Annotated in this window: 77 protein-coding genes, 2 tRNA genes and 2 pseudogenes; 45 read left to right on the top strand and 36 right to left on the bottom strand. The window is 40.2% G+C overall.

What is annotated here, in order from left to right:
* Positions 1-39: 39 nt before the first annotated feature.
* Positions 40-1,533, bottom strand: a complete 1,494-nt coding sequence (gppA, locus tag KG708_RS16785; protein WP_213611689.1) for a guanosine-5'-triphosphate,3'-diphosphate diphosphatase — start codon at positions 1,531-1,533, stop codon at positions 40-42.
* 45 nt (positions 1,534-1,578) lie between these two features.
* Positions 1,579-2,856, bottom strand: coding sequence for an ATP-dependent RNA helicase RhlB (gene rhlB, locus KG708_RS16780; RefSeq protein WP_010392673.1), 1,278 nt, complete (start codon positions 2,854-2,856; stop codon positions 1,579-1,581).
* Positions 2,857-2,947: 91 nt separating this feature from the next.
* Here rhlB and trxA point away from each other — a divergent pair, with 91 nt between their 5' ends.
* Together trxA and rho are read left to right on the top strand one after the other, a co-directional pair.
* Positions 2,948-3,274, top strand: coding sequence for a thioredoxin TrxA (gene trxA, locus KG708_RS16775; RefSeq protein WP_008109071.1), 327 nt, complete (start codon positions 2,948-2,950; stop codon positions 3,272-3,274).
* A gap of 186 nt (positions 3,275-3,460) precedes the next feature.
* Entirely contained in the window at positions 3,461-4,720 is a 1,260-nt protein-coding gene (rho, locus tag KG708_RS16770; protein WP_013463749.1) for a transcription termination factor Rho, read from the top strand.
* 237 nt (positions 4,721-4,957) lie between these two features.
* Here rho and KG708_RS16765 read toward each other — a convergent pair whose 3' ends face one another.
* A complete protein-coding gene (locus tag KG708_RS16765) occupies positions 4,958-7,780 on the bottom strand; it encodes a tetratricopeptide repeat protein (RefSeq protein ID WP_213611688.1) in 2,823 nt (940 codons plus the stop codon).
* A 170-nt stretch (positions 7,781-7,950) separates the two neighbouring features.
* On the opposite strand from KG708_RS16765, the gene KG708_RS16760 reads away from it, so the two are divergent.
* Positions 7,951-8,532 (top strand): DNA-J related domain-containing protein, encoded by a 582-nt coding sequence (locus KG708_RS16760; protein ID WP_213611687.1) that lies wholly within the window; start codon positions 7,951-7,953, stop codon positions 8,530-8,532.
* Between the two features lie 9 nt (positions 8,533-8,541).
* Here the strand turns inward: KG708_RS16760 and dbpA are convergent, their stop codons facing one another.
* On the bottom strand, positions 8,542-9,930 hold the full coding sequence (dbpA, locus tag KG708_RS16755; protein WP_024601994.1) for an ATP-dependent RNA helicase DbpA: 1,389 nt from the start codon (positions 9,928-9,930) through the stop codon (positions 8,542-8,544).
* A gap of 98 nt (positions 9,931-10,028) precedes the next feature.
* Between dbpA and KG708_RS17745 the strand changes: the two are divergent.
* Positions 10,029-10,608: pseudogene (locus KG708_RS17745) on the top strand (peptidase M28 family protein); the annotation flags it as partial.
* Between the two features lie 173 nt (positions 10,609-10,781).
* A complete protein-coding gene (locus KG708_RS16750; RefSeq protein ID WP_213611686.1) occupies positions 10,782-11,723 on the top strand; it encodes a tetratricopeptide repeat protein in 942 nt (313 codons plus the stop codon).
* 15 nt (positions 11,724-11,738) lie between these two features.
* On the opposite strand, the pseudogene KG708_RS16745 reads toward KG708_RS16750, so the two are convergent.
* Positions 11,739-12,645 (bottom strand): annotated as a pseudogene (locus KG708_RS16745) (DUF808 domain-containing protein).
* Positions 12,646-12,767: 122 nt separating this feature from the next.
* On the opposite strand from KG708_RS16745, the gene KG708_RS16740 reads away from it, so the two are divergent.
* The 5 genes from KG708_RS16740 (at position 12,768) to KG708_RS16720 (ending at position 18,067) form a co-directional block, all read left to right on the top strand.
* Positions 12,768-13,046, top strand: a complete 279-nt coding sequence (locus KG708_RS16740; RefSeq protein WP_213611685.1) for an MliC family protein — start codon at positions 12,768-12,770, stop codon at positions 13,044-13,046.
* A 67-nt stretch (positions 13,047-13,113) separates the two neighbouring features.
* The gene (locus tag KG708_RS16735; protein ID WP_213611684.1) at positions 13,114-15,144 is read left to right on the top strand and encodes a methyl-accepting chemotaxis protein; all 2,031 of its coding nucleotides are present in this window, start codon (positions 13,114-13,116) and stop codon (positions 15,142-15,144) included.
* A gap of 71 nt (positions 15,145-15,215) precedes the next feature.
* On the top strand, positions 15,216-16,682 hold the full coding sequence (gene ubiD / locus KG708_RS16730) for a 4-hydroxy-3-polyprenylbenzoate decarboxylase (protein WP_213611683.1): 1,467 nt from the start codon (positions 15,216-15,218) through the stop codon (positions 16,680-16,682).
* 86 nt (positions 16,683-16,768) lie between these two features.
* Positions 16,769-17,482 carry an NAD(P)H-flavin reductase gene (gene fre / locus KG708_RS16725; protein WP_213611681.1) on the top strand — a complete coding sequence of 238 codons (714 nt, stop codon included), beginning with the start codon at positions 16,769-16,771 and terminating at the stop codon, positions 17,480-17,482.
* A 171-nt stretch (positions 17,483-17,653) separates the two neighbouring features.
* The gene (locus tag KG708_RS16720; RefSeq protein ID WP_213611679.1) at positions 17,654-18,067 is read left to right on the top strand and encodes a CBS domain-containing protein; all 414 of its coding nucleotides are present in this window, start codon (positions 17,654-17,656) and stop codon (positions 18,065-18,067) included.
* 47 nt (positions 18,068-18,114) lie between these two features.
* Here KG708_RS16720 and add read toward each other — a convergent pair whose 3' ends face one another.
* The 7 genes from add to cyaY all read right to left on the bottom strand — a co-directional run bounded on the left by add (position 18,115) and on the right by cyaY (position 25,444).
* The gene (gene add, locus KG708_RS16715) at positions 18,115-19,116 is read right to left on the bottom strand and encodes an adenosine deaminase (RefSeq protein WP_213611676.1); all 1,002 of its coding nucleotides are present in this window, start codon (positions 19,114-19,116) and stop codon (positions 18,115-18,117) included.
* Between the two features lie 465 nt (positions 19,117-19,581).
* Positions 19,582-20,691, bottom strand: coding sequence for a heme biosynthesis HemY N-terminal domain-containing protein (locus tag KG708_RS16710; RefSeq protein ID WP_213611675.1), 1,110 nt, complete (start codon positions 20,689-20,691; stop codon positions 19,582-19,584).
* Positions 20,688-22,529, bottom strand: coding sequence for a uroporphyrinogen-III C-methyltransferase (locus KG708_RS16705; RefSeq protein WP_213611673.1), 1,842 nt, complete (start codon positions 22,527-22,529; stop codon positions 20,688-20,690). The genes KG708_RS16710 and KG708_RS16705 overlap by 4 nt, the downstream gene beginning before the upstream one ends.
* Entirely contained in the window at positions 22,529-23,467 is a 939-nt protein-coding gene (hemC, locus tag KG708_RS16700) for a hydroxymethylbilane synthase (RefSeq protein WP_028834863.1), read from the bottom strand. Before hemC ends, KG708_RS16705 begins: the two co-directional genes overlap by 1 nt.
* Positions 23,468-23,538: 71 nt before the next feature.
* Complete coding sequence (locus KG708_RS16695; protein ID WP_213611671.1) at positions 23,539-24,444, bottom strand: DUF2914 domain-containing protein; 906 nt, start codon at positions 24,442-24,444, stop codon at positions 23,539-23,541.
* A 23-nt stretch (positions 24,445-24,467) separates the two neighbouring features.
* Entirely contained in the window at positions 24,468-25,124 is a 657-nt protein-coding gene (locus tag KG708_RS16690; protein WP_213611693.1) for a dienelactone hydrolase family protein, read from the bottom strand.
* Positions 25,121-25,444, bottom strand: coding sequence for an iron donor protein CyaY (gene cyaY, locus KG708_RS16685; RefSeq protein ID WP_013463729.1), 324 nt, complete (start codon positions 25,442-25,444; stop codon positions 25,121-25,123). The genes KG708_RS16690 and cyaY overlap by 4 nt, the downstream gene beginning before the upstream one ends.
* Positions 25,445-25,592: 148 nt before the next feature.
* Here cyaY and KG708_RS16680 point away from each other — a divergent pair, with 148 nt between their 5' ends.
* The 7 genes from KG708_RS16680 (at position 25,593) to KG708_RS16650 (ending at position 30,648) form a co-directional block, all read left to right on the top strand.
* The gene (locus KG708_RS16680; protein WP_213611669.1) at positions 25,593-25,772 is read left to right on the top strand and encodes a lipoprotein; all 180 of its coding nucleotides are present in this window, start codon (positions 25,593-25,595) and stop codon (positions 25,770-25,772) included.
* Positions 25,773-27,026: a diaminopimelate decarboxylase gene (gene lysA / locus KG708_RS16675; RefSeq protein WP_024601982.1), complete on the top strand. Its 1,254-nt coding sequence runs from the start codon at positions 25,773-25,775 to the stop codon at positions 27,024-27,026.
* A 64-nt stretch (positions 27,027-27,090) separates the two neighbouring features.
* Positions 27,091-27,921 (top strand): diaminopimelate epimerase, encoded by an 831-nt coding sequence (gene dapF / locus KG708_RS16670; protein ID WP_013463726.1) that lies wholly within the window; start codon positions 27,091-27,093, stop codon positions 27,919-27,921.
* The gene (locus KG708_RS16665) at positions 27,918-28,529 is read left to right on the top strand and encodes a DUF484 family protein (protein WP_213611667.1); all 612 of its coding nucleotides are present in this window, start codon (positions 27,918-27,920) and stop codon (positions 28,527-28,529) included. The genes dapF and KG708_RS16665 overlap by 4 nt, the downstream gene beginning before the upstream one ends.
* Complete coding sequence (locus KG708_RS16660) at positions 28,526-29,470, top strand: tyrosine recombinase XerC (RefSeq protein ID WP_013463724.1); 945 nt, start codon at positions 28,526-28,528, stop codon at positions 29,468-29,470. Before KG708_RS16665 ends, KG708_RS16660 begins: the two co-directional genes overlap by 4 nt.
* Positions 29,471-29,480: 10 nt before the next feature.
* The gene (locus tag KG708_RS16655; protein WP_213611665.1) at positions 29,481-30,191 is read left to right on the top strand and encodes an HAD-IA family hydrolase; all 711 of its coding nucleotides are present in this window, start codon (positions 29,481-29,483) and stop codon (positions 30,189-30,191) included.
* A gap of 97 nt (positions 30,192-30,288) precedes the next feature.
* Entirely contained in the window at positions 30,289-30,648 is a 360-nt protein-coding gene (locus tag KG708_RS16650) for a HopJ type III effector protein (RefSeq protein WP_213611662.1), read from the top strand.
* A 14-nt stretch (positions 30,649-30,662) separates the two neighbouring features.
* Here the strand turns inward: KG708_RS16650 and KG708_RS16645 are convergent, their stop codons facing one another.
* Both KG708_RS16645 and KG708_RS16640 read right to left on the bottom strand, forming a co-directional pair.
* The gene (locus KG708_RS16645) at positions 30,663-31,082 is read right to left on the bottom strand and encodes a GNAT family N-acetyltransferase (RefSeq protein WP_213611660.1); all 420 of its coding nucleotides are present in this window, start codon (positions 31,080-31,082) and stop codon (positions 30,663-30,665) included.
* 41 nt (positions 31,083-31,123) lie between these two features.
* The gene (locus KG708_RS16640; protein ID WP_013463720.1) at positions 31,124-31,429 is read right to left on the bottom strand and encodes a DUF6482 family protein; all 306 of its coding nucleotides are present in this window, start codon (positions 31,427-31,429) and stop codon (positions 31,124-31,126) included.
* Positions 31,430-31,521: 92 nt separating this feature from the next.
* Between KG708_RS16640 and KG708_RS16635 the strand changes: the two genes are divergently transcribed.
* From KG708_RS16635 to KG708_RS16625, 3 genes are all read left to right on the top strand, one after another.
* The gene (locus KG708_RS16635) at positions 31,522-32,214 is read left to right on the top strand and encodes a pseudouridine synthase (protein WP_213611658.1); all 693 of its coding nucleotides are present in this window, start codon (positions 31,522-31,524) and stop codon (positions 32,212-32,214) included.
* Between the two features lie 109 nt (positions 32,215-32,323).
* Complete coding sequence (locus KG708_RS16630) at positions 32,324-32,698, top strand: BlaI/MecI/CopY family transcriptional regulator (protein ID WP_213611656.1); 375 nt, start codon at positions 32,324-32,326, stop codon at positions 32,696-32,698.
* A 9-nt stretch (positions 32,699-32,707) separates the two neighbouring features.
* Entirely contained in the window at positions 32,708-33,916 is a 1,209-nt protein-coding gene (locus KG708_RS16625) for a M56 family metallopeptidase (protein ID WP_213611654.1), read from the top strand.
* Positions 33,917-33,990: 74 nt separating this feature from the next.
* Here KG708_RS16625 and KG708_RS16620 read toward each other — a convergent pair whose 3' ends face one another.
* Complete coding sequence (locus KG708_RS16620; RefSeq protein WP_213611652.1) at positions 33,991-34,374, bottom strand: MAPEG family protein; 384 nt, start codon at positions 34,372-34,374, stop codon at positions 33,991-33,993.
* Positions 34,375-34,635: 261 nt separating this feature from the next.
* On the opposite strand from KG708_RS16620, the gene KG708_RS16615 reads away from it, so the two are divergent.
* A complete protein-coding gene (locus KG708_RS16615; RefSeq protein ID WP_213611650.1) occupies positions 34,636-35,517 on the top strand; it encodes a DMT family transporter in 882 nt (293 codons plus the stop codon).
* Between the two features lie 41 nt (positions 35,518-35,558).
* On the opposite strand, the gene KG708_RS16610 is transcribed toward KG708_RS16615, so the two are convergent.
* The 4 genes from KG708_RS16610 to KG708_RS16595 all read right to left on the bottom strand — a co-directional run bounded on the left by KG708_RS16610 (position 35,559) and on the right by KG708_RS16595 (position 40,976).
* Positions 35,559-35,876, bottom strand: coding sequence for a multidrug efflux SMR transporter (locus tag KG708_RS16610; protein ID WP_213611648.1), 318 nt, complete (start codon positions 35,874-35,876; stop codon positions 35,559-35,561).
* Positions 35,876-37,408 carry a bifunctional GNAT family N-acetyltransferase/carbon-nitrogen hydrolase family protein gene (locus tag KG708_RS16605; RefSeq protein WP_213611646.1) on the bottom strand — a complete coding sequence of 511 codons (1,533 nt, stop codon included), beginning with the start codon at positions 37,406-37,408 and terminating at the stop codon, positions 35,876-35,878. The genes KG708_RS16610 and KG708_RS16605 overlap by 1 nt, the downstream gene beginning before the upstream one ends.
* An 88-nt stretch (positions 37,409-37,496) precedes the next feature.
* Positions 37,497-38,345, bottom strand: a complete 849-nt coding sequence (locus tag KG708_RS16600) for an MBL fold metallo-hydrolase (RefSeq protein ID WP_033103662.1) — start codon at positions 38,343-38,345, stop codon at positions 37,497-37,499.
* Between the two features lie 342 nt (positions 38,346-38,687).
* On the bottom strand, positions 38,688-40,976 hold the full coding sequence (locus KG708_RS16595; protein WP_213611643.1) for a penicillin acylase family protein: 2,289 nt from the start codon (positions 40,974-40,976) through the stop codon (positions 38,688-38,690).
* 157 nt (positions 40,977-41,133) lie between these two features.
* On the opposite strand from KG708_RS16595, the gene ycaO reads away from it, so the two are divergent.
* From ycaO to folX, 7 genes are all read left to right on the top strand, one after another.
* Positions 41,134-42,894, top strand: a complete 1,761-nt coding sequence (gene ycaO / locus KG708_RS16590; protein WP_213611641.1) for a 30S ribosomal protein S12 methylthiotransferase accessory factor YcaO — start codon at positions 41,134-41,136, stop codon at positions 42,892-42,894.
* 118 nt (positions 42,895-43,012) lie between these two features.
* The gene (locus KG708_RS16585; protein ID WP_213611639.1) at positions 43,013-46,366 is read left to right on the top strand and encodes an ATP-binding protein; all 3,354 of its coding nucleotides are present in this window, start codon (positions 43,013-43,015) and stop codon (positions 46,364-46,366) included.
* Positions 46,367-46,407: 41 nt separating this feature from the next.
* Positions 46,408-47,037 carry a YceH family protein gene (locus KG708_RS16580; protein ID WP_213611637.1) on the top strand — a complete coding sequence of 210 codons (630 nt, stop codon included), beginning with the start codon at positions 46,408-46,410 and terminating at the stop codon, positions 47,035-47,037.
* 73 nt (positions 47,038-47,110) lie between these two features.
* Positions 47,111-47,947: an ammonia-dependent NAD(+) synthetase gene (gene nadE / locus KG708_RS16575; protein WP_213611635.1), complete on the top strand. Its 837-nt coding sequence runs from the start codon at positions 47,111-47,113 to the stop codon at positions 47,945-47,947.
* 127 nt (positions 47,948-48,074) lie between these two features.
* The gene (gene folM, locus KG708_RS16570; RefSeq protein ID WP_213611624.1) at positions 48,075-48,794 is read left to right on the top strand and encodes a dihydromonapterin reductase; all 720 of its coding nucleotides are present in this window, start codon (positions 48,075-48,077) and stop codon (positions 48,792-48,794) included.
* A gap of 25 nt (positions 48,795-48,819) precedes the next feature.
* Positions 48,820-49,374, top strand: coding sequence for a GTP cyclohydrolase I FolE (gene folE, locus KG708_RS16565; protein WP_213611623.1), 555 nt, complete (start codon positions 48,820-48,822; stop codon positions 49,372-49,374).
* A gap of 3 nt (positions 49,375-49,377) precedes the next feature.
* A complete protein-coding gene (gene folX, locus KG708_RS16560; protein WP_213611622.1) occupies positions 49,378-49,734 on the top strand; it encodes a dihydroneopterin triphosphate 2'-epimerase in 357 nt (118 codons plus the stop codon).
* On the opposite strand, the gene KG708_RS16555 is transcribed toward folX, so the two are convergent.
* The 4 genes from KG708_RS16555 to KG708_RS16540 all read right to left on the bottom strand — a co-directional run bounded on the left by KG708_RS16555 (position 49,711) and on the right by KG708_RS16540 (position 56,489).
* On the bottom strand, positions 49,711-50,151 hold the full coding sequence (locus KG708_RS16555; RefSeq protein ID WP_213611691.1) for a YqaA family protein: 441 nt from the start codon (positions 50,149-50,151) through the stop codon (positions 49,711-49,713). The two genes, folX and KG708_RS16555, sit on opposite strands and share 24 nt — an antisense overlap.
* Positions 50,152-50,228: 77 nt before the next feature.
* On the bottom strand, positions 50,229-50,594 hold the full coding sequence (locus KG708_RS16550) for a DUF4870 domain-containing protein (protein ID WP_213611620.1): 366 nt from the start codon (positions 50,592-50,594) through the stop codon (positions 50,229-50,231).
* 128 nt (positions 50,595-50,722) lie between these two features.
* Positions 50,723-52,894, bottom strand: a complete 2,172-nt coding sequence (locus KG708_RS16545) for a S9 family peptidase (RefSeq protein WP_213611618.1) — start codon at positions 52,892-52,894, stop codon at positions 50,723-50,725.
* A gap of 124 nt (positions 52,895-53,018) precedes the next feature.
* Positions 53,019-56,489 (bottom strand): S8 family serine peptidase, encoded by a 3,471-nt coding sequence (locus tag KG708_RS16540; RefSeq protein WP_213611616.1) that lies wholly within the window; start codon positions 56,487-56,489, stop codon positions 53,019-53,021.
* A gap of 234 nt (positions 56,490-56,723) precedes the next feature.
* Here KG708_RS16540 and KG708_RS16535 point away from each other — a divergent pair, with 234 nt between their 5' ends.
* Together KG708_RS16535 and KG708_RS16530 are read left to right on the top strand one after the other, a co-directional pair.
* Complete coding sequence (locus KG708_RS16535; protein WP_213611614.1) at positions 56,724-57,194, top strand: DUF2721 domain-containing protein; 471 nt, start codon at positions 56,724-56,726, stop codon at positions 57,192-57,194.
* A 76-nt stretch (positions 57,195-57,270) separates the two neighbouring features.
* Positions 57,271-57,723, top strand: coding sequence for a cytochrome c (locus KG708_RS16530; protein WP_213611612.1), 453 nt, complete (start codon positions 57,271-57,273; stop codon positions 57,721-57,723).
* Between the two features lie 50 nt (positions 57,724-57,773).
* On the opposite strand, the gene KG708_RS16525 is transcribed toward KG708_RS16530, so the two are convergent.
* Positions 57,774-58,430, bottom strand: coding sequence for a cytochrome b/b6 domain-containing protein (locus KG708_RS16525; protein ID WP_213611610.1), 657 nt, complete (start codon positions 58,428-58,430; stop codon positions 57,774-57,776).
* Between the two features lie 107 nt (positions 58,431-58,537).
* On the opposite strand from KG708_RS16525, the gene KG708_RS16520 reads away from it, so the two are divergent.
* The 3 genes from KG708_RS16520 (at position 58,538) to KG708_RS16510 (ending at position 60,123) form a co-directional block, all read left to right on the top strand.
* A complete protein-coding gene (locus tag KG708_RS16520; RefSeq protein ID WP_213611608.1) occupies positions 58,538-59,242 on the top strand; it encodes an AzlC family ABC transporter permease in 705 nt (234 codons plus the stop codon).
* Positions 59,239-59,538 carry an AzlD domain-containing protein gene (locus KG708_RS16515; RefSeq protein WP_213611606.1) on the top strand — a complete coding sequence of 100 codons (300 nt, stop codon included), beginning with the start codon at positions 59,239-59,241 and terminating at the stop codon, positions 59,536-59,538. The genes KG708_RS16520 and KG708_RS16515 overlap by 4 nt, the downstream gene beginning before the upstream one ends.
* A gap of 93 nt (positions 59,539-59,631) precedes the next feature.
* Positions 59,632-60,123: a glutathione peroxidase gene (locus KG708_RS16510; protein WP_213611604.1), complete on the top strand. Its 492-nt coding sequence runs from the start codon at positions 59,632-59,634 to the stop codon at positions 60,121-60,123.
* A gap of 118 nt (positions 60,124-60,241) precedes the next feature.
* Here KG708_RS16510 and KG708_RS16505 read toward each other — a convergent pair whose 3' ends face one another.
* The gene (locus KG708_RS16505; RefSeq protein ID WP_008108975.1) at positions 60,242-60,427 is read right to left on the bottom strand and encodes a PA3496 family putative envelope integrity protein; all 186 of its coding nucleotides are present in this window, start codon (positions 60,425-60,427) and stop codon (positions 60,242-60,244) included.
* Between the two features lie 387 nt (positions 60,428-60,814).
* Here KG708_RS16505 and KG708_RS16500 point away from each other — a divergent pair, with 387 nt between their 5' ends.
* From KG708_RS16500 to KG708_RS16480, 5 genes are all read left to right on the top strand, one after another.
* Positions 60,815-61,609 (top strand): YggN family protein, encoded by a 795-nt coding sequence (locus KG708_RS16500; RefSeq protein WP_213611602.1) that lies wholly within the window; start codon positions 60,815-60,817, stop codon positions 61,607-61,609.
* A gap of 758 nt (positions 61,610-62,367) precedes the next feature.
* On the top strand, positions 62,368-62,508 hold the full coding sequence (locus KG708_RS16495) for a hypothetical protein (RefSeq protein ID WP_010392563.1): 141 nt from the start codon (positions 62,368-62,370) through the stop codon (positions 62,506-62,508).
* Between the two features lie 224 nt (positions 62,509-62,732).
* A tRNA-Ser gene (locus tag KG708_RS16490) sits at positions 62,733-62,823 on the top strand.
* 52 nt (positions 62,824-62,875) lie between these two features.
* Positions 62,876-62,968: transfer RNA gene (locus KG708_RS16485), tRNA-Ser, on the top strand.
* Positions 62,969-63,512: 544 nt separating this feature from the next.
* Positions 63,513-64,001: an RNA-binding protein gene (locus KG708_RS16480; protein WP_213611600.1), complete on the top strand. Its 489-nt coding sequence runs from the start codon at positions 63,513-63,515 to the stop codon at positions 63,999-64,001.
* On the opposite strand, the gene KG708_RS16475 is transcribed toward KG708_RS16480, so the two are convergent.
* Positions 63,985-65,109 carry an aminotransferase class V-fold PLP-dependent enzyme gene (locus KG708_RS16475; RefSeq protein ID WP_213611598.1) on the bottom strand — a complete coding sequence of 375 codons (1,125 nt, stop codon included), beginning with the start codon at positions 65,107-65,109 and terminating at the stop codon, positions 63,985-63,987. The two genes, KG708_RS16480 and KG708_RS16475, sit on opposite strands and share 17 nt — an antisense overlap.
* A 1-nt stretch (position 65,110) precedes the next feature.
* Entirely contained in the window at positions 65,111-66,280 is a 1,170-nt protein-coding gene (locus KG708_RS16470; RefSeq protein ID WP_213611596.1) for a monodechloroaminopyrrolnitrin synthase PrnB family protein, read from the bottom strand.
* Positions 66,281-66,416: 136 nt separating this feature from the next.
* Between KG708_RS16470 and KG708_RS16465 the strand changes: the two genes are divergently transcribed.
* The 3 genes from KG708_RS16465 to KG708_RS16455 all read left to right on the top strand — a co-directional run bounded on the left by KG708_RS16465 (position 66,417) and on the right by KG708_RS16455 (position 70,903).
* Positions 66,417-66,872: an Lrp/AsnC family transcriptional regulator gene (locus tag KG708_RS16465; RefSeq protein ID WP_213611594.1), complete on the top strand. Its 456-nt coding sequence runs from the start codon at positions 66,417-66,419 to the stop codon at positions 66,870-66,872.
* A gap of 73 nt (positions 66,873-66,945) precedes the next feature.
* Positions 66,946-69,672: a CHASE domain-containing protein gene (locus KG708_RS16460; protein WP_213611592.1), complete on the top strand. Its 2,727-nt coding sequence runs from the start codon at positions 66,946-66,948 to the stop codon at positions 69,670-69,672.
* A 91-nt stretch (positions 69,673-69,763) separates the two neighbouring features.
* The gene (locus KG708_RS16455) at positions 69,764-70,903 is read left to right on the top strand and encodes a GNAT family N-acetyltransferase (RefSeq protein WP_213611587.1); all 1,140 of its coding nucleotides are present in this window, start codon (positions 69,764-69,766) and stop codon (positions 70,901-70,903) included.
* Here KG708_RS16455 and KG708_RS16450 read toward each other — a convergent pair.
* The gene (locus KG708_RS16450; RefSeq protein ID WP_213611586.1) at positions 70,880-71,470 is read right to left on the bottom strand and encodes a DUF938 domain-containing protein; all 591 of its coding nucleotides are present in this window, start codon (positions 71,468-71,470) and stop codon (positions 70,880-70,882) included. The genes KG708_RS16455 and KG708_RS16450 overlap by 24 nt on opposite strands.
* Before the next feature lie 193 nt (positions 71,471-71,663).
* Between KG708_RS16450 and KG708_RS16445 the strand changes: the two genes are divergently transcribed.
* The 4 genes from KG708_RS16445 to KG708_RS16430 all read left to right on the top strand — a co-directional run bounded on the left by KG708_RS16445 (position 71,664) and on the right by KG708_RS16430 (position 74,483).
* Positions 71,664-71,849, top strand: coding sequence for a hypothetical protein (locus KG708_RS16445; protein ID WP_013463685.1), 186 nt, complete (start codon positions 71,664-71,666; stop codon positions 71,847-71,849).
* 216 nt (positions 71,850-72,065) lie between these two features.
* Entirely contained in the window at positions 72,066-73,445 is a 1,380-nt protein-coding gene (locus tag KG708_RS16440) for a class II fumarate hydratase (protein WP_213611585.1), read from the top strand.
* 107 nt (positions 73,446-73,552) lie between these two features.
* The gene (locus KG708_RS16435) at positions 73,553-74,071 is read left to right on the top strand and encodes a hypothetical protein (RefSeq protein ID WP_213611584.1); all 519 of its coding nucleotides are present in this window, start codon (positions 73,553-73,555) and stop codon (positions 74,069-74,071) included.
* Between the two features lie 10 nt (positions 74,072-74,081).
* Complete coding sequence (locus KG708_RS16430; protein WP_213611583.1) at positions 74,082-74,483, top strand: hypothetical protein; 402 nt, start codon at positions 74,082-74,084, stop codon at positions 74,481-74,483.
* A gap of 15 nt (positions 74,484-74,498) precedes the next feature.
* Here the strand turns inward: KG708_RS16430 and KG708_RS16425 are convergent, their stop codons facing one another.
* The 8 genes from KG708_RS16425 to KG708_RS16390 all read right to left on the bottom strand — a co-directional run bounded on the left by KG708_RS16425 (position 74,499) and on the right by KG708_RS16390 (position 80,574).
* A complete protein-coding gene (locus tag KG708_RS16425; protein ID WP_213611582.1) occupies positions 74,499-74,684 on the bottom strand; it encodes a hypothetical protein in 186 nt (61 codons plus the stop codon).
* Positions 74,685-74,752: 68 nt separating this feature from the next.
* Positions 74,753-75,073, bottom strand: a complete 321-nt coding sequence (locus KG708_RS16420) for a hypothetical protein (protein WP_213611579.1) — start codon at positions 75,071-75,073, stop codon at positions 74,753-74,755.
* Positions 75,070-75,708, bottom strand: a complete 639-nt coding sequence (locus KG708_RS16415) for a hypothetical protein (RefSeq protein WP_213611577.1) — start codon at positions 75,706-75,708, stop codon at positions 75,070-75,072. Before KG708_RS16415 ends, KG708_RS16420 begins: the two co-directional genes overlap by 4 nt.
* A 71-nt stretch (positions 75,709-75,779) precedes the next feature.
* The gene (locus tag KG708_RS16410; RefSeq protein ID WP_213611576.1) at positions 75,780-76,472 is read right to left on the bottom strand and encodes a PspA/IM30 family protein; all 693 of its coding nucleotides are present in this window, start codon (positions 76,470-76,472) and stop codon (positions 75,780-75,782) included.
* A gap of 24 nt (positions 76,473-76,496) precedes the next feature.
* Positions 76,497-76,910, bottom strand: a complete 414-nt coding sequence (locus KG708_RS16405) for a DUF2170 family protein (protein ID WP_006793818.1) — start codon at positions 76,908-76,910, stop codon at positions 76,497-76,499.
* A gap of 80 nt (positions 76,911-76,990) precedes the next feature.
* Positions 76,991-78,712 (bottom strand): polyamine aminopropyltransferase, encoded by a 1,722-nt coding sequence (locus tag KG708_RS16400; RefSeq protein ID WP_213611574.1) that lies wholly within the window; start codon positions 78,710-78,712, stop codon positions 76,991-76,993.
* 4 nt (positions 78,713-78,716) lie between these two features.
* A complete protein-coding gene (locus tag KG708_RS16395; RefSeq protein ID WP_213611572.1) occupies positions 78,717-79,616 on the bottom strand; it encodes a DUF350 domain-containing protein in 900 nt (299 codons plus the stop codon).
* 25 nt (positions 79,617-79,641) lie between these two features.
* Positions 79,642-80,574, bottom strand: coding sequence for a CHAD domain-containing protein (locus KG708_RS16390; RefSeq protein ID WP_213611570.1), 933 nt, complete (start codon positions 80,572-80,574; stop codon positions 79,642-79,644).
* Positions 80,575-81,289: the final 715 nt, after the last annotated feature.

The raw sequence follows: 81,289 nt of genomic DNA, 5'->3' as shown, positions 1-81,289 counted from the left end.
CATTTTAACCACTAAAAACTGTGGTTAAGAGCGCTTTAACTAGTTTACTTTAAGTTTCCAACCACATTTTTTCTGATACTTAATCTCTTGATTTAGCTCACTTGCCATTAATGGGTGGTTTTTTAACCAATCGTTTTCAAATTGAATAGCTAACTCTTCATTTTCAGCTGTTATCTTAAAATTAGGTAAAACATCATCTTGTCGGCGCATAGATAAAATAACAGCAATACGTAATAGTCGAACGATATACGTTGCAACGTTACTGTGCGCACCTAAATGATCTAAACATCCTTTTTGAAGGTCTGAACGATGGCTGTTGGCAATCGCAACAATCACTTTGTGTTCTGATTGCGAAAAACCTGGCATATCGGTATTTTCTAAAATGTAAGCGGTATGTTTGTGGTATTGCTTGTACTCTATTAATAAACCAATCTCATGAAGTTGCGCCACCGCATTTAAAAGCGGTAATCCACTTAATGCTTCTATCGGCCAATAGTGATTAATCTCGCTAGCTAATTGTAAAGCTAAGCCGGATACTCGCGATGCTTGCTTTTGATCCACATGATAACGATTCATAAAACCATCAATAGTACGTTTACGAATGTCGTTATTATGCAGTTCCGGTAGCATGCTATATAAAACACCTTCACGAAGCGCGCCACCAGCCAATCCCATTTGTTCTATTTCTAGTGACTCAAACAGTGCAATTAAGATAGCCAGCCCAGATACAAACACTAAACGTCGCTCTTCACTTAACCCTGGCAAGTCGAGTTCAGCAATCGTTTTATAAGCAATAGATTGTTGTTTAATAGTATATAACTTTTCAAGAGTGAGCATTTCATTTAAATTTTGTGCCACCATGATCTCTTGAATAGCTTGAACTGTACCTGACGCACCGGAAGCGAGTTGCCAACCAGCCGTTTTATACTCAGGCGCTATTTTATCAATAACACTGCGCGCGGCATTAATAGCAGTATTAAAGTTTGCTTCATTTAACTGGCAATCTTTAAAGTAGCGTTCGAGGTAAGTAACACAGCCTATGTTAAGACTTTTATAATGCTGTGCTTCAAAGCCCTTGCCAATCACTACTTCAGTACTCGCGCCACCAATATCAATAACTAGCTGTTTACCAGTACATGAAGAGGTATGCGCAACCCCTTTATAAATAGTTCGCGCTTCTAGCTCACCACTAATAACATTAACTTTATGCCCTAATATTTTTTCAGCACGCAGCTTAAAATCATCGGCATTAGTTGCCAAACGAAGTGTTGCAGTGGCAACAATAGTGATGTTTTGCGAAGGAATATCTTGCAAACGTTCTGCAAACAAGGCCAAACACTCCCAACCCCGTTGCATAGCCTCTAAACTCAATAAATTATTATCATCAAGCCCAGCGGCGAGTCTTACTTTGCGTTTGACGCGACCTATTGTTTGCAAGCCACCCGCCACTGATTTGGCAATAAGCATATGAAAGCTATTTGAGCCCAAATCAATGACTGCATATACATTTTTTTGCGGTTTAAGTTGCCCCACCGTTCAAAAACCTCTATTGACCAATACTATCAAACTAACGGTCGGTTACGACCGTCCTTTTTGGTAACCATTATTTGGGCGACGTCCGTTATTATTACTACGATTACGTGGACCAGTGGAAAAATTACGCTTTCTATGGATAGTCGGCTTAGTTAAATCATCTAACAATGCACTTTTATCGTAATGCGATAAAGGAATACTGTGTTCGATGTACTCTTCAATTTCATGAAGGTTATAAGCATACTGCTCACACGCAAAGCTAATTGCATGACCCGAAGCGCCTGCACGAGCTGTACGACCAATACGGTGAACGTAATCTTCGCAGTCATCTGGTAAATCAAAGTTAAAGACATGACTTACTTCTGGAATATGTAAACCACGCGCTGCAACATCAGTAGCCACTAAAAAGTCTAGCTCGCCTTTACTAAATTGCGCGAGAATTGATTGACGTTTCTTTTGATTTACATCACCGGTGAGCATACCCACTCGATGTCCATCTGCTTTTAACCATGCATATACGGTTTCACAGCTGTGTTTAGTATTTGCGAACACAATTGCTTTTTCAGGCCACTCTTCTTCAATCAAGGTTAATAACAGCTTAATTTTATCTTCTTGTGAGGGATGAAATAGCTCTTCTTGAATACGTTTACCGGTTTTTACATCTGGCTCTATTTGCACATGCTCTGGGTTTGTCATGTGTTCAAATGCAAGCTCTTGTACACGATACGACAATGTAGCGGAGAACAATAAGTTTAAACGCTCTGATGTATCCGGCATACGACGAAACATATAACGAATATCTTTAATAAAGCCTAAATCGAACATACGATCGGCTTCATCAAGCACGACTACCTCTATTTCATTGAGGGTGTAACAGCCTTGCTTATACAAGTCGATAAGCCGACCTGTGGTACCAATTAAAATATCAACGCCTTTTTCTAGTTGTGCACGTTGTTTTTCGTAATCTTCGCCACCATATACTAAACCTAAGTTAAGATTACAGTGCGGCGCTAAAATTTTAGCATCTTTGTGGATCTGAATCGCAAGCTCCCGAGTTGGGGCCATGATCAGGGCTCTTGGATGTTTACTAGGTGCTTTGCTAGATTGTAATAACCGATGGCATGTGGCAGTTAAAAACGCCAACGTTTTACCCGTACCTGTTTGTGCTTGGCCCGCAATATCGCGCCCTTCACAAATAAAAGGTAGGCATTTAGCTTGAATGGGTGTGCAATATTCAAACCCACTTTCGGTTAATCCGGCAACCACTTCCGGGGCAATAGCAAAGTCTGAAAACTTTTTATCGGTCAAATGTGTCTTAGTCATAGCGTTTAAGCATAACGTTTAAACTTGCAATAAGAAACAAGAGTGTTTAAATACGCACTAAATATTTCGCCTAACTAAACCGGAGAGCGCAATGAGCGAGAAAATAATCCAAATTACCGACGATAGCTTTGAAGCTGACGTATTACAATCAGACAAACCTGTACTAGTAGACTTTTGGGCTGAATGGTGCGGACCTTGTAAAATGATCGCCCCAATTCTAAGCGAAGTTGCTGATGAATTTGATGGCCGTGTAACGATCACTAAGTTAAATATTGACCAAAATGCAGGTACGCCACCTAAATTTGGTATTCGTGGTATCCCTACACTACTACTTTTCAAAGATGGCCAAGTAGCTGCAACTAAAGTAGGTGCACTATCAAAAACGCAATTAGTTGAGTTTTTAGAAAACAATATCTAAGTGTAAATGTAAAAAAAGGGCGCTCAGCCCTTTTTTTTATATTTATTTTGCAGAAGTACTGGACGCTGCAGTAATGACCTGCTAGTTTATAAAGCCAACTAATCCTTAGTTATATTCAACAAACCTCACTCAACGCTCTAATAAAGCGATTTTGAGTATGACAACTGTAATAAAGAACCCACCAATATGCATTTACGCGAATTAAAAGACAAGTCCATTAAAGAGCTTGTAAACTTAGCTGAGTCCATGGGGCTCGAAAACGTAGCCCGCTTAAGAAAGCAAGATATTATTTTTGCTATTCTTAAATCCCACGCCAAAGGCGGAGAAAATATCTTCGGTGGCGGTGTATTAGAAATTTTACAAGATGGTTTTGGCTTTTTAAGATCATCAGAAGCTTCTTACTTAGCTGGCCCAGATGATATTTATGTGTCTCCAAGCCAAATTCGCCGTTTTAGTATGCGTACCGGCGACTCTATTTCGGGTCTTATTCGCCCGCCAAAAGATGGGGAACGCTACTTTGCTTTACTTAAAGTAAACGAAGTGAATTTTGACAAACCTGAAAACTCTCGCACTAAAATTCTTTTTGAAAACCTGACACCACTGCATGCAAACGAACGTTTTCGTATGGAACGTGGCAACGGCAGTAAAGAAGATATTACTGCTCGAGTTCTTGATTTGGCCTCACCAATTGGCCGCGGCCAACGTGGTTTATTAGTAGCCCCGCCAAAAGCGGGTAAAACCATGTTGCTACAAAATATTGCACAATCAATCACCCATAACCACCCTGATGTTACATTGATGGTTTTACTTATTGATGAACGCCCAGAAGAAGTAACTGAGATGCAACGCCTAGTAAAAGGCGAAGTTATTGCATCAACATTCGATGAGCCAGCATCTCGTCACGTACAAGTTGCGGAAATGGTTATCGAAAAAGCAAAACGTTTAGTTGAACACAAAAAAGACGTGGTGATTCTACTTGATTCAATCACACGTTTAGCACGTGCATACAACACCGTTATTCCATCATCTGGTAAAGTATTAACCGGTGGTGTAGATGCAAATGCACTTCACAAACCTAAGCGTTTCTTTGGTGCTGCTCGTAACGTGGAAGAAGGTGGTAGCTTAACAATTATTGCAACAGCGCTTATTGATACCGGCTCTAAAATGGATGAAGTTATCTACGAAGAGTTTAAAGGTACAGGTAATATGGAGCTACACCTTAACCGTAAAATTGCGGAAAAACGTGTATTCCCTGCTATCGACTTTAACCGCTCAGGTACGCGTCGTGAAGAATTACTTACTAAGCCTGATGAGCTACAAAAGCTGTGGATTTTACGTAAGATAGTCCATGACATGTCAGAAATTGATGCCATGGAATTTTTAATCGATAAACTATCAATGAGTAAAACCAACGATGAGTTTTTTGATTCGATGAAACGTCAGTAACCTGAACGCTGGTTAAATAAACGTTTTTAAAAAAAAGACACCAAATGGTGTCTTTTTTGTTTAATACCAATTCGCTTAATTAAGTAGTCTATTTTGAGGTAAAAAACCTTGTCGATAACAAGGCAAAAATTTCGTTATTTAATTGTTCTACATGAGTAATTTTTAACGTATCTAGCGTCAGGTTTAGCCTCTCAAAATGATTAAGTATAAATGCGGATTAGTATAACTGCACATACCTTAACCGTACTGTTTAAACAGTACCTGTAAGTTATTTACTAGTGTTGTTAGCCTCTGCGTATTGATTTGTGGCTGAAGTAATTCATCGTCCAGTGCTTTTGCAGCTAATGCAATCTCTTTAAACTCAAACATCTGTGCCGCTCCTAAAACTCGGTGGCTATCTTTTTGCAACGCCTTATAATCCTCATTTTTGAAGTGCTGCTCAATAAGCTCACTTTCTGCGACTAGGCTTTGTTTAAAACTCGTTACTAAGTCACTCATATCAACATGGGTATTTTCTGTCGATGAATTCCCACTTGCTGGGCTTAAATATTTAGATAAGATAGCGTAAAAAGATTCTTTATCTATCGGTTTGGCTAAGTAATCGCTAAAGCCAAGTGATAAGTAGTGATCTATTTCATGGCTCATGGCATTGGCCGTTAATGCTAAAATAGGCTGCTCATAACCGCATTGTTTTAGTAGTTCAAACGCAGAAATACCATCCATAACCGGCATTTGAATATCCAAAAGTACTAAATCAGGATATAACTTTAAACTCTGCTCGACTGCTTGCTCGCCATTTTCAACGGCAATCACTTCTAGGCCAAGGGAGTGTAGATATCGACTGATCAGCTTGCGGTTATCATTATGATCCTCTGCAAGCAACACCTTGCCAGATAATAATCGAGGGCCCTCACTCAACTTGCTATTTAGGTCATCTAGGCAAACTTGTTCTTCAACTTGTATGCAAGGTAAATAAAACGAAAACTCACTGCCCTTTTTATGCTCACTCTGAACGCTGATATAACCCCCCATCATCGCGGCCAACTGCTGTGATAAGCTCAACCCTAACCCTGTTCCACCAAAGCGTCGACTAATACTGTTATCTGCTTGACTAAAACATTCAAAAATAAGCTTAAGCTGTGAGGAGCTCATACCAATTCCGGTATCTTTTATTAAGAACAGCAAACCTTGCTCTGTTTGGCTAACGGTAATTGTTACTTGCCCTTTATGAGTAAACTTAATCGCATTGGCGCATAAGTTAATAAGAATTTGCTTTACTCGAGTTAAATCTAGGCGGGTAAAATAAGTATTGCCCAATTGATTTTCTAAAACAAACGACAAACCTTTTGCTTTAGTTTGTGGAGAAAACATTGCATGAACATCATTGATTAATTGCACTATATCAAAACAGGTAATATTCAGCTCTAGTCGATTTGCTTCTATTTTACTTAAATCAAGTACATCATTAATTAAGCTTTTTAAATGCGCACTTTGGCGTTCTATTACCCTAAGTTCATCTTTTAATTGTTCAGGTTTATAAAGGCCATTAATAAGATCGTCGGTTTGCCCCAAAATAGCAGTTAATGGTGTTCTAATTTCATGGCTTATATTAGCTAAAAATTGACTTTTTACCTCGTTGGCTTCACGCAGCTCTTGTGCCACACTTTGTAGCTCTTTAGTGCGCTGCTCCACTTGCTCGCTTAGCTTTAACGTCGCTTGCTTTTCTGTTCGACGTTTATAAACAGCAATCACGGTAATTAAAATTAATATAGCAACAACCATCAATAAAAATGTGAGTTGTGAACGTTTGGCTATTTGCAGCTCTTGAAGGTATTGCTGCTGTTTTAATTGTTTAATTTCTTGATTGAGCTGATTTGACTCAAACTGAATTTGAAAGATACTCACCGCTTCTGAGGCAGCTTCAGTATTAATATTACGCTGATAATCTACATATTGCTGGTGCAAACTTAACGCTTTTTCATAATCCCCTAAACTCGCATTAATTAGTGCCTCTACCCCTAAGCCATCTTTTATACGCATACCATTATTATATTCTTTGGCGAGCGCAATTGAGCGTTCTGAGGTTTGCTTAGCGTTTTGTGTATCACCTTGCACAAATTGAACAGTCGATAACACATGTAAGGCAGCCGCTAATAATGACTTGTTATCAGCCTCTACTGCAAATTTTTGCCCTGCAATAGCATGATAAAGAGCAACATCAAATTTGTTTAATTTAAGGTTGATGGTGGCTAAATTAGTGTGCTTAGTCGAAAGCTGAAATGCATTATTGATACTTTGATAGTAACGCAAAGCTAATTGGTTGTAATGTAATGCTAACTGGTACTGCCTAGATTCAGTGTAAGCCACGGCCATGTTACCATATACCTGTGCAACGCCATCGTCATCACCAAGCTCTTGAAAAACTTTTAAAACCTCACGATACATCTCAAGCGCTGACTCATATCGAGAGAGGCGTATATAAATACCAGCAATATTATGTAATATATCGGCTTTATCTTGCGCAGTGCCCTCTTTTTCATAAATAGCTTTGGCTTGCTGGTAATAATCGAGTGCTAACTCCATGTTATACATGTCAAAGTAAGCAAGACCAATATTGCTGAGTAAATTTGCCTGCTTTATCGGACTTTTAAGGGTAATGGCTATATTTAACGCGCGATTATAATCAACCACCGCTTGTTGTACTAACCCTTGATAATAAAGCACAACACCTTGCATTTTGATTGCACGAAAATAAAGTTTTGGCTGTTCTTTTTGCGTACTATTCGTCTCAAGTAATTTAAAATACTTTAGTGCGTTAGCTAAATCGCTTTGCGCAAATGCCAGCTCAGCTAAATCACTGTAAATAGTCATGCGTTGTATACTTGCCAGCTCTGGGTTCGATAGCATATCCACTGCAAGTCTATGCTTTTCAGACCATGTTTGTGCAAGATTAAACTGCTCAAACAAACTTGTCTGCTCATTGGATAAAGCGTCGTTTGATGCACCACTTAGTACAACCAAAAGACCAATAAAGCAGATGCGCTTTAACCGAGTCAGCATAAAAATATCCTTTAATCCTTGCTAGCCATAATAAAATGACACCCAAACAATATGTAAACATCTAATTTAGACCAATATAAAACAGGCATTCACGCCCACTCCTTGGGGTTTAATGTTACATAGGTGTATGATAATTTGTTCAAGATACACCAATTAATAGATTGTAAACAATGCTTAACCCACTGATAGATGAGATTTTTGAACTATTAATCAATAAAAAAGTGTGGATGGTTCATACTTTAGCATCGGAATTAAAAGAACGTGGGTTACTTGATACCTTAGCCGCTGATCCCGAGCGTGATTTATTTAAACGTAATTTTTTAATTATGAATGCACTTTATCAGCTTCAACAGCAGGTTATGCCAAAACAGCAGCTACTGATTAAAAGTTTACATATTGAGCTGGTAAGCGACCCTCGCCAAAACCAACTTGATACAAACGATCCGCTGCGTGACTACTACTTAAACTGGCAAAACTTTGAAACATCAACAGCAGAAATTAACGCATTATTAGATAGCTTTTGGCAACGTTTCAGTAAGCCTAAACAACATGAAGTACCTTTAAGTGCTCTGCAACAGCAGCAATTAATCGCTCGCTGGCAATTAGTACAACCAATCACCTTAAAAGCAATACAAAAGCGTTGGCGACAGCTGGCCGTTCAGCATCATCCAGACAAACAAGGGGGTGATAATGAAGTGTTTAAACAATTAAAAATGGAATATGAGCAACTCAAGGCGAGCTGCTCATCTTAAAACGTAAAACTAGCGCGTCAGGCGACGAGCACGGATTTTACGCCCTTTAATATTTCCTTCGGTTAATTTACGTAACGCGGGTTTAGATGAGTTACGCTCTACCGCGACAAAAGCCACGTTATCAAGTACATTAATTTTACCCACTTGGCGCCCTGCTATACCATCTTTACCTGTTAATGCCCCTAAGATATCACCCGCGCGCACTTTTTGCTTTTTACCCGCATCTATCATCAATGTCACCATTTCAGGTTTGTATGGAGGCTTATCTAATAGGTTATAAGATGGCATTGGCTCAGGGGTAAAATCACGCTCATAGTGGTCACCTATTTGCGCTACTTTAAACTGCTCTGCGTCACCGTAAATAGAACACGCAATGCCTTTTTTGCCCGCTCGCCCGGTACGCCCTACACGGTGAACATGCGTTTGTGGATCATGCGCTAAGTGATAGTTAATTACCATGTCCATATCATCAATATCTAAGCCGCGTGCTGCTACATCGGTTGCCACTAAAATAGACGCACTCTTATTGGCAAAATGAATCAGTGTACGCTCACGGTCACGCTGCTCTAAATCACCATGTAGTGCAACGGCACTAAAGCCTTCATCGGCTAAATCATCACATACTTGCTGTGTTTCTACCTTGGTATTACAAAACACCACACAACTTTGCGGGGTAAATTTAAGGAGCAGCAATTTAAGGGTTGGATAACGCTGTTTATTATTATCCATTTTGTAGAAGTATTGCTTAATGGTGCTTTTTTCTTGCTGCTCTTCTACTTTAATCATTTCAGGGTTGCTCAAAACACGCTTTGCAATGGCTTCGATTGATTTTGGAAAAGTCGCGCTAAATAACAATGTTTGACGATTTGTTGGAATACACTCAATTATGGCATCGAGAGTGTCTTGAAAACCCATATCAAGCATTTGATCGGCTTCATCAAGCACTAGCGTTTCGACATCATCTAAACGCAGTGTACCTTTACGAATATGGTCGTCAACTCGCCCTGGTGTACCTACAATAATATGCGCACCATGTTCAAGTGAGCCAATTTGAGGACCAATTGATACCCCGCCACACAAAGTTAAAATTTTAATATTATGAATACCGCGTGCGAGTTTGCGCATTTCAACCGCCACCTGCTCTGCAAGCTCACGGGTTGGGCAAAGCACTAACGACTGAATACGAAAGCGTTTAACATTTAGCTTAGCTAAAACGCCTAAACTAAATGCCGCTGTTTTGCCTGAGCCTGTTTTAGCTTGGGCAATAATATCTTTACCACTTAAAACAGGAGGCAGGCTTTGTGCCTGTACAGGAGTCATTTGGGTGTAGCCGAGTGTTGATAAATTATCAACTAACCCAGAAGGTAAGGCCAACGATGAAAAAGCAGTTGCAGTCACAGTAAATTCCATAGCAAAAAAATAACTTGAGAAAAGTCTCAATAAATATGCGGCTAATAATAGCAGAATTAACAATTAGCAACCATTAACAACGCACAATCAGTCACTGTTATTACAATGACGTAAGCACCAACAACAGTGCATTCACTGCAAAACAGCTACAACAAGTAGATAAGGTGAACGCCACGGCCCTTAAAAGTGATTTAAGTTATTAATTAATAGAATCACTGACCACTGAAATAAGACCGCGCCTATCTGGTACCAAAAACGATAAAAAACCGTTACTTAGGAAAAAGTAAAGTTTCATAAATAGGGTTTTGAACAAGTCTGATTAGAAGAAGCAACCTTCCCTGAATCGCGTCGCTATAGCGAAAGCGGAAAAATACTCACGTCAAGCGAGCAACCTCTACATTTAACAGTACTTGGTAACAGCATTAGTACACCAAAAGAGGGGAACGGTGCATCCGTCGTCTTATTTGAAACCCTTGACGAATTAAAAGCCGCACCGGCTAATAGCTTAAAAGGTAAAATTACCTATATTAATTACCGTATGAGCCGTAATATTGACGGCAGTGGTTATGGCTCCGCGGAAAAAGCGCATGCTAAGGGAGCAATTGCAGCGGCTAAAAAATCGCCGCTATCTGCATGATGCGCTCAGTTAGCATGGGCCACCTTCGTTAAAACACCGCTGCTTATGCTGTATTTGCGTTAATGGCCGCCGACGCTAAAACGACCATTAAACCAAAAGCACGCACTAAAGAGTAACTGACATAATTACTTACAGTTTGCTGCTTTAACTAATACGCTCATTGTTTTAACTTAAAAAGAATTAAAACAGGGAGCGTATTTTCATGCTGCTTTTCAATACCAGTCAATCTTTTCCTCATTTTACACAAGTACAGTGCTGCCCTAATTGCAAAAGTAACAGCTATCACTTAGTTAACCAAAGCCGCTTTTTACGCTTTACTATTCTTCCTGTATTTCCACTAAAATTAAGCTATAAACGCGAATGCTTTCAATGTGGACATTATGAGCCTATAAGTATTAAAAACTTACCCCTGTTCGAAATGCTAAGCCTACCCAAATACTGTATTGGATTAGTTTTATTACTGTGGGTATGGTTATTTTTTTACCAAAAACATCTTGATACTGAGGCGCTAAAACAAAGCTATTTAACCAACCCCAAAGCCTACGATACTTATTTAGTAAAGGCCGATAAATTCACTCATGAACCGTGGACACTGACTAATTTAAAAGTAGCGCAAGTGCTGAGCTTTGATCAGCAATTTATAACGTTTCAAGTGAGTAATTATAGCTACAAGCGCAGCAGAGCTATAACCACTGCGATGCGTGCCAGTTTATTAGTGCAAAGAGATTACTTTTCATCTAAAACCATCACCCTACCTCGTAATGAAATAAAACGCTTATACAAGGATGGCATTATATTCGACGTGCTGCGCCCCTATGCAAATAGTTTATATGGAGGTTTTGTGATGTTTCCGCCACAGCCAAAACCTTTATATAAAGGAGTAAAGCTCGATAAAAACAATCAACAAGGAATTATGTACCACAAGGATGGGCAATACGATGAGGCGCTAGAAAGCTTTACTCTTGCAGCGCAAACAGGTTCTCAATGGGGGCAACTAAATCTGGCGCAAATGTATCGTGATGGGCAAGGTACAGAGAAAAACGTCCCGCAAGCTATTTATTGGTACAAAAAAGCCATTGCTCAAGGAAATAGCAAAGCTAAACACGAGCTTGAGCAATTATGTAAAAGTGCACAATGTGAATAATGTAAAGTAGCGCGATTACGCCGCGCTATTATGGGTTTTAAAGAGCTTAGTATAGGTTACATGCATAATAACAATAACCAAACCCGCAACCACACCAAGTAAGCCATCAAATACTAAAGGGGCTAGCATCTCACCTACCCCACCTAAAGTTGACTGGGCGTAATGTGTGATATCAATCTGCGTATGATGCAGTAACTCAACACCATGCACTAAAATTCCACCGCCAACTAAAAACATCGCAACAGTTCCTGCAAACGCTAAAAACTACATAAGTCTGGGGGCTGAAGCCAGCAGGCCTCTACCCAGTAATTCTTTAAATTTATTCGCAGAGAGTTTTGATTGGTTAAGTAAATACAATCCTGCATCATCAAGTTTTACAATTCCAGCTACCAGTCCATAAACACCAATTGTCATGATGATGGCAATAACACTTAGCACCAGTGCTTGATTCATTAACGTAGCCCCAGCCACAGTCCCTAAGATAATTACAATAATTTCAGCAGAAAGAATAAAGTCAGTACGAATAGCGCCTTTTACTTTTTGCCTTTCATATTCAACTAAATCTAACTTTTCATCATCATCTATCGTTTCCTCATGGTGAGGTAAAAAGCGAGCAAATACTTTTTCAGCGCCTTCAAAACATAAAAATAAACCACCCATCATTAAAAGTGGCGTAATTAGCCAAGGCAGCCACACACTAATTAATAACGCAACAGGGACTGATATCGCTTTATTTAAAAACGAGCCTTTTGACACCGCCCATACTACCGGCAGCCCCCCCCGTAACTTGCTGCGCATTGAGCGCCAAGTCATCACCCAGTACCCCTGCCGTTTTTTTAGTCGCAACTTTACTCATAGTCGCAATATCATCAAGTAAGGTCGTTATATCATCAAGTAATGTTAAGAGGTTAGTGCCAGCCATGATATTCGCTAGCTAAAAATAAGAGCTTAAACATAACGTAAAGCCTTATTTTCACCAACGGTTAATTTAGCTTTGCTAAGCTCTTAATTAACCAAGCGACTAAATAAGTAAAACACAGCCTAATGAAACACTACGCCATTACTATTGCTTTAATAGCCCTGGTTGCATGCAATGAGCAACCCATTACAACAAACTACATGTGCGATAACATCGCTGCACAACTGGATATTATTAGCAACAAACAGGCAACGCTCCGCTTTAATAAGCATGATTATTTATTAACTCATGAGGTGAGTGCTTCTGGTAGCAAATATATTAATACCAAGGTACTGTTTTGGAGTAAGGGCGAGCAAGCTATGCTAATAATTGACGGTAAAAAATATCAATGCATAAGCAATTAACCATTAACTAACAACATATTAAAAAACTTGCTACACTAACAAAAGTCTTAATATTGTTGATAAAGTTATGCATTCTATCGCTATAAAACATAAAATAATTTTAGCCTTTTCAGCTATTGGCCTATTAATGCTCACCAGCTGCATATTTTTTTACTGGTCACTCCATCAAATCAGTACCACTAACTCGCGCATAGAAACGTTAGCGGTTCCGGTACAGCAAGCAAGTAAAGACCTGCGTTTATCGCTACTTTCAATTACTAAATTTAATGCCATTGCTTACAGCCAAACTAAACTTGATTTACTACTGCAAAATAAAAAGCAGGCACACGCAGAGCAAACACAGTTTTTTAATAAATTAGAGACGCTAAAAGCGCAAGTTGCCCAGCAACAAAGTATGCAAAGATTACTTGTTACTATTCATAATGACTTCACTAAACTAAATACAATAAGCAACGACATGCTTGCAGCAAAAGAGCAACGCTTTAAGGCGCAAAGTACCGCCGCAGCACTGACAGTTACCTTTAATGAACAGCTTCGCGATCTGAGTAACCAATTACTTGATATAGAGCTTATAAACGTAGCAAGCAACCAGCAATCGCTTTTAAATGCAGTCTTTGGCACAGCGACTCGAATTGATGATTTATTGTTTACTCTAAACAATAATGTCAAAGGCATCGGGCAAGTAACCACCCCAGAAGATATCAATGCCCACCAACAAGACACTTCTTTTTTACTCGATAATATTCAATCTAATCTTAGTTATTTAGAGCAACAAGCCTCTCCTATTGCAAATAAGCTCAACGCCAATGAGTTAATAGCGGCGTTTAACGATTTAAGCAGCCTATTAAATAATCCTGATGGGCTGTATGCATTGCAGAACACTGTACTCAATAGCAAAGACAAGGTTGATCAGCGGTTTGAAAGTTTTCAACATGCCTTTATCATTATAGAAAATCAGCTAATTGAGCTTAATAAACTTGCAGATACGCGCTTTGACTCCCTGCAAGAGAGCGCTAAGTCAGCAATCAATACCGGCTCTAGCTCAGTTATTATTATTGCTTTTGTTTTAATTGTTTTGCTGGTTATTATTTCAGTGTTTACTACGAACGCCATGCTAAAACCACTTAAAAAGGTGAATAAAGAACTCGCACGCATAGCCTCAGGTGACTTTTCACAGCGTAGTAATCCTCTAAGTAAAGACGAATTTGGTACCCTACTGCATAATACCAATAAGCTTTGTGATGATTTAACTCACCTAATAAAAGGGATCAGTAACGACGCCTACGAACTCGATAATTCAGCCATTCAAACCAGTGAAAAAGGGCAACAAATGACCATCGTTGCTAAGCAACAGCTGGAACGCAGCGCACAAGCAACCTCATTAGCGCAACGTATGCTACAAAGCTCACAAGCCGTTTACGAACAAGCGCAGAGTACCTCAAATGAAATAACGAATGCCTCGCAATTTGCAAATGATGTCAATGACATTGCAAACAACAATAGCCAAAGTATTGAATCTCTTTTAAGCCGCTTAGATAAAGCCGTCAGCAGCACCGAGGAGCTTGCACAATACACCCAACTGATTGGCGCTATTGTTGATACGATTAGCAGTATTGCAGAGCAAACCAATTTGCTAGCGCTTAATGCGGCCATTGAAGCAGCAAGAGCCGGTGAACATGGTCGAGGATTTGCCGTAGTGGCCGATGAAGTGCGTTCGCTTGCAGCACGTACACAAAGCTCCACTAGCGAAATAACCACCATGATCAACACACTGCAACAACATACTCAGACTACCCAAGCTGAAATAAATGATGGTCAACAACAAGCCAAACATTGTGTTGAAAACAGTACTGAACTAAATGCAGCCGTTGAGCGTATCAAAAGCACGTTAGTATCGGTCAATGCAATGAGCAAAGACATTGCCCATGCATCGCATGAACAACTTGCAAACAGCACTGATATCCAACAAATAATGGCTAAGGTAACCGATCATGCCACCTTAAATGCCGACAATGCGACGACCCTAGCAAGCGAAAGTGAAGATGTTAATCAACTTGCACACTCTTTAAAAGGCGCGGTAGAGCGCTTTAAGTTTTAAGTGCAAGTAATGACTTGGCTTGCATGAACTGGGTATAATACTTTTAACTTTTTGCTAAGTAACGGCCCACAATGAAATACAAAGATCTACGCGATTTTATCGATTTACTTGAAAAACGAGGCGAATTAAAACGCATCAGCCAAGAAATCGACCCGTATCTTGAGATGACCGAAATTGCCGATCGCACACTGCGTGCTAAAGGCCCCGCTTTATTATTTGAAAACCCGAAAGGGTATGACATGCCTGTTCTAGCTAACTTATTTGGTACACCTAAGCGTGTAGCAATGGGTATGGGCCAAGAAGATGTCAGTGAATTACGAGAAGTTGGTAAGTTATTGGCATTTTTAAAAGAGCCAGAGCCACCGAAAGGCATTAAAGAAGCCCTTGGACAAATTCCGGTATTTAAGCAAGTCCTTAATATGCCAGCCAAAGAAGTAAAAAAAGCGCCCTGCCAACAAGTTATTTTACAAGGTGACGATGTTGATTTAACCAAGCTTCCTATTCAGCATTGCTGGCCTGGTGATGCTGCGCCTTTAATTACTTGGGGTTTAACCGTTACCAAAGGGCCTTATAAAAAGCGTCAAAATTTAGGGATTTATCGCCAGCAGTTACTTGGCAAAAATAAAATTATTATGCGTTGGTTATCTCATCGTGGTGGCGCGCTTGATTTTCAAGAGTGGTGCAAAGAACATCCTGGTGAGCCGTATCCGGTATCAGTGGCATTAGGGGCTGATCCTGCCACAATTTTAGGGGCGGTTACTCCGGTCCCCGATACATTAAGCGAATATGCTTTTGCCGGTTTATTGCGTGGCAGTAAAACGGAAGTGGTTAAGTCTATTTCGAATGATTTACAAGTACCGGCCAGCGCAGAAATCGTGCTTGAAGGGCATATTATGCCAGGTGAAATGGCACCTGAAGGCCCTTATGGCGACCATACGGGTTACTATAATGAAGTCGATGACTTTCCCGTTATGACAGTCACTCATATTACTCATCGTAAAGACCCTATTTATCACAGTACCTTTACGGGTCGTCCGCCTGATGAGCCAGCTATTTTAGGGGTGGCTTTAAACGAAGTATTTGTGCCAATTTTACAAAAACAGTTTCCAGAAATCGTTGATTTTTATTTACCGCCAGAAGGCTGCTCGTACCGTATGGCCGTGGTTACGATGAAAAAACAATACCCCGGGCACGCCAAGCGCGTAATGATGGGGGTTTGGTCATTCCTACGACAGTTTATGTACACTAAATTTGTTATTGTCTGCGACGATGACATTAACGCCCGAGATTGGAACGATGTAATATGGGCTATTACCACCCGTATGGATCCTGCGCGCGACACCACGTTAATTGAAAACACGCCAATAGACTATTTAGACTTTGCATCGCCTGTCTCTGGCCTTGGATCAAAAATGGGCATGGATGCAACCAACAAATGGCCTGGCGAAACAACCCGTGAGTGGGGCGAACCTATTGTTATGGATCAAGCCACTAAAGATCGCGTTGATGAACTTTGGGATAGCCTAGGTATTATTTAACGACTTTGGTCTAGGCTATAAACTCACCCTGCGGATATGCTACTATTGCTCAAATAAAGTGCGTATCCGCTAATTTAAGGTAAAACATGCAAACATTACACGCTGACGTTGTCTCTATCAGTCCACTAACAGAATTTGTTCATAAAGTTATTTTAAAGCCGCAGCAACCCGTCACATTTGAAGCTGGCCAATATTTACAATTGGTTTTAGGTGAAAAAGATAAACGTGCGTTTTCAATTGCAAGCCGCCCTTCACAAACGGATGCTTTAGAATTACACATTGGTGCTTCAGTTGCTGACTCATATGCTATGCAATCGCTAGAGCACCTTCGTAGTGCCCACAATGATAACCAAACCGTGACTATTGAAGCGGGCTTAGGTGTTTCTCAACTACGTTTGCAGTGCGAGCGCCCCATTATTTTACTTGCTGGCGGCACAGGCTTCTCTTACGCAAAATCAATGGCCGATCACCTTGCTGAAATAAATTGTCAGCGCCCAGTGCTATTTTATTGGGGTGTTAAAGAAGAGTCTGCGCTGTATGCACACACCGAAATGCAAGCTTGGGCAGATAGCCATAAGCACTTCGAATTTATTCCTGTGGTAGAAAATCCGTCAGCTAATTGGCAAGGTCACACTGGCTTTGTACATAAAGCGGTTATGCAAGATATCATCTCGCTTGAACCTTATGATATTTACATGGCAGGTCGTTTTGACATGATAGGCATAGTGCGCGATGACTTTATTAGCCACGGAGCCATTCGCGAAAACATGTACGCAGATGCATTTGCTTTTATAAAGTAAAAGATAGCAGATTATTTTTAAGGCACCTTAAGGTGCCTTCGTTGTTTTTATTACCCGCCATTACCGCTGCGATGATTGTTATTACCTATTAAACTCATCAACATAAACAATTTCCTAAAATCCAATCTATAAACCATACTTTGTATAGAACATTCAGCGGGAGAAACCTAAATGCTAAATACAAAAGTAAAAGATTTTATGCAACACAAGTTGCCTCATATTACCCCTAATACAGAAATGACGACCGCCATTGCAGAACTACAAAAATTTAAATTGCTTGGTGCCCCAGTATTTGACGATAACAAGCTTTTAGTCGGTTTTATCTCTGAGCAAGAGCTACTTAAACCCCTAATGCAAAGCAGTTATTTTTGTGACGGTATGGTAAAAGTATCGCAGTTGATGCAAACAGAAGTTGTAACGATCAGCGGTGATACCAATATCATGGAATTAGCAGAACAAATGCAACCTGGTAAGCCAAAGAATTATCCCGTGGTTGATGGTGACGTTGTAGTTGGCATGATCAGCCGTGCCGATATTTTAAAAGCACTTTATGATAATTACGTTAGCTGTAAAACTCACATATAAACAAAAATGCCACTGTAAACAGTGGCATTTTTTAATAGTACAGGTGATTAACGCTGTGCGACTTTGGTTTTGAGTGCCTGTTTATCTGCATCACTTAAATACGCAATTTCAAGTGCATTGGCTTGCGCTTTTTCCATATCAGCTTGCGATAAACCAGCTTGTGGCGCTGCAGTTACGTATTCGTACTCAATTTCAATCCCTTCAACAGCCGGATCATCGGTATTAATGCTGGCCAAAATGCCATGATCTAAAAACTGTTTAAGCGGATGCTTAGTTAAGTCATTCACTGTGCTGGTTTGAATATTGCTGGTTAAGCACGATTCAATACCAATACGATTATCTCGTAAATAATCCATTAGCGTTGAGTCTTCAATCGCTTTAACGCCATGCCCTATTCTGCTTGCGCCAAGCTCGTTTAATGCCTGCCAAATACTTGCAGCACCCAATGCCTCGCCAGCATGCACAGTAACCGCTAAATATGCATCGCGTACTTGTTTAAAGTGATCAACAAACAGCTCGCCAGGGTAACCAATTTCGTCACCCGCTAAATCAACCGCGACCAAATCATTTTTAAAAGCAAGTAAAGCATCCAGCTCGTGTTGACAGGTTTTAACACCGTAAGTACGAGACAAAATACCAATTAAGTTTGCTTTAATATCAGCCTCTTTTGTTGCACTTTTAATACCATCGACCACGGCTTCAACAACGCCCTGAGGATGTAAACCTTGGCTTTGTGCCATGTAGTAAGGGCTAAAACGCAGTTCTACGTAATCAAGGCCTTGCGCTTGTGCATCTTCAATGTTTTCTATCGCAATTCGTCTACAGGCATCGTAATCACCTAGTACCGTAACTCCCCAATCAAGCTTTTGTAAAAATGCCATTAGGTTTGGCTCAGGATCAATAACCTGAACATGAGGAATAAGTGCCTCAACAGTATCTGCTGGTAAAGCTATATTAAACTGGCGACCTAGATCTAATATGGTTTGCGCGCGTACATTCCCATCTAAATGACGATGAATATCTAGCAAGGGTAATTTTTTATTGATCATAGGGGCTACTCAGTTTAATTAAAATTTCGCGCATGATACGCAGCTACAATTATTTTTCAAGTCTATACTAATTCACTTAATCTAGTGAGCTATTTTGAAAGAGGAGAAGCCGTGTCGATAGCAAGGCAAATATGTCGTGATTTAGTTGCTCTCGGTAATGACTGTTGCACTGCTCTTTCCCTAAATATATACGGTCGTAAATGAGGAGTTTTTAACGCAGACCACGTCTGATTTACCATCAGAATGACTGTATAGGATTGCGGTTTAATATTTAGTAATGTAAGCGGCCATATGCCTACATTTAATACGTATTTTTTATATTGATTGCTCACTTTGTACCAAAACGCCATTAACATTTTAACGATAAAAAATGTTCAAATATTTATACTGTTAAATAGCACTGGCAATACGCTTTAGATTAAACGAATATCGACCTGCGCTATATAAACTTAAACATACTGATGTTTACTGATGTAAAACAAGCGCTTTATCTAATTGTGCGCTGTGTTTATAGCTTAGTATAGCTTGTTGTCGATACTGTGATTTGTTATCGCTATTAAGCGCTTTGTCGAATACTCGTGCAGCTAAATCATAATCACCTTGGGCATTCGCTAAACACGCCAATGCTAATAATAACGCGTTATTGTGCTCGTCTTTTTTCAACCGTTCTTGAATGCTTGATTGCAACTTATATGCATTACTTGGCGCAGCTTCACGTAAAATGTCGGCAAGTTCAGTGTGGTGCTTAGCATGTTTGAGCATTTTAATTAACTCGTTTTCAATACTCGCCAACTGCCCTGTTTTTGCCATTTGAGTTAAGTACGCAGTGTGCGCATGTGCTTGCAATTTCTTACCTAATTGCTGGTACTTACTTGTTAGCTCATCACTTGCTTGAGCAGCAAAATAAGCTAAAAACACCTGCTGCCACTGCTTATCGCTCAATGCATCTTTACGTAATAAGCGCGGTAAAAAGTCTTCTAATATTTTAAAGTGCTGCTGTTGCACCAACACTTCAGTGTACAGTTTAAGCTCAAGTACCGTGGCTTTTTTAGATTCAGCCGCCATCCGTATTTGCGGTTCAATAACACTGCTGTCGCCACTGGCTAACCACAGTTTAGCCACTTTTAGTTGCTGCTCAGGGCTTATCTCAAACAAGTATTCCAGCGCCTTATCGGGTTGATTATTTGCCAGTGCAGCTTTTGCTAGTAACGCCAAACGTATGTCTAAGAATTTAGTTGGCACACTGTTACTTGATAACGCACTTTCCACTTGCGCGTAATCGTCATTAATCAAACTCCAAAGTGCTTGCTCTATAGCTGCATGCTTGCGCTCTTGGCTGCGAGCAAAAAATCCATGTTTGGTATTTCTGTAAATAGATAAACAGTAGCGTACGAGTTTGTAAGTTAAATACAAAGCTGCTGCGCTCAGTGCCGCCATAATACAAAACGAAACAATCGTACCTTCTATGGTGGTGTTATTAAATGAAATCAGCGCATAGCCTTTTTCATCTAACACGAAAGGAGTGATCGCTAATACCAATACAATAGCGACAATAAAAATGATCAACCCTATCATTGTGCCCACTCCTTAACTTGCTCAGTACTTTGCAATGTCACCTCAGGGTTAAAGTTAAGCGGCTCTTTTTCAAGGTTTACTAAAGTTTGTAGTACCACTTTTGTGGCATTATCATCTTGCTTAAAGTATTCAGTAACTAAACGTTTTGTGTCGTTTAAGGCGTTAAAATAGATGCTGGCTTGCTTGCTCATTAGCGCATCTTGCGCCTGAGTAATATTGAGCCTTATGCGCTGATTAATCAGGTGGCGCTCTCTATCAGTTAATAGCGGCTCTATTAATACCCCTTCGTGATGACGAATTGTAATAAAGCTATCAACTATTTTATTCCAGCTATTTCGGATGTTTTGTTGCCAATCACTCATATTTTCAGAGAGCGCGTTTTCGTCAGTTACTGACGCTTCTTCTGGCAAATTAACCGCATTAAATACCAAGTTATCGATACGATCTCTTACACTATTTAACTGTAAGTAAATCGCCTCTGTTGCAACGGGTTTAATGCTATCGAGCGTTTGTATGTCTTGTATAATTGCTTGGCGCAACTCAAGCGTGCCTGGGTGGTCGCTTAAAAGTGAATCTAAACGTTTAAGCACTGCACTTGTGCCTTGGTAATCTTGTTCAGCCCACAATTTAAATTCAGCCATGCGTTGTAAGCTAGTCACTTCTTGTGGGTTTAATGTGTTACCACTTTGCTGCACTTTTTGCAGTGCTGCTTTTAATGCTTGCTGATTTTTTACAGAGTTTTCATTGAGCGCCATAGCAATTTGCTCTTCGCTATTTTGTAACGCTTGCTGCAAACTGAGTTGCTCAGACTTAAGCGCTTGCAGCTCTTGCTGCAATATCTTATTTTGCTCTGTTAATGCATTAACCGCTAAATTTTGCACTTTACCGGCATTGAGCTTTTGATAAAACTCATAACCCACGCCACTGGCAACAAGTAACGAAATCACCAACGCTAAACTCCCCACCTTACTCACTTTTTGGGTATTACTTTGCGTTTGATTATTGGCTTTTGCAGTGTCATTTTTAGCGGTGTTAGACGTGTTATTGGCTATTGGCTGCGCTGCTGCTTTTTCTACTTTTGACGTCGCTGACTGTTCACTCATTTTGCTACCTTGCTGATTAATGCAGGCAAACATAGCGTGGTCGCTAGCCCCTGCCGCAGTATGTATATGTGTCGAATTTATTTTTTGCTGTTGTAAATAATCGCCAATACGCTCACTGGCAACATAAAATTCGCACTGTTGTAACCATGTTAGTTGCGCCGCGGTAAGGGTATTAAAAATGGCATCAACGGCGGCATTACTAGTAATGACTATACCGTGTACATCCTGGCTTTGCCAGTGGTCTATCCAGTCAGCGGATTGTTGCGCTACCGGCTCGCGCTGATACACCACACAATTATTTAAAAAAGCACCGCGTTGTTTTAAGGTTTTTGCTATCTCAGGTCGCCCACCAATGCCTTTAACCAACACGATATTACTGCCATCAACCTCAGCCAATGACTTAAGCGCCAGCAACCCCTCAGAGTCATGTTGTTTTGGCAGAGCCGCACGTACACCAAATACTTCATAAATGGTGTCGGCTGTTTGTTGGCCAACACCATAAAACTGCGCTTTGGTGTTAATTGCAGGCTTAAGGGCACTCAGTGCATGTACTGCATCTTGCGAAACAAAAATAATTTTGTCGGCATTAACCAACGGGCTTAGCTCAACGCTGGTTGGGGTTAAATACGTTATTTTTAGAACAGGACACAAAGACGCTTGATAACCCGCTTGCTCAAGTTGCTGTGCAAGGGCTGCGCCTTTTCCTTCGGGCCGAGTTATCAAGATGTGTTTCATTATGCGTCTCGATATACGTCAGCAAGGATTTTATCTGCGCCTTGTGCTAAGAGTTTTTTAGCCAGCTCAATCCCTAATTTTTCCGCATCATCAACATGCCCACTAATTTCATCGCGTAAAATTTCGCTGCCATCAATTGCCCCAACTAAACCACGTAAATGCACTTGCTCGCCATCAACCAGTGCATAAGCACCAATCGGAACTTGGCAGCCCCCTTCTAAGTGGCGGTTCATTGCGCGCTCAGCATTAACACGAATACGAGTTTCACTGTGCTCCAGCGGTGCTAATAAGGCTTTAGTAACTTCATCATTTATACGGCATTCAATACCGACAGCACCTTGACCATTAGCAGGTAACGACACTTCTGGCTCAATAAAGTCACGAATACGTTCACCCATTTCTAAACGAATTAGCCCAGCCGCTGCGAGTATAATCGCATCGTATTGGCCACTATCAAGCTTTGCTAAACGTGTATTTACATTGCCACGTAAGTCACGAATTTCTAAATCTGGACGCAACGCTCTAATTTGGCATTGGCGACGTAAACTTGAGGTGCCAACAATGGCGCCTTGCGGTAACGCATCAATATTGGCAAAATTATTTGAGACAAACGCGTCACGCGGGTCTTCACGCTCACAAATAACGTGTAACTCTAAATCATCTGGAAATTCGACTGGCACATCTTTCATTGAATGCACTGCAATGTCTGCTCGCCCATCAAGCATGGCTTGTTCTAGTTCTTTTACAAATAAGCCTTTACCACCAATTTTAGCCAGTGGTGTATCTAAAATAATGTCACCTTGAGTCGACATAGGCACCAGCTCTACACGCACGTCATCGTGAAAATGCTCTAGCTGCGCTTTTACAAATTCAGCCTGCCACAGTGCCAATGCACTTTTACGAGTAGCAATGCGAACTAACTTTGTTTTTTCAGTCATAAAATATCCATTAATAATTACTGGGGTCTGTTGACCTTCCAGGATTAAAACCTGTTCTATCTGAGGGCGATTTAATCAGCTAAAATTCTAAATTCTTTTTGCGCAATGAGTAAGCCTCGCTCATCAACCACATCAACGCGCCAATTCCCTAGCTGGGAATCCATAATATTTTTAGTTGAGTAAGTTCGGTAGCGCACAGAAGTAACTTTGAGCGACACTTCCGCCATCACTTCCCCTTCAAATAACCAAATGTGCTTTACCTGCTGACCTTGTAAGTTTTTAAGCTCACTAAAAAATGACAATGATTCTTCAAATTGGCTTAAACGCACATCGGCGGCAAATACATTGGTTGGTTCACGATTACTCACACTGCGCGTCAATACGGCGCGGCTAATAGTAGCTGTATCTATTTTGGCACCAATGGCCACACTCGCAACTTGTGCTGATTCAGCAAATACTTTTTGCTCAGCCGGTTTTTCACTGGCCGTTTCGGTTTCAGGCGTTTGGTTATCTGTTGCAGCCATGGCTGCTTCTTCAGGCTCAGCAGTGATCGTTGGCTCTACTTCTTGCTCAATAATACTTTGTTGAACTTCAGGCTCTGATGTTACTTGTTCGGTAATAGGAGCTGGTTTTTGCTCACCTGGGGAAAGGATTTTAGGTGCTGCAATTGCGACACTGCACAGCGGCTCCTCATCAGCATCTGTTGCGTTTTCACTCTCTGCTGATGCTGCAGTATCATCACTTAACGACACAATTGCTGTTTGTTGCTCAGTAGAATCGAACTGCTCATTAGGATGCGGCGCCCCTTGATCAGCATTCACAGCGCTAGACAAGCCGTAAATAACCGCTGCAGAGGTCATAATCACCAACATAGAAATACTCACAATCCGACGCCAATGCCACTCATAGCTCACGCTGGGTTCGCTAACCTGTGGTTCACGTTTTACATTTGCTGTTATTACTATTTTTTGACTCATTTTGACCCTCAGCGGCTCCTAAACTAACTTAAGCGAGAAATTAACCATTGGCGCACAGCTTGTAACTCTTGTGTACAAACCTGATGCCCCATTTGGTATTCTTGCCAACTCACATCCATGTTGTGCGTTGATAATACTTCAAACGCACTTCTACCCGCGCTATGCGGTACAACGTCATCTTGGCTCCCATGAGCCATAAATATATTTAGCTGTGTTTGCTTTGCTTCATCAGCCAATTTATGTGGCACACACATATAGGTTGATAGCGCCATAACGCCAGCAAGTTTTTGCTCTAAACGCGGGGCTAAATGTAGCGATATGACGCCACCTTGTGAAAATCCCGCTAAAATAATTTTGTTCGCCGGTATGCCGTTAGCAATTTCTTGCGTTATTAATTGCTCAACTTTTGCTGCAGACTCCCTAACCCCTTGTTCATCTGCACGTTTGTCTAAATCCATCGATTTAATGTCATACCATGAGCGCATGTGCATACCGCCGTTGATAGTAACGGCCTGCATTGGCGCATGCGGAAAGATAAAACGCACACCTAATTCACTGGGTAAATCGAGCTGCGGCGCTACTGGGGCAAAACCGTCACCAGAATCACCTAAACCATGTAGCCAAATAACCGTGGCTTTATGCGTCCCCTGAGCTGGGTATTGAACAAACTCTAAACTCATAGCGATGATTGCCACTTAATTTCTTGACCCGCTTGACGTGTTGACGCTTCATTGATGAAACTCCAAAACTCTGCGCCTGAGCGGTTATCAATCCATTGACCATCACGCATTTCAAAATGGTGACCGTTAAATTTTGTTGCTACCCACACTTGATGCAAAGGTGCTTGCTTATTAATCACAATTTTACTGCGATCTGGAAAAATAATTTCTAAAATACCTTGAGCCGATTCATAATCTAAATCTGCTTCACAATCATCAACTTGTTCTTCAATTGTGAACATAAGAGCTTCTGCTAACTGGTGATATTCGTGATCAGTCATCGTTAATTTCCTTTGCAGGCAAGACGCCTAAATAATGGGTGCATGTTTGTACAGCTAGTGTAACAGGAATAAAATCATCCGCGAATAGCTGCATTTTTTAGATATTCTGTTACTCTGCGATTATAAAGCCAGCAACCGTATTAATCTAATGAAAGCGACATATACCTTACAATTAAAACAACTATTAATCAGCACCGTTTTGTTGTGTGCGTTAGCTGGCTGTGGTCAAAGCGGCCCGCTGTACTTACCAGAGCTGCCTACTGACCAAAATCAGCCAACAGACACCCCCAACAAGCAAACACCTATTGAGCAAAAACAGGAGCAGTAAATGGATTTTTTTAATTATAAAAACAACCAACTATTTGCTGAAGATGTCAGCGTAGCAACGATTGCACAGCACTATGGTACACCGTGTTATGTGTATTCAAGAGCGACGTTTGAACGCCATTATTTAGCGTTTGCCAATGCAGCTCAAGATCATAAAAGCCTAGTGTGCTACGCCGTTAAAGCAAATTCAAATATTGCAGTATTAAATATACTGGCGCGACTTGGTGCGGGTTTTGACATTGTTTCAAAAGGCGAGCTCGCGCGGGTCATCAAAGCAGGAGGCGCAGCTAATAAAGTGGTGTTTTCTGGGGTTGCTAAAACCGCTGACGAAATTGCTTATGCGTTAGAATTAGGTATTAAATGTTTTAACGTTGAATCAATCTCAGAGCTTGAGCGCATTTCAGAAGTAGCGTGTGAGCTTAATCTAGACGCGCCAATTTCTATTCGTGTTAATCCTGATATTGATGCTAAAACACACCCGTATATTTCTACTGGCCTAAAAGAAAACAAATTTGGCATTGGTATCGAAACCGCGTTAAGTGTGTACCAACATGCTGCGTCGTTACCTGGCTTAAATATAGTTGGGGTTGATTGTCACATTGGCTCACAGCTGACACAAACCAAACCGTTTTTAGAGGCGCTTGATAAACTACTGGCATTAATTGATGAGTTAAAAAATGCAGGTATTGAGTTAAGCCATTTAGATATTGGTGGAGGCCTTGGAGTAACCTACGACGACGAACAGCCTCCTCACCCGAGTGAGTATGCAGCACAAGTAACACAGCGCCTTACTAATTATCGCCACCTTGAACTGATTTTTGAACCAGGGCGAGCTATTGCCGCCAACGCTGGGATTTTAGTGACTCAGGTTGAGTTTATTAAGCAAAATCAAGACAAGTACTTTGCGATTGTTGATGCGGGTATGAACGACATGTTGCGCCCATCACTTTATCAAGCGTGGCAAAAAATTATTCCTGTATCGGTGCGTGATGACGAAACACCTACCCACAACTATGATGTAGTTGGGCCGGTGTGTGAAACCGGTGACTTTTTAGGTAAAGACCGCCCTCTAGCACTCAAACAAGGTGACTTATTAGTGCAGCGTAGCGCTGGAGCATACGGCTTTACAATGAGTTCAAATTATAACTCACGCCCACGGGTTGCCGAAATAATGGTAGATGGTGAGCAACATCATCTTATTCGCGAACGCGAAACCATCGAAAGCCTATACCAAGGTGAGAAAATTTTACCATAAACGTTTTTGTTACCTAGCTGCTCTGTGGCATGATTAGCGCAGAGCAAAACCGAATTAGAGCGCTATGTTAGTTAATTTTTCCAAAATGCACGGCTTAGGTAACGACTTTGTTGTGATTGATAATATTACACAAAACGTTTTTTTATCCCGTGATCAAATCAAGAAGCTGGCCGATCGCCATTTCGGCATTGGGTTTGACCAATTACTGATGGTTGAAGCCCCTTACTCACCCGATCTCGATTTTCACTATCGGATTTTTAATGCCGACGGCCACGAAGTAGAACAATGTGGTAACGGCGCCCGTTGCTTTGCCCGCTTTGTGCGCATGAAAGGCTTAACCAATAAACATAAAATTAGCGTTTCAACTAAATCTGGTAACCTCACCCTGTATATTGAAAAAGACGGCCAAGTAACGGTTAACATGGGACACCCTAATTTTGAGCCGAGTAAAATCCCGCTTAAAGCAACCAAACGTGAGCTGACTTATATTATTCGTGCAGAAGAACATACCGTTTTTAGTGGTGCTGTTTCTATGGGTAACCCGCATTGCGTCATGGAAGTAGACGACATTGAAACGGCACAAGTGAGTACCCTTGGCCCGTTGCTTGAAAATCATGAACGTTTTCCACAGCGCGCAAATATTGGCTTTATGCAGGTTATTTCTCAAGAACACATTAAACTCAGAGTGTGGGAACGTGGTGTAAGCGAAACACTTGCTTGTGGTACCGGTGCGTGTGCCGCTATGGTGATTGGCTTTATTCAAAACAAGCTCACCAGCACAGTGCAAGTTGATTTACCAGGCGGTAGCTTACAAGTTCGCTGGAGTGGCGAAGGCCACCCAGTGCGTATGACAGGCCCCGCTGAACATGTATTTGATGGGCAAGTTGCACTATGAGTGAATTAACTAAACAGCAAGTAATAGATTACTTACAACAGCACCCTGATTTTTTAATAAATCAACCTGTGCTATTAGCGCAACTTGAGCTACAACAGCAAGTTCAAGGTGCGACTTCGTTAGTACATATTCAGCAACGTCAACTACGTGAACATAATACTCAGTTAAAGCATCAAATCGAGACGATGACCAAACATGCCACGCAAAATGAACTCGTGTACCGCTTGTTCAGTCAATGCCATCGTCAGCTTTGGAGCAATTACGACTTTAACACTCTGGCAAGTAACTTGCGTAATATTATCTGCATGAGCCCAACAATTAATGAGTGCAAACTCGTAAGATACGACAGTGCGTTTGAGGGCTTAGTAAAGCATAGATTGTCAGATAGTAATCATTATTTAGGGCGGGTAAATCAGCAAGAGCGCGACTTACTCTTTAACGATGATACCCAATCGACTGCCCTGTATTTAATTGGTGAACCCACTAACCCTTATGCTATTTTGGCTTTTGGCAGCCACGATGAGAACCACTTTGAGCCCTCACAAGATAACTTATTTGTGTTAGATTTTGTACGCTCATTACAAATACGGTTACTGGAACTGGCATGAGCGACGACACGCCAAATATTAGCGACTTAAGCGATAGCTGGCGTACACCCATTACATTATTTAGTGATTACTTAAAATTTGAACGCCAGTATTCAGCGCACACCGTCAATCAATATGTTAGCCAATTAGGTTTTGCCGCCTTGTATTTTAATAAGCTATGCGACAATTGGTTTGCCGTACAAAGTGAGCACATTCGCCGTTACAGCATGGCGCTGCGTGCTAAGCAACTGAGCGGCAGAACAATCAGCTTAAAGCTAAGCTGCATCCGAAGTTTATATAAGTTTTTAAAAGCAAAAAATATTACTGAGCAACCGCATTACCATAACCCCGCGCAAGGAATAAAAGGCCCTAAATTTGCCAAGCCTTTACCTAAAAATCTCGATGTTGACCAAATGGCACGTTTACTCGAAATACCCGATGACGATCCACTTGCCATTCGAGATAAAGCCATGATGGAACTCATGTATTCATCAGGTCTGCGCATTAGCGAGTTAGTTGGTGCTAACATGCAGGATATAAACGCCCGCAATGGTGAAATACTGGTACGTGGTAAAGGTGCAAAAGAACGCCTAATACCGGTTGGCTCTAAGGCCCTTGAGGCATTAAAAAAATGGCTAGCGGTTCGGCCGCTATTTATGGGCGCAGACGAACACGCGGTATTTTTAAGTAGTAAAAAAAACCGTATCTCTGTGCGCCAAGTCCGTTTGCGAATGCAAGAATGGGGCATTAAACAAGGTATAAGCTCACAAGTGCATCCGCATAAATTACGCCACTCATTTGCGTCGCATATTTTAGAATCGTCTGGCGATTTACGAGCAGTACAGGAGCTATTAGGCCACAGTAGTTTATCTGCAACCCAAGTTTATACACATTTAGATTTTCAACACTTGGCTAAGGTGTACGACAACACCCATCCACGTGCTAAAAAAAGAACCGATTAGGGTAATAACCATGATCCGATTTAATCGCGCAATTTCTCCTTTTTCTGTACTAAGCTTTGACTTAGACGACACCTTATACGACAACCGCCCAATCATAACCGCAGCCGTTCAGGCGCAAATTGATTATTTAAATGCGCTGCCAGGCTATAAAAAACAGGGGCCACAGTTTTGGCAACAATGCCGTGAGCGAGTTGTTCAACACCAACCTGAACTCATTGATAACGTCACTCAGTGGCGTAAACATACCCTACGCTTAGTGTTGTCTGAGCTTGGTTTTAAAGACGATGAAGTAGAGCATCATGCACACAGTGCTTATCAAGCATTTGCTGATGCGCGCAGTAATATTCAAGCGAGCGAAGACGTACTAACATTGCTCGATAAACTAAGCCAGCACTACAAATTAATTGCCATTACTAACGGTAATGTAGAGGTTGAGCGTTTTAATTTAAAAGATAAGTTTGAACTGGTGCTGCAAGCTGGCTTGCACGGTAAAGCCAAACCACATACGACCTTATTTGATCAAGCTGCAACACATTTACGTATTAAAAACAGTGATATTTTACACATAGGTGACAGCCTTGATAGCGATGTACAAGGTGCTAATAACGCTGGCTGCCAGTCTGTGTGGTTAAATAATCAAGCACAAGCCTATGCCTACAAAGGACTTGCTGATATTGAAATAACCAACATTCATGCGTTAACCCACTTAATTGGTAAATAAACTATGCTTGTTTTATTGGCTCAATTGAATATAAATCAATCATAAGATAGGTTAGGGGTAATTACTTAACAATATCTTATAATAACAAGGACAGCGTATGACGCTTACAAACTACTTAACAACGCTCGCGAATGAGCCTAAAAGCATTGGTTTTGCTGATACTATGGCCGTTATTGATGAGCATTATACTTTTACAGCGTGCAGTTTTAGTAACCATGGGTTATTGAGCTCTGCAAGTGAAAATAACGGTTCATGCAAAATTTTTGCGTTTGCTAAGCTCAATGGTCTTAGTAAACAAAATACATTGGATTGCTTTGGGGCATTTTATCGCGAAGACGTACTAAATAGCCCAGATGCAGACGATCACATGAATATTCGCACCTTTATGTTAGCGCCCGAAGCCACACCATTTTTAGGTATTAGCTTTGATGGTACGCCATTAACAGCAAAAAAATAACGCTCCAATCAGCGTTATTTAGCCACTATTAGCGGCTTTTCCATAAAGTAACGAGTGCCATTAAGTGGGTAATTATCAAGTTGGTATTTAACTTGGTAACCCCGTTTTTCATAAAAAGGCTTGGCTTGAAAATCTAAGGTGTCAAGCTGAGCCTGAGCAGCGCCTTGTTCAATTGCCGCGTGTTCTAATGACATTAATAACGAATCAGCCAAGCCATTGCCTCGTACCGATTCATCGCACCATAACCAGCTTATTAGCAACCAGTTACCAAACACATGACCGCTTATGCCTGCAACTAATTCACCTTGTTTATCGAGATATTTAAAACCAAGAGGTTGACGCTGTGCGTCGAAGTGCTGAGCATTAAACTCAACCATGTGCGCGCGCAGTGCTTGATTTAATTGCTCAGAATTATCAGGATGTAATAGGTACATTGGATGATTCCAAATAAACTTATATTAGCAAATACCTGATATTAAAACAGGTTGTTTTGCCCAAAGGGCACTTCGAGCATATTACTAGAAATTTTTTCCGGCTGACCACACATTTCATCATAAGCACTGGTGTGCCTTAACATCATCTGTGCATAGGCGATATCTTCAAAGCGTTTTTGAATATGTAATGGGCTTAGTGCCTTTACAAATTCACCATTACTTTCTTGTACGTAGTATTCAACATTATTTATGACAACAGACACTTGATACAAGGCCATTTCCAGTGAATGAACAACCACTTTTTGCAATGGCTGATGCTTTTTTAGTTCTGAAAATTGAATACCCATAGTAACCTACCTACTGTTAAATTAACTGTCTAAGTAATCGATACGCAGCTTTGCTATAATCGCGATCAATATTTTTTTAATTACACGGCATTATGGATACAAAAATTCGACTCGCTAAATACATTGCTCATGCCGGTATTTGCTCACGAAAACAAGCGTCGCGCTTGATTGATGAAGGCGTTGTCATCGTTAATAATCGCCCCGCTAATCATATTGATCATGTGGACGAAAACGACCGTGTTATCGTTAATGGCCACGCCATTAAAGGCCCAGCCGATTTAGTGTACTTTGCCTATCACAAACCGGTAGGGATTGACTGTAAACTCAATCATCACGACCCCAGCAGCCTTACTCATCACCTGCCTCAACTTACCCGTGTTTACCCTATTGGCCGCCTTGATAAAGATTCTCGTGGTTTACTTATTTTGACCAACGACGGAGACTTTTGTAATCAACTGATTCATCCAGACTTTCATCAACCCAAACGCTACTTAGTCACTGTGAATAAACCATTAGACGCGCATTTTTGTGAAAAAATGGCAGCAGGCGTCCCCGTTGATAAGCAAATAACACGACCTTGTGAAGTAGTTAAAATAGCGAGTAATCAATTTAGTATTGTTTTAAAACAAGGGCTCAACAGGCAAATACGTAAAATGGCGCATTACTGTGGCTACACAGTCATTGATTTATACCGCGTACAGATCAGTGAATTACTATTAGATAATTTAAACCTCCCAGAAAACCACTTTATAAAAATTAACAAAAACGATATTTTAAGCCAATAAGCTCACACTAATCCCCTCCCTTTAGCGTGATTAAAAAACAAAAAATAAACTTGCAAAAATAGATTACAGGTGTAGTCTTAAATAAAAGATTACACTTGTAGGCAATAAAATGATCGAATTATCAAAAGCAGAATTTGAAGTGCTGGATGCACTCTGGATTAACTACCCCGCCACAGCCAGCCAAATTATTGAGCGTTTAAGTGACGATAAACAATGGCACGAAAAAACCATTAAAACCTTATTGGGTCGTTTAGTTAAAAAAGGTGCGCTTAGCTTTGAAAAAGACGGCCGCCAATATATTTACACCCCCTTTATTGCCCGTGCTGATTACACCTTAAAAGAGAGTAAGAACTTCATAGAGCGCTTTTTTAGTGGTCGTATTGCCCCTCTGGTAAGTGGCTTCGCTAAATCGGAGCAACTCTCTCAGCAAGATATAAACGAGCTTAAAAAAGTCATTGATGACTGGGAAAAGAACCAAAAGTAAGGGATTTGCATGGTTATTCAAACAAGCTTTAATTGGCTAATAGAGCAGCAATTATTATTGAGCATTTTGTTTACAGGACTTATTTTACTTGAGCGCTTTGGCTTAAAAGCCCTTGGCTCACGCTTTGTGTATAAATTAGCTTGGTTAATACCTGTATCAGTACTGTTAGCTAATTTACCTAGTGCAATTAAACCACTGCAAAATAGCGGCATTAGTTACTATTTAATTACACCTAATCAGGTACTTACAAACAGTTTAAGTGTTAATTGGGCGCTACTGTATGTCATTATTACCACGGTCCTATTAATTGCCACGGTCGTTACCCATACCCGATTTGTTAAAGGCCTAAAGCTCACTGAATTAGCGCACTTTAAGCAATTAATAACCGGTGTAAAAACTTATACCAGTGCTCAGGTGGCTACGCCCATGGTTATTGGTGTTTTTAATAGCAAACTGGTATTGCCGTACAATTATAATACTCAGTTTGATAATGCCACTCTGGCGCTTATTTTAGAGCACGAAAACGTGCATATAAAGCGCAAAGACAACCTTATAAATGCGATGCTATTACTGGCTACAATTTTATTGTGGTTTAACCCTCTGGCTTGGATGGCTTTCGCAAGCTGTAGACGTTTGCAGGAGCTAACTTGTGATGAACGGGTACTAAGCAATAAAACCACACAGCAACAAATTTTATACAGCAAAGCCTTAATAAACTGCGCTGCCAATGCGCCAGCGGGTCTGATGGCTTATTCACACTACGGAGATAAAAAAACCATGTTACAACGACTTACTAATATCAAACATAACGGCGCACATTCGCGCCTAGCAAAAGGAAGCGTGTTACTTATCGCTGCGAGCTTGCTCAGTGGCTTAGCAGTAGCAAAGCAACCTGAAGCATCAGCTAAAAAAGAAACATCTATTGCTCCCGTAATGCGAATCGAACCGCTTTACCCAAAACAAGCGGCGGAACAAGGCATTAGCGGTTCAGTGGTATTAAAATACGACATAACCCCAGCAGGCAAAACAGCTAACATTACTGTTGTAAAAGCTGAACCAGAAGCAGTCTTTAACAAAGAAGCAAAAAGAGCACTGATGCAATGGCAGTATACGCCTTCATCAATGGGGCAACAGAATGTACTGATACAACTTGATTTTGCACTCAACAGTACAGTTACAAAAAGTGATTTAGTAGAGCGAGTTAAAATATCACATTAATAGGAATGAGTGTTTAAGACTATAAAGCAAGCACCCTTTTAGGCTGCTTGCTTTGTGGTTTTTGCTTATTCACGTTATAAACTGACGGCGATCATGCCAATAGCGGTTCCCATTCCCACCAACCAAGTGATCGAGCGAATAATATCGAGGTTTAAATAATAAAAAGTACAAAATAAAATACGCGCTACAATGTGCGTCATCGCTAAAGTTTCGGTTACTGCATTAACATTGTTTGTGCCTAATACGGCAGCCAAAGCAACGGCAAAAACCGCTAACGATTCAAAACAGTTTTGGTGTGCAGCCAATGCTCGAGCACCTAACCCTGTAAGCTGCGTTTGTTGCTGACGCGGATGTTTATTATCGTAACCACCGAGTTTATTCATTGCTATTATGGCGGGAATTCTTGCGATATAAGGCATAATTACAGCGATTAAAGCGCAAACAAGTAAAGTCGTCATGATGATGCTCACGTTATTGTTAATAATTTAAAATAACACAGCGAATAGAAAAAAGCCGCCAAATATAAATAATCAGAATCTTAGATAATAAATCTATTTCCAGCGGCTAACAGTAACATCAACAACACTATAACTAATTATTGAACCTTTGCACTGTGACAAATTGTCGCAGGTGATGAATATTCATTATGCCTTCTTCGCAGTCGCTTTAACGCTACAGTGCTGCTAAATTAGCGCTCTCTATATTTCATGTAGCTTATTATGATTTGGATTTTACTCACTATTTTTGCCGCATTTATGCAGTCATGGCGTAATGCGCTGCAAAGTAAATTAAGCACTCATGTCAGCGTTGCTGGCGTTACTCTAGCCCGCTTTATTGTCGCAAGCCCTATTGCCGGGCTGTATTTATATGCGCTTTATTATTACCAAGATGCGCCTCTCCCTTCATTTAATCCTTTATTTATTAGCTATATTATTGGAGCCAGCATAGTGCAAATTATTGCCACAGGGCTCATGGTGAAGTTGTTTAAAATGAACAATTTTGCAGTCGGCGCCGGCCTTGCTAAAAGCGAAGCGCTAATGGCGGCGATATTAGGGTTACTATTTTTTGGTTCAGCGCTGTCATTTTTAGGTTGGATTGGTGTATTTATTGGCGCACTCGCTGTATTGCTATTAAGCGGCATTGCGAATGTGAAACATTTTAGCTTAAAAACCGCCTTAACAGGGCTTGCCTGCGGTACTTCGTTTGCGTTGTCATCGTCATGGATCCGCGAAGCAAGTTTAAGCTCGGGTATAGCTTTTCCTTATGCGCCAGCGTGGGTTTTGTTACTGATTATTAGCTTACAAACACTGATGTTATGTATATACATTGCTTTAAAAGAGCGCCATACCTTTAAAATAATGTATCAACATAAAAAAATGACCAGTGCAGTGAGTGTATTTAGCTGCTTAGGTTCCGTCGGCTGGTTTAGTGCCATGAGCTTACAACATGTCGCCTATATAAAAACGCTCGGTCAAATAGAAGTATTTTTTACCATGTTAATCTCGATTTTATGGCTAAAGCAGCCGCTAAAGCGCCAAGATAGTGCGGGGCTGTTGCTGATTGCACTAGCCGCTATTTTGGTTATGCTGCCAAGTAGTTAAAAAAAGCGCAGGTATACACCTGCGCTTGTTTAATCTAACAATTAATGACTAATTTTTAAGGTGATGACACCACAAATAATCATTAATACACCCGCAATACGGCCAAAAGTGGCTGCATCACCGTAAAATAATATGCCAACTAAAAACGTACCTGCTGCGCCAATCCCTGTCCATACCGCATAAGAAGTCCCCATAGAGATTTGCTTTTGCGCTAACCAAAGCATAAAGCCACTTGCGACCATAAACGCGATTGCAATCGCAATGCCCTGGCAGCGAGTATCTGGATTTTGTGAAATTTTTAACCCTATTGGCCAGCCAATTTCAAGTAACCCTGCCATAATTAAATACATCCACGCCATTACACATCTCTCTTTTTCAATATCACTTCATATAAATCACTGCGACGATCTTTTAAGTTACGCACGGTACCTTCACTGTGAAGTACTTTTAACTTATCCATATCTAAGTCGCTAAATAATAGCATTTCGGTATTAGTGGTGGCCTCATTTAGTGTGGCATCGTGTGGAAATGAAAAGTCAGACGGTGTAAGAACAGCAGATTGCGAGTACTGCACATCTAAGCTTTCTACCTCAGGTAAGTTACCCACAGAGCCTGCAATAACCACATAACATTCGTTTTCAATGGCGCGCGCTTGCGCACAATGGCGAACACGTAAATAACTATTTTTAGTGTCAGTCCAAAATGGCACAAATAAAATATCCAGCCCTTGAGTTGCCAAAATACGCGATAGTTCTGGGAATTCAACATCGTAACAAATTTGAATCCCTACGCGCCCGGCATCGGTTTCAAATACCGCTATTTTATCACCACCTTGAATCACCCAATCATTTTGCTCATGTGGGGTGATATGAATTTTACGTTGCTCATCTATTTTGCCACTGCGATGACACAGGTAACTCACGTTATAAATTTTATCACCCTCGGCAAGCGGCATAGAGCCGGTGATAATATTCGCGTTGTACTCAATTGCCATGCGCGACATCGCGTTTTTAAAAGTTTCAGTGTATTCAGCTAAATAACGAATGGCTTCGGTTTGATTACTTTGCTCAGTTAACCCCATCAATGGCGCGTTAAAGAACTCCGGAAATAAAATAAAGTCGCTTTTATAATCAGACACCGTATCAACAAAATATTCGACCTGCTTAAGCATTTCTTCAACCGACTCAACACAGCGCATTTGCCACTGCACAGCCCCTACACGAACGATTGATTTAGTCGACTCAATAACGGTATCGGTTGGCTCAAACATAATGTTATTCCACTCAAGTAACGTGGCATAACCTACTGATTCTTGATCCTCTGGCAGGTACTTTTTAAGTAAACGCTTTACCTGAAAATCGTTAGCTAATTGAAAGCTCAATATTGGATCATATATCTCTTTTTGATCCACCTTAGCAATGTACTCCATTGGCGTCATATCGTCGCTATGGTTGTAATAACGTGGAATGCGGCCACCCGCTAAAATAGCGCGTAAGTTATATTGGCGACATAATTCTTTACGAGCATCATACAAGCGACGTCCTAAACGCATACCCCGATACTGCTGACTAATAGCAACATCTAAACCATATAGCGCGTCACCGGTGGTATCACTAAATACACGGTCATGGCCATCAGCAATATCTTCATAGGTGTGCGGGTTTGAAAAACGTGCATAATCTACTTGGACACTCAGCGCTAACCCCACCAGCACGCCATCATCCACAATACCAATTTGCCCTTCAGGGAACTGATCTATGAGTCTAAAAATTGTATGGCTTGGCCATGCGCCGCCTAAATCAGGGTATGCTTCATCCATCAAGGTTTTAATTTGTGGGTATTGTTCTCGGGTTAAGTTACAAATTTCAAGGTGGGTTTTTTCTGCCGACATATACAACTCCTTTAGGCACGTAAAAATCAAAAAAGCTGAACAAATGCTCAGCTTAATTAGGTTTATGCGTTATGGTTCGCGCTAGGCGCTACTTTAAACTGCGATAAAAAAGGGTGGTTACACGCTCTTTTGGTAACCAGTTTGCATATTCAAGGCCAAGTTCTGATAATGGATCGGCTTTGAGGACTTGCTCTAAACTGGCATCGTTTTGCATAGCATTAAGCATAACATCTTTCGCTTTTTGTACCAGCTTACGATACGTCATTAGCCCTGAACGGTCGCTTATCGGGCCATGCCCTGGAATAACGGTTGTTTTTTCATCAATTTGTTTAATCACATCATCAACCGCCGCTAAAACACCATCAACACTACCGCCACTATCTACATCAACAAAAGGTAAGCTTCCAAAGTTAAAATATATATCGCCCATATGCACTATGTTGTCGTTACTAAAAAAGATAACCGAGTCGCCATCTGTGTGTGCATTTGAGTAGTGCACAACATGCGCATGCTCATTGTTAAAGTGCAGTTTTAAATCATGGCCAAAGCTAATACGCGGTAAGTAATCAGAACCCTCACCATGTTTTTCTTTTAAGCGTTTATGCACATTGTCGTGAGCAATCACATGTGCGCCCGCTTTGGCAAAGTTTTCGTTACCCCCAGTATGGTCACCATGATGGTGGGTGTTAATTACAAACTCAGCACTGCCGGGTTTTAAATCGCTAATGGTTTTTTTAATATCGTCGGAAAGCTTGGCAAACTGATCGTCAATAATATAAATGCCATCATCCCCCACGCTTGCGGCAATGTTACCGCCTTGACCAAATAACACGTAAACATGTTCACTTAATTGTGTAGCCGTAACAGGGTTTTCATCCGCAAATGCATGATTGCTTAACAGTAAACTGGTGATTAATGCCGGTAGTAATTTTTTCATTTTTGTTTTCCTATAATTGCTTTATCTGGGTTATAAAACGTTATAGCTAGGGTCTGTTCACCTTTGCAGATTACAATTTGTTCAAACTAGGAGCGGTTTAATCGCGGCGCGAGGTTTGTAACCTAGTGGGCTAAGTAAAAACCGAGCAACAAAGAGTAAATCACTCCTAGGCAGAACCCGAAGGGCAGCGCCTGTTTGGCATTGATGCTGCGTTCTCGCCTATTTATGGGGAATAACCACACCACATAGGCTCTGCCTTGCCTAAATACCAAACAAACTGCTGCAAATTTAACCTTGAAAGGTCAGCAGACCCTACTTATTTAGCTCACTTTGCATCCAAGGCTAGTCGTTCATTGGTGCAATTTCAATTTGATGCATTAATACTTGCGGTAATAATGGCGTGTGCTTACCTTTTACATATTCATCAAAGCCAGCTCGGTAAAACTCAGAAAGCGGGTGACCTGATTGCCCACCCGGAATCGTTAAAATAGCATTCTTTAACTGCCCAGGCTGAACAATAAAACGCTGTGATGCGCCAAAACTACGTTTTTGCACCGCTGGCATATAACTGTCACCAAATCCGGGCGCCGTTGGCATGTTAAGTAACTTACTTAGTATGGGCATTTGTTTAGCAAACGGGTGCTCAATCGCTAATTCGTTTACTTTTCCCCACTGCCAGTTTTGTATGTTATTACCAAACCTTGATGTTAACTGAGTGAGTGTTTGCTCAAAGGCGCCCTGTAATTGCTGCTCCCAATTAGTAAACTGCGGATTAACCCAACTTGTTGGCTTAGCCTTTATTAACTGCCAAACAGCAGGCTCTAAATCACGTTTCACATATTTTAATGTGCCATCTTGCTGGTTGAGTGTTGTCTCAATACTGCTAAATAAAATATTTATCAATTCATCACGGTACGTCTTTACTAAGGTATACCCTATTGATTGCGGGCAAGCGCATTGCTGCCAGTTTTCGAGGGCATTTATATGATCTTTATAGCGCGCGGGCTGTTTTTTTAACTGCTCAAGCAATAAGGCATGCCAAGGCATTAAAAATCGTGCTTGGTTATCTAACTGCAACTGATAAAAATCACTTTCATTAAAGCGTTGTTTTTCAAATAACCTATCACGAATTTGCGTTGCACGTGCTCCAAGCGCATAACCGCCATTACCAAAACGGACGTTATCATCAACAGATACCACTCGAGAATTACCTGTCCACAATCGCCCGTTTTCAGGATTTTTAATAAAAGGTCGATCGATTTCGTTTTGCTGCCAAAGCGCGGAGTAATCTTCTTCTTTTACGGCTAATTCACTGGGTACTTTTCGCGCAGGTATACCGCCCATATTTTTCCATGCTGCATTTCCTTGGTCATCGACCACCAGCAGGTTTTGCACAGGAATGCCTACGTCACTTGCAATATCAAGCGCATCATCAACAGTCTGTGCTTGCTCAAGCTGTAATAGCTGCATATTAACGGCGTATGGTTGATGTGCAGCCCAGCTCAATGCGTAAGGCTTTTCATTAATGTATTTTACCGGACCGTATTCACTGAGCGTAACAGAGTAACTTTCTACTTTGCCACTGGGTAATGCAATAGGCTCATCTACTTGCCACATTTTGCTATCGCTATTAAGCGCAATCCAATCGGCGGTATCTAAATACCCGTTGGTAAACCCCCATGCAACGTTGTTATTTGTGCCTACTACAATCGCCGGCGCTCCCGGAAGCGAGACACCCGTTACCTGCATGGGTTTATTATTTAATGAATAGTTTAATTGGGCTCGATACCAAATAACCGGCACAGCCATTGATAAATGCATATCATCAGAGAGCATCGCAGCCTGAGTGTTGGTTAAATTTGAGGTGACCGCCCAATTATTACTACCCACTTCTAAGTTGGCGGTAATGGGTTTAATCGCGGTGATTGGTTGCGATAAAAGTTCGGGGATTGGGTTATTCAAAAGAGCGAGCTGACTGCCATCCAATGCGGCTTGATATTGGCTAGGCTGCGTTAAAAAACTTACCATTTTAGCACCGTATTGCTGCTCTATTTGAATTAAAGCTTGGTCACGCTCAAATGTAGATGACTGTAAATCAAGGTACATGCTAAAAATAACTAATAAACTGTCTTCACTTTGCCAAGGCTTTTGATCGGCCCCTGTGAGTAAATATTCAAAACTGGGGTACCCTACTTGCGCAAGACCTTCATTGACACCTTGGGCATAACTGCGTAGCAGCTGTTTATCAGCCTTCGGGAGAGTGTTTAAAATCGCTTGGCTGCGTTTACGTAATTGGTGAAAACGCCTTTTTTTATCAAGCTCAAGTGCAGCCTCACCAAATAGTTCGCTTAGCTCACCGGCCGCATTGCGACGTAATAAATCCATTTGAAAAAAGCGGTCTTGCCCATGGGCATACCCTAAGCCATAGGCAGCATCATGACGAGTAGCTGCAGTAATAACCGCTTGACCAAGCGTATCACGAGCGACTTTAACGGGCTGTGATACCGCATCGCTTCGGCCTTTACCATCAAGGGCCGGTAAACTTAAGGTCAAAACGCCGTAAACAATGGCCGTACCGGCGAGCGCTAACACCACAACAACCAAAAGCAACCGCTTGATTACTTTAAACATAAACATACCCTTCAACTATTTCAATAAACTATTATTAGCATATATTCATATTCGTTCTATTAAAAACGCTACGATAAAGCGGGTAAAGGGTGAAATAAACATCAAAATCCACGATAATACACAGTTCATGTATTGTGCAGACCTAGTTGAGATCAAAATGACTGAAAAAACATTTATTAAAGGTAAAGACCGCGATTTAGAATCGTCTATCTCTACCATGCAAAACAAGCTAAAAGCGCTGAATATTAATATTGAAGAAGCGCTGTGGCTTAACCCTGTAGCAAACTGTTATTCAGTTCATATAAAAGATAGCGACTGCGGTGTGATGTTTACTAATGGTAAAGGTGCCACTGATAAAGCCTCTATCGCCTCTGCGCTAGGTGAATATTTTGAGCGTTTAAGCTGTAACTACTTTTTTGCTGATTTTTACTTAGGCGAAGAATTTGCCAATGATGACTTTACTCATTATCCAAACGAGAAATGGTTTAAAGTTGAAAACGATGAAATACCACAGGGTATTATGGATGAAAGCTTATGGGATTATTTTGACCCAGAGCGTGAATTAACCGCATCACACCTTTATGACTTTAACTCTGGCAACTTCGAACGTGGCATTTGTTCTGTGCCTTATACTCGTCAGCGCGACAACCAAGACATTTATATTCCGGTGAATGTGATTGGTAATATTTTTGTTTCTAATGGCATGAGTGCCGGTAATACTAAATTTGAAGCCCGTGTTCAGGGGTTATCTGAAGTATTTGAGCGCGCTATTAAAAACCGTATTATTACCGAAGGTATCAGCTTACCAATCGTGCCTGAAGAGGTGGTAAAACAATACCCTAAAATTCATGAAGCCTGTGAAGAGCTGCGTAGCCATGGCTTCCATTTACGCATTGCGGATGCCTCACTAGGCGGTAAATACCCCGTAATGAGTGTTACGCTTATAAACCCTGTTGATGGCTCAGTATTTGCTTCATTTGGTGCTCACCCTTCATTTGAAGTAGCGCTAGAGCGTACCGTTACCGAATTACTGCAAGGTCGTCGCCTAGATCAACTAGACGTATTCCAACCTGCTACATTTGATAACGACGAAGTCGCTACTCCTGAGAACATTGAACTGCACTTTATTGATTCAAGCGGTTTAATTTCACATGACTTTTTCCGCTCTGAAGCAGATTTTGAATTTGTACATTGGGACTTTAGTGGTTCAACCGAGCAAGAATACAATTTCTGTACTGATTTAATTCATAGTATGGGTCACGATATCTACATTATGGATTACACCCACTTAAACGTGTATGCATGCCGTATTTTAGTTCCTGGCATGTCAGACATTTATCCAGTAGATGAGCTAATTTGGCGCAACAATAATGAAGGCGCTAAATTCCGTGAAGACTTCTTATCGCTTGATCAGTACGATAGCGAACAATGGATGGAAATTTACGACAATCTCGAAGAAGCAGGCCATAGCGATATTATTCGCGCAGCTGAATTCATTGGCTTAGCAACCGACGCCGATACACCTTGGCATACACTACGCATTGGTGAGCTTAAAGCACATTTATGCTTAGCGGCGGGTAATGAAGAAGCCATTGACTGGGTTGATTGGATTTTGCATACCGGCCAAGTAAACGACGAAGCGATGCGCCACTTCCGTTGCTTAAAAGCAATCCTTGAAATTAAGTATGATGACGAGCGCGAATATGCCAGTTATAAAGATGCATTAGGCTTAATGTTTGGTAACGACAATGTCACGCTTGCGATTGAAATTGCTGAAGGTCGTAAATTATTTAATGGCTTAACCTTCCCAGGTTTATCGCTTGAGGGCTTTAAAAAGCATGCAGCATTACTTGATGGTTACCGCAAATTACACGTTGCAAAGCAACAGCATTGGGCACGAGAAGTTAGCGACTCATAACCACACCTAAACTACTAATTATAAAAATAAAATGGCGCATTTTTAACTGCGCCATTTTTATTTTCTTAATAAATTGACTATAGTTAATCTTTCTCTATTAACAACTTAATTACATTCTATGTCGCCGCAGCGCAAAAACAAACGCACCCGAATTAATAACGCCAAGCTGATTTTTTTATTATCACTTATTTTGATAATCATTATTAGTTTGGTGCTTGATCACGTTAATTATAATCGTGAGAAAGATGCTTATCGCTTACGCACACTGTCGCAGGTAAGTACCTACAGAGCACAACTTGAAGCTGTATTGGTGTCTAATATTCAACTCATTCGTGGCTTAGCTATTGCTGTTGCCGCTGAGCCAAACTTAGATCAAACTCGCTTTGAACAAATTGCAGCCCCACTTTTTGAAACCTCAAATGAGCTAAGAAACATTGGCGCGGCGCCAGACATGATAATAAAAATGACTTATCCGCTTAAAGGTAACGAAAAAGCGATAGGCCTTAACTTTTTGGAAAATAAAGCACAGCGTGAAGATGCCATTAAAGCAAGAGACACTAATACAATTGTGATGGCAGGCCCACTTACTTTAGTCCAAGGGGGGGAGGCATTAATAGCACGTGTACCCGTTTACTTTCCAATAGATAAATCATTTTGGGGATTACTCTCAGTAGTACTAGATATAGAAAAAGTCTATGAAAATTCGGGGGTTTTTGAACTACAGCAAAATTATAATATAGCAATACAAGGGCGTAATGGATTAGGTAAGCAAGGTGAGTTTTTTTTCGGTGACCCCTCTATTACTGAGCAAGACCCACTAGAATTTACTTTAAACTTTCAAGGGGGGGTTTGGCAGCTTTATGTTATACCCAAGCAAGGCTGGCAACCAGTGAGTTCTTCGATCTGGCCTTTACGGTTCATTATTTTAACCGTGTTAGGCTTGCTCATTTCTGCCTTTTTGTTTTATCTAAAAATACTCAACCGTGAACAAGAAAGCGAAAGAATGCTTGAGGTGATGAGTAATTTAGCACAAGTCGGTGCATGGTCGTTTAACTTAGAAAAAAAACACGTGTTTTGGTCAGATATGACTAAAAAAATATTTGAATACCCATTAGATGAGCAACCAAAATGGTCAGAAAATTTAAACTATTTTAAAGAAGGTGAAAGTAGAGAAAAAATCGCTAAACTGGTTGAAAGAGCAATTAAGCATGGTGAAAGTTACGAAACTGAGCTTGAAATCATCAACGCAAATGGTCAGCCTGTATGGGCACTTGTTCACGGTGAAGCTGAACATAAAAATGGCCGTTGTGTAAGAATATTTGGTTCATTACAAAATATTGATGCCCGTAAAAAAGTAGAATTAGAAAATCGCAAAATTGCTCGTTTTAACGAAACCTTGGCCTCCTTAACGGTGAGTGATGAAATATTAAATGGCAAACTAAGCCAATCTAAAGAATTAATCACGCAGTCTATTTGCCAAGCCCTTGAGGTAAACTGCGCCAGTATAAAATTGTTTAATCAACAAAGAACCCAGCTAATTCAATTTGCGAGTTTTAATCGTTCAGGTAGCGAAAATAATATTCCGTGGCTGCAAGAAACTATTCCTGACTTTTTTACCGCAATAGAACGAAAAGCGATATTTTGTGTTGATGATGCTCAACAACATCCCTACTTAGCCCCTATCAAAGAAAGCTACCTTCAACCGTTTTCAGTCAAGGCGATGCTGTGTGTTCTTATTCCTGCAAGCAGTGGCTCTATTGGAATAGTATGTGCTGAGCAAGATATAGTTAGAACATGGAGCCATAATGAAGAAAGCTTTTTAATTGCTGTAGGGGCTTTAATTGGCAGCCTTTACTCTAGCCAACAACGTATAGAAACAGAGGCACAACTAGTCAAGGCAAAAGAAGCCGCAGAACAAGCTGTGATTGCAAAAAGTGAGTTTTTAGCCAGTATGAGCCATGAAATTCGCACACCCATGAATGGGGTGTTGGGAATGCTTAATATTGTTAAAGCAACCCAATTAGATCAACAACAAAAGCATCATATTAAACTTGCACAATCATCTGCAGAGTCATTGTTAGGAATTATTAATGATATTTTAGACTTTTCTAAAATAGAGGCTGGCAAGTTAGACATTGAAAATATTCAATTTAATTTACCTCGCTTACTGGGTGAAGTGGTTGAGTCATTTGCATTAAAAGCCGAGCAAAATAACACCACGTTAATTTTGGATGCAACACATATCACCAGCAGCGAATTTATTAGCGATCCGAATAGATTACGTCAAATTTTAAGTAACTTAATTGGTAATGCCGTTAAATTCACCCAAAACGGTAAAATATTGATAACCGCTAAAATAGCCCACACACTTGACGCCACAGTTTTAGAATGTGCAATCGCTGACTCAGGTATAGGAATCAGCGCAGAGAAACAGCCCCTGTTATTTGACTCATTTACTCAAGCAGATACATCAACCACGCGCCAATATGGCGGCACAGGTTTAGGTCTTGCTATTGTAAAACAGCTCTGTGAGCTCATGGGTGGCGAAGTAAGTGTGAGTAGTACACCTAATGAAGGCAGTACTTTTTCCTTTTTTATAAAGATAACCCCTCAATTAGTTCAACAGCACGCACCATATCAAGCAATTAAAAATAAGCGCATTTGGGTTATTGATGATTGCTTACTCAATACCACCATTGCCAAAAAACAATTAACTCGCTGGGGGGCTAAGGTCAGCACGATCTGCGATTACTTAGCTATAAATGCCTACATTAATAGCCATGAACACACCCCACCAGATATTGTTCTCGTTGACAGTGCTTTATTTGAACCATTATACGAAGCTCAAGCACTCGCACTTAAGCAGTTTTTAACAAAAAGTAGCGGCCATTTAATTATTATGGCTCCCATGAGTTATGCAAATAAAAGTGCCACATTATCATTAACCGAAGAAACCCTCATATTTAAACCACTGACCCCTTTTGATTTACAAAATGCGCTGACTGCAAAAAGCACTATCGAGCAAACACAAGTAAATACACAATTAAAGTCGCTTGCTGCCACTGAGACTATGACAGATACACTGGCGGCTCATATTTTATTAGTAGAAGATAATAAAATTAATCAAGTTGTTGCCGCTGCTCTTTTAAAACAGTTGAACATGACATTTGAGATTGCTGAAAATGGTGCTGAGGCAGTTGAAAAGTTGAATCAAAACCCAGCTAACACTTATCAATTAATATTAATGGATTGCCAAATGCCTACGATGGATGGCTACCAAGCAACTATTGCCATCAGAGAAGGTAAAGCAGGCAAGGTAAATAAAAACATAACAATAATAGCACTTACCGCAAACGCAATGCAGGGTGATAAAGACAAATGTTTGGCCACCGGTATGGATGACTATTTATCTAAACCCCTTAACGCTAAAACTTTTCATTCTAAACTCCAGCAATGGCTTGAAAGTAAATAACAGTGTAAGCTAAAAATAAAGTATATTGAGTGAGACAAGGTATGCAACTATCATTAGAGCAGCAGCGAGTTATTGGGTGTTTATTAGAAAAACAAAGCACAACGCCTGAGCACTACCCGTTATCGTTAAACGCATTAACCAACGCCTGCAATCAAAAATCTAATCGCGCACCTGTTGTTACTTTAACAGAAGAACACGTTCTAACAGCTGTTAATGAATTAATCAGTATGCGGTTAGTCACTCTTGATGAAGGATTCTCTGGGCGGGTTAATAAATACGACCATCGTTTTTGCAATACTGAATTTAGCCATCTGCAATTTGATCAGCAGCAACGAGCGATTATTTGTGTTTTATTGTTGCGAGGAGCACAAACAGCTGGTGAATTAAAAACACGTTGTAATCGTCTTGCTGAGTTTTCTCGTATTGAAGATGTAGAAAAGTCACTTGGGCAATTAATCCAAAGCAACCACGTTAAAAAGCTGCCTCGCGAAGCTGGTAAGCGTGATTGTCGTTATATTCATTTGTTTGCAGACTCACCTGTCAACGATAATCCAAAAGATGTACAACCTACAACCAGTGAGTTAAAAAATATTGAGCTTAATGAACTACTCGCTGAAATTGATGAACTAAAATCACAACTTAAACAAATAAAAGAGTATATAGGGCTTTAATTGTGTAATTTGAAATCACATAATAGTGACTCTTTTTTGAGTATTAAAAACTTTTAACTTTAAGGAGCAGGCCATGCGTAGTGAAATTATGGCTGAAATGAAAGTTCAGCCAAGTATTGATGTAAACGCTGAAATTAAACGCCGAGTGGAGTTTATTAAGGCTCGTTTAAAAGCAGCATATTCGCGCTCACTGGTATTAGGAATTAGCGGGGGCGTAGACTCATCAACCTGTGGCCGCTTATGTCAAATTGCTATTGATGAGCTCAATCAAGCGCACCCCGATACTGAATATCAATTTATTGCTGTACGACTGCCTTATGGTATTCAAGCCGATGAAACTGAAGCGCAAATGGCGGTTGATTTTATAAAACCCACTACCCGCATGACCATAAATATTAAATCAGCAACCGATGCGCTGCATGAGCAAACAATGGCAGCACTTGCAGGCACTGAACAAACACTGCCTTCGCAAGATAAAATTGATTTTATCAAAGGTAATGTAAAAGCACGCCAACGTATGATTGCGCAATATGAAATAGCTGGTTTTTGCCAAGGTTTAGTCGTTGGCACTGATCATAGCGCCGAAAACATTACTGGTTTTTACACCAAGTTTGGCGATGGTGCCTGTGATTTAGCACCTTTATTTGGCCTGTCAAAGCGTCAAGTTCGAGCCCTGGCAACGGCATTAGGCGCACCCGCACTTTTAGTCGAAAAAGCACCGACTGCCGATTTAGAAAGTGATAGACCCGGTCTCACAGATGAAGAAGCGCTGGGGCTAAGCTACGAAGAAATTGATGACTTTTTAGAAGGTAAAGCAGTTTCAAACCATGTAGAAGACACGCTTATTACAATTTATCAGCGTACGCAACATAAGCGCCAACCTGTACCAACAATATACGATGCTTTTTAAATCAATATTATAAGCGTAATTTAACTGATCGAGCCATTTATGCACTACGTAAAAATAAGGTGTAAAAAGTGGCTTAAATTTTAGTGGTTAGTCTTAACGCCTGCCAACAGAGAGTTTTTTATATTATATGACATCCCCTATTTTAATAACCGGTGCAGGGCAGCGCATAGGACTTGCACTAGCCAAGCATTTTATTGCTCAAGGACAGGCGGTTATCATCACTTATCGTACCCGTCATGCAGCTGTTGATTCTTTAGAACAACAAGGGATGACGTGTCTTTATGCTGACTTTAGCTCTGATGAAGGTATTAATACTTTTATTGAGTTACTCAAAGCACAAACTGAATCTTTAAAAGCAATTATTCATAATGCGTCAAGTTGGGACTGCGAGGCGAATAACCCTCACTTTGAACAGTTGTTTGATAATATGATGCGCATTCATGCGAAAGCACCGTATTTAGTAAACTTACACTGCGCGGATTTACTATTAAATTACCAGGCGTCTTATGCTAAGCCCGCTGACATTATTCACATGACCGATTATGTAGTGGAGACCGGTAGCCCAAAACACTTGGCCTATGCAGCTAGTAAAGCGGCGCTCGATAACTTAAGTAAATCTTTTAGTGCTAAGTATGCGCCTAATATAAAAGTGAATTCAGTCGCACCGTCATTAATTATTTTTAACCAACATGATGATGAGCAATACCGCGCTAAAACTTTAAAGAAATCATTAATGGGTATCGAACCTGGATGCCAAGAAATTATCAATAGTATCGACCTACTACTAAATAGCCAGTACATCACAGGGCGCGCTTTACCTGTTGATGGTGGTCGTCATCTAAAGTAAGTCATTTAAACAAATAGAGAATGATATGCATAACGAATTAAAGCAAAGCTACCAAAATATTATTACTGCCGTAGGTGAAGATGCTAAACGTGAAGGGTTACTTGATACCCCAAAACGCGCTGCAAAAGCCATGGAGTACCTTACTCAAGGTTACCGTCAAACACTTAACGAAATCACTAACAATGCGGTATTTACCTCTGACGCTGACGACATGGTGTTAATTCAAGATATAGAGCTTTATTCTATGTGTGAACACCACTTGCTGCCTTTTATTGGCCGTTGCCATATTGCTTATATTCCTGATGGCAAAGTATTAGGCTTGTCTAAGTTTGCACGTATTGTTGATATGTTTTCGCGTCGTTTTCAAATTCAAGAGCAGCTAACCCATCAAATTGCCAAAGCAGTTGAGGAAGTGACCGGTGCAAAAGGTGTGGGGGTTATTGTTGAAGCAAAACACATGTGTATGATGATGCGTGGTGTAGAAAAACAAAACTCAAGCATGCGTACATCGGTAATGCTAGGCAACTTTAGGACTGATCCGAAAACACGTAATGAGTTTTTACAGCTGATCAAAGGATAATGTATGGCAAACGCAATTATTAATGTAACTAACTTACGCCTTCGCACTTTTATTGGTTTTAACCCAGATGAGCGAGAAAAAAAGCAGGATGTGGTCATCAACTTAGAAATTCATTACCCTGCAGATCAAGCTTGTGAAACAGATGAAGTAGACCAAGCACTTAACTACAAAGTGATAACTAAACAAGTCATTAGCTTAGTTGAACAAGGGCATTTTTTATTACTAGAAAAACTAGTTGCTGAAATTCTTGCTGTTTGCCACTCTCATCCAAGTGTTAACTATGCCAAAGCTCGAGTAGATAAACCGCATGCACTGCGCTTTGCTGACTCGGTTTCTTTAACTCTCGATTGGCATAAATAACCCAACGGCAAGGGCTATGACTGCTAAATAGCGTAGCCCTTTGCCCAGTGTTACCAGCACTAGAAAAGTACTAAAGCGAACTTTAAATACGCCGCCAATCACGGTGAGTGGGTCGCCCACAATGGGCAACCATGCAAACAACAAGCTATACACACCATATTTATTAAATTGTTTTTGCGCTTTTTCAAGCCCCTTTTCAGACACCGGAAACCATTTTTTATTTTTAAAACGTAATGCTTGTGTTCCTAACCAATAGTTAACACAACTGCCCAGTACATTACCCAGCGTTGCTGCACACCAAATTAGCCATAAGTTGCTGTTGCCTTGCATAATCATGCCACCCATTAATACTTCAGATGAACTAGGCAATAAAGTTGCAGATATAAACGCAGTAAAAAATAATGTGAAATAAAGCATTTTTCCCTTATGAATAAACATTAAACCCAGCTATTAGCTGGGTTTAAGTGCTTTTATTTGCGCGTCAATAACAGTGGTTACTTTATCAAATTCAAGCTAAATGGATAGTTAAATTCCTTGCCATCGTTAGCTTTTACGCTTGCAATAACTACCATTACAAATGAAAAAATAACCACAATAGGCAATAAGACAAAGCCAATCACTGCAAAAACGAGCAAAAAGCAAACAAAGTAGGCTATAGCCATAGTAATTTGAAAATTAAGCGCTTTTTTACCGTGTATAGCAACCGTTGGCATCTCATCCTTTTTAATCAGCCAAATAATAAGCGGACCTAACACAGACCCAAATGGCACAATAAACCCTGCCAGTGCGCTTAAGTGACAAAGCATAGCCCATGTTCTGTCATCTTTATTGATAACTTGAATCTCTTGATTGTCTTCCATCGCACTCTCCTTTTTAAAACAACACACCCTAATGTAAACGCTTATTTATTAAATACAAAGTTATTGTGTATCAAAAAATAAAACAGCGCAGCCAAATAGCTGCGCTTAATAGGTATAGCCTGCACTCGTTACTTGCTCACACCGGCTAAATCAAGCATAAATGCGTAATTCAATGCCGCATCTTCTAAGCGCTTAAAGCGACCTGATGCACCACCATGCCCTGCTTCCATGTCAATTTTAAACAGTAGCTTGTTGTTATCTGTTTTGTAGTCACGCAGTTTTGCTACCCACTTTGCAGGTTCAAAATATTGCACCTGTGAATCATGTAAGCCTGTCGTAACTAACATATTAGGGTAGTCTTGTTTACTTACTTGATCGTACGGTGAATACGATAGCATATATTCATAGTATGCTTTTTCGTTAGGGTTACCCCACTCACCGTATTCGTTCGTTGTAAGGGGAATGCTCTCATCTAACATGGTCGTCACCACATCAACAAACGGAACCGCAGCCACCATACCTTTATACAACTCAGGCGCTTGGTTTGCTACCGCCCCCATTAACAAGCCACCCGCACTACCACCTTGGGCAAAAATGTAATCTTTATCACCATAACCTTGTGCAACTAAAGACTTAGTGACATCAACAAAGTCATTAAAGGTATTCTTTTTATTGAGTAGTTTACCATCCTCATACCAAGGACGTCCTAACATTTGTGAACCACGAATATGCGCAATCGCATACACAAAACCCCGATCGAGCAAACTTAAGCGAGCACTAGAAAATGTAGGATCCATGGTAGCACCATATGAGCCATATGCGTATTGTAACAGCGGATTAGTCCCTTCTTTTTTAAACTTGTCTTTACGATAAACTAAGGTAACCGGCACTTTAATACCATCTCGTGCGGTTATAAATAGTCGTTCTGACGCGTAATTATCGGCACTAAAACCACCCAACACTTTTTGCTGCTTGAGTAATGTTTTATCACCAGTCGCTAAATTAACATCGTACGATGAACCCGGCGTTGTCATGCTAGAATAATAAACGCGAAGCATATCACTATTTAAATCGTTGTTACCGTAGGCACTGATTGTGTATGCACTGTCGTTAAAACTAAGCGGCATCTCTTTACCCGTGGTTAAGTTACGGACAATAAGTGTCGACTGACCCATTTCTCGCTGCTGATAAACCAAGTGATCGTTAAATAAGTCGATGCCTTCTAACTTTATATTATCGCGAGCGGGGATCACTGTTTGCCAATTCGCTTTATCGCCTGCTTTATCAATATCTACTTTCATTAACTGAAAGTTTACTGCGTTTAAATTAGTGACAATGTAGTAAGTATTACCCAGCTTAGAAATTCCATACTCCAGATCCGCTTCACGTTCAATCAAGCGTTCTGGCATAGCTTTAACATCATTAGCACTTAAAACCGATACACCCGAAGCGCTTGTGCTGCTGTGCCAGATATAAACTTCTGAATCGTCTTTGCTTTTGCTAATACCCATGTAATAACTGGTATCTGTTTCTTCATAAACGAGTTCATCTTCAGCCTGTGGGGTACCGAGTGTATGACGATAAACTTGGTAACCGAGTAAAGTTTGTAAATCTTTTTTTATGTAATAAAGCGTTTTGTTGTCGTTTGCCCAAACAACACTGCCATCTGTGCCTTCAAGCGTATCTTCGAGTAATTTACCAGTGCTTAAGTCTTTTATTTTTATATTATAAATACGACGACTTACGGTATCTTCACCATATGCCATTAAATTGCCGTTTGGACTTACATCCAAACCACTTACGGCATAATAATCATGTTCCTTAGCTAGCTCGTTTACATCTAAAATAATCTGCTGGTCAGTGCCTGCAAAATCACTACTACGTACATAAGTTGCGTATTCGTTATCACCGCGAGTTTGTGATGAATAATAATAGTCACCGTTTTTAACTGGCACTGAATCATCGTCTTTTTGAATTCGACCTTTCAGCTCTTCAAATAACCTAGTTTGTAACGTTTTTGTATGCGCAAGCATTGCATCTGTATAAGCATTTTCAGCCTCAAGGTAACTAATTACCTCAGGATCTTTTCGCTCATCGTCTCTAAGCCAATAATAATTATCGAGTCGCGTATCGCCATGAATAGACATTTCATAAGGTACTTTTTTAGCAACCGGCGGCATTACTGCGATTTGAGATACAGACTGTTCAGTAGGCGTGTTTTGTTTAACTTCAGGTGCTTTATTACAACCACCTAAAATAGCTAACGATATTACGGCAAGCGTAAACGAAGTGTGTTTCATTAATTTAAATCCCTGTAGCTTTTATTTTTATTAATATACCTAATATTTAACACTACCGAAATTTAATTTGTGAAGCTATGTAAAAAGGGAGCCAAGGCTCCCTTTTAATTAACTAACATTTGGATTACTTTTGTTTACGACGACGCATAAAGGCAAACGGCGCTACAAGTAATGTTAACCAAGCTAATGAACCTGAAGAGCTTTTCTTAGCTGGCTCTGGCTCAACAACCGGTGGTAAAACAACAACTTTGTCAATGCTTACAGTAACCAGAGCTGGCTCTGACACATTACCACGAACATCAATCGCAACGACTTCTATCTCTGCAGATGTATCACCTGCTAATAAAGTGGTATCTGCAACCACAATTTGACCATCTTCATCAACAGTAAGACCAAGGTTTGTATTTGATTGAACATAGAACTCTGATACAGCTAGGTCTAGCTCTGATTCTTCAATAGTAAACGCACCTACCACGGTTCCATTAGCAGCATCTTCAGAAACACTAAACTCACCACCAATAAGTGTTGGTGCTTCAATCTCTGGTAACTCAAGGTCTTCAGCTGACATTATCTTAATAATGTTAGTGCCTGAACCTTGCGATAGTGCAAAAGGACCATTTGCAGAAACAACGGCCTTCTCACCTGGTTTAATTGAAGTAATAGCTTCACCAGTTTCATAAGACATCATTTCAACGCTAGGCTGAACACCAAATACCGTTGAACCAGTTACGCTATCGGTTTCAGTGAATACACCCGTTTGATAGCTTGGATAACCTACAGACACCTTAAAGTTTAATGGTTCACCAAGAAGCGAAGCATCAATATTCATTAACTCTGAACAGCCAGAGAATGTAATGGTGTCTTCACCTGCTGAATGATAAAGCGGTGTACCCCACTGCCATGAATCATTGCCCGCACCATCAGTGGTACCAATTAATGTACGGCTACGGCCAGGGAATGCAGTATCACGACCACGGTCGTTTAAGTTTTGCATGAACTGATCAGATACACCGTCGTTATTGGTATCTATTTCAATTCTGTAACCCGCCTGGAAGGTATGCGTTAGCGGATCGCGCAGTTGAATTGACGAAGTAATAAAAATACCCGAATCACAAACCTCAGAATTAAATGCAGAGAATGTAGTAGAAAGAATATTAAACTCAGCGTCTTCAACTGATTTTTCACTTCCCATTGCAACAATACTTTCAGCCTGTGGAGTAATTTCAGTTTGACCTGTGTTTTCAATAACCAATGCCATCTCATTATTAATGATCTCAGATGAATAGCTAAGCTCTGTGGCAGCTTTTGGCATTGCATGATAAACAAGGTGTAAGTCATGATCAGTGTCGGTCGACGCATCATCAAATACTAACGCACCATCAAATTCTGCTGATGTTAGGGCTGCACTTCTTGCAGCAATATCATCTGCACTAAATGGGTTTTCTAACTCCCATGCCGGTAACTTACTGGGATCTACCATCATCGTAATATCAAAATTAATTGCTTGACCCGCAGGAACTGTTATTGATGCAGGGAAATCCCAACTCACAGCACCTGTATCAATATCACTCTGGTAACGCGCTTCTGTGCGAAGGTTATACGTTTTTGCATCTGAAGAGAAGTTTTTAACAGTTACAGTTTTAGTAATTGAGCCTGCTTCTGCTAAGCTTACTAAACCATAAGAAAGTGCCGCTTGTTTAGTATTAAATTCACTATTATGTACCCACGCTGCAACTGGCAGATTTACCGCTTTAGTCACATCGACTAAACCAGCACCTATCATACTAATTGGCGCAAGCTCAGAGTCAGGGTTTATAGAAAGAGGCTCATTAGTTACATTTAAATTTGCCGCATTCATTATTGTTGCTTTAATCTCAAACGCATTGCGGTTTGGATGGGCTTCACGGATCATTGCAACAGCACCGGCTGTTATTGGACCAGAAAAAGACGTACCCGACACTGGATTTGTCCCTGTTTGTGTTCCGGAAGCTGCTACATCAATACTCGTACCTGGCGCTGTGATTTCAGGCTTTAACAAACCGTCCATCGATGGACCGCGAGATGAGAATGTTGCAACCGCACCTGCTGTTGTTTTAATCTCAACACTAATATCAAATGTTGCAGGATTGCCTGCTGCTAATTGTGCTTTTAAAGCATCACCGGCAGCAAAGTTAATTCCTATGTTTTTGATTGTTACTGCAGCATCAAAGCCACCCATAGGTGCAGGGGTTCCATCATCCACATTATTTGCAATCATTACAAACTCAGCACCGTTTGCTTGTGCATTTAATACTTTTTGCGTAAATGCACATGCGCCACGATCTATCAGCACAGCTTTACCTGAAAAATCAATATCGCCAGCAAACGCATCACAGCCAAGTTGATTTGCCTCTGGGTAAACGAGTTCGATATCAGCCCCAGAAATAGTATAGGCCTCTTGAGGGCCAAAACCTGATGGTTGAATATCACCCACAACACCCGCAATTGTTCCTGTTGCAACACCAACTTCGGTTGTTGGGTGAGTCATTGCCCCCACAGAAAGAGCATTAGGAGTCGTACTTGGACCACCTACGCGAAATGGGTTGTCACCATCGTTACCTGCAGAAATAACCATATTTACACCTAATTCAACCGCACGCTGAATTAAGTATTGTGTGCCACCGCCTGTATATGTATCACCGAACTCACCGCCTAATGACATATTCATAACATCAACGCGGTCTGAGATATCACCGTCTCCATTTGGGTCCATTGCAGCCTCTAGTGCCGCAGCTTGCGCTGCCCCCGGGCAACCACCGCCACACACTGAATAAGCGTAAAGTTCGACATCAGGAGCGATACCATTTACAGAGTTTGCAGAGGATGTACCGTGGTTGGTTGCCGCCCCTGTTGCTGGAGAGTTTACTGGATCATTTTCAATAGGATCGGCATCATCACGTATGAAGTCATAGCCACCTTGCACAATACCTTGTGGCCATGCTACTGATGTTGGATCTGCCTGCGCTGCTTGATATGCTTCAACAGTCCCCTCACCACCAAAAGCAGCATGTGTATAGTCAATACCAGTATCTAATACCGCAACACGTTGACCTTTACCACTGGCAATACCATCAGTGATAAGTGGCTTTGCATTGATGTATTCAGAGCTTGCTGCAACATGCAATTCACGGTCAAACATTGGCAGTACTTTAGCAACACGGTCATCTTTTGCTATTTCTTCTAACGCTTTAGGTGTTGCTTGTACAATTAACGTTGGCGCTAAAATTTTAGTTTTGCCTATTACTTTTGCATTAAAGTCTAAGCTGTTTAGCTCTGCAGTCATTATGCTTTGTAATTGCTCAACCTGTGCAGTTATTTCACGGTTACTAGAAACCTGATATGTCCCAGCGGCAACCGCATCAACCGAGGTTTGAGCTTTAAGAACGATCATATGTGATGAAGGCACTTTTTTATCAGCTGCTATTTCTTTAACTTCTTCTGCGTGTTTATAGTTAATCGTTGCGTTTGGCAAGGTAGCAGCATTTGCAAACGTGGCAACAAGCGCGCTTGATACAGCAGTCGCAATCGCTGTTCTTTTAATTATATTTCTAGACATTGTTTCCCCTAGGATAGGTTATGTATTATTGTATTTGCTTAATTCAATCCTATTGATTGGTATTGACCAATATAAAACGTTACCCGCCAATCAAGCAACAGGATTGCTACATTAAAGTTACAAAAAAAAGCAAGTACGGTACAAAAAAAACATAAGCAACTGATTATAAACAATTTTAACCTTAAAGAAAAAATGTAAATAATTGTAAATAAGCTTACTAACCTTGAGATCACAATGAATAACGAAGTCATTAATATTTTAACTATGGCTAAGGTCATCCAGACAGCTGTCGCACCCGTTTTCTTGATTACGGGTATAGCGGCAACGCTCGGCGTTTTATCTAATCGCCTAGCACGTATTACAGACCGGGCAAGACAACTAGAACGTAAACTAAAAGTCAGTACTGACGAAGAATTCAATAAATCGCTAACTACAGAATTACGAGCACTATTAAAACGCTCTCGCTGCATCCATATTGCTTTTAGTATGAGCGTATTAAGTGCGCTATTAGTATGTGCTGTAGTTATGCTGTTATTCCTATCTCATATTCAATCGATCAACTTAGGTGTTACGATTGGTAGTTGTTTTGTTGGTGCTATGGCCTTACTAATCTGTGCGTTTATGTCATTATTAGGCGAAGTATTTCTAGCTACACGTAGTATGCGTAGAGGAATGATATTTGCTGATATTGATTTAAACGACTAAAGCAACGCTTTCCCTTGAACTAAAACCTAAGCTAATATACAAAGACAGTTAAAAAACCCTTAAGGAGTAGAGTAAAGTGAAATTAAAGCAAGTATTTATCGGGGCATTATTATCTACATGCGCACTTAGCGTATCAGCTAATTCTGCGTTTAAAGAGCCAAGCGATGCAATTGAATATCGCCAAGCAGCATTTTCTATGCTTTCGGTGCAAATTGGTGATATGGGCGCTATGTTAAAAGGTAAAATACCTTTTGATGCAGAACAATTTAAGCAACGTGCAAATAATGCTGCAGCACTTGCAAAAATGCCATGGGAAGCATTTTATGCAGGTACAGATAAGGGTAATACATCCGCACTTCCTTCGGTATGGTCTGAAAACGATACTTTTATGAAAAAAGCAACAGCGTTTCAGCAATATGCTGATGAGCTAGCTGTGGCAGCTCAAACAGGTGATAAAGCGGTCATTGGTAAAGCATTTGGCGCATGGGCTAAAGGCTGTAAAGATTGCCACACGCAATTTAAAGACTAATAAACACTGCGTATTAAAGAGTAAAAATGGCGCTGTATTAGCGCCATTTTTTAACTAAGTAAATAACTTAAAGGCTCACGTCCCCACGTAGTCATTATTGCAACCAGTAAAGTAATAAAAATACCCCATGCAAGCCATGGTGCTTTGGTAACAGGCTCTTGTTTTGTACTCGGTAGTGCCTTTTCGCCAGTGATCATTGCTTTTACTAAAGGCTTACCCTTAATTTTATAAAAAGCAATTGCGGCAACATGTAAACCAATCGCATAAAATAAAATATCGAAGTTTAAACGATGCAACCAATTAGCAAAATCAACGGTATTACTTGAAACATACTGTGCTAAAGGGCCATCAGTCAAAATACCATCGCTACTCATCAGGCCGCTAAGTAACTGAGTAATAATCAATACAAAAAATAATAACACCATATAACTACCTGGTGCAGAATGCCCTAGCTGATGAGTATCATTTGCTTTGAACGATTCAAAAACAGCGCGAGGCGAGTGAAATAAGGCTGATAACTTCGCCGTTTTACTTCCTATAATCCCCCATATTAATCGTGTGCAGATAAGCGCTAGTGTAAAAAAGCCAGCTAAAAAATGAAGCTCTATCATGCCCTCTTCAATACTAAAATAAAGTACGGCAATACTCAGCACTAATAACCAATGAAAGCTTCTTAAAAAGCCATCCCATACTTTTACCTTGAACATTACACCTTTCCTTAAAAAAACAGTATCATCTAAAACGCTAACTATTATAGCATTTTAATATTAAGGTATCCTGATGAGTCTTTCTACCGGTACAAAGAGTAAAAAACATGCATTCCATTAAAAAACCATTATTAAAAGGCTTTTTAGATATGCTGCCATTGTGCTTGGCAGTGATCCCTTGGGGTATTTTATGTGGCTCATTGGCAATACAAAATGGCTTTACCCCCTTTGAAACCCAAGCCATGTCGCTACTAGTATTTGCAGGCTCGGCTCAACTAGTTGCGATTGAGCTAATTGCTGGTAACACGCCTCTACTAACCATTTTATTTACCACATTTATTATTAGCTCCCGCCATTTTTTATATGGCTTAGCGGTTCGCCACAAAGTGATTGAACAACCCATGCGTTGGCGCCTTCCAGTCAGCTTTGTCTTAACTGATGAACTATTTGCTTTTTCGCATCACCCTCGCGCCTATCAGACTCAAACGCGCCTAATTTACGCGCTCAGCGCAGGCTTTAGCTTTTACATTGCTTGGAATATTTGGACACTTATCGGTATTGTAGCCGGCACTATGCTCCCTGATCTAACCAATTTAGGACTCGACTTTGCGATTGCTGCAACCTTTATTGCTTTGGTTATCCCGGGGATTAAAAATTTAGCCACACTTGTCACTGTCATTGTTGCAGGGTTCTGTGCCACTTTATTAAAAAGTACAGGCTTTGAGCTGTGGTTGGTATGCTCAGCACTATTAGCGATGAGCGCAGGGTATGCTGTTACCAGAATAGTAAAAAATAAGGACGCCAAATCATGATGACGACTATTTTACTTATGGCGTGTATTACCTTTTTTACCCGTTATTTATTCTTACATCGCGCGCTACCATTTAAAGTAGGACCTAAAATGCAGCAGTTTTTGAGCTTCAGTGCACCTGCGGTTCTAACAGCGATTTGGGTGCCGATTGTATTTATTAATGATGAAGGCATTAACTTAAGCTGGCAAAACCCTTATCTAAGCGCAGCGATTGTGGCCATTATAGTTGCTTACAAAACACATAATATTTACCTAACCACACTTGCTGGTATGGGGTTATTTTTGATTTTAAATTAACAGTAATGCCATAGCAGTGTTCGCTATTTTGACTTTGTTAATCACCAAGCAAAGGTTAGACTATGCCAAATAAACAAATAATAGCTTAATAATATGCACCCATTTCATCAACTAAGTGCTACTAGCCTGCAAGGCCAACCTATCGATTTTAAAGAGTTTGTAGGTAAAGTTGTGTTAATAGTAAATACCGCAAGTGAGTGTGGATTCACCTATCAATACGAGTCATTGCAAGCATTACACGAAAAGTATGCCAGCCAAGGTTTAGTCATTATAGGTTTCCCGTGTAACCAATTTGGCCAGCAAGAACCCGGAGACGCGAAACAAATAGCACAAGGTTGTTTAATCAATTACGGAGTTAGTTTTTTAATCGCAGAAAAAGTGAACGTTAATGGTCAGCATACACATCCGGTTTTTCGCTATTTAAAATCTGTATTGCCGGGGTTTTTAACACGAAAAATTAAGTGGAACTTCACAAAGTTTTTGATTAATGCAGATGGCTCACCCATTAAGCGCTACGCGCCCTTTACTAAACCTGAAAAACTAGAAAAAGTAATTGAAAAAGCATTGCTCGCAGCTAAAGTTTGAGGCTTAAAAATTATAAAGAGGCATAAAGCCTCTTTATTACCAACCCACAGAGCTTTAAATACTACCTAAGTAGCAGTTAAAAGCTAATATGTCGGCACTGATTTGTACTAGCAACAACCTAATCAATATAATCGTTTAAGTCATCTTCACCTAGGTTTTTACGCAAGCGTTTTTGCTCAAGGTAATCCTCTAACTTTCTTTTCACCTTTTGCTTTTTCTTGTCGTGTTGATTACGCCCGACCATTTCGTATTCGTCTTCAACAAAATCATCATCTAGCGCATCGTAACTAAATGTCTTACCCACAACCCACTCCATAAAGTGTTTGAGACCAATTACGGATTCTTGTATCGCGATAATTGGTGAAATTAAAATGTTCAACGCAAATTCATTGTACAAATTTACGTCAAAATAAAGCCACATCGCTATCCTAAATAGTCTCTGTGTCAGTATTGTGAATAAATAGCGCTAAATTTGAATTGTGGAAAGTGAGAGTTTTTTATCGTATCGATAAATTTTATTTATTAGCATTTGATTATTGGTTATTTTGACCAAATTTTAGCTTTTTCAATGACTTTACTTTCAACTTCAAAGCACCTTAAAAATCACAAACCACTGTTTTTAAACACTAAAAACTATTGGCACCAAACTTGTTATAAGTTAATTATCATCAGCAAAAAACAGAGAATAAACATGAAAGAATTATTATTAGTTAGCGCAATTATGTGCGCCCCCGTCGCCATGGCTCATAACGATAACAGCTCTTCAATTTCATTTAGTAACGACGAATGTAAAGTTGAGTTTAAAAACGATGTACGTATAAAGCCAAGTGAATTAGAAATTTTTAAAGCCAACAATCAACGTATGACTTTTACCACTCAAGGTGAGTTGTCGATCAATGGCGAGCAAGTAGCATTAAATAGCGCTCAGCGCCAAGCACTGACCAACTACACAGATAATTTACGCGCGCAATTACCTGAAGTAGCCAACATTGCACTTGATGGCGTTAAAATTGCGGGCGTTACATTAGAAGAAGTCGCCAATGCATTTAATATTGATGGCCTCGATAACATTGCTACCTTGATGGACGATATTCAACAAGAAGTAGAGGGTACCTTTTACCAACAAGGTACATTTGTCATGGGCCAGCAAAGCTTCACTCAGTTTGGTGAAAACTTTGAACAGCAGTTTGAACAACAAATAGAAACTGCCGTTGAGTCGGCCGTAATGCAATCAATGGGCAGTATTTTAGTAGCATTAAGTTCTGAGCTAATGGGTTCAGGTGGTGACATGCAAGCCTTTGAAGAGCGCATGGAAAATATGGGCGCACAAATAGAAGAAAAAGTAGAGCGCCATGCAAAAAAACTTGAACAGCGTGCAAATACACTGTGTGGTGACTTTGTTGAAATCGCACAACAAGAAACCCAACTTGCTGCGCAAGTGCCTGCATTAAAAGGCTATGAGTTATTTACTATAAAACAGCACTAACTGCTCAGCATTTTAATTAATCTCCCTTTGCGGCATTTGCTTTTAAGCTATGCCGCATTTTGCGTTTTTTACCCCACCAGTCCCATTTAACTCAAATAATAGACTGTTGAGCGGATCTGCTCTTGCTGTGCAGAGGCATTTTGTGGCTTCATAGTAAAATACAAACCAAAGTATAATCTTCACTTCGCTCTAGATCACTTAGAATGCCGTCCGAGCTGATGATTGTAAGCCCAAATTGCAACATATTAAAACCACCTCTTTTTAAGTTTTAAATTCTTGAGGCGGTGCGATCCCCAGTTAGAAGCGTTTTAAAACGCAACTAACTCCAAAGTGCCTAGTAACCTAGGCACTTTTTTTATAATTTAAAAGCCTAGCAACACTCTTTTTTATCGTTTATTTAATGCTCTTCTCTGATAAATAATTAACCACCTATAAATAGCATGTTAAATCTTTGAACGAAGTAAAACCCACCCCATTAATACAAAATAATTTAATCTGAATAACTATTCAAAACAATCTATTTATAAACATATTAAAATTAAAAAAACTGAAAAAACCCCATATAAAAGTGATATAGCACACGACTATAATGAATAAATATACAAAATCAAAAAAAACGCCATTAAATAGCAAATAAAAAAAACACTTTCAGATTAAAAAAACTAATATTTCACCAGCAATTTTTATCGCTTTATTTTTAACCAACCTACGGGCAAAATGCACACGTTTTCAACAGACACAACCTTGGAGCGAATACAATGAACCCAATTAATACATTAAACCAAACAGCCACAACTCACGTTGCAGTTAAACCAACTAATCGCAAAGCAAAAATGCTAGCTAAACTTAACCGTTACGGAAAAAAATTAGCACTTGGCGGTGCAATTCAATACAAATAATCACCCAACCATGATTTTTGTATTGTTGCAGCAAACACCCAACCACTAAAGGAAGTTTCTTCTTTAGCTCCATCTGTTTGCTGCCAGCCCCTTCATACCTATAAAATCACCTTAAATTTTCATTATTTATAAAAAAAACCTCATTTACGCTCACTTTTTAAGCAAACGATCTTTTTGCTATTTACACAGGCAACTCACCTAAGTATTATCCTGCACCACGACGTGGAGAGATGGCAGAGTGGTCGAATGCACCGGTCTTGAAAACCGGCAGGGGTTTATAGCCCCTCTAGGGTTCAAATCCCTATCTCTCCACCACTTATTTGTATTAATTGGTTTTTCCGATTGATAACACGCTAAATAATGTGTCGGAGAGGTGTCCGAGTGGCCGAAGGAGCTCCCCTGCTAAGGGAGTATAGAGTTTGTAGCTCTATCGAGGGTTCGAATCCCTCCCTCTCCACCATTACTGAATATAAGCCACTTAATTGTGGTTTTTTTGTGCCTAAATTTTAACTCCGTTAAGAAATAGGGAGGGTGAGCACCCTCGACAGGGTTCGATAAAATGTCTGGAACATTTTAGGCCGCTGCAAGCGTCGCGCAGCGATTAATTACAGGGATGTAAGCAAGTCTATCCCTCCCTCTCCACCATTACTGAATATAAGCCACTTAATTGTGGTTTTTTTGTGCCTAAATTTTAACTCCGTTAAGAAATAGGGAGGGTGAGCACCCTCGACAGGGTTCGATAAAATGTCTGGAACATTTTAGGCCGCTGCAAGCGTCGCGCAGCGATTAATTACAGGGATGTAAGCAAGTCTATCCCTCCCTCTCCACCATTACTGAATATAAGCCACTTAATTGTGGTTTTTTTGTGCCTAAATTTTAATATCCTTTGTTAACTTGACTTTATTTAACGCAATCCGGAGCACATGCTATTAAATTAAACAAATTGTATGGTATTACAACTTAGTGCATTATAAATGCTATTTTGAGCCAACTTAGGTTTAGCCATGGCAAAGCTAATATTAATACTGTGTTGTTTGGGTGCCTGTGCTTTTAGCATGGCAAATGAAGTGACGGTTTATAAATGCACCATTAAAGGAGTGCCTACTTTTAGCCAAACACCTTGTGCTGAAAACGCTAAAGTGATGACACTTAAAAACGTTAACCTTATACAAACGAATACATTGCAACAAAAAAACACACCCGTTACCGACACCTCCGTAGACGATTACTTAGCGGTGCAACAAATAGAGCGTGATATTGTGCAGCTTGAGCTTAAAATTAAACAATACCAACAAGAATACACACAAAGAAAACAGCAAATCGATTACATGACCCAAGATAAAGCAAATCGCTTAGGGGCCAGCTCAATTGCGAATGCTATAACCACTGAAACGGCGGCACTTAAGCAGCGATTTGACCCACAAATCAAGCAAGCACAACAACAAATAGAAGCGCTCACTCAAAAAAAACAGCAGCTTAGTCAGCAGCCTTAAGTATGTGCTTCACAACATCAATAAATGTTTGTATCTCTGACGTTGTATTATATATATGAGGTGAAACACGGATGCCGAGTTTACGCACATCAATACTTATTTTTGCTGTCTCTAATGCCGTTAATACACTTTGTTGATGCTCAGCAAAATTTAAAATAGCGGTGCCACTACATTGCTCTTTAGCGATAGGCGATTTTAAAAAGGCGCCCAATTGCTGTTGAATTAACTCAAGTAACATCAAATTATACGATCTGACTTGTTCAACGCCAAACTCAACAATATATTCAATACTATGAGCGGCAATAATATAAGGAAGTACCGAGGGCGTACCGCCCCAAAACCTAAGTGTTTTAGCGTTATATTGAAAATGCGAAATATCAAACTCAAAGGGATTTTGATGTGAAAACCAGCCAACATCTTTTGGTTCACATTGTGTTATTTGCTTTGGATTTACCCATAAATAAGCCGCTCCTGGACCGCCGCATAACCACTTCACACTTGAGCCAATCATAAAGTCAGCATTTAACGCAGTTAAATCTACAGGAATAACCCCTGCTGATTGCGCCACATCAATAATTGACAGCGTATTGGTTACTTTACTCAGCGCCACAATATCGCTTATGGGAGCTTGCACCCCGGTATTTGAATAAACATGACTAACAAAGACCCCATCAATCTCTTGGGTTAAATATCGCTGCCATACCTGTCTATCACTCAAGTCTTCATGCTCAGGGATGTAGCGTATTGTTGCACAGTCAGGCAGTGCTTTTTGCATTACAAATCCCATACTGGGAAAGTCAGCCTGCGCCATTAATACTGTGCAGTGTGGTTTATTAAATATAGGGTGTGACATAACCAATTTAGTTAAACCACTGGATAAATTAACCTGAGGACAAAATTGCTCACTAGGCGCATTAAATAGCTGCCCTAATGCCTCAGTAAATCTTTCAATGGCGGGTAACCACTGTCGCCATGGCTCTTTTACACTTTCTTGCCAAGGAGTAAAAAAATGTTCAGTTGCATTTTCTAAGCTCGCTTTTAGAGGACGGCCGACAGAGTGGCTTAATAAATAACAACCCTGTGGCATACAAAAATCATTTTTAGCCATATTAATTAATCCACTGTTTTAGCGTGTTTAAATCATCAAAGCGCGTATTTATGTCGTCACGCTTTGCCGCGGCACGCCTATCTCTTAACTTAGCTAATGAATCGAGCAGTACCGGTAGAGGAGGTCCACTGGCGGTTACTTTACTCATATGCTGTTGTTGCATGTGCTGTGATGGCTGAGCAATAAACTTTTCCACCAGCTGATTATGATGACCGATAGCGGTGTCGCCATGTAATTTACACACTTGAATAAATAGTTTGCCGTGCTTTTGAAACCAGTCTGTATTTTTATATTGTTCGGCCTCTAAAAAATCATCCATTAGGCTTTGCATACGCATGGCTTCACGAAGTATTTGTTGATCCTCTGGCATCATATATAAAAATTTATCCACCAGCATTTGCGAGTAACTCGGCTCATTGGCACTGCAAAGCCCTAACAGCATATCGATAACATTAATGCCGGCAAAATCTCCCGCATTTGCACCACGGTAAACTTCTTTCCCTACTCTGTAAGGCTTGTAATATGGGCGTACACAATTAAAAAAACGTTCGGTGTCTAGCTGAGTGTATAAAGCGTTATTCGACGCTATTACATCCATTAATGCCGTTTTAACCACCTCAAGTAGTTCAGCCGTGACAGGGTGTGAAATGCCTAATGGCAGTATTTTTAATAAAGCATCACTCGCACGTTTATACGCTAAAATACCTTGGGTGTTGTAATCTAAAAAAAGGGCTTCATCATCAAGGTTTGTAAAACGCTTATAGGTGCCATTAATGGCTTTATTATGCGTGGTTAGATGCGCAGTAGCAAAACGAGGGGTTACTCCAATAGAAGCACCAATATGCATAGCAAGCGCCGATGCTTCAACTAATGGTGAGGTTGTTTCTCTGCTCGGCTCTGTGATCTCATGCCTGCGACAAGCGGCCATAAACAAACCAACATTACCAAGCAAATCGAATGCGCTATCAAATCCTTCGTCGGTATTGCCTTCGGCCAATAAATCGCTGATCAGCGCATTGCCTTGCTCTTTTAGTGCCAGCTTTAAGCTATCACCAATCCCCTCAACATTAGCTTTATCGGTTTGCTGCCAATAAAGCTGTTCTAATTGCGAGTTTAAGCTTACAAACTCTGATCTTATCCAACGGTCAAACTTAGCAGTAAAAGAACTCATAACTACACCCTGTTATTATTATGTTTTAATGCTAACAAAAACCCCTGAGGGTAAAACGCCAAAAAAAATAGTAAAAACACCTTTAGTTAGCAATAATCACTACCAACATTAAAATCATTAATAAGATCCCATAGTCATGTTAGATAAAAAAGATCAGCAGTTACTGATTGCCTTACAATCGCATGCCCGTATGTCGGTTTCTGAATTAGCCAATACCATTAACCTATCAGACACCCCGACTCTTAGACGTATCAAAAAGCTTGAGCAGGAACATGTAATTACGGGCTATCACGCTGCCATTAACCCTAAGTCGCTCAACCTTAATGTACTGGTTTATGCTTTTGTGCGACTGTGCCAAAATTCAGTGAGTGCGGCACAACAGTTTGAACAACATGTAGAAAAGCTACCGCATGTACTTGAGTGTTCTGTGATCTCAGGCAGCCACGACTATTTATTAAAAATTATCTCTCAGGATTTAGAAAGTTATGAGCAGTTTGTAAAACACCAACTGGGAAGCTTAAGCTGTATCGCCAACATAGAATCAACCGTTGTATTAAAGCAATCATTCAGTAAAAAACAGCTACCACTTTAAAAAATAATACTATTTACTGCCGATTCGCTATACTGAGATTTCACTATAAAAATAATATTTAACAAGGATGCATGTGAAGATTTTTGGTTCAACATCCAGTTCTTTTGTTTTTTACATATCGTTTGCGGTTGCTTACTTTATAACTGGTAAGTTATTAACTAATTTTGCCTTTCAAACACAAGTCATCCCTATTTGGCTCCCTGCAGGTATCGCCCTAGTGGGCTGTTTCATCTGGTGGTGGCGCTTTATCCCAGCATTATTTATTGCCTCTGTCGCCTTTAATTTAAGTACCGGTGATAACGTTATTACTGATCAGGTTTTAATTGGTAATACACTAGAACAAGTACTGCTAATCGGCTTTGGCGCTGTGCTGCAAGGGATGATTGGCGCTGCTCTTTTAAAGTACTGGCTAGGCCATCCGCTGTATTTAAAACAACGCCAATCAATAATTTATTTTATTTTTGTCGTCGGTATTGTTGTTAGCCTCATATCGGCCAATATTGGCGTCTATGCTTTAAGCCAGTTCAACCCCGCTTACAGCATTGAAAATCATTGGAAAAACGTTATTTTTTGGTGGCTAGGTGACTCTCTCGGCGTACTGATCGCAACCCCCTTTTTATTGGCGTTATTACAACCTAAATTTAAACGACAATATGTCACCCCATTACCTACTATCGCAGTATGCTCGGTGTTATTCATCTCTGTAGCCTTAACCACTAAGCTATATAATCAAGAGGCTTATTCAAATTCAATACAAATTGCCAAGCGTGAAACATCTATCATTGAAAACAGTTTACTGAGCAATTTAAACCTCAGCCAAATAACCGTACAAAGCCTTGCAAGCCAAATACAATCAACGCCAACTTTAAGCAGGCAAGAGTTTAATAGCTACAGTGCCCAACTATTGGCTGAGCATTCATTTATTAAAGCATTTTCATGGAACCGCAAAATTAATCAGGCTCAGGTCAGTGACTTTAACAAACAGCTCAATGAAGTTTATACTGCATACAGCTTTGATCCGAGCATTAAAGGGGCGCCATTATCAAACAACGATCCATTGGTGGTTATTACCTATATTGCTCCTTTTGCAGAAAACCAATCTGCCATAGGTTTTAATCTCAATTCTCGTAAAGATCGCCGTGAGACTTTACTCGACCCACGCATTAAAAATCGCCCTGTGGGCACTAAAATAATTCAGTTAGTTCAAGCAAAACAACCTGAACCTGCGTATTTATTATTTGCTCCTGTGTATCAACAAAATAACGAAGTTGCCTCAATTAAAGGCTACGCAACAGGTGTATTTTTAGTAAAAAACATACTTGCTCAGTCGATTACCCAAGCACAAAATAAGATGTTTAATATCGCTATTTATGAAGCTAATACTACCAACCCGTTTTATTCAAACGCCGAAAATATACCGACCAAAAGCAATAAGCTTACAACCATTACGATTAATTTTGCAGGGCAAACATGGCTGGTTGATTTAACCATTAAAGATGAGTTCCTGCCGCATCAAAACAATCATATGACCCTCTTTTTACTTATTTTACAGGTCATTGTAAGCTCCCTCATTTTACTGATATTACTGTTATTTAATAACCAACACCTTGCACTGTCGCGCTTGGTAGCAGAACGTACTCGCTCACTCGTTAGGGCTAAAAAGCAATCTGATTTAGCAAATCAAGCTAAAAGCCGATTTTTAGCAAATATGAGCCATGAAATTCGCACCCCACTTAACGCTGTGATTGGCTTTTCAACCCTAGCTAAAAATGAAGATAGCCCTGAAATTCTTTCTGATTATTTAAATAAAATTAATTTAGCGTCTAAATCATTGTTAAGTTTAATCAATGATGTACTCGATATCTCTAAAATTGAATCACAAAAGCTCACCTTAGAAGTCGCTCCTTTTGATTTGAATGCGCTTCTTGCTCGGATCAGTAGTATGTTCGAGCAAAGCGCAGAACAAAAAGGCATTCACTGGAAAGTTGATAACCAATTACCAACCGATATTTGGTTTGAAGGTGATGTTATGCGAATTGAGCAAATTTTATTAAACCTATGTAGTAACGCCATTAAGTTTACCTATGAAGGTGAAGTAAGTGTTAGCGCATACAGCAAGGAGATCACCGATAAACGTAGGCAAGTTACCTTGACTATTAAGGACTCGGGCATCGGTATTGCGCCATCAGAGCAAAGTAAATTATTTGATGCATTCACCCAAGCCGATAGCTCAACATCACGTAAATTTGGTGGCACAGGGCTTGGTTTAGCAATCGCAAAAGAACTTAGCTTATTAATGTCTGGAGATATCAGCGTACAAAGCGAGCCAGGTAAGGGCTCTACTTTTACTCTGTCTGTCGAGTTAAATACATGTGCAGCGCAACAAGTAACGGCAAAGCACATACACCAGCATGTTGACTTAAGTAAACTAAAAATACTGGTTGCAGAAGATAACAGCGTCAATCAATTAGTCATAAAAGCAATGCTTAGCTCTTTAGGGATTACCCCAACACTGGTTGAAAATGGCGAATTAGCAGTAGAACAAGTTAAAATAAATGACTTCGATTTAGTATTAATGGATTGCCAAATGCCGATTATGGACGGTTACCAAGCCACAGCATTGATACGGAAAACTAAAAGTACTGAGCAATTACCAATTATTGCCTTAACTGCTGATGTAATGCCTGAAGATAAAGCCAATGCCTTAGCAATTGGTTTTAACGAACATCTTGCAAAACCTCTCGAACTCGATAAGCTTATACAGTGCCTATCTCAATATATTGCGCCAGATGAACCATAAAGATTTATCAAAAACAGAAAACCAAATATGGCTGTCGCAATATTACCAAAATTAATCAGCAACCCACTTAAAAAATAGTAGGCAAAGCATTATGAGCCACTTTTCACATCAATGGTTTAATAGCATCAACCAAATTGACGCAACACAATGGCATTATTTTTTTGGTAGTGACCCTTTTACTCAACACGCTTTTTTATATGCACTTGAGCAAAGCCAATGTGTAAGCGCAAAAACAGGTTGGCAGCCTCACCACTTAGCCGTTTATGAAGGCGATAAACTAGTTGCCCTTGCCCCTGGCTACTTAAAAGCGCACTCCTACGGTGAATATGTATTTGACTGGGCATGGGCTGAAGCTTATGAAAAAAATGGCTTAGATTATTACCCTAAATGGCTGTGCGGTATTCCCTTTAGCCCGATTGAGGGACAAAGAATACGTATTATCCATAGCAATCCAAAGTTAGTGTATGAATATATAACAGAGCAACTTAATAGCCACTGCGCAGAACAGGCATGGTCAGGCTGGCATGTAAACTTTTGCGATAAAGCACAAGCCAGCCACCTTTATGATATCGGCGCGATGCGAAGAACCGGCGTGCAATTTCAATGGTTTAATAATAACTTTAAAAATTTTGACGATTTTTTAAAAACCTTTAATGCCCGTAAGCGCAAAGCAGTTAAAAAAGAGCGTGCTAAAATTACACAACAGAATATCAGTATTGAATGGCTTAAAGGTGAGCAGATTACTACTGCCACAATGCAGCTTTTTTGTGAGTTTTATCAACGCACTTATTTAAAACGTTCGGGCCATTTAGGCTACTTAAACAGTGAGTTTTTTAGCTTGCTACACGCCTTAATGGCTGACAAATTGCTCATTATGCTAGCCAAAAAAGACCAACACGTCATTGCCGCCACCTTAAGTTTAATTGGTGACAATACTCTTTATGGGCGTTATTGGGGAGCAAGCGAAGAGGTTGATTCTCTTCACTTTGAGCTGTGTTATTACCAAGGGATTGATTATGCTATTAAGCATAACATTCAGTGCTTTAATGCCGGTGCACAAGGAGAGCATAAAATAGCACGTGGTTTCCAACCGATAACCACTTACTCTGTCCATCACATTGTTCACCCCGATTTTAATCATGCTATTGCAGATTACTTAGAACGCGAATGCCAACATATCGACATTTACAAACAACAATGCAGCTCTTTATTGCCGTTTAAAAATGAGTAACTGATTATTTGCAGGCATCGCAGTATCGCTGAGTAACTTAAGCCCTGATTGCACTGCAAGTTGCTCAATCGCTTCGAAATCACGGATACCACTAAGTGGATCGCGACTTTGCAGTAAACTGTTAAATTCATCATTACTGGGGCTGGTAAATTCCCCTTTATATTTAAAAGGGCCATACACACATACCACCCCTTGCTCGTTTAAGTGCTGATTTACTCCAGCAAAAAAACGCGTGATTAATTTCCAGCTCACTATATGAAAGGTATTTGCAGTATAAATTGCATCAACCTTTTTTACTGGCCAAGGATCGTTTAGGTCTAGTTGCAAAGGCGGATGCAAATTTGTCAGTTGTACCTCATCATGCCATAGCCTAATTCCTTGATGATTAACCTCTCGATCGCTGGTATACCATTGTAAATGTGGCAGTTTTTGGGCAAAGAAAACACTATGTTGACCCGTCCCCGAGCCTATCTCAAGTACCGACCCTGCATTTTGCAATGCAGGCTGCAAAGCCTTAAGTATATGATTTTTATTATTTTCGCAGGCTTGTGAAAACGGTTTGGTCATACTGATGCACCTAAATTGCAAATGAATGCACAATAGTAAAACAAATTTCAGCTATTTTGTCGTGAGTAAATTAACCAAAATAATAAAATAACTTTAATTTCAATACGTTAAATTATATTTACCGAGCTGGTACGCTATATGCTTTTATTAAATTACTCACTTAATGAGTACTAAACGACAAAAGGATAACATTATGTATATTTCACCCTATACCGCCGTAGACGCTGTAATGGCAATTACCGATAAAAGCCTAGATAAAACGAGTCATGAAACAGATTGTAGAGCCACAGTCATCGACTTACTTTCTCATGTAAAACATACTCAAAAGGCACAAAACAAACATGAAACAGACCAAATATTTATTCTTGGCTACAATTAAAATTCTGTTTAGCCTTGTAACTGGCTGTTTATATAAATACATTATTTAAGTCGACTTAAAATCCGTTTAAGTCGACTTTTTAGTTTTAACCCCATTCGTTAACTTGCCTTGACGCCCTCTACTTTTTAGCTATACCGTTGTAAATAGCAACAACAGCACCATATCTTTTTATATAGCGTAGTTTAATGTCATATATTCTCTTTTTTAGGAGTACTAATGAGTAACTTTAGAACAGAATCAGATAGCATGGGCACACTCGACGTGCCCGCTGACGCACTTTATAAAGCACAAACCCAACGCGCCATTAATAACTTTACAATTAGCAGCCTCACCATGCCACAGCAATTTATTATTGCCTTAGCGTATATAAAACAAGCCGCTGCATTAACCAATTTAAAGCTGGGCCATTTAGATAAAACAAAAGCAAATGCAATCGAGCATGCCTGCCAAGAAATTATTGATGGTCAGCATTATGAGCATTTCCCCGTTGATATTTTTCAAACAGGCTCAGGTACCAGCTCAAATATGAATGCCAACGAAGTTATTGCAAGTTTGGCTTCAAAACATGCTAATCAACCTATTCACCCTAACGACGATGTGAATATGGGGCAAAGCTCGAATGACGTTATTCCCACAGCAATCGCCTTAAGCAGTGCTATCAGTGTTGATAAAAAATTACTGCCCGCACTAACAAACTTAGCCGATGTCTTAGAGCAGAAAAAAGCAGACATCGGTCATATAGTTAAAACTGGGCGCACTCATTTAATGGATGCTATGCCAGTGACCTTTGAGCAAACACTCAGCGCATGGCAATCGCAGGTAAAGCACGCAGCCAGAGGTATTGAGCATGCACTAATACGTGTCTGTGAGCTAGCTCAGGGGGGGACAGCAGTCGGCACCGGTATTAATGCCGATCCACAATTTGCTACGCTATTTGCCAAACAGCTAAGTGAAAAAGTAGGGATTAACTTTATCCCCAGTGATAACTTTTTTTATAATATTGGCTCGCAAGACGCCATTGTAGCTTTATCAGGGCAATTAAAAGTTTATGCAGTTGCGCAGATGAAAATAGCTAATGATTTGCGTTGGATGAATTCAGGGCCGCTTGCGGGACTTGGTGAAATAGAGCTTGAAGCATTGCAGCCTGGTTCATCTATTATGCCTGGCAAAGTGAACCCAGTGATCCCAGAAGCGGCTGCTATGGTTAGTGCGCAAGTAATAGGTAACGACACAACAATTACGATAGCCGGCCAGGCGGGCAATTTTGAGCTTAACGTGATGCTTCCCGTAATTGCGTATAATATTCTGCAAAGTATTGAGGTACTTACTAACAGCGCACAGCTATTAGCAGATAAAGCGATAGCTAGCTTTAAAGTAAATCAAACTCAGATTGATAAAGCATTAACTAAAAATCCAATTTTAGTGACCGCGCTTAACCCTGTGATTGGCTATGAAAAAGCAGCAAAAATTGCCAAACAAGCTTACCAGCAAGCAAAGCCAATTATTGATATCGCCGAGCAAGAGACAGACCTATCTCGCTCAGAATTAGAGGCATTACTCAATCCAGCTAAATTAACCCAAGGTGGGTTAATGTAAAAACGCCATTAATGGCGCTTTAATATATTGATAGTAGAGTTTTTATTGCCGTAATAGATGCACCGTGTATGATAGTGATGAATAATTCATCACTATCAGGAACGATTATGCGTACTCCATTACTCGCTCTACTTTTACCACTTTGCTTAACAGCTTGCTTTGAAACAAACTCAACTAACACTGAGCAAACTAAAACCAATGCGGTAGAAAATACGTCAACGACCACGTCACAACAAGCACTACCACAAGCGAAAGAGCAAAATAAAATTGCACAGCCGTTACCAGCTGATGCAGCAAAAGAAGTGTCGCTTGATGATATTAAAACGGCAAAAAATAAGCTTAACAACTTAATTGCAGATAAACAGTGTTCAACGAGTTCACAGTGTAAAGTAAATGCAGTGGGTAGCCGAGCATGTGGTGGTCCAAGCGATTATATTGTGTACTCTACGCAAAGCGCATCTCAGGAGCAGGTTTCAGCACTAAGCGATACCATTACTCAACTAGAAAGTACCTATAACGCACAAACAGGCATGATGAGTATTTGCCAACATTTAACTGCGCCAAGCACGCAGTGTGTTGAAAATAAATGTGTTAAACTTGAAGGCTCTGCGGTAAGTGTATTTTAAGGACTAGATTATGAGTGGTTTGTCATCCGTAATTAAACTATCAGCTGCCAGTGTCGCTATTAGCATGCTGCTTAGCGGCTGCACCAGTACAATAACATCGAGTACTACTCAAAACATGAATGCATCGGTTTTGGACGCTCAGCTTAATAACCTTGTTAGCAACAAAAGTTGCACAGCCAGTTATCAATGTAAGGTATTAGAAGTGGGCGCTCGTCCTTGTGGAGGGCCAAGCAAATATGTTGTGTACTCAACATTGAATCACTCCCAAGAACAAGCCGAGCAATTAGCACAAAAAATCACTCAGCAAGAACAGCAAAAAAATGCAGCACTTGAATCAAAGGAGTGCTCACCGGTACTAGAAATACATTCTTTGTGTATTGATAACCAATGTAAGACTGTTAATTACCAGTAGTACTTAGTTTCGGTGTTAATTTAACAGTGGTATTAGCACCGAAATAACCACCACCATAAAAATACACACACCAGCCTTAAAAATATACTCTAATGGCATTTTCTTCTTTACCCAGTAAGCATATATAAAACGTACAAAATAACTTGCCGCCGTGCCAAATAAAGCAAAAATAAATATGTAGGCAATTAATATACTATTCACAGCAGCACTTCTTTAGAAAATAATAACCTCAGTGTAAGTACTTTACTCAAAGAAGGCAAAAAGCATGGTTACTTAATCTTTTTTGTATGTTCAATGAGTAGCTCTGCTACCTGCTGCTTTACCGCTCTTTTATCATCTGCTGCTACTTCAAATCGGCTAGCCAATTGCGCTATTTCGTCATCATTTAAATTAAAGGATAAGCGTTGTCGCGTTTTTTTTGACTTTACATCTAAGCCTAAAATTTTACGGATCATATCAGAAGGTGTGAGCTCTTGATCGATAGCTTGTTTTTTTATCGATTTTTGTACCTCACTACTTAAATCAAATGCCATTTGCGTGGCGCGCACAGCCTGTTCTTGGCGCAACCACTTATCTTTAGCATCGCTCACTGGGCATCTCCAGGAAACAGGTCTACAATATCGCTGATCGGGCGGGTTAACGTCAGAGATACTTCAGTTTCACCCCCTTCCCAAATTTCAATATTAACGCTGTGCCCTTCATCAGGGGAGGCTAAGCAAATCATTTCGCATGGCTCACCACCTTCTTGCTCATAGCGCGGCAACGCTTGACCACGAAAATCTTTATTGTGAAAATAGCATACATAAGGTGCTTCGCTTTGTTGATAGCTATTAGCTAAAAACTGCATAAAACGTTCTGGCGTATTTTGCACCGTGATATGGGTTAACGACTCTTCATCAAAAATACGCGCAAATTCATCAAGGCCAAAAATCTCCTCAACATCATCACGCTGAATTTTTATAGAAAAGTTTGCCCACTGCTCGCCATCATCTTGCTCTATTTGTAAAAACACCACTTGCCCAGTGTTGGTTTCAAGCACAAATTCAGTATCACTGCTATGCTGATATTGATACGTTTGCACATCAATAACACGTAACGTTTGACCTTTAAGCCATAAAGGGTATGCAAACGAATCAATGACTGTAAACATGTCACCCATTTTAAGGTCACTTGCGTGATTAAGCTGACGCTCTGGCTTTTTTTTAGATTTAAAAAAATTAAACATATAAAGGGGCCTCTGTAAGCAAAAAAGGCAACCAAGAAAACTCGGTTACCTTTTTCAATAGATTCTGAATGTTAGCCGTTTTGCTTCGCTTTAATACGAGCTAAAATATCAGCGCTTTTTGGATTAGTATCACCAATGCCAGCCTCAGCCATTTTTGCTTTTAAATCATCACCATTAACGTCTGATTCAAGCTGTTTTGCTGCACCTAGCTGATCACTGCGATCTTGCTGGCGTTGCTTAATACGTTCAAGCGACTGACGGGCTGATGTCATAGACGAGCTGTTAGTATTCAACGTACTATTTACAGCCATGGTTGCTTGCTGCACGCTTTCTGTAGTTTTAACCATAGTAAGCTGACGTTGGTTCTCTTTAATTGATTTCTCAGCATCTTTTACTTGTTGCTTCAAAGTCACTATGTGATTACTAAAGCCCGCTAACACTTGCTCGTGTTCGGCTTTCTCAGCTTCAAAATCACCAATTTTTTCAGCAATTTCTAGCGCTAATGCCTCATTGCCTTTTTCAAGCGCTTGACCTGCATAAGCTTCGTGCTCAGCAATTGATGCATCTACAGCGCTAATTTTACGCTTAGTTTGCATTTCTTTAGCCATCACTTCTGTTAGGCTTTTTTTAGCACGGTGCAGTGCATTTTGCGCATCGGCAATTTCTTGCTCAAAAATACGGATCCCATTCGCATCTACAATTGCCTCACCCGCTTCACGCGCGCCGCCACGTACAGCTGTAAATAATTTTTTTAAAATACTCATAATCTTAACTCCACTAACTAGCTATTAATCGTTTAAATACAAGGTCACGGCTTCTAGTGCATCAATCGCGTTATCAGCTAATGTCACTAACTCGTGGGTAACATCATCTAGCGATGAATTTACCGACAGTGCACCAAAAATCGCGTATTTATTATCGATTTTAGCAAATGCACTTAGCGGAATCGGCACGTTTAAACGTAATAATGTTTCGTTTAACTCGTTGCGTAACTCGCTTTTTACTTCGTCTTCACCAAACAAGTAGCTAATACACAGTAATTGCTCTTGTGTTTGGGTAACAAAAATTGGAAGCTCATCGTTTCCATCTACAATAACTTGCAAAACATCTTGCTCACCTGGATTGGCAATCAAGAAAGACTCAAAGTTAGCACCCTCAGTTTCAAAAGACGCTAATTTTATTGAAAGTTCATTTAATTCCATGTCTCTGCCTTTTTGTCGTTTGACATATTATGTCTGAGTTAAGATTCGCATGACCGACATATTATGTCAATCATGTTTTATTAATTTTTATATAATTCACTTTCTATTTGCCAAGCCGCTCGATAATAATCATATAAGCGACCTGAGCCTAACCTATTGACTTCAATATCTTTCACTTGTTCAAAATAGTTATTAGGAAATGCAAAACTGGCTAATAAATATTTTTTACTGATCCAACGAGAGGGCACTGGCATATCAGTTATATCACTAATACGTGCACTGGGTGATCGCCCCATTTTGGTAGCAATAGTCCATCCCCACTGACCAAACGAAGGGATGTTTTGCTGATATTGCTCAACATAATCAAAACCTGCGGCTTTTACTGTTTTAGCTATGCTTAAAAACGCTTTTTTCGCATGATAAGGCGAGGTAGACTGTACCGCCATCGCACCATCGGGTGCCAATAATTGACGTACGTGATTATAAAAGTAATCACTGTACATCTTATTAAGATCAGGGTGATTTGGGTCAGGCAAATCAATTAAAATAGTATCGAACTGCTTTGACTGATCTAGCAGCCTTTCAACTTCTAAAAATGCATCGCCTACAATAATGTTCGCTCGTGGGTCATGCATTGATTTTTTATTAAGTGCCTCCAGTCGCTGTTTAATATCATCAGGCGGAGAAAATTTATCATCTTTATGGCCAAACAAATTAAGTAGCTGCCCATCTAAATCTATTAAAGTCACTTCTTCAACCGGCCACTTTAATACATCACGCATAGCCAGTCCGTCACCGCCACCTATAATTAATACGCGGTCATGACGATTCGATGCGAGCATTGCAGGATAAACAAGCATTGAATGATATATCTGCTCATCAACACTGGAAAACTGTAAACGGCCATTTAAATATAGATCTGTAATTGGCTGAGGCTGATTTTTACTTAAACGCTCTGTTAGCACAACATGTTGATACTTAGTCGCCTGAGAATAAATAACCTTATCTTTGTATAACACATTGCTTAGGTTATCCATCCAGCTAGTACCAAACTGTAAAATAAAAGCGAACAAAACAAGCAATAATATATGGCAAACTAACAGTAATTTAGCAAAGCGCACATGGCTATGGTAACGCCACAAAAAGGCAAGCCCAGCAATAATATTAAATAGCGCAGTCCAAGCTGCAGCTTGCATTATCGGGATTGCTAACATAATACTCACCCATATTGCCGCGCCAATTCCTGCCCCTATATAATCCGCGCCATAAATAGTCCCCGCATTATTTTCTAAAAAACGACCGTATACATGCTGGCGAATACGCGCAATTAGCGGTATTTCCATGCCAATAAATAAACCGAGTACAAACCCAAACACATAAGGTAAAAAACGCGACCACTCTTGTAGCTTTTGAAACACATAGCCATTGAGAATAACGTCAGGCGGAATATTAAAAATACTAGAAAACAGGTGAGGAAGTGAATAGCTCACAGCAATAATACTCGCAATGGCTAAAATACAACCCATACCAATTAAAGCGACAATACTCTCTAACCAGGCAAATGCAGTAAAGGCATCTTTAAACCAGCGCGCTAAAAACGCCCCCATGCCCATCGCCACTATCATTATTCCGATCATAGTGTATATAGCACTTTCTACAGAGCCAAGTACACGACCTGCATAATGCGAAAGTAGGTATTCATAAATAAGGCCGCACCCAGCGAGTACAGCCATAACAGTGATCAGTAAAATATCATGCCCAAGTAAATTAAATTTACTTGGGGAAGTTTGAGTTGATGACACGGGATTATGCACCTAATAACGTGGCCATAGTGATCCCAACAGCAAATGACACAGCTGCAGAAATAGCGGCAACACCCACATTCTTTTGACGATTCACTTCATCTGAAATATTACAGCCAGAAAGAATAATTTTAATCGTCAGTAAGTGCAATAAAATGAAGGCAACCAGACAAACAACTGCGCTTAGAGCCCAGTAAAGTAAACTCGCACTAATATTATCAGCAGCATAAGGAGCAACACCTGTTGCAGCAGTCATCGCGAGTGCACTACCAATTAAAAAGCCTGCATAACGAACACCTACCGCTAAATTGCCATCGACAATAGCTTGTTGTAAGCAATCACCACTTTTATTTGTACTCTTAAACAGCTGCACGCGGTATTGGCTTACTAAAAGCAATACCACACTACCAATTATAAACGCAGCAATAACAATAGGTATCCCGTGCCAACCCTCTGTTGCTACCCATAAAAGTGCAGAGCGAATAACCACGGCAACACTGACTACATGACCAAAATCAATAATTGATGCTGTTACATTACCTTTAACTATTTCGTTATGTAAACTCACTTTACGCAACGCCACTTTATCTTGAAAAAAGTGCCCCAGCTTTATAAGTAAAATAGCTAATGCACCATAACCAAGCATTAATAGCGCTTCTTTTTGCAACGTAGCAGCAAAAGCACCACTACTTACGCCTGTTAATACAATTGCAAGCGCAACCAAGCCAGCGGCAAAGCTAATCCCGAATGCAAAGTTATCGCGCTCGGTAATTTCATCATTGGCATGTAAATTAGATACCCAGCCTTTAATATATTTTAGGCTAACAAATAGTAAAATGATGATTGCAAAATCCACAGCCAGTGCCTGCAAAGACCACATAGTTATTCCATTAAATTCATACATATTATTCTAACTCCAACGTTATTCTTTACTTACCACGACTGACGCCGCGTGAGGTTCTGCTACTGCTATTACGAATTGACCCTGAATTATTGCTGTAACTACTCGTTCTTGAGTAACTGCTGCGAGTTTTAGGTGGCGTATAGCTGCTTCGACTTAAACCTGATGCACCGGTTTTTTTACTCGCATAAGGGCTAGTAAATTGTTTGCCTTGGCGCTGATAAGTTTGTCGTGTGCGACTCTCTAAAGCACTTTGAGCTTTTATCTGTTTAGGGCTCGAATAACGCTCTCGACCATAATCGTTATAGTAACTATATTTTCTGCCTCGACTCCAATTACCATAATCAACACGACCAACTACATCACCAAGCATCCGATACATACCATACCATTGCCAAAAGCTAGTACCACTGCTATTCGTTTCCCAATTCCCATAGTTAGGGTTACCTACCATTTGGTTACCAACACCTTGTCCTTCAGCCTGTTGGCTTATAGCACCTACGCGCGCTAAAGTGCCGTTCGACATATCAGCGAGCATATTAATAGGATCGGTCAACGCATCAGAAAATAACGTCGGCTTTGCCGCTTCACGTAATAAATCAATATTGTATAAAGTATCTTCGTAAGGAGGGATTAAATAGTTCCCCTTAATATCATCAAGACGCTGGGTTAAGCCACTATAGAGTGCCCCCTTGCGTGTTGCATCAAGACTAACTATATCAACAACCTTACTTAGCTCAGGTTGCTGCTGTTTGAGAATACGACCATATTCTTTAAGAATAATCGCATTACGTACACTGCCATTATCAAGCGCTTTACCAAGCTGATTAAGCTCGACATCGGCTTTTTTAATAGACCCTTGAATTGTTTGTTTTAACTGCTCTTCTTTAGATTGACAACCAATCAATGCTGTAAACAAACAAAACAGGCTGAGAAGTTTCCAAGCTTTAATATTCGACATTCATGTCACCTGATTTACTAAATTAACCTCGATAGTTTTACACAGGAGAGTTATTAAACCAACAATGAAATTGCAACAAGGTGATAATTTAGTAACTAGGGTAAAGATTCAAGATAAATAGCTAAGATCAACCTCTAAAAAAAAAGCGCAAGTTTCTCAAAATTAGAATGCAATCAGTAAAAAAGGAAAGATTTTGATATCTAGTTATATTAAATTAAAAAATTTTAATGACGTTACATAGGAATTTAATTCGTTCGATTGTTCAACTATTTATGCAAGTTATACCAATTACATTAAATTAGTGATCTATCATAGCGACAAAGAAACAAGTCGAAAACAAGGCGAAAATTATTATACATGGTTGTTCTATATAAATAATTTTTAACGCAGGTAACGGATTATTTAATACGCTAGAACGATCATATTTTTAATAAAATTGGTATTAACATTAAACTTTTGAGCGCTACCAAAAACCTGATAGCTTTTGCCTCGAATCTTTGTATTTACTTTATTCCAGACGTAAAAAGCCCGAGCCTTTCGAGTAGGGCTTTCTTGTATTTGGAGTCGGTGCGCTACTTCGTAGCGACAACACAGTAGAATGTCATTGTACCCACAGCGGTAAAAAGTCACATAGTAAATGCGACACTCTCATTGGCCTGTGCGGGCTTATGGCTTTGGGGTACTTTCCTGCAGATAGCAAAAAACCCGTCACATT

The sequence above is a fragment of the Pseudoalteromonas sp. genome (assembly GCF_018402495.1).
Classification (GTDB): Bacteria; Pseudomonadota; Gammaproteobacteria; order Enterobacterales; family Alteromonadaceae; genus Pseudoalteromonas.
This window is presented reverse-complemented; position numbering and strand designations above follow the sequence as displayed.

Excerpts from the sequence above, each read along its gene's own strand:
- trxA (WP_008109071.1), top strand. The coding sequence starts at position 2,948 with ATGAGCGAGAAAATAATCCAAATTACCGACGATAGCTTTGAAGCTGAC.
- KG708_RS16655 (WP_213611665.1), top strand. The coding sequence starts at position 29,481 with ATGATCCGATTTAATCGCGCAATTTCTCCTTTTTCTGTACTAAGCTTT.
- KG708_RS16430 (WP_213611583.1), top strand. The coding sequence starts at position 74,082 with ATGAGTGGTTTGTCATCCGTAATTAAACTATCAGCTGCCAGTGTCGCT.
- KG708_RS16645 (WP_213611660.1), bottom strand. The coding sequence starts at position 31,082 with ATGTACCTATTACATCCTGATAATTCTGAGCAATTAAATCAAGCACTG.
- KG708_RS16520 (WP_213611608.1), top strand. The coding sequence starts at position 58,538 with ATGCATTCCATTAAAAAACCATTATTAAAAGGCTTTTTAGATATGCTG.
- KG708_RS16595 (WP_213611643.1), bottom strand. The coding sequence starts at position 40,976 with ATGTTTAAAGTAATCAAGCGGTTGCTTTTGGTTGTTGTGGTGTTAGCG.
- KG708_RS16695 (WP_213611671.1), bottom strand. The coding sequence starts at position 24,444 with ATGAGTCAAAAAATAGTAATAACAGCAAATGTAAAACGTGAACCACAG.
- KG708_RS16690 (WP_213611693.1), bottom strand. The coding sequence starts at position 25,124 with ATGAGTTTAGAGTTTGTTCAATACCCAGCTCAGGGGACGCATAAAGCC.
- KG708_RS16640 (WP_013463720.1), bottom strand. The coding sequence starts at position 31,429 with ATGGGTATTCAATTTTCAGAACTAAAAAAGCATCAGCCATTGCAAAAA.
- ubiD (WP_213611683.1), top strand. The coding sequence starts at position 15,216 with ATGAAATACAAAGATCTACGCGATTTTATCGATTTACTTGAAAAACGA.
- KG708_RS16620 (WP_213611652.1), bottom strand. The coding sequence starts at position 34,374 with ATGACGACTTTACTTGTTTGCGCTTTAATCGCTGTAATTATGCCTTAT.
- KG708_RS16410 (WP_213611576.1), bottom strand. The coding sequence starts at position 76,472 with ATGAGTATTTTAAAAAAATTATTTACAGCTGTACGTGGCGGCGCGCGT.
- KG708_RS16445 (WP_013463685.1), top strand. The coding sequence starts at position 71,664 with ATGTATATTTCACCCTATACCGCCGTAGACGCTGTAATGGCAATTACC.
- KG708_RS16605 (WP_213611646.1), bottom strand. The coding sequence starts at position 37,408 with ATGTCGGCAGAAAAAACCCACCTTGAAATTTGTAACTTAACCCGAGAA.
- KG708_RS16495 (WP_010392563.1), top strand. The coding sequence starts at position 62,368 with ATGAACCCAATTAATACATTAAACCAAACAGCCACAACTCACGTTGCA.
- rho (WP_013463749.1), top strand. The coding sequence starts at position 3,461 with ATGCATTTACGCGAATTAAAAGACAAGTCCATTAAAGAGCTTGTAAAC.
- KG708_RS16480 (WP_213611600.1), top strand. The coding sequence starts at position 63,513 with ATGGCAAAGCTAATATTAATACTGTGTTGTTTGGGTGCCTGTGCTTTT.
- KG708_RS16665 (WP_213611667.1), top strand. The coding sequence starts at position 27,918 with ATGAGTGAATTAACTAAACAGCAAGTAATAGATTACTTACAACAGCAC.
- rhlB (WP_010392673.1), bottom strand. The coding sequence starts at position 2,856 with ATGACTAAGACACATTTGACCGATAAAAAGTTTTCAGACTTTGCTATT.
- fre (WP_213611681.1), top strand. The coding sequence starts at position 16,769 with ATGCAAACATTACACGCTGACGTTGTCTCTATCAGTCCACTAACAGAA.
- KG708_RS16390 (WP_213611570.1), bottom strand. The coding sequence starts at position 80,574 with ATGTCGAATATTAAAGCTTGGAAACTTCTCAGCCTGTTTTGTTTGTTT.
- KG708_RS16580 (WP_213611637.1), top strand. The coding sequence starts at position 46,408 with ATGCAACTATCATTAGAGCAGCAGCGAGTTATTGGGTGTTTATTAGAA.
- nadE (WP_213611635.1), top strand. The coding sequence starts at position 47,111 with ATGCGTAGTGAAATTATGGCTGAAATGAAAGTTCAGCCAAGTATTGAT.
- KG708_RS16735 (WP_213611684.1), top strand. The coding sequence starts at position 13,114 with ATGCATTCTATCGCTATAAAACATAAAATAATTTTAGCCTTTTCAGCT.
- KG708_RS16450 (WP_213611586.1), bottom strand. The coding sequence starts at position 71,470 with ATGACCAAACCGTTTTCACAAGCCTGCGAAAATAATAAAAATCATATA.
- KG708_RS16435 (WP_213611584.1), top strand. The coding sequence starts at position 73,553 with ATGCGTACTCCATTACTCGCTCTACTTTTACCACTTTGCTTAACAGCT.
- KG708_RS16405 (WP_006793818.1), bottom strand. The coding sequence starts at position 76,910 with ATGGAATTAAATGAACTTTCAATAAAATTAGCGTCTTTTGAAACTGAG.
- KG708_RS16610 (WP_213611648.1), bottom strand. The coding sequence starts at position 35,876 with ATGGCGTGGATGTATTTAATTATGGCAGGGTTACTTGAAATTGGCTGG.
- KG708_RS16680 (WP_213611669.1), top strand. The coding sequence starts at position 25,593 with ATGAAAGCGACATATACCTTACAATTAAAACAACTATTAATCAGCACC.
- KG708_RS16535 (WP_213611614.1), top strand. The coding sequence starts at position 56,724 with ATGAATAACGAAGTCATTAATATTTTAACTATGGCTAAGGTCATCCAG.
- KG708_RS16615 (WP_213611650.1), top strand. The coding sequence starts at position 34,636 with ATGATTTGGATTTTACTCACTATTTTTGCCGCATTTATGCAGTCATGG.
- KG708_RS16545 (WP_213611618.1), bottom strand. The coding sequence starts at position 52,894 with ATGAAACACACTTCGTTTACGCTTGCCGTAATATCGTTAGCTATTTTA.
- KG708_RS16635 (WP_213611658.1), top strand. The coding sequence starts at position 31,522 with ATGGATACAAAAATTCGACTCGCTAAATACATTGCTCATGCCGGTATT.
- cyaY (WP_013463729.1), bottom strand. The coding sequence starts at position 25,444 with ATGACTGATCACGAATATCACCAGTTAGCAGAAGCTCTTATGTTCACA.
- KG708_RS16750 (WP_213611686.1), top strand. The coding sequence starts at position 10,782 with ATGCTGCTTTTCAATACCAGTCAATCTTTTCCTCATTTTACACAAGTA.
- folX (WP_213611622.1), top strand. The coding sequence starts at position 49,378 with ATGGCAAACGCAATTATTAATGTAACTAACTTACGCCTTCGCACTTTT.
- ycaO (WP_213611641.1), top strand. The coding sequence starts at position 41,134 with ATGACTGAAAAAACATTTATTAAAGGTAAAGACCGCGATTTAGAATCG.
- KG708_RS16600 (WP_033103662.1), bottom strand. The coding sequence starts at position 38,345 with ATGAAAAAATTACTACCGGCATTAATCACCAGTTTACTGTTAAGCAAT.
- KG708_RS16555 (WP_213611691.1), bottom strand. The coding sequence starts at position 50,151 with ATGCTTTATTTCACATTATTTTTTACTGCGTTTATATCTGCAACTTTA.
- KG708_RS16585 (WP_213611639.1), top strand. The coding sequence starts at position 43,013 with ATGTCGCCGCAGCGCAAAAACAAACGCACCCGAATTAATAACGCCAAG.
- KG708_RS16765 (WP_213611688.1), bottom strand. The coding sequence starts at position 7,780 with ATGCTGACTCGGTTAAAGCGCATCTGCTTTATTGGTCTTTTGGTTGTA.
- KG708_RS16455 (WP_213611587.1), top strand. The coding sequence starts at position 69,764 with ATGAGCCACTTTTCACATCAATGGTTTAATAGCATCAACCAAATTGAC.
- KG708_RS16465 (WP_213611594.1), top strand. The coding sequence starts at position 66,417 with ATGTTAGATAAAAAAGATCAGCAGTTACTGATTGCCTTACAATCGCAT.
- KG708_RS16510 (WP_213611604.1), top strand. The coding sequence starts at position 59,632 with ATGCACCCATTTCATCAACTAAGTGCTACTAGCCTGCAAGGCCAACCT.
- add (WP_213611676.1), bottom strand. The coding sequence starts at position 19,116 with ATGATCAATAAAAAATTACCCTTGCTAGATATTCATCGTCATTTAGAT.
- KG708_RS16630 (WP_213611656.1), top strand. The coding sequence starts at position 32,324 with ATGATCGAATTATCAAAAGCAGAATTTGAAGTGCTGGATGCACTCTGG.
- dapF (WP_013463726.1), top strand. The coding sequence starts at position 27,091 with ATGTTAGTTAATTTTTCCAAAATGCACGGCTTAGGTAACGACTTTGTT.
- KG708_RS16525 (WP_213611610.1), bottom strand. The coding sequence starts at position 58,430 with ATGTTCAAGGTAAAAGTATGGGATGGCTTTTTAAGAAGCTTTCATTGG.
- KG708_RS16720 (WP_213611679.1), top strand. The coding sequence starts at position 17,654 with ATGCTAAATACAAAAGTAAAAGATTTTATGCAACACAAGTTGCCTCAT.
- KG708_RS16395 (WP_213611572.1), bottom strand. The coding sequence starts at position 79,616 with ATGTATGAATTTAATGGAATAACTATGTGGTCTTTGCAGGCACTGGCT.
- KG708_RS16740 (WP_213611685.1), top strand. The coding sequence starts at position 12,768 with ATGAAACACTACGCCATTACTATTGCTTTAATAGCCCTGGTTGCATGC.
- KG708_RS16500 (WP_213611602.1), top strand. The coding sequence starts at position 60,815 with ATGAAAGAATTATTATTAGTTAGCGCAATTATGTGCGCCCCCGTCGCC.
- KG708_RS16415 (WP_213611577.1), bottom strand. The coding sequence starts at position 75,708 with ATGTTTAATTTTTTTAAATCTAAAAAAAAGCCAGAGCGTCAGCTTAAT.
- KG708_RS16710 (WP_213611675.1), bottom strand. The coding sequence starts at position 20,691 with ATGATAGGGTTGATCATTTTTATTGTCGCTATTGTATTGGTATTAGCG.
- KG708_RS16705 (WP_213611673.1), bottom strand. The coding sequence starts at position 22,529 with ATGAAACACATCTTGATAACTCGGCCCGAAGGAAAAGGCGCAGCCCTT.
- KG708_RS16470 (WP_213611596.1), bottom strand. The coding sequence starts at position 66,280 with ATGAGTTCTTTTACTGCTAAGTTTGACCGTTGGATAAGATCAGAGTTT.
- hemC (WP_028834863.1), bottom strand. The coding sequence starts at position 23,467 with ATGACTGAAAAAACAAAGTTAGTTCGCATTGCTACTCGTAAAAGTGCA.
- KG708_RS16540 (WP_213611616.1), bottom strand. The coding sequence starts at position 56,489 with ATGTCTAGAAATATAATTAAAAGAACAGCGATTGCGACTGCTGTATCA.
- KG708_RS16440 (WP_213611585.1), top strand. The coding sequence starts at position 72,066 with ATGAGTAACTTTAGAACAGAATCAGATAGCATGGGCACACTCGACGTG.
- KG708_RS16760 (WP_213611687.1), top strand. The coding sequence starts at position 7,951 with ATGCTTAACCCACTGATAGATGAGATTTTTGAACTATTAATCAATAAA.
- KG708_RS16650 (WP_213611662.1), top strand. The coding sequence starts at position 30,289 with ATGACGCTTACAAACTACTTAACAACGCTCGCGAATGAGCCTAAAAGC.
- folE (WP_213611623.1), top strand. The coding sequence starts at position 48,820 with ATGCATAACGAATTAAAGCAAAGCTACCAAAATATTATTACTGCCGTA.
- KG708_RS16550 (WP_213611620.1), bottom strand. The coding sequence starts at position 50,594 with ATGGAAGACAATCAAGAGATTCAAGTTATCAATAAAGATGACAGAACA.
- KG708_RS16660 (WP_013463724.1), top strand. The coding sequence starts at position 28,526 with ATGAGCGACGACACGCCAAATATTAGCGACTTAAGCGATAGCTGGCGT.
- KG708_RS16475 (WP_213611598.1), bottom strand. The coding sequence starts at position 65,109 with ATGGCTAAAAATGATTTTTGTATGCCACAGGGTTGTTATTTATTAAGC.
- KG708_RS16625 (WP_213611654.1), top strand. The coding sequence starts at position 32,708 with ATGGTTATTCAAACAAGCTTTAATTGGCTAATAGAGCAGCAATTATTA.
- lysA (WP_024601982.1), top strand. The coding sequence starts at position 25,773 with ATGGATTTTTTTAATTATAAAAACAACCAACTATTTGCTGAAGATGTC.
- KG708_RS16515 (WP_213611606.1), top strand. The coding sequence starts at position 59,239 with ATGATGACGACTATTTTACTTATGGCGTGTATTACCTTTTTTACCCGT.
- folM (WP_213611624.1), top strand. The coding sequence starts at position 48,075 with ATGACATCCCCTATTTTAATAACCGGTGCAGGGCAGCGCATAGGACTT.